The organism is Nonomuraea guangzhouensis, from assembly GCF_019396345.1.
GTDB classification, from domain to species: domain Bacteria; phylum Actinomycetota; class Actinomycetes; order Streptosporangiales; family Streptosporangiaceae; genus Nonomuraea; species Nonomuraea guangzhouensis.
Genome location: NZ_JAHKRM010000028.1, coordinates 7498 through 122072 on the forward strand (window position 1 = coordinate 7498; position 114575 = coordinate 122072).

Sequence of the window (114575 nt, forward strand, 5' to 3'; positions counted from 1 at the left end):
AAGCCCCGGTCTGGACGGGCCCCCGGTCCGGGACCGCAGCGTCAAGCCCCGGTCTGGACGGGCCCCCGGTCCGGGACCGCAGCGTCAAGCCCCGGTCTGGACGGGCCCCCGGTCCGGGACCGCAGCGTCAAGCCCCGGTCTGGACGGGCCCCCGGTCCGGGACCGCAGCGTCCGGCCCCCGATCTGGACGGGCCCCCGGTCCGGGGCCGCAGCGTCAGGGCCCCCGGTCTGGGGCCGGGCCGTCAGGGCCTCGGTCCGGGGCCGGGGTGAGACAACAGACCTGCCGCCCTCGGCGCCAGAGGAGCGGTGCGGAGGGCGGCGGCAGGGGATGGGTCAGGGCAGGATGTCGGCCAGGCGGTGGATCTGGTCCGGGTCCGAGGCCCAGCAGTAGAGCATCACCTCGTCGGCGCCGATGCCGGTGAACGCCGTGACCGCGTCCCGGATCCGGGCGGGCGTGGTGAGCAGGCCGTCCAGCATGTGCTCGGCGCGGCCGGTGAACGCGTAATAGCCCCCCATCTCCTTCCGGGCCTCCGCGACCACCGCGTCCGGGCCGAGGGCGACGTTGACCTGGGCGACCAGCCGGGGACGGCCCTCGCGGCCGGCGAGCGCCCAGCGGTGTTCCACGTCGCGGAAGGCCGTGTCCATCCACTCGGGCCCCAGGCCCCCGCCGAGGAAGCCGTCACCCCACCGGGCGACACGCTCGAACACGGCCGGGACGAAGCCACCGAACAGCACCTCGGGACCGCCTGGCCGGGCGGGCGCGGGGCCGATCGGGCCGGCGCCGTCTCCGTACGGCTCGCCGGACCAGGCGCGGCGCAGGAGGGCGAGTTGCGAGTCCAGGCGGCGCCCCCGCCGGTGGACGTCGGCGCCGGCCGCCAGGTAGTCGTCCTCGCGCCCGGCCGTGCCGATGCCGAGCGTGAACCGGCCACCGGACAGGCGGTCGAGCGTGGCGGCCTGCTTGGCCAGGACGGCGGTGTTGTGGAGGGGCGCGATCAGTACCTCGGTCTGGACGCGGACGCGTGAGGTGGCGCCGGCCAGGACGGCGAGGGTGACCAGCGGCTCGGGGTTGTCGTAGACGAGCCGGTCGAGCAGGCCGAGCGCGCTGAAGGGGCCGGCGTCGGCGCGGCGGGCCCAGGTCAGCAGCTGCGCGGGGTCGTTGACGGGAAGGCCGAGACCTACGTTCATCGGGAGAACACTCCTTCGGAAGGGCATGCGAACAGTCGCACCGCCCCTCCGGGTCCTCACACGCGATGTGCGGGCCTGCTTCCGCTCTGCGGCATGTCTCTGGGAAGCGTGATCTTCAGAGTACGGCCAGCGTACCGCATGCCCCCGCCCCACCAACCTTTTATCCCGCCATAGCGGATATTTACCCAGATGAGAGGATATTCCCGTATATGGAGCGCGTCGGCTGACAAAGCGCCGAAGCACTGGTGGCCCGGGGCTCCTGTTGCTAGCGTTCGTGCTCCGCGGTGATCATCCCCGCGGATGAAATACCGACCGGGCTCACCATGCCCTCAACGCCCGGCCCAACTCCCCAATCGAAAGGGACCTTTTCATGGCCAAGTCATGGATCGTCGCCGTCTTGCTCTGCTTCTTCCTCGGCGCGCTCGGCGTCCACCGCTTCTACGTCGGCAAGATCGGCACCGGCATCCTCCAGCTCATCACCCTCGGCGGTCTGGGTGTCTGGGTGCTGATCGACTTCATCATGATCCTCATCGGGAAGTTCACCGACAAGCAGGGTCAGCCGCTGGCCAAGTAGCGACGCGCGAAGGGGTACGGCGGACGTCCGCCGTACCCCTTCGACAACCGAACGTCAGACCTGGACGCGGCGCTCCACGGCGTTGACGATCTCGGCGATCGCCTCCTCCACCGGAACGCCGTTCTTCTGCTCGCCGTTGCGATAGCGGAACGAGACCGCCCCGTTGGCGATGTCGTCGTCGCCGGCCAGCAGCATGAAGGGCACCTTGGCCTTCTGCGCGTTGCGGATCTTCTTCTGCATCCGGTCGTCGGCCGTGTCGACCTCGACCCTGATGCCGCGCTCACGCAGCTTCTTGGCCACGTCCTGCAGGTAGGGGATGTGCGCGTCGGCGATCGGGATGCCGGCGACCTGCACGGGGGCCAGCCACGGAGGGAAGGCGCCCGCGTAGTGCTCGACCAGCACGGCGAAGAAGCGCTCGATCGTCCCGAACAGCGCCCGGTGGATCATGACGGGCTGCTTGCGGGTGCCGTCGGACGCCTGGTATTCGAGCTCGAACAGCTCCGGCAGGTTGAAGTCGAGCTGGATCGTCGACATCTGCCAGGTGCGGCCGATCGCGTCACGGATCTGCACGGAGATCTTCGGCCCGTAGAAGGCGGCGCCGCCCGGGTCGAGCACCAGCTCCAGCCGCTCGGACTCGGCGACCTCGCGTAGCGTCTCGGTCGCCTCCTCCCACACCTCGTCGGAGCCGACGAACTTCTCCGGGTCCTTGGTGGACAGCTCCAGGTAGAAGTCGTCGAGCCCGTAGTCGCGCAGCAGGTCGAGGACGAAGCGCAGCAGCGAGGTCAGCTCATCGCGCATCTCCTCGCGGGTGCAGTAGATGTGCGCGTCGTCCTGCGTCATGCCGCGCACCCGGGTGAGGCCGTGGACGACGCCCGACTTCTCGTAGCGGTAGACCGTGCCGAACTCGAACAGCCGCAGCGGCAGCTCGCGGTAAGACCGCCCACGCGCCCGGAAGATCAGGTTGTGCATCGGGCAGTTCATCGGCTTGAGGTAGTAGCGGGCGCCCTCGAGCTCCATGGGCGGGAACATCCCGTCGCGGTACCAGTCGAGGTGCCCCGAGACCTGGTAGAGGGTCTCCTTGGTGATGTGGGGCGTGTTGACGAACTCGTAGCCCGCCTCCTCGTGCCTGCGCCGCGAGTAGTCCTCCATCACCCGGCGGATCACGCCGCCCTTGGGGTGGAAGACCGCCAGGCCGGAGCCCAGCTCGTCGGGGAAGGAGAACAGGTCGAGATCGGCGCCGAGCTTGCGGTGGTCGCGCTTCTCGGCCTCCTCCAGCATCTTGAGGTAGTCGTCCTGCTTCTCGCGCGACTCCCACGCGGTGCCGTAGATGCGCTGCAGCTGCGGGTTCTTCTCGCTGCCGCGCCAGTAGGCGCCGCCGGAGCGCATCAGCTTGAAGGCCGGGATGGACCTGGTGGAGGGCACGTGCGGGCCGCGGCACAGGTCCTTCCAGCACAGCTCGCCGGTCTTCGGGTCGAGGTTGTCGTAGATGGTCAGCTGCCCGGCGCCGACCTCGACGCCGGCGTGCTCGTCGGAGTCGCCGCCCTTGAGCCCGATGAGCTCGAGTTTGTACGGCTCCGCGGCCAGCTCCTCGCGGGCCTCGTCGTCGGAGACGGCCCGGCGGGAGAACAGCTGCCCCTGCTTGACGATCTCGCGCATGCGCTTCTCGACGCGCTTGAGATCGTCGGGGTGGAAGGCCTGCTCGACGTCGAAGTCGTAGTAGAAGCCGTTCTCGACGGGCGGCCCGATGCCGAGCCTGGCCCCGGGGAACAGCTCCTGCACCGCCTGCGCCATGACGTGGGCGGTGGAGTGGCGGACGATGGCCCGGCCCTGGTCGCTGGAGACCTCGATCGGCTCGACGACGTCGCCCTCGGCGACCTGGTGGGCCAGGTCGCGGGGCTCGCCGTTGACCCTGGCGGCGATGACGGTCCGGCCGTCGGCCTCCAGCGCGTCACCGGCCGTCGTGCCGGCCGCGACCACACGCTCGGCTCCGGCGAGGGTGATGCGTAGCTCGGCTGACACGGTGACTCCCTTGGATAGCACTGTCGTGGTGAACACCGATGCTATCGCGGGTGAAACCCCAGCCTTGTCAGGTCTTCCCGGCTTCCGTGGAAGACGTTGCGGTCGAGCGGACTGTTCGCATACTGATGAATCGTCCAGTCCCGCCAGGGCGTGGGCACCAGCGGCTCCCCGCGCGGTTTCTCCGGGCTGGCGATCCACAGCGGATAGTCGCCGAGGCCCGCGCAGTTGCCCGCGCGGGCGAACGACTGGAACGTGTAGACGAACGGGCGCACGCCGCCGTGCCGCTCCACGTAGTGGCACCAGCGGCGGGCGTGGTGGGCGACCTGCTCGGGCCGGAGCCCGTCGTTGTTCTCCAGGTCGAGCGCGACCAGGTCGCCACGGCGCAGCCCGCCCGCCGCCGTGATCGCGCGCAGGAAGTGGCGCGCGTGCTCGGCCGCGTCGCCCTTCGGGCGCGCGAAGTGGTAGGCGCCGCAGACGATCCAGCTCTCCCGCATGCCCTGCCAGTTACGGGCGAAGTACTGGTCGGTGTAGTCGCCGCCCTCGGTGGCCTTGGCGAAGGCGAAGCTGACCCCCGCTCCCGCGTGGTCGGTCCAGTCGACGGAGCCCTGCCAGTTGGACACGTCTATGCCATGCAGCTCGCGCTTCACCTTGCGGGAGTTTATTCGGATGCCTCCCGGTCCCTGGGCCGACGCGCCGATCAGAGCAGCGTCTTGAGGAATGCCCTGGTACGTTCCCGCTTGGCAAACTCGGCGGCCACGAACTCCGTCACCCCGGTCTTGGCCAGCGCGTCGAGCTGGGCGCCCACGCTGTCCTCGTCGCCGATGATCGCCACGTCGCCCGGACCGGCCGCGCCCTCCCGGTCGAGCATGGCCCGGTAGGAGGGCAACTGGCCGTAGATGGAGAAGACCTCGTTGGCGCGGGCCCTGGCGGCGTCGGCGTCGTCGGTGACGCAGATCGGCAGCGAGCAGACCACGCGCGGCGCGGGCCGTCCGGCCTCGCTCGCGGCGGCGGTGATGACGGGCGTGACGTGCTCGGCGACGGTCCTGGGGCCGGTCATCCAGAGCACGGTGCCGTCGGCGACGGTGCCGGCCAGCTTGAGCATGCGCGGGCCCAGGGCCGCGATCAGCACCCGCACCCCGGCTCCGGGCGTGGTGAGCCGGGCGTGGCCCCTGAGGGTCTCGCCGTCGTAGTCGACCTGCTCGCCGCGGGTGGCCGGCATCAGGATGTTCAGGTACTCCTTCATGTGGCTGGCGGGCCGCTCGAAGCTGTAGCCGAACATGTTCTCGATGACGATCTGGTGCGACAGGCCGATGCCCAGCGACAGCCGCCCGCGGACCGCCGCGTTGACCGTCATGGCCTGCTGGGCGAGCGCGAGAGGGTGGCGCGGGTAGGTCGGCACCACGGCGGTGCCGAGCTCGATACCGGGCACCTGGCTGCCTGCCACGGCCAGCGCGGTGAGGGCGTCGAGGCCGAAGATGTGCGACAGCCAGGCGGAGGCGAAGCCGTCGTCGGCCGCCTGGGCGAGGGTGTCGCGCAGCCCGCCCAGCGGGTCCGGATCCTTGGATTCATTCAGGAGCAGCCCGATACGCATGGCAACAGAACTCCATTCTAGTGACTGACGCGAGTCTAGCCGACGGTCTTCATACGGCCACTCGTAAAGTGGCCCCATGAGCCACGAACGCGCCGGACAACCCGCCCAGCCCGCCGACCTGGTCGACGTCGCCAAGCTGGTCACCGCCTACTACGCCCTCCACCCCGATCCCGACGAGGTGGCGCAACGGGTGGCGTTCGGCACCTCCGGGCATCGTGGCTCGTCGCTGAACACCGCGTTCAACGAGGATCACATCCTCGCGACCAGCCAGGCGATCTGCGAGTACCGCCACGCCCAGGGCACCGACGGGCCGCTGTTCCTCGGCATCGACACGCACGCGCTCTCGGAGCCGGCGAGGGTGTCGGCGCTGGAGGTGTTCGCGGCCAACGAGGTGCGGGTGCTCATCGACAGCCGTGACGGCTACACGCCGACGCCCGCCGTCTCGCACGCGATCCTCACCCACAACCGGGGCCGGTCCACCGGGCTGGCGGACGGGGTGGTGATCACGCCGTCGCACAACCCGCCGGCCGACGGCGGCTTCAAGTACAACCCGCCGCACGGCGGTCCGGCCGACACCGACGCCACGACCTGGATCCAGGACCGGGCCAACCGCCTGCTGGCCGGGGGCATGAAGAACATCCTCCGCGTCCCGTACCCGAAGGCGCTGCGGGCGGACACGACCGGGCGTTACGACTTCGTCGGCGCGTACGTCGGCGACCTGCCGTCGGTTCTCGACCTCGACGCGATCAGGTCGGCGGGGGTACGGATCGGCGCGGACCCGCTCGGCGGGGCCAGCGTGGCCTACTGGGGGGAGATCGCCGAGCGGCACCGGCTCGACCTGACCGTGGTCAACCCGCTGGTGGATCCGGCGTGGCGGTTCATGACGCTCGACTGGGACGGGAAGATCCGGATGGACTGCTCGTCTCCGTACGCCATGGCCTCGCTGATCGCCAACCGCGACAAGTACCAGATCGCCACCGGCAACGACGCCGACGCCGACCGGCACGGCGTCGTCACGCCCGACGGCGGGCTGATGAACCCCAACCACTATCTGGCCGTGGCGATCTCCTACCTCTACGCGCACCGCGACGGCTGGCCCGCGGGCGCCGGGGTGGGCAAGACGATGGTCAGCAGCGGGATCATCGACCGTGTGGCGAACTCGCTCGGGCGGCGGCTGTACGAGGTCCCCGTGGGGTTCAAGTGGTTCGTGCCGGGGCTGCTGGACGGCTCGCTCGGGTTCGGCGGCGAGGAGAGCGCGGGGGCGTCGTTCCTGCGCCGCGACGGGTCGGTGTGGACGACGGACAAGGACGGCGTGATCATGGCGCTGCTGGCGTCGGAAATCCTCGCGGTCACGGGGCGCTCGCCGAGCGAGCACTACCGCGACCTCACCTCCCGGTACGGCGAGCCGGCGTACGCCCGGGTGGACGCGCCGGCGACGCGGGAGGAGAAGGCGGTGCTGGGCAAGCTGTCGGCCGACCAGGTCACGGCGACGTCGCTGGCCGGCGAGCCGATCACCTCGGTGCTGACGGCGGCGCCGGGCAACGGGGCGTCGCTGGGCGGGGTGAAGGTGTCGACGGAGAGCGCCTGGTTCGCGGCCCGGCCGTCGGGGACCGAGGACGTCTACAAGATCTACGCCGAGTCCTTCAAGGGGCCCGGCCACCTGGCGGAGGTCCAGGAGGCGGCCCGCTCCCTGGTCTCCGCCACCCTGGGCTGAGGCCGTGGGGAGCTCGGGTCAGGTCAGCTCGCAGCCCGAGGGCTAGGGTCAGGTGAGTTCGCGGCCCGGCTGGGCGTCCACGCGGGTGCGGCCCAGGTCGGCGCGGCGGCCCGCTTCGACGCCTGCACGGTAGCCGGTGCCGCTGGTGCGTGGCACCGTGAGCCGGATGCGCGGGTAGTGCGCCGCCACCACCCGCTCCACCTCAGCCCGCCGGTCCGCCAGGACGAGCGCGGTGCTCGCGGTGGGCGCCTGCTCCTCGGCCCGCGTCTCGGCCTCGCGCAGCAGCCGGTACACCTCGTCGGTGAACCCGAGCAGCCACGACCGCCGGTAGGCGCGCATCGCGGTGTCCGGCGGCCGTACCCTGGCCAGGCCCGTGGCCATCTGCAGCAGCAGCGAGGTGGCCAGCACGTCGGCCCGCTCCAGGTCGGCGGCGAAGCCGAAGACGTGCACCCGCTGGCCGCCGTCGCCGCGCCCGATGAGCAGGGGACGGCAGCGCAGGGCCTGCGCGACCAGGCTGACCAGCCGCGCCTTCTCCCTGGCCCAGGGGTTGGGCAGGGTGACGATCCGGTCGCCCGGCGCCTGGCGGGTGTCGGCGGGGTCGAGGGAGTCGATGCCGTACTTGGCCATGAGCGAGGCCGCCGCCGCCATGAACGTGGCCCGCTCGTGCTCGTTGTCGGTGCGTTCGGCCTTGGCCAGGAGCTTCCTGACCCGTTCGAGCGTGCGCTCCCTCAAACCGCTCCCCCGAACGTGCTCTAGAGCTTCGTGGTCAGCATCCGCCCGTCGTCGGCGATGGCCGGGAAGGCGCCGGTGTCCACGATGCCATGCTGCTGGTACAGAGCCTCGATGAGCGCGTGCGCCTCGGGCTCCAGCTTCCACAGGGCACGATACTGGCGGGCGGCGGGCAGCGAGAGGCCGATCTCCTGCGCGATGTCGACCGTACGCGGCACGATGCCCTTGGCGATCTGCCGGTCCCAGTAGTCGCGGGCGGAGCGCATCAGCGCGGCCCGCTGGGCGGTGTCGACGACCTGCGGCGTGGTGTCGAAGACCTGGATGTCCTCGTCGTCGTCCTGGACGAGCTCGACCAGCGCGGGCGGCAGGGCGGGGCGGGCGGGGACGGGGTGGTGGTCGGCCTCGGGCTCCCAGGGCACCCGCGGGTCGGCGTCGATGAGGGCGGAGGTGTTGTACAGGGCGGCGATCTGGGCGAGCAGCGCCTCCTGGCGGCCCTGGTCGACGGCCAGCCCGGTGTGCTCGACTGCCTGGTCCATGGCCTTGTCGAGCTTGGCCAGCGCGCCGCGCATCTTGCGCTCGGACGCGCCGCCGTCGCGCATCGACTTGGCCCGCTTGGCGGCCAGCGCGACGCGGGTGAGCCTGCGGTGCGCGTCGACCTCGCTCGCGGTGCGGTCGCTCACCTCGGCCAGGCCCACCCTGACCAGCAGCCGTTCGGGGGTGAGCCGCCAGTTGATGCGGCCCGTGCCCCTGATGCGGTGGCGCTCGATGGCCATGCCGCGCTCCCACAGCCAGGCGGCGACCAGCGGCGCGGCGAGCCGGAAGAGGGCCTCGGGCGCGCTACGCGCGTCCATGCTGGACAGTACGGCGGTCAGGCACGTCAGCGCCCACACCGCGATGCCGTCGATCCCGGCGGAGAAGTTCTCGCGCATGTTGCGGCGGGCGCGTACGGCCGAGGTGATGATCGCGACCTCGATGAACGCGAACAGCAGCAGCCGCAGCGGCCCGTCGAGGCCGAGCACGTCACCGGAGAAGCGCCACATGCCCTGGGCGGAGACACCGGTCGCGATGGACGCGGCCACGACGGTCAGGACGTCCTCGATGGGACGGGGGGCGATATAGCGCGAGACCAGCCAGGACACGGCCCGCCAGGTGACCCTGAGTATCAGGTAGGCGAGCACCAGACCGGCCAGGCCCAGCAGCGCGATGACCGCGGTGGCGAACGGCTTTTCGGCGACGAAGGCAGCAATTTCCTCGAATGTCGGCATCAGTCACTATCCGTGAGGCTCAAACTCCGCTTATAGCGAGATCATCGCAGAACACGGCGTACCTGTACGCCAAACGGCCTCTGCTGCCCCGCTATGCCCACGTTTACCACAATCCTCCCCCGGCACAGGAGATCTCGCGTTCCGGAAGGTGGTGACGCACAATGGAGCCGGTTGGCGAAGGAGGCCAAGGAGGCTTCGTGAGCAAGCGATCCCGCAGGCGCCGTGTTCTCACCAGTGGGGCTCCGAGCTGGCTGCCCGGCTTCGGCCCGGGCGAGCCGCACGGCCCGGACAACGACTTCCCGCGCGACGAACCGGGCGGGGGCGAAGGCGGGGTTCGCGAGCCGCGCCGGCCCAAACCCGCGCCGCCGTCCCTGACGGCGGAGGTCCCCCTGCCCGAGCCGCCCCTGTGGGCGCACGACCGTTCGGTCCCACCTCCGGACGAGGTCACCAGGATGCTGGCGCTCGACTGACCCTGGCCAGATCGCGTCCTGCCAGATGGGACCATCTATGTAGGGATTTATCCCAACAAAGTGTGATGTATCCCCAGCAGGACGGATTTCGATGTCAGACACAGACGACTTCCCCCTCGTCCAGTTCATGCGCGAGGGCTTCGATCCCGTCGCCGAGCTCGCCCGCATCCGTACGGAGCAGCCGGTGTTCCCGATGCGGATCCCGGGTGACCAGACGGTCTATCTGGTCACCCGGTACGAGGACGTGCGGAGCGTGCTGGCCGACCACGACCGGTTCAGCAACGACTTCGGCAACGTGATCGGCCTGGGCACCAGCCAGGAGGACCCGGGCGGCCTGGGCTTCCGGGATCCGCCCGAGCACACCAGGCTGCGCAAGTACCTGACGCCGGAGTTCACCATGCGCCGCCTGCGCCGGCTGGTGCCGCGCATCGAGGCCATGGTCGAGGAGTACCTGGACCGGATGGCGGCCAAGGGCTCGTCCGCCGATCTGGTGGAGTCGTTCGCGCTGCCGATCCCCTCTCTGGTCGTGTGCGAACTGCTGGGTGTGCCGTACGAGGACCGGGCCGACTTCCTGAAGATCAGCACGAACCGCTTCGACCTCAGCGCGGGCCCCGAGGCGTCGCTGCAGGCGGTCAACGACGCGATGGCGTACCTGACGGACCTGGTCGCCCGCGAACGGCGGAACCCCGGCGACGGCCTGCTCGGGCAACTGCTGCGCGACCACGGCGACGACCTCGACGACCGGACGCTGGCCAGCATGGCCGACGGCCTGCTCACCGGCGGCCACGACACCAGCACGAGCATGCTCGCGCTCGGCACGCTCTGGCTGCTGGAGAACCCTGAGCAGGCCGCCCGGGTACGCGAGGACGACGACTACATCGAGCAGGTGGTCGAGGAGCTGCTGCGGTACATGACCGTGGTGCAGGTGGCCTTCCCCCGTTTCGCCCGCGAGGACCTGGACCTGCTCGGCCACTCGATCAAGAAGGGCGAGATGGTGCTCTGCTCGCTCACGGCGGCCAACCGCGACCCCCACCTCGGCGAGGCGATCGAGCAGGTCCGGCCGGAGCGCGCGACGGCGGGCTCGCACCTGGCCTTCGGCCACGGCATCCATCGCTGCATCGGGGCGCCCCTGGCCCAGATGGAGATGCGCATCGCCTTCCCCGCGCTGCTGCGCCGCTTTCCGGGGCTCCGCGTGGCGGGTGAGGTGCCGTTCAGGAAGCTCGCCATCGTCTATGGCGTGGAGAAGCTACCCGTAGCGTGGTAGAGCGGTTACGTTCACAGGTGTGAACGAGCCTGTCATCGACCTGACCGCGATCAGCGCCGTCGTCTTCGACACCGACGGCGTGGTCACCGACACCGCTCGGGGGCACGCGGCCGCCTGGAAGCATGTCTTCGACGCGTTCCTGCGCGGACGCTCGGCGCCTTTCGACATCCGTGACGACTACCTGCGGCACGTCGACGGCCGTCCGCGGCTGGACGGCGTCCGTACGTTCCTGGCCTCGCGCGGCATCACGCTGCCGGAGGGCGCCCCCGACGACGAGGCGGGGGCGCCCACCGTGCACGGGCTCGGCCTGGCCAAGGACCAGCTGTTCATGGCGCAGGTGGACAAGTACGGGGTGGCCGCCTTCCCCTCGACCGTGGCGCTGCTGCACGAGCTGCGCCGCAGGGGGGCGCGCACCGCGGCCGTCTCCGCCAGCCTGCACGGCCGCAAGCTGGTCGGCTCGGCGGGCGTGCTGCACCTGTTCGACCTGCTGGTCGACGGCAACGACGCGGCCCTGATGAACCTGCCGGGCAAGCCGGACCCCGCGCTGTTCCTGGAGGCGGTCCGCCGCCTGGCCCTGCCCGCGGCCAAGGCGGGCCTGATCGAGGCTGCGCTGCCGGGGATCCAGGCGGGCCGCAAGGGCGGCTTCGGGCTCGTCATCGCGGTCGACCGGCACGGCGAGAGCGCCGAGCTGAGCTCGCAGGGCGCCGACGTGGTGGTGAAGGACCTCGTGGAGCTGGGCGTGCGGGGCAGGGTCCTGCCCTTGACCTCCTAACCTTGACGTCGTGACGGTGCTCATCGATCCCCCCGCCTGGCCGGGGCCGCGCGGCCTCATGTGGTCGCATCTGGTCAGCGACAGCTCCCTGGACGAACTCCACGCCTTCGCGGTACGCCTCGGCGTGCCGGAGCGGGCGTTCGACCGCGACCACTACGACGTGCCGGAGACCGTGCACGCCCGCGCCGTGGAGCTGGGGGCGGAAGCGGTGAGCTCGCGCGAGCTACTGCGCCGCCTCATCGCCGCCGGGCTGCGCCGCCGCAAGCGCCACTAGCTCGGCGCTCATGTTGGCCCGCGCGCGCCGCTCCCACAGCTCGTGCGCCTCGTCCGTCCGATAGAGCCTGGGTACGGCCAGGAGCCTGCGCAGCACTGCGGCCCGGCCCTGGCGGAACAGCTCGTCGGGCACGTGCGCGTACTCCTGGCGGATCTGGGCCGTGTAGCGCTCGTAGCCGGGACCGCCCAGGACCGCGAGGTCGGCGTCGCACAGGACGGCGCCGTCGCGGTCGCCCTCGGCCAGCGTGTCGTGCGCGGCCGTCAGCCGTACCAGCCTGGCCACCTCGGCGACCCGTCCGGCGGGCACGCCGCAGCGGGGCAGCCGCGCCTGGGCCAGCTGGGCGCTGCGCTCCTCGTCCCAGCCCGGCCGCCCGTCGTAGACGGCATCGTGGAACCAGGCGGCCAGCCGCACCGCGACGGGATCGTCGGCGGCGCCCGCCAGCCGGTCGATCGCGCCGAGCACGGCGGCGAGGTGCTCGAGCGTGTGGTAGCGGCGGTGCGGCTCGGCCCACCGGGCGACCAGCTCGGCACCGATGGCCCTGGCCGCCGGCGAGTCCGCCACCAGGGTGAGCCAGTCGTCGCGCATGGGACCTACGGTAGATCACCCCACGCGAGCACAGCCTGTGTACCAGGATCTACCGCCTTGATAGCGTTCTGAGCATGGAGCCGACGGCGAGGGATCCCCGGCGTCTGCCGCGCTGGCGGGAGTTGCGCGCCGTGCTGCCGCCCAGGCCGCGGCCGTTCCCGTCGGCAGAGCGGCGGCTGGCCGCGGCGGCCGATCTCGCGGACGTCCGGCGGCTGGCGTGGCGGCGGGCGCCGCGGGTGGTGTTCGACTACGTCGACGGCGCGGCCGAGGCGGAGCGGTCGCTGGCCAGGTCGGTGGCGGCGTTCGCGCGGGCCGAGCTGCGGCCGCGGGTGCTGCGGGACGTCTCCGAGGCGCCCACGGCGGTGGAGGTGCTCGGCAGGCGGATCTCGATGCCGGTCGTGCTCGCGCCCACCGGGTTCACCCGGATGATGCATCGTGCCGGCGAGCGGGCCGTGGCCAGGGCGGCGGCCCGGGCGGGGGTGCCGTACACGCTGTCCACGATGGGGACCACGACGCCCGAGGACGTGACGGCGGCGGCGCCGGACGGGTGGAACTGGTTCCAGCTCTACGTCGTGCGCGATCGCGAGCGCAGCCGTGAGTCGCTCGACCGGGCCCGCGAGGCGGGCATGGAGGTGCTGGTCGTCACCGTGGACGTGCCGGTGGCGGGGGCGCGGCTGCGTGACGTGCGGCACGGCATGACGATGCCGCCCGTCCTGCGCTGGCGCGGCGTGCTGCAGGCGCTGGGCCGGCCGGCCTGGTGGTTCGACTTCCTCACCAGCGAGCCGCTCCGCTTCGCCACCGTCGACGGCGCGCCGGACGACCTGGCGGGGATCACGAACCTGATGTTCGATCCGACGGTGACGCTACGGGACCTGGAGTGGATCCGGTCGGTCTGGCCGGGCCCGCTGCTGGTCAAGGGCGTGCAGCGGGTGGACGACGCCAAGGACCTGGCGGCGGTGGGGGTGGACGGGCTGGTCGTCTCCAACCACGGCGGCCGGCAGCTGGACCGCGCTCCGACCCCGCTGGAGCTGCTGCCCGAGGTGGTGGCCGCGGTCGGTGACCGTACGGAGGTGTTCCTGGACGGCGGAGTGCGCAGCGGCGCGGACATCGCGATCGCGGTGGCGCTGGGCGCGCGGGCCTGTTTCGTCGGCCGGGCCTACCTGTACGGGCTGATGGCGGGCGGTGAGGCGGGCGTGGACCGGGTGCTTGCCCTGCTCCGCGCCGAGCTGGTGCGCACGCTGCAACTGCTGGGCGTGGGCGGGGTGGCGGGGCTGGACCCCGACTGCGTACGCCTGCGGTAGCTTTATTTGATACTTAGGCAATAGTCGTGACGGATTGCCGGAACGCGGCCTCCCGGAAGAACGCCTCGATGACCAGCGTGGCGGCGCCCAGCGCCACGGCGTCCGCGCCGAGGCGGCCGAGCACGATCGAGTCGCCGCGGAACGGCTGGGCCAGCGTGTTGGCCTCGGTCGCGGCGCGGATCTCGTCGAGCAGCCGCCCGCCCAGCATCAGGCCCGCCCAGCCGCCGATCACGATGCGCTCCGGGTTGAACAGGTGGACCAGGCTCGACAGGCCGGCCCCGAGCATCTCGACGGTCTCGCCGACCACCGGCGAGCCCGACGCCAGCACCCCGGCCAGCGCCGACTCCTCGTCGGCCGAGTCGGCGACGACGCCCGCCCGCTCCAGGATGGCCTCGGCCCCCACGTACGCCTCCAGGCAGCCGCGCGCGCCGCAGCGGCAGGGCCGCCCGCCCGCGACGACCTTGAGGTGGCCGACCTCGCCGGCGGCCTTGCCCGCGCCCCGGTAGATGCTCCCGTCCGCGACGATCATGCCGCCCACGCCGGAGCCCATCAGCACCATGATCGCGTCGCGGGTGCCGCGTCCCGAACCGAACCAGAGCTCGGCCTGGCCCATCGTCTTGGCGCCGTTGTCCACGTACAGCGGCAGCGAGGTGCCCGCCCGCAGCAGCGCGCCGAGCGGCACGGCCGCCCAGCCGAAAGCCTTGGCGAGCACCAGCGCGTCGGGGCCCGGCTCGACGATGCCCGGCACCCCGACGCCGACGCCGAGCACCTGGTCGGCGGGGATCCCGCCCTCGGCGATCACCGCGTCGACGCCGGTGAGGATGTGGCGGGCGACCAGCTCGGGGTCGTGCCTGGCCGAGCGCACCGCGTAGTGCGCCCTGGCGCGTTCCTTCATCTCCAGGTCGAACAGCTCGACCCGGACCTGGGTCTCCCCCACGTCCACGCCGATCGCGTAGCCGTAGACGGGGTTGACGCGGAGCAGCACGCGGGGGCGGCCGCCGTCGGAGTCGACCTGACCCGCCTCGACCACGACGTTGTCGGCGAGCAGGTCGCCGGTCATGGTGCTGACCGTCGCCGCGCTCAGCCCGGTCACGCCGCACAGGTCGTTGCGGCTGGCCGGGCCGCCGAAGTACAGCGCCCGCAGGAGCATCGCGCGGTTTCCCCTGCGGAGGTCTCGCACCGTCCTGCGCTGTGGCGTGCCCATCGTCCCCGTCCTCTCCCGAGTGCTCCGTCATGTTAGTTCAAAGCGCGAAGCCTGGTGTTACCGAAGTGTTTCTTCGGTGCTCCTGACTTTATTCACGACTTAGATTATGGTCTGCCCATCCCCCCGATGAGGAGTAGACAATGAGCCGAGGAGTCGTCCGAGGAGCCGCGGTGGCGGCACTCGTGGCCGGGCTCGCCGCCTGTGGCGGCGGCCAGGGGTCGGGCAATGAGAAGACGCTCACCTTCTGGATGTACCAGGACCGCACACCGCAGGCCGGTCAGGTCATCGAGAAGGTCCGCAAGGACTTCGAGAAGGCCAACCCCGGCGTCACGGTCAAACTCGTCAAGATCCCCAAGGACGACTACAACACCAAGCTGGGCGGCGCCGTGGCCGGCAAGAGCGCGCCCGACGCCGGGATACTCGACCAGCCCCTGGTCTCCAAGTACGCGCTGGACGGCACGATCAAGGAGGTGCCCGCCGGGCTGATCGACGAGAGCGCCTTCTACAAGGGCGCGCTCGACACCAACCGGGCCGGCGGCAAGCTCTACGGCCTGCCCGCCGACCAGACCTGCGTGGCGCTGTTCTACAACAAGAAGCTGGTCCCGGCGCCGCCCAAGACCTGGGACGAGATGAAGGCGACGGCCGCCCGGGTGCACCAGGCCGACGCGAACGTCGCCGGGATGAACGTGCCCAAGGGCGACGGCTACGGCGCGTGGATGTTCCCCGGCGTCGTGCACGGCGCGGGCGGCCAGATGGTCGACGACGCGGGCAAGAAGGTGCTGTTCGACCAGCCGCCGGCGGTCGAGGCGCTGCAGCTCTGGGTGGACCTGCTGAAGTCGTCGCCGCGCAAGATCACCGACTCGGACAAGCCCTTCGAGAACGGCCTGGCCGCCATGACGATCTCCGGGCCGTGGGACGTGCCGACGATCCACGAGCAGTTCCCCGACCTGGACTTCGGCGTGGCGCCCCTGCCGTACAAGAGCGAGCCGGCGGGCAACATCGGCGGCGAGGACTCCGTGGTCTTCTCCACCAGCAAGAACGCCGACCTGGCCTGGAAGTGGCTGGCGTTCCTGACCGATGCCCAGAACAACGGCGCCATCGCCGACGCGTTCGGCGGCTTCCCGGTCAACCTCAAGGCGCAGGTCGTCGCCGCCGGGCCCGAGCAGGCGGCGTTCCTGGAGCAGCTCAAGGTGGCGCACGCCAGGCCGGCCGTGCCGCAGTGGATCCAGGTCAACGACGAGATCATCGCCCCGGCCCTGGAGTCGGCGCTGACCGGCAAGGCCACCGCCCAGCAGGCGCTGACGGACGCGGCGGGCAAGACCCGTTCCCTCCTGGGCTGGACCGGCTGAGGTGACGGCACCCGTACTGGAGGGCCGGAAGGAGGTGGCGGCCCATCCCAGGAGACGTCCGCGCGGCCGCTCGAACGACCGCCTGGTGGGGTGGCTCCTGGTCACCCCCGCGGTCGTCTACTTCGTGGTCTTCCTGCTGTATCCGGCCCTGTCGGCGCTGTACTACAGCTTCACGGACTGGAACCTGCGCTCGGCGGCCTCCTGGGTGGGGCTCGCCAACTACGCGGACCTGATGTTCGACGACGTCAAGTACCCGCACTTCTGGAAGTCCGTGCGGGTCACCCTGCAGTACACGCTGATCGCCGTGCCGCTGACGATGGTGGCGGCGCTGGTGCAGGCGCTGCTGGTGAACGCGATCCGGCGCGGGGCGAACCTGTTCCGGCTGCTGCTGTTCCTGCCGGTGGTGACGGCCGAGGCGGCGGTGGGCGCGATCTGGCGCTGGCTGTACGACCCGCAGTACGGCCTGATCAACTCGGTGCTCGGCCTGGTCGGCATCCCCGGCCAGAACTGGCTGAACACCCCCGAGCTGGTCATCCCCGCCCTGGCGTTCATCTCCGCCTGGCAGTGCGGCATCTCGATGATCATCTACCTGGCGGGGCTGAAGGGCATTCCGGGCACCATCCGCGAGGCGGCGATCATCGACGGGGCGGGGCCGTGGCAGCGGTTCTGGCGGGTGATCGTGCCCATGCTCCGCCCGACCACGTTCTACCTGCTGGTGACGGGCGTGATCGCGGCTCTGCAGGTGTTCGGGCTGGTGTACGTGATCTTCTCGGGGAATGGGCGGAGCGTCACCGGCGGGCCCGAGCAGTCGGGGCTCAGCTACGTGCTCCACCTGTACCTGTTCGCCTTCCGGTACGACGCCATGGGCGCCGCCTGCGCGATGTCGTTCATCCTGCTCGCCTTCATCATGATCATCACCGCTCTGCAGTTCAGGTTCGTCAAGCAGGAGGCGTCATGACCAGGGCCCGCAAGGCGTCGATCTATGTCGCCCTCGTGCTGCTGTCGGCCGTGTCGGTGGTGCCGTTCCTGTGGATGCTGGCCACCTCCGTCAAGCACGGCCACGACATCTACACCAAGGTGCCGAACCTGCTGCCCGTGGACCGCAAGACCGGCGAGTGGGCGGCGACGCTGGAGAACTACGACTACGTCCTGAACGTCGGCGGGCTCGGCCGGGCCTTCGTCAACAGCGTGTGGGTGTGCCTGATCCTGGTGCCCGCCAAGCTGCTCATCGACGCGCTGGCCGCCTACTCCTTCGCCAGGATCCCGTTCCCGGGCCGCGACAAGCTGTTCGTGGTGCTGCTCGGCGGCATGATGGTGCCGACGATCACGCTGCTGGTGCCGCGTCTGCACGTCACCCAGGCGCTCGGCATGTTCGACTCCGGGTGGGGGCTCATCATGCCCAACATCGCCTCGGTGCTCGACATCTTCCTGCTGCGGCAGTTCTTCCTGTCGCTCCCGTCCGAGCTGGAGGAGGCGGCGCTGATCGACGGCGCGAGCCGGATGCAGATCTTCTGGCGGATCGTGCTGCCGCTGTCGAAGCCGGTGCTGGCCGTGGTGACGATCACCAGCTTCCTGTTCCACTGGAACGACCTGGTCTGGCCGCTGGTCGTGCTCAACGACCCGGACCTCTACACGCTGCCGCTGGCGTTGCAGCAGCTCGTGGCCAGCCCCGACGGCGGCCGGGCGTACTACATCATGGCGGGCGCCACGCTCGCCGTCATTCCGGTGATCGGGGTGCTGCTGGTCTTCCAGCGCCGCATCCTGCAGGGCATCGCCTTCACCGGGCTCAAGGCATGACTCAAGGCATGAGGAGCGTGAACGTGTCCATCGAGTTCCGCGACGGGGTCGCCGTGGTCGACGGCGAGCCGCGGGTGCTCGTCACCGCCGACTATCCCTACTACCGCGACGACCCCGCCGTCTGGGCGGAGCGGCTGCGGGCCGTACGCGACGAGCTGGGCATCGAGGTGATCACCTGTTACCTGCCCTGGCGCCACCACCAGCCCGGGCCGGACATGGCGCCCGACTTCACCGGCGCGACCCATCCCTCCAGGGACGTCATCGGCTTCCTGGCGCTCTGCCGGGATCTCGGGCTGAAGGTGGTGGCCAAGCCGGGCCCGTTCATCCACGCCGAGGTCACCTACGGCGGGCTGCCCGACTGGGTCTGCCCCGACGCGGACCCGGCGATCGAGGCGCTGCTCGACGCGTCGGGCGCCCCCTCCCGCTGGTCGGACTCCCCCGCTCACGTCCCCGGGCGCCCGCTGCCCGCGCCGCTGGGGGCCGCGTTCCTGGCCAGGGCCGGCGAGTGGCTGGCGGCGGTGGGCAAGGAGGTCCTGACCGGCGGCGGCCCGGTCGTCGCGCTGCAGATCGCGAACGAAGGCATCTACACCAACGGCGCGCTGCCGCTGACCGCCTACGACTACAGCCCGTCCGGGCTGGCCTTCTTCCGTGACCGGCTGCGTGCCTGGTACGGCACGCTCGATGCCTACAACCGCGCCCATCAGACGTCGTTCGGCGGGTGGGCGGAGATCGAGCCACCGCGCCCGGGAGGGTCCGGTACGCGGGCGAAGGCCGACTGGGGCCGCTGCCACGCCGAATACCTGGCGGCGGTCTACCGGGTCTCGGTGCGGGCCGTCGGCTCGGAGCTGCCCGTGGTGGTCAACCTCAACCCGCCGACCGTCGCGGAGCTGGACGACTGGCTGGCCCGCGTCCGCCCCGAGCTGTGGGACGGCATCTCCTACGGCTTCACCAACTGGATGGGCGTCGTCTCGGCCGACCCCGACGCGCAGGCCCGTTACGTGATCGCGGCCAAGCGCGCCCCCGGCCCCAACATGGAGGAGAACTGGGGCTTCTCCCAGCTCTACGACCCCGCCTACGTCGACGCGGCGACGAGCTTCCACCAGAGCCTGCTCGCCCTGGCCGCCGGAGCCACCGGCGTCAACCTCTACACCGGCGTGTCCACCTCCGGCTGGCTGCCCGACCTGGACTCCGCCCACACCGGCAGCTACCCCGACTGCGCGCCGATCGCGGCGGACGGCTCGGCCTCGGAGAAGGCACCCGTGGTCCACGCGCTGGCGGGCTTCTTCACGCGCCACGGTGCCGAGTTCCTGGAGTGCGTCCCGGTGGCGTCGGAGGCTTTCGGGCTGTACCTGCCCTATGCCGGGATCGCCGCCCTGTCGGGCGCCGACGGCCCGCGGTGCGGCCGGTCGCTGCGTCTCTTCCACGACCGGATGCGGGCGCGGTGCCGCGACTACGCGCTGCTCGACCTGGAGACGGTCACGCCGGACCGGCTGGCCGCCTTCGCGACGGTGACCGTGCCCGGCGGGCCCTTCATGCACCGTCACGTGCAGCGGCTGCTGGCCGGCCACCTCGCCCGCGGCGGCCGGGTGCTGGTGGACGGCCCGGTGCCCACCCTCGACGAGAACCTGGAGCCCTGTTCGCTCTTCCGCCCCTCCGAGCCGCTGCCCGCCACCCCCGGCCCGCTGTCCATCCTGAACGGCCGGGCGGACGCGTTCCTGCGCAGCCACCCTGACCGGGACGTCCACTACCTCACCGTGCTCGTCCAGGATGACAACGACGGCCCGGTCGGCGTGCGGACCCCGCTCGGGGACGTCGAGGTCGTGGCCGCGCGGGGCGGCGCGGCGGTGCTCCGCCTGGCCGATGGCGAGCTCGGCGACCTGCTGGTGAAGGGCGTCAACGGGTGGCTGGACTCGGCGGTGGCGGCGCGCGCCACTTTCGCTGGACATACGGTCGCCGCGCCACACCCCGCTGACCTGGTACGGATCGCGGGGCGCCTCCTGAATTAGACCATTTCCCGGTTTACGGTCTGGTTACGGTCGATGAATTCCTCGCCGCAACCCTTTGCAGTCAACCCAGCAGACACCTATGGTTCAGTGCAATGCCACACATTACTGATGAACCAATGGTGGCTGGGCGTCAAGGGGATCTTCAGAAAGAAGGCGATATGAGGAGATCGGCTGCGCTTTCGGGCGTCGCGGTGACCGCCGTACTGGCGCTCGCGGCCTGTGGAGGAGGCGGCGGCGCCGCGACCACCCCGGGGTCCGGGTCATCAGCGAAGGCGGCCGCCACAGGTGGCACCGTGCATTTCCTGACCAAGGCGGACTTCTCCCACCTGGATCCCGCGCGCGGCTGGGACGGCGGCGTCAACAACTTCTTCCGGCTCATCTACCGGGGCCTGACCACATTCGGCGCGGGCCCCGGCGCGGAGAGCACGAAGATCGTGCCCGATCTCGCCACCGACACGGGCAAGCCGTCCGACGGCGCCAAGACCTGGACCTTCACCCTCAAGGACGGCCTGTTCTTCGAGGACGGCACGCCGATCAACAGCGAGGCGGTGAAGTTCGGCGCCTCGCGCGGCTTCGACCCCGAGGCCGGGATCGGCTCGCCGTACGCCAAGCTGCTCCTGGACGCGCCCAAGGACTACAAGGGGCCGTACCTGTCCGGTGACCTCGACACGATCGAGACCCCGGACGCCAAGACCATCGTCTTCCACCTCAAGAAGCCGTTCGCCGACTTCCCCAGCGCGCTGGCCATGGCCAACTTCACCCCCTTCCCCAAGGGGACCGGCGCGGCGGCCGCGTTCGACACCAAGCCGATCGCGTCGGGGCCGTACAAGCTGGCGAGCTACCAGCGCGGCTCCTCACTCAAGCTGGTGCGCAACCCGCAGTGGAAGGCCGCCACCGACACCGTCAGGGCGGCCAAACCGGACGCCTGGGAGTGGACGTTCGGGCTGGACCCGGCCACCATCGACGAGCGCATGCTGGCCGGGCAGGGCACCGACGCCGACGCCGTCGGGGGCACGATCCAGGCGGCGACCGTGGCGCGGGTGCAAGCTCCGCAGCTCAAGGCGCGCACGCTGAGCGGGCTCAACGGCTGCACCACCTACATGGGCCTGAACACCACCAAGAAGCCGCTGGACGACGTACGGGTGCGCCAGGCGATCAACTACGCCATCAACAAGGACACCGTGGTGGCCGGGATGGGCGGTACGAGCCTGGCGGCCAAGGGCACCTCCATCCAGCCGCCGACGGTCGCCGGCCGGGTGGACTACGACCCCTATCCCACCGACGTCGAAGCCGCCCGCAAGCTGCTCGCCGAGGCGGGCCAGGCCAACGGCTTCAGCCTCACCCTCGACACCCGGCCGGACGCGAAGATGTCGGCGGTCGCCGTGGCCATTCAGGAGGCCCTCAAGGCCGTGAAGATCGACGTGAAGATCAACAACATCGACACCTCGACCTACTACGAGGTGATCGGCACGCCCGCGCAGCAGCACGACGCGGCCGTCACCGGCTGGTGCCCCGACTGGGCCTCCGGCGCGACGTTCCTGCCGCCGCTGTTCGACGGCCGGAACATCACCGACAAGGGCAACGCGAACCTCGCCCAGATCAACGACAAGGCGATCAACGCCCGCATCGACGAGATCGCCGCGATGCCCGACGTCACGGCAGCGAACTCCGCCTACGGCGAGCTGGACAAGCAGATCATGAAGCTGGCGCCGATCGTGCCCCTGGCCTACGAGAAGTACGTCATCGTCTCGGGCGCCAACATCGCCGGCGCGTACCAGTCCGCCGCGTTCTCCGGCGGCATCGATCTGGTCTCCGTCGGACTGGCCAAGCCGACCAAGTAGCCGACCATGACCACCACCACTCTCCCCCCGGCGGGCGCCCCCGTGGCGCCCGCCACCTCGGGCCGGCGGGTCGCGGGCGCGCTGCTGCACGACTGGGCCGCCGTGCTCTCCAGCGCGTTCCTCGCGCTGATCCTGCTGATGGCGATCTGCGCGCCGCTGATCTCCGCGATCACCGGTCACGGGCCGAACGACTTCGACAGCGCCGCCATCGACACCAACCTCGGCGGGCTGCCGCGCGGCTCGCTGGGCGGGATCAGCGCCGGCCACCCGCTCGGCGTCGAGCCGCAGAACGGCCGCGACATCCTGGCCCGCATCGCGTACGGCGCGCGCGTCTCGCTGCTGATCGCGGCCGCGGCCACCGTGCTCACCACCCTGCTCGGGGTGGTGCTCGGCATGCTGGCCGGCTTCTACCAGGGCTGGGTCGACCAGGTGATCTGCCGGATCATGGACTTCCTGATGGCCTTCCCCGCCCTGATCTTCATGATCGCGATCCTGTCCTCGCAGCCGTCGGGGAACCGGCCGGTGCTGCTGGTCCTGGTGATCAGCGTCTTCGGCTGGCCCTACCTGGCCCGGGTGGTGCGCGGACAGACGCTGACGCTGGTCAACAGGGAGTTCGTCGAGGCCGCCCGGGCCTCGGGCGCCTCCACGGGAGCCCTGGTGTTCAAGGAGATCCTGCCGAACCTGCGCAGCTCGCTGATCGTGATGACGACGCTGTCGGTGCCCGGCTACGTCGGCACGGAGGCGGGTCTGTCGTTCCTGGGCGTCGGCGTGACCCCGCCGACGCCGTCATGGGGGCAGATGATCTTCAGTTCGGTCGGCTGGTACGCCGTGGACCCGATGTACTTCGCGATCCCCGGCGCCTTCCTGTTCTGCACCGTGCTGTCCCTGACCGTGCTCGGCGACCGCCTGCGTGCCGCCTTCGACGCCGGGGAGGCCTCCTGATGGCCCGTTATCTGGCCGGGCGGTTCGCCGGGGTCGTGCTGATCCTGTTCCTGATCTGCCTGTTCACCTTCGTCATCTTCTTCACGCTGCAGCCGGATCCGGCGGTGATGATCTGCGGGAAGACGTGTACGCCCGAGCGGATCGACCAGATCCGCAACGTGCTCGGGCTCGACCGGCCGTTCTTCGCCCAGTTCTGGACGTTCCTGATAGGCATCTTCGCCGGGCGGGACTACGGCTCGGGAGCCAACCTCGTCCACTGCGCGGCCCCGTGCCTGGGCTACAGCTTCCAGACCAGTCAGTCGGTCTGGGAGATGGTCGTGGACCGGCTGCCGGTCAGCGCCACCGTCGCGATCGGCGCCGCGGTGCTCTGGCTGCTGGTCGGCATCGTGGCCGGGCTGGTCAGCGCGGTCAAGGAGGGCACCTGGTGGGACCGCACCGCGATGGGGCTGGCGCTCGGCGGGTCGAGCATCCCCAACTACGTGCTGGCGCTGGCGCTGCAGTACGTGCTGGTGGTGTGGCTGCAGATCCTGCCCTTCCCGTCGGCGGTCGCCTTCTCCGACGGCCCGGTGCTGTGGTTCCAGTCGTATCTGATGCCGTGGGTCGTGCTGGCCACCGGCTACGCCTGTCTGTACGCCCGGCTGACCAGGGCCAACGTGATCGACACGCTGGCCGAGAACTTCATGCGCACCGCGCGGGCCAAGGGGCTGTCCCCCGCGCTCACCCTGCGGCGGCACGCGCTGCGGCCGGCGCTCACCCCGATCGCCACCATCTTCGGCATGGACTTCGCGGCCCTGCTGGGCGGCGCCCTCATCACCGAGACGGTCTTCGGCCTCAACGGGGTCGGCAAGATGGCCGCCGACTCGATCGCCAAGAACGACCAGCCGGTGATCATGGCGGTGACGCTGCTCGCCGCGTTCTTCGTGGTGGTGGGCAATGTGGTGGTGGACATCGTTTACACCAGGTTGGACCCGAGAGTGAGGATCACCGCGAAATGAGCGACCTGCTTGTCGTGGAGGACCTCACCATCACCTTCCCCACCACGCGGGGACCGGTGGACGTGGTCAAGGACGTCTCCTTCACCGTCGGGAGCGACGAGACCGTCGGCATCGTCGGCGAGTCCGGTTCCGGCAAGTCGATGACCAGCCTCGCGATCATGGGGCTGCTGCCCCGGGGGGCCGTGACCCGGGGCAGCATCCGGCTGGACGGCACCGAGCTGCTCGGCCGGGCCGACAAGGACATGCGCCGGATCAGGGGTGACCGGGTCTCGATGGTCTTCCAGGACCCCCTGTCGTCGCTGAACCCGTACTACACCGTGGGCCTGCAGATCGAGGAGGTCTACCGGGCCCATCGGGGGCGCTCGCGCAAGGCGGCGCGCAAGGTCGCGATCGAGGCGCTGGAGCAGGTGGGCCTGCCCGATCCGGAGCGGCGGGTGGACTACTTCCCGCACCAGTTCTCCGGCGGGCAGCGGCAGCGCGTCATGATCGCGATGGCGCTGGTCTGCTCCCCCGCCCTGCTCATCGCCGACGAGCCGACCACCGCGCTCGACGTGACCGTGCAGGCGCAGATCCTGCGCCTGCTCGCCGACCTGCGGCGGCGCAGCGGCACGGGGATGGTGTTCATCACGCACGATCTCGCGGTGATCAGCTCGATCGCCACCCGCGTCCTGGTGATGCGCCGGGGCGAGCAGGTCGAGTACGGCACCGCCGAGCAGGTCTTCGCCGAGCCGCGGGACGCGTACACGCGCATGCTGCTGGAGAGCGTCCCCCGCATCGACGACTCCCCCATCGACCCCATCGACGAGGTGATGTCATGAGTGAGCCCTTGTTGTCGGCGAGCGAGCTGACCAAGCGGTTCGTCACCCGCGGGCCGCTGGGCCGCAGGAGCGAGTTCACCGCGGTCGACCGGGTCAGCTTCGACGTCCGGCTCGGCGAGACGCTGGCCGTGGTGGGCGAGTCGGGCAGCGGCAAGTCGACCACCGCCCGTATGGTGGCCCGGCTGATGGAGCCGAGCGCGGGCACCCTGACGTTCGAGGGTGAGGACGTCACCACCGCCAAGGGGCCCGCGCTGGCCCGCTATCGGGCCAATGTGCAGGTCGTCTTCCAGGACCCGTACTCCTCGCTCAACCCCCGCCACACGGTCGAGCGCATCCTGATGGCGCCGCTGGTGTACCAGGGGATCCCGCCGACCGGCGGGAAGCGGGCGCACGCCCGGGAGCTGATGGAGCGGGTCGGGCTCGACCCGGACCACTCCCAGCGCTACCCCGCGCAGTTCTCCGGCGGTCAGGCCCAGCGGATCGGCATCGCCCGCGCGCTGGCCGTGAACCCCAAGCTGGTCATCTGCGACGAGGCGGTGTCCGCCCTGGACGTCTCCGTGCAGGCCCAGGTCATCGAGCTGCTGCGGCGGCTGCAGGCGGAGAGCGGCTTCAGCTATGTCTTCATCGCCCACGACCTGGCGGTCGTCCGGCAGATCGCGCACCGGGTGGCGGTCATGAGCGAGGGCAGGATCGTCGAGCAGGGCCCGGTCGCCCAGGTCTTCGGCGACCCCCAGGATCCGTACACCCGCACGCTGCTGGCCGCCATCCCCCGCATCAATCCCGAATGGGACCGCAGGCGCCGTGAAGGGAGCCTCCGTTGACCACGTACACGATCCCCGGGATGCGGGTACGCGACCACGTCGTGCCGGTGCCGCTCGACTGGTCGGACCCCGGCGGGGACACGATCACGGTGTTCGCCCGGGAGCTGGCCGATCCGGTGCGGGCCGCCGAGGACCTGCCGTGCCTGCTGTACCTGCAGGGCGGTCCCGGCGGCAAGGGCCCGCGCCCGATCGGCACGAACGGCTGGCTCGGCCAGGCGCTCAAGACGCACCGGGTGATCCTGCTCGACCAGCGCGGCACCGGCCGCAGCTCCAGGATCGACGGGCGGGTGATCAGCGCGTTCGAGAGCGCGTCGGAGGCCGCCCTGTATCTCGCCCATTTCCGGGCCGACTCGATCGTGGCCGACGCCGAGCACCTGCGGACGACCGTCTTCGGCGGCCGTCGCTGGGAGACGCTGGGCCAGAGTTACGGCGGGTTCATCACGCTGACGTACCTGTCGCGGGCGCCGCAGGGGCTGAGCGCCTGCTACGTCACCGGCGGCCTGCCCGCCCTGGAGCCGGACGCCGCCGAGGTCTACCGGCGCACCTATCCCCGGGTCGCGGCCAAGAACGCCGAGTTCTACCGCCGCTACCCGCACCACCGCGAGACCGTGGCCCGCCTGGCCGACCGGCTGTCGGCCGGGGACGTCCTGCTGCCGGACGGCGACGTGCTCACGGTGCGGCGGCTGCAGTCGCTCGGCATCGACTTCGGCATGAAGCCGGGGTACGAGCGCATGCACTGGCTGATCGACGAGGCGCTCGACGGCGAGCACGTGACGGAGACCTTCCTGCACCAGGTGCTGGCCCGCTCCTCCTACAGCGACAACCCGCTGTTCGCCGCGCTCCAGGAGAGCATCTACGGCTCGGGGGGCGCCACCGGCTGGGCCGCCGAGCGCGAGCGCGCCCGCCACCCCGCCTTCGCGGAGTCGGCCAGACCTCTGCTGTTCACCGGGGAGATGATGTACCCCTGGATGTTCGAGGAGATCCGCGCGCTGCGCCCGTTCCGCGCGGCCGTGGAGCTGCTGGCCTCGCGGACGGACTGGCCGCCGCTCTATGACCCGCTACGACTGGCCGCCAGCGAGGTGCCGCTGGCCGCCGCCGTCTACTACGACGACATGTACGTGGATTCCGGCCTGCAACTGGACACCGCCGCCCGGATCGGCAACGCCCAGGCGTGGGTCACCAACGAGTACGAACACGACGGCCTGGGCGAGGACCGCGTCTTCGCCAGGCTGACCGGACTGGTGCGGGACCTCGGAGGAGGCATCACAGGTGACTGACGACCACAAGCCGCCGAGACTTATCGACATCCCGGCGTTCACCGACTACATCGGCAAGGGCTGGGAGATCCCCGACCGCACCCCGCCCGTCGTCCCCGGTGCCGCCGAGGCCGCCGCCGCCCATCGGTTACGGCTGGCCGCCGCGCTCCCCGGCCGGACCGTCGTGGTGGCCGCGGGCCGGGCCCCGGTACGCAGCAACGACACCTCCTACGACTTCCGCCCGGGCAGCGACTTCTACTGGCTCACCGGCTGCGTGGCGGAGGAGGCCGTGGCGGTGGTCAGGGACGGCGACGCGGTCGTGTACCTGCCCGTCCCCGCCTATCCGGGCGAGACGGGGTTCTTCGCCGACGCCGCCCGCGGCGAGCTGTGGGTGGGCGCGGCCCCCGGTCTGGGCGAGTGGTCGGCGGCGCTGGGCGTCCAGGTCAGGCCGCTGACGGACTTCGACGGCACGGTCTCCACCGATGAGGACGTCGCCAGGACGCTGGCCGAGCTGCGCATGATCAAGGACGACTGGGAGATCGGCCAGCTCCGCGAGGCCGTGGACCGGACGGTCGAGGGCTTCGCCGCCGTGCTCGCCGAGATCCCGGCCGCGATCGCCGGGGCGGGCGAGCGCTGGCTGCAGGGCACGTTCGACCGGTACGCCAGGGCGTACGGCAACGGCCCCGGCTACGCGACGATCGTGGGCAGCGGCCCGCACGCCCCGACCCTGCACTGGGTGCGCTGCGACGGCCCGGTGCTGCCGGACGCACTGCTGCTGCTGGACATGGGCGTGGAGGTACGCAGCCACTACACCGCGGACGTCACCCGCACCTTCCCCGCCTCCGGCACCTTCTCCCCCGCCCAGCGCCAGGTGCACGACCTGGTCGAACGGGCGCACCGGGCGGCACTCGCGCGGACCACCCCCGGCCACCGGTTCACCGACTTCCACCACGCCGCCATGGAGGTCATCGCGCACGGGCTGGACGACTGGGGCCTGCTGCCCGTCTCGGTGGACGAGGCGCTGTCGGAGCACGGCCAGCACCACCGCCGCTACCTGATCTGCGGCATCGGCCATCATCTCGGGCTGGATGTGCACGACTGCGCCAAGGCCGCCCCCGAGGCCTACCAAGGGGCGCTCATCGAGCCGGGCATGGTGTTCACCGTCGAGCCCGGCCTGTACTTCCACGCCCACGATCAGACCGTGCCGCCCGAGCTGCGCGGGATCGGCGTGCGCATCGAGGACGACCTTCTGGCCACGGCGGACGGCATCGAGGTGCTCTCCGCCGCGCTGCCCCTCTCCGCGAGTGGCCTGGAGAACTGGCCAAAAAACGGCGAATGATACGAAACCACAGACCCTCCGGAGTCTGATCGTGTACCTTCCATCGTTTGCACGGCAGTGATCACATTCCGGCAGTAGGGGTTAAAGCATGTCTTCGTGGCCCGAGCGGCTCGAAACGGCGATCGGCATGTGGCGGCAGGGGGACCTGGACGGCGCGGCGGCGGTGGTCCGGGAGGTCGTGGTCGCCGGCGACGCGACCGTCGCCCCCGAGGCCTCGCATCTGCTCGGCCGCCTCCTGCAGGACAGAGGTGATCTGGAAGGCGCGGGGGCGGCGCACCGTTCGGTGATCGCCTCGGGGCACCCGGTGTTCGCGCAGCGCTCCGCGATCTCCCTCGGCCTCCTGCTGGTCGACGCCGAGCAGTGGGCGCTGGCCTGCCGGCCGCTGCGGCTCGCCGCCACGGGTGCCGACGCCGACCTCTCGGTGATGGCCGAGGTCGCCCTCGTACGCGTGCTGCAGCGGCTCGGCGACCTGGACGGCGCCGCGGAGGCGCTGGCGCGGGTCAGGCGCGGCGACCACCCCGGGCTCGCCGAGCTCACGGAGGGCCTGGAGGACACGCGGTGGCCGGACGACGGCGGCGAGCGGGAACGCCAGGCCTGGGACGCGTTCGAGGCCATCACCGGGCTGCTCGACGAGGACGACGGCTCGAACGACGAGATCATCCTGACCGGCCTGAACCACATGCTCGCCCAGGGGATGCCCGAGCTCTGCTCCCAGGCGGCGTTCCGGCTGTACTCGATCTACGCCGACCGGTCGGAGTTCGAGGACTGCCGCCGCGTCATGGAGCACGCGATCGCGGTCGGCGACCCGGCCGAGCGCGGCCTGGCCGAGAAGCTGCTCGGCGCGGTCCTGTTCGACCTGGGCGAGCTCGTCGAGGCCCGGGACGCCTACCGGCGCGCGGCCGAGGATCACCGGCCGGAGATCCGGCTCGACGCGCTCATCCAGGAGTCGAAGTTCACCCGTGAGCTCGGCGACGAGGAAGGCGCCCGGGCCGTCCTGTGGCGGGTGGTCGAGTCGGGCCACCCGCGGTTCGCCCTGGAGGCGCGGGCCTGCCTGGGCCAGGTGTACTCCGAGGCCGGGGAGGTGGACGAGGCGGTCGCCTGCTGGCGGGTGGTGCTCGGCGGCGACTCGGACTTCCACCAGGGCGCCGTGGCCTGCCTGGGCCTGCTGCTGCACGGGCTGGACGCGGACGACCCGCGGCGGGCGGAGGTCGTCGCGCTGCTCGGGCAGGCGGCCGAGCTCGACGACTCCGACGTGGCCTTCCAGGCGCGGATGACGCTCGCGTACGCCGAGGGCGCCGTACGCGGCCCGGACGAGGCACTGGAGCAGGCCGTCGACGACTGCGACGCCGCGCTGGAGCTGATCCGCGCGGACGACCTCGCCCAGGCCCGCGCGCTGCTGCGCGGGGTGGTCGACGCCGACATCCCGGTCCAGTCCGCGCGTGCCTGCGCCATGCTGGCCACCCTGGAGTACGGCGAGGGGGACGTGGAGCAGGCGTACGAGCTGCTCGAGTACGTCGCGGACGGCGACGACTACGTCAACGGCTTCGCCGCCGCCGTGAACCGGCACCTCATCGCCGAGATCGGCGCCCCGCATCCGGCGCTCACCGCTGAGAGCGGCGGCGGGGCGCCGCATCCGATGCTCGCCGCCCTGGTCGGCTACCAGCGGCTCGGCCGCGAGGCCGGGATCGCGGCCTATCAGGAGTGCGCCGGGCATCCGGACCCGGCCGTGTCCGCGCTGGCCAAGAGCATGCTCGCGCAGGTGTACGTGTCGCTCGGGGTGCCGCGTTCGCAGGGGATCGAGCTGCTCGACGAGGCCGCCACGGCCGGCGATCCGCTGGCGCTCTCGCACGCGGCCGTCATCTCCTCGATCATCCGTGACGGCGACGAGGACGAAGAGGTCGTCGAGCTGCTGCGCCGCGCCCACGCGCACGGCCATCCGGCGCTGGCGCCGTGGGTGGCCCACGCGCTCGGCACCGCGCTCGAAGGCCAGGACGACGCCGACGGCGCCTTGGCCGCCTACGAGGCCGTCCGCGAGCATCCGGGCCTGGGCGCCGAGGCCGAGGCGAAGCTGCTGCACATCCTGGAGACCCGTCGCGACCTGCCCGGCGTGGCGGCCGTACACGAGCGGATCATGGCCCGCGGCGACCGGCTCCGGGCGCCGCGCAGCGCCTGGCTGCTCGGGTTCACCCGGGTCCGCATGGACGACTTCGAGGCCGCGCGCCAGGCGTTCGACCAGGTCGACACGGACCATCCGGAGCTCGCCGAGGACGGCGTGTTCGCGCGCGGGCTGCTCGGCCACGACTTCACGGGCGCCTCGGCCGTGCTGGCCGCCATCGGGGAGCGCGGTGACGACCACCGCTCGTTCATGAACACCTGGCTCGCGCTGGAGAGCGCCCATGCCTGGCAGCGCGCCGGGGACGGGACAGCCGCCGACGCCGCGCTGTCCCTGGCGATCGCCTGCGGCCACCCGGAGCGCGTCCAGGAGGCCGCGCTGTACCTCGGCGCGCTGCGCAACGACGGGGGCGACCTCGCCGGCGCCGCCGAGGCGTGGGCCGTCGCCGCCGACGGGGACAACGAGCACAACGCGATACTGGGCGCGAAGAGCCTCGGTGAGGCGCTGGCCTCGCTCGGCGACCTGGCCGGGGCCGCGACGGCCTACCGGCGGGCCCTGGACGCGCTGGACCCGGACGACGACGACTACGTCCGGCTCCTGGACGTCCTGACCGGGATACTCGTGGCCGCGGGCCGGGTGTCCGAGGCCCGGGACCTCCAGGTGTCCGCGACCGGCGACGGGCCGCACGTGCACCTGGTGATCGGCGCCGCGCTCGAAGAGGCCGGCGACCTCGACGCGGCCGGCGCCCAGTACGGGCAGGCGATCGACTCGGGGGCTGACACCGAGGTCGCCGCCACGGCGGGTGTCATGCTGGCCAGGCTGCTCGGCCGCCGGGGCGAGGCGGGACGGGCCGCCGAGGCCGCCGCACGGGCCATCGCCTCCTTCGAAGGGCTCGCCGCGGCGGGTGACGCGTCCTCCGGGGAGAACATCCCGCTCATCGCGTACGAACTCGGCGGCTACCTGGCCGAAGCCGGAGACCCCGAAGGAGCGCGCACGGCGTACGAGCGGGCCGCCACCGCCGACGACCCCTCCATCCGGCTGCCCGCCAAGGAGCGCCTCGGCACCGCGAGCCCGGACGAACTGGCCATGCTCCGCCTGCACGAGAACGACCGGGCGGGCGCGCTGGAGCTCTTCACCCAGGTGTACGGCTCACCGGAGATCGCCGAGCTGCACATCACCCTGTACGAAGGCAACCTCACAGAGGTCCGGCCCCTGCTGGAGCGCGCGCCGACCGCCCACCGGGAAGAGGCCGTCGACCTCGTCCTGCGCGCCGCGCTGAAGCGGCTGCGCGCCGACGCGGACGGCGCACGCGAGCTGTACGAGCTGGTGCTGGAGTTCGGCACGCCCGAGCAGGTGGCCATCGCCTGCGACAACTTCGGCCTCGCCTACGACCTGGCCGGAGACACCGACGCCGCCGCCGACACGCTCACGCTGGGCGCGGCCGTCGATCATCCGGCCGCCCTGAGCTGCCTGCGCCGCCTGCTCGGCGTCCTGGCGCTGCAAGGCGACGTCGACGCCCTGGAGGCGGCCGCGCGGCGCGCGGTCGGCAGCGGTGACCGCGAGACGGTCACCCTGGGCGTCTGGACGCTGGGCGACGTGGCCAAGGCCCGCGGCGACCTCGCGGGGGCGGCGGCGGGCTACCGCGAGGCCATCGAGGGCGCCGACCCGGACACCGTCCCCTACATCCGAGTCGAACTCGGCCAGACACTCCACCAGCTCGGCGACACGACGGCCGCGCACCGCGAGATGGAAGCGGTGCTGACCTGCGACAACCCCGGCCAGGTGCTGCTCGCGGGCATGCACCTGGGCACCTGGCTGGCCGAGGACGGGCGGCTCGCGGGCGCCGCCGAGGCGTTCGGCGCCGCCGCGGCCGCCGGGCTCCGCCATCCGGCTCCGGATGAGCACGCCCGCCAGGGCCACGGGATGGCCCTGAACAACCTGGCCGCCGTCGCCTACGAGGCCGCCGAGGCGGGCGACCACACCGTGGCCGTCCGCGCACTGCACCTGGGGGCCGCGGGCGGGGCGCACGAGGACGCCGTGGAGCTGGCCAAGGAGCACGCGTCGGCCGCCGCCGAGCGAGGCGACCTGGACGCCGTCCGCACGTACTACAAGGGCGCCGCCGCCTTCCCCCCGGACGGCGACCCGCGCCTGCTGATCAAGCTCGCCGAACTCCTCACCGAGCACGGCTCCCCGGCCGAGGCCCGCACGCTGCTGGAGCCGCTCACCACCGCGGACGACCCGCGCGTACGGCTGGCGGCGACCACGCACCTGCTGCCCCTGCTCAAGGAGATGGGCGAGGAGTACCTGGCCCTGGAACTCGCCGCCCGCGCCGCCGGCCACCCGTCCCCCGAGCCCGCACCAGAGACCGGACAGCCCCAGGACCCAGAGGATTCCGCACCCGAAGCCCCCCTGATCACCACCTACCCCGAACCGGACATCGTCGTCCCCGCCGGGCTGCCCGGCAGCACGGAAGCGGATGAAGGAGACGAAAGGGACGAGCTGTTCTCCATCCTGGAGGCGTACGGCGACGAGGAAGGCCCGAGCACCCTCGACTCCATGCGCTGGCTGATGCGTAACCAGTCCGGCACCCCCACCGCGGGCGCCGCGGGACGGCAGATCATCCGGGCCGCCCGCGAGAGCGTCGAGGACGACCCCGCCGAGGCGCGCGCGATGCTGGAGCTGGTCGTCGAGTACGGCGATCCGGAAGAGGTGGCCACCGCCTACGACGACCTCGGCGACATCGCCTGGTATCACGACGACGACATGGAAGCCGCCGTCGCCGCCTACCGGAAGGGCTCCGAGGTCGATCACCCGGCCGCGCTGATCCCGCTGCGCAGCCTGATGCTGGCGCAGTTGCAGGTGAAGGACTTCGACGGCGTCGCGGCGACCGCCCAGACCGCGGTGACCAGCGGCGACACGGAGACGATGGCCGCCGGCTACTGGATGTGGGGCGACGCGCGCCGGCACCGCGGCGACACCGACGCCGCCGTACGGCTGTACCGGCAGGCGATCAACCTGGGGTCCGCGGAGCTCACCCCGCGCATCCGCGTCGACCTGGCCCGTACGCTGCGCGACCGCGGTGAGGCCGAGACGGCCCGCGCCGAGCTCGGCGGCGCGGCCGACAGCGGCGACCCGGACGTACGCGCGCAGGCGGGCAACCTGCTCGGCAAGTGGGCGTTCGAGGACGGCGACCTGGCGGCCTCGGCCGAGGCGTTCGGCCGGGTGGCCGCCATCGAGGTGCGCCCGGACGACCCCGACCTGCTGTCGGAGCTGGTCGAGATGGCCGCCGACAACGTGATCGTGGTCGCCAACCGGGCCTTCACCGAGGGCGACCACCAGGTGGCGGTCCGCGCACTGGCACTGGCCGCCCGCGCGGGCGAGGCGCAGGAGGCGCTCAAGGTGGCCGGGAGGCGCGCCACCGAGCTGGGCGAGGCGGGCGACCGGGCGAACGCGGTGCTGTACATCGAGAGCGCGGTCGGCTTCCTGCCCGATCCCGACCCCGATCTGGAGATCCAGCTGGCCGACCTGTACGCCGCCGCCGGCGAGGTCGCCGAGGCGCGGGCCAGGTACGAGCGGCTGGTCGACCACCCCGACGCCCACGTACGGCTGGTCGCCGGCGGCCGGCTGGTCCCGCTGCTGCGCGTGGCGGGAGACACCGCCGGCTTGGCGGACGTCACCCAGCGCTTGACGGACGACTCCGCCGAAGCCGACCTGGACCCGGGCGCGCAGGCCCTGCTGACGAGCGTGCTGGGCCTGATGCAGAACGAGCACGGCGACAGTGAGGGCGCGCTGCGCACGTTGCGCCAGGCCGCGGAGAGTGGCGAGCCCGCCGCCCTGGTCACGCTGGGGCAGGCGCTGGTGGACGCGGGTGAGGTGGCGGAGGCCCGCGAGGTGCTGGGCCGCGTCTCCGAGGCCGACAGCAGGCTCGGCCGCCGCGCTCTGGTCCTGCTCGGCCAGACCTATCACGACGAGGACGCGGGCCGGGCCCGCGAGCTGTACCTGCGCGTCGTGGAGCTGGCGGGTGAGGCCGGCGGCATGGCGACGGTGGTCGCCAAGATGTACCTGGGGTCGCTGGCCAAGCGGGAGCGTGACTGGCCCGAGGCGCTGCGCTGGTACCAGCAGGTGATCGACTCGGGCGACGAGAACCAGGCGCCCCTGGCGGCCGCGCACCTGGGCGAGCTGGCGTACTGGCTGGGCGACCGCGGCGCGGCGGTGCGCTACTACGAGCTCACCCTGGCCACCGATACGCGCCAGCCCGACCTGGTGGGCGAGGCCGCGTACCGGCTGGGCGAGATCAAGCACGGCGACGGCGACCTGGACCTGGCCAGGAAGCACCTGCGGCGGGCGGTCGAATCGGGCGACGAAGGCTTCGCCGCCAAGGCCCGGACCCTGCTCGCCAAGCTCGGCGAGGGAGCCTGACGCACAGGGCTCAGGCGAGGCGCAGGACGTTCTCCACCGCGGCCAGGGAGAGCGTCTTGTAGCCCACCGAGTCGAACAGGACCGTGATCCGGTCCGGCTCGCGGCGCATGACCGTCCCGCGCCCCCACGCCTTGTGCTCGACCTTCGCGTGCAGCGGGAACGGCCCGTCCCCGGTCGCGATGGGCTCCGCGCCGTCCTGGCAGGTGTCGCAGGTGCCGCAGGCCGCGTCGTACGGCTCGCCGAAGTACTCCAGCAGGAAGCGGCGGCGGCACCCGGTCGTCTCCGCGTAGCCGCGCATCATGTCGATCCGCGAGTCGTCGACGCGGTGGCGGATGTCGTCGAGCTCGACCGCCCGCGCGGCGGCCTGCTCCGGCGGCGGCCCGCCGCGCGCGTAGCGCAGGTCGCCGGAGTCGGTGACCGTCACCGCCTCGGCCTGTTCCAGCAGGTTGACCAGGCTCGTCAGCTGCGAGGCGCTCACCTGCAGCAGGGCGCGCAGCTCGGTGGCGGGCACGGTGCCGCCGTGCTCCTTCACCAGGGTCGCCACCCGAAGTAACGCCTCCGCGTCGGCCCGGCCGCTGGCGAAGAAGCGGCGCAGGCCGAGATCCTCCGAGCGGTAGAACAGCACGGCCGAGGCGGGCTTGCCGTCCCGGCCGGCCCGGCCGATCTCCTGGTAGTAGGCGTCGGGCGACTCGGGCGGCGCCGCGTGCAGCACGTAGCGGACATCGGGCCGGTCGATGCCCATCCCGAACGCCGACGTGGCCACCACGGTGTCCACCTCGCCCGCCGTAAAGAGCCCGTGGACGCGGGTCCGCTCGGCCGTCCGCATCCCGGCGTGGTACGGCTCGGCGTGGCGGCCCAGCCCGGTCAGCAGCGCGGCGTACTCCTCGGCCTCGCGCCGGGTGGCGACGTAGACCAGGCCGAGCCCGCCGAGGGACGCGGCGTGCTCGGCCAGGGCCTGGCTCTTGTCGTCGTCGGTGACGAACCGGCGCACCTCCAGCCGGATGTTGGGCCGGTCGAACCCCCGCACGATCTGCACCGGGTCCTTCAGGCCGAGGGAGCGGACGATCTCCTCGCGGACGTTCGGCGCCGCCGTGGCGGTCAGCGCCACCACCGGCGGGTGCCCCAGGCGCTCGATGGCCTTGCCCAGCCGCAGGTAGTCGGGGCGGAAGTCATGTCCCCACGAGGAGACGCAGTGCGCCTCGTCGACCGCGATGAGCGACGGCTTCGCCTGGGCCAGTTGGGCGACGACGTCGGGCTTGGCGAGCTGCTCGGGAGACAGGAACACGAACTCCGCCTCCCCCGCCGTGACCTTCTCCAGCCCCGCCTTGACCGAGGAGGTGGAGTTGACCGCCACGGCCCCGCCCGCGTCGGCCTTCTGCAGGCCCAGCACCTGGTCCCGCTGCAGCGCGATGAGCGGCGAGACGACCACGGTCGGGCCGTCGCGCAGCTGCGCGGGCACCTGGTAGACCGCCGACTTGCCGGCGCCGGTCGGCATGACCAGCAGCACGTCACGCCCGTCGAGCAGGTGTTCCATCGCCTCCTGCTGGCCCGGCCGCAGGTCCTGCCAGTCGAACGTCTGCCGGGCCGTCGCCCGCAGCCGCCGTCCTCGCCGCCCGAACCTGCTGTTGAGCCTCGCCAGTAATCCCATGCACCCCTCCTGGTTGTGCGCGGCCCGTACCCGCGGGCGCGCCCGCCGAACTCAGCGCGGCGCCCATTCGGGCAGCCAGCCGGGCCGGTGGCGGTAACCGTACGCGAGGAGCCGGAGAACGTCGCAGGCCGGGCCCCTGTCACAGATCTCGCCATGGCCGTGCTCGGCGAGTAGCCGCAGCTCGGCCGCGCAGCGGGCCATCACGTCACGGGGATCGTGGCGGGCGATGTGCACGGCGTCCCTCATGGACGGGCCGTCACCGGCGTCGCCGGTGATGCAGACCGCGCCGCGGAAGGCCGACGGGTCACCGAAGCCGACGAACTCCTGCCCGTTGGTCATCGTGACGAAGTCCTCGCCGTCGTACCACTCCCTGACGGGGTCGTAGGACCACGGGCCGGGAGTCGCCGCCCCGGCCGTCGCGCTGTCGGCCTCGATCGTGGCGCGGAGCCAGGACAGCAGATCGGTCAACGCTCGGCCCCGGCGTAGGTCCAGCCACCCTCGTGCCGGACGAAGCGGCTGTGCTCTTCCATGCTTCCCGGCTCGCCGTCGTCGGTGTAGTGGGCACGGAAGCGGACGGTGCCCTCGGTGTGGAAGACGCTGCCCCCGGTGGTCCCGAGGATCTCCAGGCGGGTCCAGCGCGTCGCCCGGTCCAGGTCTAGGCGCGGCGGGCGGGCCGCCGGATGCCAGGTGCGCAGGAGATATCCGGCATCGCCGACGCTGAAGGCGCTGAACCGTGACCGCATGAGCGCCTCGGCCGTGGGCGCGGCGGCCAGGCCGCGGTGCAACCGCCCGCAGCACTCCTGGTAGGTCGCCGGCAGCCCGCACGGGCACGGGGCGGAGGCAGGTTTCGCGTCACGTCGGGGCACGCCTCTCATTCTGCCTGCTGCCGAGGACCTTCAGCGCCCGCGGAATATCAGCTGGAACTGCCGGCGCGGCCACTTGCGGCGGAACGCCACCCGCTCGTTGACCTGAGGAAAGGGCTCGTCCGGTACGGGGACCCCGAGGAACGCGCACAGCGGCCCCCAGCCCTCCCGTACGTCGAAGACCAGCAGCCGCCCGGCCGGGATCGCCGCCCGCACCTCGGCGACGTGCCGTTCGAAGACCTCCACGACGTACGCGGGGTCGTCGATGCGGCCGTCGAAGATCCGGTCCATGACGGTCGCCCTGGCCATGCGCGGGTAGAGGGCGAAGTCCGGCACCCGGCGCGCCACCAGCCACCGGATGATCCGGCGACGCACCGGCAACGGGCGGCGTTCGGCCAGGGCGCTGGCGAAGATGGTGTCGCTGACGCTGTCGTACCACCGCTGCGGGTCACGGACGGTGAGGATGACCTTCGCCTCGGGATAGTGCTCGGCCAGCTCCCGCCAGTAGGAGGCGGCGGGCCAGTCCACCGCCGACTGGAAGCCGGCGAACATCTCGTCCCAGTCGCGGGCGCGGCCCTCGCCGACGTCGAGCCACTGGCGGACCCGGAACGGCTCCGCGATGACCACGGACATGTGGTAGCAGGGGCCGTACCCCAGCATGTCCAGCGCCACCCTCAGCGACGCCGTGCCCGTCCTGCCGAAACCCGCACCGATCACCTTCACATCGCGCTCCCGTCTCTGATCGGTCTCTGATGTGCGCTGCCTAACGTCTCGGTGGGACGACAAGCCGGTTATATGACCAATAAACGATCACTGCAAGGGTGAGGAGCCGATCATGTTGTTCCCGCATCCCCTTCTCGACGCGCTGCGGGACTCGCCCGGGAGCCCGGCCTTCGAGCACGGTCCCCGGACCGTGTCGCGCGGTGAGCTGCTGGACCTGATCCGGCGGCTGGCGGGCGCGCTCGCCCAGGCCGGGCTGGGGCCCGGGCGGGGCGTCGCCGTCCGGACCGGTGTCTCACCGGAGGCGTTCGCCGCGCAGCTGGCCGCGCACGCGCTCGGCTGCCGCGTCGTGGGCGTCCGCCCCGGGTACCCGGCCGGGCAGCTCGCCCACGTGCTCGGCATGCAGGTCGACGCCCTCCTGGTCGACGGGTCGACCGCGACGCCCGGACTGCTCACGGCCGCCGGGCCGCTTCCCGTGCTCCCGTTGGAGGAACTGCTGGCCCGCCCCGACGACGGCCGGCCCCTCATCGTCACGGCCCGTCCGGACGACGTGGCCGCCCTGACCTTCACCAGCGGCAGCACCGGGCGGCCCAAGGGCTGCGCGATCACCTACCGCGCGCTGAGCGAGCATTGGGCGTGGCAGCCCCGCCGCTGGGGCCCGGTCGCGGCCGAACTCGCCGCCGCCTTCGAGCGCTACCTGCTGTTCGGCACCCTGGCCAGCATGGTCGTCCTGGAGTTCCTGGCGCCGTGCCTGCTGGGCGGCGGCACGGCGGTGATCCCCGAGGACGACGGGCGGCCCGTCTTCCCGTACGCGATCGAGCGCTACCGGATCACCGGCTCCATCATCACCGTGCCCCGGCTGTACCAGATGCTCGGCCTGCTGCGCGATGAGGCGGTGGACGTCGGCAGCCTGCGCGCGCTGATGGTCTCCGGGTCGCCGATCAGCCCGTCCCGGCTGGCCGCCGCGGCGCAGCGGCTCGGTCCGGTGATCTACCAGGGGTACGGCCAGACCGAGGCGGGCAACATCGCGATGCTCACGCCCGGCGACATCGCCCACGGCCCGGCCCGCCTGCTGGCCTCGGTCGGCCGGCCGCATCCGGGGGTCGAGATCAGCGTCTGGGACGAGGAGGACCGGGAGGTGGCCACGGGCGGGACCGGCGAGATCCACGTACGCAGCCCGTACCTGATGTCCGGCTACTGGGGTCAGCCGGAGGAGACCCGCGACACGCTGCGCGACGGCTGGCTGCGCACCCGCGACCTCGGCCACCTGGACGAGGAGGGCTACCTGTACCTGGTCGGCCGGACCCGTGATGTGATCATGGTCAACGCGATGGTGGTGTACGCGGGGCCGATCGAGCGGGTGCTGACCGGTCATCCCGACGTGGAGGAGGCGTACGTGGCCGGGGCGCCGGACGAGCTGACCGGGGAGGCCGTCCACGCCTTCGTGGTGCCGGCCGCCGGGCGCGACCCGGACCGCGACGCGCTGACCGCCCTGGTCCGCGCCGAACTCGGTGACGACAGCGTCCCCCGGACGATCACGGTGGTGTCCGCCGTCCCGGTCGCCGCGAGCGGCAAACCGGACAAGCGCGCCCTGCTGGACCGGCACGGCGGGCGGATGTTCTGAGCATTTTCTGAGAATTGCCAGCCAACACTGCTGTTGTCCGTTCAACCACATCGCTGTGACGGAGGCATCCGTGCCGGACAACGCCCTCGACTATCTGGTGATCGGCGCCGGCCCGGCCGGGCTGCAGCTGGGATATTTCCTGGAAAAGGCGGGGCGGTCGTACCTGATCCTCGAAGCCGGTCCCACGCCGGGCATGTTCTTCCGGACCTTCCCCCGCCATCGCACGCTCATCTCGATCAACAAGAAATACACCGGGACCTCCGACCCGGAGCTCAACCTCCGGATGGACTGGAACTCCCTGCTGTCGGACGACCAGGACCTGCTCTTCACCCGCTACAGCGACCGGTACTTCCCCGCCGCCGACGACATGGTCCGCTACCTCGCCGACTTCGCCGCCGCCTGGGGCCTGCGGATCGTCTACGACGCCCGCGCCGCCCACATCACCCGCGCGCCCGGCGAGGGCCCCTTCCAGGTGACCGACGAGCGCGGCCGGACGTACGAGGCGAAGCGCCTGATCGTCGCGACGGGCGTCAGCCGACCCAACATCCCGGAGATTCCGGGCATCGAGACGGCCGAGCCCTACGGCACCGCCGCCACCGACCCGTCCGGCTTCGTCAACCAGCGGGTGCTGGTCATCGGCAAGGGCAACTCGGCCTTCGAGACGGCCGACAACCTGGTCGAGACCGCCGCGGTGATCCACGTCGCGGGGCCGAACTCCGTACGGATGGCGTGGCGCACCCACTTCGTCGGGCATCTGCGCGCGGTCAACAACAACTTCCTCGACACCTACCAGCTCAAGTCCCAGAACGCGGTGCTGGACGGGTCGGTCAAGCGGATCGAGCAGCAGGCCGACGGCTCGTACCTGGTGACGGTGAGCTTCGCCCGCGCCGACGAGGTCACCAAGGACATCCCGTACGACCGGGTGATCGTCTGCACCGGTTTCCGGTTCGACGCCTCGATCTTCGATGACGGGTGCCGGCCGGAGCTGATGATCCAGGACAGGTTCCCGGCGCTCACCCCCGCCTACGAGTCGGTCAGCGTGCCCGGCCTCCACTTCGCCGGGACGCTGACGCAGTCCCGCGACTTCAAGCGCGGCACCAGCGGCTTCATCCACGGCTTCCGCTACGGCACGCGCTCGCTGCACCGCATCCTGGAGAACAGGTACCACGGCGTCCCGTGGCCGGCCCGCGAGCTCGCGGCCACCCCGGAGGCCATGGCGGCGGCGGTGCTCGAACGGGTCAACCGCTCCTCGGCGCTGTGGCAGCAGTTCGGCCTGATGGCCGACGTCATCGTCCCCGACGGCCGGGGCGGGGCGCGCTACCTGGAGGAGCTGCCGGTCGATCTGGAGGGCCCGCCGATCGGTGACGGCGGCCACTACGCGATCACGCTGGAGTACGGCCCCGAACACGACAAGGTGGACCCCTTCGACATCGCGGTCGGCCGGATCCGGCAGAGCGACTCCGCGCGCGCCCACGAGGGCCACTACCTGCACCCGGTGGTACGGCACCATCGGCCCGGCACGCCGCCCGCCGTCCACCACATCACCGAGAACCTGGAGAACGAGTGGACCTCCCCCGAGGTGCACCTCGAGCCGCTCCGGGCCTTCTTCGCCCGCCAGGCCGCCTCGGTACCGGCGTGATGGAATCCCTGGGCGAGTTCGAGGCCGCGGCCCGCTCTCGCCTCGATCCCGCCTATTACGACTACTTCGCCGGCGGGGCCGGTGACGAGGTCACGCTGCGGGCCAACGAGGCGGCCTTCGACCGGCTCGCACTGCTGCCGCGGGTGCTGCGCGGCGCCGGGAAGCTGCAGCTCGACGTCACCCTGCTGGGCAGCCACGCGGCCATGCCCGTGCTGGTGGCGCCGACCGCCTTCCACCGGCTCGCCGACCCCGAGGGCGAACGGGCCACGGCGCGCGCGGCCAGGACCGCCGAGACGATCATGATCGTCAGCATGGCGTCCACGGTCGCCGTCGAGGACGTGGCCGCGGCGGCGCCCGGGGCCGAGCTCTGGTTCCAGCTCTACATCCAGCCGGACCCGGCCTTCACCGAGACGCTCGTCCGGCGGGCCGAGGCGGCCGGTTGCAAGGCGCTGGTCGTCACGGTGGACTCCCCCACCCTGGGGGCGCGGGCCCGGGACCGGCGCAACGGCTTCCACGACCTGCCCGAGGGCATGTACTGCGAGAACCTGCGCGACGGCGCGCGGGTGCGGCCGATCGTCATGTCACCGGAGCTCTCCTGGGCACACATCGACCAGCTCAGGGACATGACGGCGCTGCCGATCGCGCTCAAGGGCGTCGCGCACCCCGCCGACGCGCGCCTGGCGCTCGACCACGGCGTCGCGGCGCTGCTGGTCTCCAACCACGGCGGGCGGCAGCTCGACACGGTCCCGGCGGCCATCGACCTGCTGCCGGACATCGTGAGCGCCGTCGGCGGAGCCATCCCCGTGCTGCTGGACGGCGGTGTCCGGCGGGGCACCGACGTGCTGAAGGCGCTGGCGCTCGGCGCCGCGGCGGTCGCGGTCGGCCGTCCGGTGATCTGGGGCCTGGCGGCGGACGGCGAGCGGGGCGCGGGCCGCGTGCTCAGCCTGCTGCGCTCGGAGGTGGAGCGGGCGCTCACGCTGTGCGGCTGCGCGTCGATCGACGAGCTCGAACCGGGGATGGTGCGACGCGCATGCTGACCCTGGTGGCCGGGGCCCTGGCCGTCATCGCCGTGCTGAGCCTGCCGTGGTGGCTGCCCGGCCGGGTCGTGGCGCTGCGGGTACGCGTCTTCAACCGGGTCAACGGGGACGAGGGCATCCCCGTGCCCGGCGACCTGGTCGGCGTCGAGCGGTTCAGGGAGGTCTACTCCCATCCGGCGGCCGGTGGCCGGAGCAAGGGCGCCGCCCTGTCGGACCTGTTCTGGTACTGGCTGGCGCCCGGCCCCGAGCTGCACCAGGAGCATCTGGAGGCGGGGGAACGGTATGACGCCGTCGCCCGGGCCACGCGCGGCATCCTGTCCCTGCCGCGTACGGAGGCTGAGGAGCTGACCCGCCGCTGCGTCGCGCGGACGCTGAGGGACGCGCGCGGGCTGGTCCGGCTGCGCGATCTGATGATGCCGCTCTGGGCGGAGTTCTCCTACGAGCTCGTCTTCGGCAGGCGGTGCCCGTGGGCGGCCCGCGACCTGATCATCGGCAACGCGAACGACGTCGTCACCGCGCTCAAGGGCTGCGGGCTGCGGCACATGGACCGGCGCGACCGGCTCACCGCGTATCTGATGGACCAGTTGCCGCGGGTGCGGCGCCCGCTGCCCGAGGGCTTGTCGGCCAGGGAGCAGGCGCTGTACCTGCAAGGGGCCTTCTTCAACACCGCGGTCGTCCAGTTGTCGGAGGCCATGGCCCACCTGCTGATGGTCCTCGCCCAGCACCCGGACGTACAGGCCAGGGCACTGACGAGCGGCCCCCGCTACCTCGACCAGGTGATCTCGGAGACGCTGCGGCTCTACCCGCTCTTCGGCGTCGCCCACCGCGTCACCACCGGCGACATCCCGCTCGACGAGCAGACGGCGATCCCGGCCGGCTCGGTGCTGTGCTTCAACTACCCGGAGTTCCACCGCGCGGGCTTCACCGACCCCGGCCGCTTCGACCCGGGCCGATTCGACCATGAACGCAGCCATCCCGACCACGCCTCGGCCCGGGAGCTCAACCACATCCCGTTCGGCGTCGCGGCCAACCGGCCCTGCCCGGCCTGGCGGCTGGCGCCGATCGCCATGCGGGTCGCGGCGGAGGAGATCCTGCGCCTGTACGCCCTGGACTCCACCGCCGCCCACACCCGGTCCCTGCCCAACCGGGGCCCGTGCCTGCTCACCCCCCGGTACGCCCCCAGGAGCGCCACCCACCGGGCGCTGCTGCTGTTCGTGCGGTTCCGTGACCGGTGGGAGGACGTCTGGCGCAGCCTCGTCCAGCTCGTCCTCGGCAGCTACATGGTCTGGGACGCGCGCCGGCAGCGGCTGTGTGAGCGCTATTTCGCGGAGGACGGCCAGCCGGTCTCCCATTGATCGTCCGGATAACGAGCGGAGAAATGGAATGCCCACGATGGCCCTGGTCGCCGCCGGTGACCCGAACCTCGAACTGATCCTCAAGGTGCTGCCCGCCCTGGTCGTCATCCTGCTGGTCGCCGGCGTCTGCGGCCGGCTGGCGCTGATGGTGATGCAGCCGCGGGTGCTCGGCGAGATGGTGGCCGGCGTCCTGCTCGGCCCCACGCTGTTCGGCTGGCTGTTCCCGGAGGCCCAGGCCGCCCTGTTCCCCAAGGAGGTCAGACCGGTCCTGTACGTGCTGAGCACCATCGGCCTGACCTTGTACATGTTCCTGGTCGGCGCCGGGCTGGACCACAGCGCGCGGTCACCGGGCGAGGTCCGCCGGGGTTCGGTCCTGGCCGCCTCGGGCATCCTCCCCTCCCTGGTCCTGGGCGCCGGCAGCGGCCTGGTCCTGTACGACCTGCTCTCCCGCCCGGACATCAGCCGGTGGGAGTTCGCCCTGTTCGTCGGCGGCGCGCTGTCGCTGACCGCCTTCCCCATGCTGGCCAGAATCCTGTACGAGCGGAAGCTGGAGAACTCCCCGCTCGGCCGGCTCACGCTGATCGCGGCCTCCATCGACGACGCCTTGGCCTGGTGCATCCTCGCCGTGCTGTCGGCGATCCACCTCGGCACCGGCTCCGGTGGCGCCCTGCGCACCATCGGCCTGTCCGCGCTGTTCGCGGTGGTGATGCTGGCAGTGGTCCGCCCGCTGCTGCGGCCCCTGGGCGCGAGCTTCGTGCGCACCGGTCAGCTCGGCCCCGGCGCCATGTACGTCGTCATCCTCGTGCCGCTCACCGCCGGCTGGCTCACCGACTGGATCGGCGTGTACGCCGTCTTCGGCGGCTTCCTCGCCGGGCTGACCATGCCCCGCGATCCGGCCTTCCGCAAGGTGCTGCACGGCCGCATGATGGACGTCGTCTCGACGCTGCTGCTGCCGGTCTTCTTCACGTTCTCGGGGCTGAACACCCATCTCAACGGCATCGCCGGTGGCACCATGCTGCTGGCGTTCGCGCTGATCCTGGCGGCGGGCTTCAGCGGGAAGTACTTCGGCTGCGCGCTGGCGATGAGGGGGATGGGGTTCGGCTGGCGCGAGTCGTACGCGGTGGGCGCGCTCATGAACGCGCGGGGGCTGATGATCCTCATCTTCATCAACATCGGCCTGGCACAGGGCATGATCACGCAGGAGCTGTTCGCCATGCTGGTGCTCGTGGCCGTGCTCACGACCGCGGGGGCCCTGCCGCTGTACAAGCTGGCGCTGCCGGAACGCCTCGAACAGGCCAGGAGAACCGAACCCGAAGAGCCACGCCCCTTGAAGGAGGCGACGTCGGCCTGATCTTCATTTCACGAAATGTCAATGCCTGTCGGGACCCTGGTAATTCTGCGGCAGTGATGCCACGGTGGGTCCGTGGCTGCGACATCGGGAACAGCCGGCTCACCCTCCCGTCGGCTGTTACTCGTCGAAGATGACCGCGAGCTCGGGGGCATGTTGGTAGACCTGTTCACCGACGAGGGATACACGGTCGACCTGGCCTTGGAGGGGCAGCGCGGCCTGCACCTGGGACTGAGCCGCGCTTACGACGCCATGATCCTCGACCGGGGCCTGCCGGTGGTCGACGGCATCGACCTGCTGCGGCGGCTGCGCCGGCAGGCCGTCACCGTGCCGGTGCTCCTGCTGACCGCCTTCGGCACGGTCGCCGACCGGGTCGCCGGGCTGGACGCGGGCGCCGAGGACTACCTGGTCAAGCCGTTCGAGATCGACGAGCTGCTGGCCAGGGTGCGCGCGCTGCACCGCAGGAACCTGGACCAGGCCGGGCTGCTGCCCGTCGGCGCGGGCCGGCTGGATCCGGCGGCCCACACCGTACGGCTGCCGACCGGCGAGGAGGTCACGCTGTCCGGCCAGGAGTGCCGGCTGCTGCACGCGCTGGCGATCCGGCCGCGGCAGGTGCACACGCGGGCCTCGCTGCGGCAGCGGGTGTTCGACGGCGCCAGCACCGACGCGATCGTGGACACCTACGTCTACTATCTGCGCGGCAAGCTGGGACCGGGCATCGTCAGCACCGTACGGGGTGTGGGCTACCGCCTGGGTGAGCTGTGAGGGGGCGGGAGGCGGCCGATCCGGAGCGACGGCTGCTGATCGGGGCCCGCCGCCGGATCACCGTACAGGTGGCGGGCGCGATCTCCTTGGTGCTCGCCCTGTTCGCAGCGGTGGTCTACGGCGTCACCGTGAACGACCAGCACGACTCCGCGCGGCGTGACCTGGCCGCCGCGACGCGGAACGGCTCCGTCACCCACCCTCCCCCCTGCGTCTGGCTGTTCGAGCTGCGCGACGGCACCGTACAGAGCTCTCCGGGGGCACCGGAGGCGCTCCCCCTGGACAGCGCGCTGTACCTGGCCGCCGGCAGCCCGCCGCAGGTCGGCCAGGTCGAGCTGGCCGGGCAGAGCTATCTCGTCCGCACCGAGCGGCACGGTGACGTGGCGGTCCAGGCGGTGATGGACCTTCGCTACCAGGCCGCCGAACGTCATCGGCTGCTCCGCACGCTCGGCGCCGCCGAACTCGCCGGGCTGCTGGCCGCGCTGCTGATCGGCCAGGTCCTCGCCCGCCGGGCGATCGCGCCGCTGGGCGAGGCCCTGGCCCGCCAGCGCAGGTTCGCCGCCGACGTCAGCCACGAGCTGCGCACCCCGCTGACCCGCCTGCACACCCGCGCCCAGCTCGTCGCCCGCCAGCTGCGGCGCGGAACCGACCAGATCCTGGTCATCGACGAGGTCGACCAGCTGGTCACCGGCACCCGGCAACTGGGCGAGGTGGTCGAGGACCTGCTGGTGTCGGCCCAGTTCAAGCAGCTGCGCCGGCCGTTCGTCCCGGTCGACCTGGCCGCGCTGGCCGAGGAGCAGGCCGTCGCCGAGGCGGCGCGCGCCGCGGCGCACGGCGTGACGATCGAAGTACGCCGCCAGGGGCTCGACGAGCCCATCGTGCGCGGGGCCCAGTCCGCGCTGCGCCGGGTGATCGCCGCGCTGCTCGACAACGCGCTCGGCCATACGAGCATGGGGGGTCATATCTGGGTGACGGTCTCCGGCGGCTCGGAGGTGGTGGAGCTCAAGGTGCGGGACGACGGCGTGGGCCTGGATCCGCACGACTCCGAGCGGCTGTTCACCCGGTTCGTGGGCCGGGGCTTCGGGCTGGGGCTGGCCCTCGTACGGGAAGTGGTGGACGGGCACGGCGGGACGATCACGGCGGACGGGCGGCCGGGCGCCGGAGCGGTGTTCACCGTCCGCCTCCCGGCGGACCCCGCCGCCCCGCACCACCCGCCGCCCAGAAGCGAGCCTGCCAACCGCTCTGACCGCTCTGACCGCGAGCCTGAGCGGCGATTTTGATCCCCGATATTCCGACTCACGAATATTCCGGATCGTATTGACCGCGAGGAATCCTCGACTTGACTTCCGAGCGAGCAGTCGGCTACAGGAGGTCACCATGAACCTGGTCAAGATCGCGGGCGGGATGACTGCCCGACCGTCTTCGCGATGCCCGACAGCGGCATGGTGGCCGTTCAGGGCTACACCGCTTCGACGGCTTCCAGACCTCGGCCTGGCGGTTGGAGACTCGCGCGGTGTACTCCATGCCGGGCGAGCAGGAGGAGTTCACCTCCTTCCTGGCCACGGGACGGCTGCACATCCCAGATGACGACGCGTGGCTGACCCGGGTGCGTGGCTTCAGGACTTCAGGATTGCGGACCTCACCGACATTTCCATCCAGGAATCCCGGATTTCGATTTCTGGATGTTCGACGAAAAGCATGTGGTTCTCATGGAGTATGACCCGAACGGCATCCAGACACGACGCGAACTACTGGACCGTCCAGACATCGCCCGTTTCATCGGATACCGGGATATAGCCATGGGCCACTCGGTACCTTTCGCTGAATATACGGGTAACGTCCTGCCCTCCGCAGTCGACGTCGAGCGCATCCTGCCGGTGGCGGCTATCAGGCCTGGCTTGACCACGTCTGGCCCGCCGCTGGATGCGCTGCTGGGGACCGCGGGCGTGGGGAGACCACGATCCGCCACCCGCATCGGTGCGGAGCATCCGCGACCGTCAACCGACACGTTCGGCGGCGGGTTCCGATCGGGAGGCCGGCGGGTGGGCGAGGGAGTCGACAAGGCGAGTCAGCAGGTCCTTGAGCAGGTCCTGTTCGCCGCTCGCGGTGAGCAGCCGGCTCATGCCGGCCTCCACCTGCCTGCTGAGCTGCCGGTGGAGTCCGCGGCCACGCGGAGTGAGGTAGGCGCGAATGCGGCGCCGGTCGATGTCGTCGACCCGGCGATAGACCAGACCGTCGTCGGCGAGCTGGTCCATGAGCTTGGTCAGGGTGCCCGGCGGGAGGAAGGCGTGCTCGGCGACCTCGGTCATGTGGTGGCCGGTGCCGTCGGCGAGCAGGGTGATCACCCGCCAGGCGTCCAGCGAGCAGCCCTCGGCGTTGAGGATGGCGGCGAGGCGCCGGCCGAGAAGCCGTTCGGCCTGCGTCAGCAGATGGATCAGATCCGGCGGCTGACGCGTACCCGGAACAGCCATGACCCTCCTTGATCGGGGAAGTTTTCTCATGCTACAGACCGGTTGCAGCTTCCGGAATGGTGTGGAATTCATGCCCTTGACCAGGAAGCATGGCGTCATGCCCCGGTTTGACAGGCAGGTCCCCGGACCGCCGGACCCGTCGCCGCGTGGTCTCGCCGATGTGGTCGACCTCAGCGGCGAGACGGTGAACGTGGCGCTGGTGGTACCGATGCGGGGCCCCTCCGGGATGTTCGGGCCGGCCTGCGAGCTGTGCGCGGAGTTGGCCGCTGACGAGGTGAACCGGGCAGGGGGCGTGCTGGGGCGCGAGCTCCGTCTGGTGCCGGTCGACGGCGGCGCCCCGCCGGATCGGGTGGCGGCCGAGGTGGAGGCGCTGGTGTCGCTGGGCGCGGTGCAGGGGGTCACCGGCTGGCATATCTCCTCGGTACGCCAGGCCGTCGCGCCGCGCGTCGCCCACCGGGTGCCGTACGTCTACACGGCGCTGTACGAAGGCGGCGAGCGTACCGACGGCGTGTTCATGACCAGCGAGACCCCGCTCGACCAGTTGTACCCGGCCATGCGGCTGCTGGGACGGGAACGGGGGCTGCGGCGCTGGTTCGTGGTGGGCAACGACTACGTCTGGCCACGCGGTACCGCGCGGGCCGCCCACCGGTACGCGGCGGAGTGCGGGGCGGTCATCTGCGGCGAGTCCTACCTGCCGCTGGGCACCCACGATTTCGGCGAGGTGCTGCGGCACATCGAGCGGAGCGAGGGCGACGCGGTGCTGATGCTGCTGGTCGGCAGTGACGCGGTGCGTTTCAACCGGGCGTTCGCCCGCAGCGGGCTGGACCAGCGGTGCCTGCGGCTGAGCACGCTGATGGACGAGAGCATGCTGCTGGCCAGCGGCTCCTCGGCGACCAGCGGGCTGTACAGCACCGCGGGCTTCTTCGCCTCCCTGGCGACTTCGGAGAATCTGGATTTCCATGGACGGTACGCGCGCAGTTTCGGGGTGGACGCGCCGCCGCTGGGCAGTCTCGGCGAGTCCTGCTACGAAGGAGTGCTTCTGCTGTCGGCGCTCATCGAGCGGGCCGGAACCCTGGATGTGCGGACAATCGTGGGCCACGCCGACGCGGTCTCCTACGAAGGTCCGCGCGGATTGCTGCGAATGCGGCGCCGGCACGTGCGCCAGCGCATCTACCTGGCCGAGGCACAAGGGCTGGAGTTCGACGTGGTGGCCCAGTTATAAGCGGGCTTGACAGCGTACACGCCACACCCCAAGATACTTCCTACAGGAAGGATCTGCGAGAGACTCGCAGGTCGGATGGCTGCGAGTGCCATGCGACGAGCCCGGGCGGGCGCTTTCGACCCAGCCCGCGCAGCCGCCGTTAGACCATTCTTTGAAAAAGTCGGCGCACATGATTTGTGCGTCGGCTTTTTTGTTTCGGATAGACGCCCTGTTAAATCAGCTCGAAACAGCCACTTAAGGACCGCGAAACGTCCTCGTAATGGTGTTCATTGACGCTGACTATGCCAATCGATCGCATGCATTTTTAGCGAAACGGCGACTCAGCAATGCGTGGCTTCGTCATCGAATTCCACGGTTCACGCTCCCTGAGTGGAGCGGAGGAGGTTTCCATGTACCGGGTTCGCGGACGCCGCGCGGCGGCGGGTGCGGCAATTCTCGCCGCCGCACTGACGCTTGGCGCGTGTGGCAGCAGGACCGACCAGACCCCCACTGCCCCGGCTGCGGCCGACACTTCGGGCTCGACCGTCAAGGTCGGACTGCTCAACTCGCTGTCCGGCACCATGGCCATCAGCGAGGTGACCGTCAAGAACTCCCTCATGCTCGCTGTGGACGAGATCAACGCCGCCGGCGGTGTGCTCGGCAAGAAGATCGAGCCGATCAGCGAGGACGGCGCCTCGGACTGGCCCACCTTCGCCGAGAAGTCGCAGAAGCTCATCAGCCAGGACCACGTGGCCGCGGTGTTCGGGTGCTGGACCTCGGCCAGCCGCAAGGCCGTCAAGCCGGTGTACGAGAAGAACCAGGCGCTGCTGTTCTACCCCGTCCAGTACGAGGGCCTGGAGCAGTCGCCGTACATCTACTACACCGGCGCGACCACCAACCAGCAGATCGTGCCCGCGCTGGACTACCTGAAGGCCCAGGGCAAGACCTCGCTCTACCTGGTGGGCAGCGACTACGTCTTCCCGCGCACCGCCAACAAGATCATCAAGGCGTACGCCGCGGCCAACGGCATGAAGGTGCTCGGCGAGGACTACGCGCCGCTGGGCTCCACCGAATTTTCCACCATCACCAACAAGGTGAAGGCCGCGGGTGCCAGCGCGGTGTTCAACACCCTCAACGGTGACAGCAACGTGGCCTTCTTCAAGGAGTACAAGTCCGCCGGCCTGACCGCCGACAAGATGCCGGTGCTCTCGGTGTCCATCGCCGAGGAAGAGGTCAAGAGCATCGGCACCCAGTACCTGGCCGACCAGTTGACGGCGTGGAACTACTACCAGACCACTCCGGGCGCGGCCAACGAGAAGTTCGTCAAGGCCTACAAGGCCAAGTACGGCGCGGACAAGCCGACCAGCGACCCGATGGAGGCCGCCTACGTGTCGGTCTACCTGTGGAAGGCGATGGTGGAGAAGGCCGGCTCCTTCGAGGTCGCGAAGGTCAAGGCGGCCAGCGCCGGGGGCGGCATCACCTTCGACGCGCCGGAGGGCAAGGTCACGGTCGACGGCCCGACGCAGCACGTCTACAAGACCGCCCGCATCGGCAAGATCGGCTCTGACGGCCTGATCACGGAGGTGTGGAACTCCGGCGAGCCGGTCAAGCCCGATCCGTTCCTGAAGGGCTACAGCTGGGCCGGCAGCCTGACCTGACGGCCGACCACCGCGGGTGAGCCGGACCGATCCGGCTCACCCGCGCACAGCCCGCCCCCTCACGATCCGGAGGTTCGACCTGTGACGCTGGTCTTCAGCCAACTGTTCACCGGCATCAGCATCGGCGCGGTGCTGCTGCTCATCGCTCTGGGCCTGTCGCTCACCTTCGGCCAGATGAACGTCATCAACATGGCCCACGGGGAGTTCATCATGGCCGGCGCGTACACCGTGTACGTCCTGCAACAGATCATCACCAACGCCGGAGCGTCGTTGCTGGTCGCCCTGCCGGTGGCGTTCCTCGTCGCCGGAGCGATGGGCGTCGTGCTGGAATTCCTGCTCATTCGCCGGCTCTACACCCGGCCGCTGGACACTCTGCTGGTCACCTGGGGTGTCTCACTCATACTGCAGCAGCTGGCCAGGGACATCTTCGGCGCCCCCAACGTGCAGACGCGCGCACCGGAGCTCCTCAGCGGCAGCACGAAGATCTTCTCGACGGGTGCCGGCGATCTGGTGCTGTCCAACAGCCGCCTGTTCATCCTCGCCCTGGCCTTGCTGGCCGTCGCCGCGCTGACCCTGCTGCTGCGCATGACCCCCCTGGGCCGTCGCATCCGCGCCGTCGTGCAGAACCGCGATCTGGCCGCGGCGTCGGGGATACCCACCGGCCGGGTGGACCGGTTGACCTTCTTCATCGGCTCCGGGCTCGCCGGCATCGCCGGGGTCGCGCTGACTCTGGTCGGCCCGATCGGACCGACGATGGGCACCAACATCATCATCGACGCCTTCCTCGTCGTCGTGGTCGGCGGCATCGGGCAGCTGAAGGGCACGGTGGTCGTGGCCTTCGCTCTCGGCCTGATGCAGTCGCTGGTGGAGTACTCCACCACTCTCAGCGTGGCCAAGGTGCTGGTGTTCCTCACCATCGTGGCGTTCCTGCAATGGCGGCCACGAGGCCTGTTCACCCTGCGTACCCGGAGCCTGGCATGAGCGCCGACGGCTTGGCACGCTGGGGCGGCCGGTTCGCCGCGGGCTCTCCGACTCGTACGGGGGCCGGATTCGCCCTCGCCGCCGTCGCGCTCTTCGCGGTGGCACCGCTGGTCCTGGGCGACTTCCGGCTGAGCCTGCTGGCCAAGTACCTCTGCATGGCGATCGTGGCCGTCGGCATCGGCCTGGTCTGGGGCCGGGGCGGGATGCTCGCCCTGGGCCAGGGCGTGTTCTTCGGCCTCGGCGGATACGCGATGGCGATGCACCTCAAGCTCGCCGACGCCGGTCCCGGGAATCTGCCCGACTTCATGCAGCTCTACGGCCAGGTGGAGCGCCTGCCCTGGTGGTGGGAACCGTTCGCCAGCCCGTTCTTCGCGATGGCGGCCGTCGTGCTGCTGCCCATGTTCCTGGCGTTCCTGCTCGGCTCGCTGGTCTTCCGCCGGCGCGTTCGCGGCGCCTACTTCGCGATCCTGTCCCAGGCACTGGCCGCCGCCATGGCGATCTTCCTGATCGGTGAGCAGGGAACCACCGGGGGCACCAACGGCTTGACCGACATCCAGGGCTTCTTCGGCTACAACCTCGACGACCCGCTCAACCAGCGCATGGTCTACTTCATCATCGCCGGCTGCCTGCTGCTGATGCTGGCCGCGGCGCGGCAGCTGATGCACAGCCGCTATGGCGAGCTGCTGGTCGCGACCCGCGATGCCGAGGAACGGGTCCGCTTCCTCGGCTACGACCCCGCCAAGGTCAAGCTGGTGGCCTATGTCGTGGCCGCGGGCATGGCGGGCCTGGCCGGCGCCTTGTTCGTGCCCGCGGTAGGTATCATCTCCCCCGCGCTGATCGGCGTCGTGCCCTCCATCGAGTTCGTCGTCGGAGTGGCCGTCGGCGGCCGGGCGACCCTGCTCGGACCGGTTCTCGGCGCGATCGGCGTGGCATGGGCGAAGACCGCGTTGTCGGAGCAGTTCCCGGCCGCGTGGACGTATTTCGAAGGGTTGCTGTTCGTGCTCCTGATCGCCTTCCTACCGGGTGGCCTGGCATCCGTGGCCGGCCTCATCCGGCGCCGCCGTGCCTCCGGCGGCACCGCCCGGAGGGCTACACCCGCCGACGGCCCCGTCCGGAGGGCGGCACCAGCAGGCGAAACCGCACCACCCATCGGCGTCCCTGCCCCTGCCCCTGCCCCTGCCCCTGCGGACACGAGAGAGGTCACCCAGTGAGCACCGAAAGCGCCGCCGGGTTGCGGATCCGTGACCTGAGAGTGGTCTTCGACGGCTTCGCCGCCGTGGACGGCGTGGACATCGACGTCCCACCCGGCGACGTGCGTTTCATCATCGGACCCAACGGCGCCGGGAAGACCACCCTCGTGGACGCGGTCACCGGCCTGGTGAAGGCCTCCGGCTCGGCCTCGTTCGGCGGTCAGGAGCTGCTCGGCCGGAAGGTCCACCACATCAACCGGCTGGGCATCGGGCGTACCTTCCAGACCGCGACCGTGTTCGAGGAGCTCACCGTGCTGCAGAACCTCGACATCGCCGCGGGAACCGGCCGCGGCCCGCTGACCATGCTGCGCAGGCGCAAGAGCGTGCCGGAGGGCGTGGCCCAGGCGATGGAGGCGATCGGGCTGGCCACGGCGCGGAACAAGCTCGCCGGCACCCTCGCCCATGGCCAGAAGCAGTGGCTGGAGATCGGCATGCTGCTGGTGCAGGACGCCAAGCTGCTGCTGCTCGACGAACCGGTGGCCGGCATGAGCCACGATGAACGCGAGACCACCGGCGAACTCCTCGGGCTGCTCAGCAAGGAGCGCACCGTCGTGGTCATCGAGCACGACATGGACTTCCTGCGGCGCTTCGCCCGTACTGTCACCGTCATGCACGCGGGCCGGAAGCTGAGCGAGGGCAGCGTCGCCCAGGTGCAGGCGGACCCGAAGGTGCAGGAGGTCTACCTGGGACACGCCGGCGCGAGCGCCGCGGCCGTAGGGGAGGCGTGATGCTGGAGTTCGACGGGATCGACCTGGGATACGGCCGGAGCATCGTTCTACGCGACTTGTCCCTGGCCGTTCAGGACGACGGGGTGACCGCGGTGCTGGGCCACAACGGCGCCGGCAAGAGCACGCTGCTACGGGCGGCCATCGGCCTGCTCAAACCCCGTACGGGCACGATCCGGCTGGGCGGGGAGGACATCACCGGGCTGGCCCCGCACCAGCGGGTGGCCCGGGGAATGGCCTACGTCCCGCAGGGACAGCAGTGCTTCCCACACCTGACCACCGCGGAGAACCTCCAGCTCATCGCCGATGGCCGCCGTAACGGGAAGGCCGCCACAGCGCAGGCACTGGACCTGTTCCCCGCACTGGCCGGCCTGATGAACCGCCGCGCGGGCCTGCTCTCCGGCGGCCAGCGCCAGCAGCTGGCCATAGCCCGGGCACTGATCACCGAGCCGAGGCTCCTGCTGCTGGACGAGCCGACCGAGGGCATCCAGCCGTCGGTCGTCATCGAGATCGAACAGACGATCCTGGCGCTGGCCGGACGTAGCGGGATGTCGGTGTTGCTGGTCGAACAGCACGTGGGCTTCGCGGTGAAGGCGGCACAGCGGTACTACGTCCTGGAAGCCGGGCGGGTGACGTCGTCGGGCCGGGGCGGTGAGGAGGCCGAATCTGCCGTCCGCCAGGCGCTGACCGTGTGAGGAGCGATTCCCACCCCGATACGAGCAGGTCCTGTTCGGGGGCCGCTGTCTCCGATGAACTCCATCGGGGCCTTCTGCCCGCAACCGCCTTGAGGGTCCGGAGGGGACGGCGGGCACGGGGCTGAGGTCAACTCGTTCCGCATCCCTCTGGCACGCGGACAAGGCCGAGCAGATCAGCGCCGGCAGCAGTAGAGTCAGCGTCCGTTTCATCCTTGCCCGCTCCCCTCACTGGGCAGTAAGCCGAAAGCGCGCCTTGCGCGGTGGGAGTACGGAACGCGTCCAGCGGCGGGTTCGATCCGATGCCGAAGAGGTCTTCGGCATCGTGCACGGACAGCGCGCCTCATCTTCGGCGTGACTGTGCGTTGTGGATCTGGAGTCCAGCCGGGCGTGGAGGCCGACTGCCGGGGCGCGTCAACCACCACAGCGAGCAATTTCGCCGCATGGGTGACGCACGATCATTAAAAACGCCCCATCTCCCTGGTGGAAGATGGGGCCGCTGACGTGCTGGTGGGCGATACTGGGATCGAACCAGTGACCTCTTCGGTGTGAACGAAGCGCTCTCCCGCTGAGCTAATCGCCCGCCCTGCGGCCCCTTGCGGCGCCGACGGGAAAACCATACCGCACTCCGGGACTGGTCGCGAAGCGGCGGGAGGCGCGGGTGGTGATTCGGGGAAAGGGTGCGGTTGCCCATCGGTGCGGCGGCTCGTTGGCATACCATCGTCGTGTTCCGGTAGGTGCCGATCGTGATCTTTTCTCAAGGAACGTTCTTGGTGGGCTCGCCGGAACAGGCTCCACGAAGCGCAAAACCCTTGTAAATACGACCCGATTGATGCCGTTTAGCCAGGTAGATGCCTAAATGTCCAGCTGTGATGTGCGTTACAGAAGGGCCTAGGAGCGGAATCTTTCCTACAGGTTTCTTCGTTCCGCGTGATAGCTCAGGACGAAGTCCGTCAGAGCAGTGATAGCCCCGAAGAGGGGACCTTCGACGAAAAGGTTTGGCTGACGATGAACAGCACCACCGTCTCCGCCGAGCTTGGCCTTCGGCTTGTGGTCCCCGACCGTACTACCGTCCCCCTGCTCGCCGGACTGAGTTACACAGCCGACGACCCGTACGCCATCCGCATGGCCTTCCACGTAGGGAACGACGAACCGGTCGAGTGGATCTTTGCCCGAGAGTTGCTGACGGTCGGCATCGTGCGACGCGTCGGCGACGGCGACGTGCAGGTCTGGCCCGCACGCGCCGACGGCGAGCGCACCCTGCACATCAGCTTGACGTCGCCGTTCGGGCAGGCACTGTTCGAAGTGCCGCTGGCGCCGTTGACCGAGTTCCTCCACCGCACCTACGAGAAGGTGCCGGCCGGCCGCGAGACCGACTTCATGGACCTGGACGCGGAGCTCACGAACATGCTCTGGCCTTCTTAAAACCCCTTTTTGATCTTTTACGGCTCAGCACGGTGGGCCCCACCCGCCGTACGGGGTTGAGGTCTGTCCAGGGGCACGCTCCTCCGGTGGAGGTGGTTGCGCGCCGTGACGTGCGCGTTCTTGGCCCCGATCCGGGGATTGGGCCGGCGTTTGTGATCTAGGGCGCGCCCCGCGCTGCTCGGCCGCGTACTCGAGCTTCGCCTTGCCACAGATCGGCTACCACCGGCTCGGCTCGCCGGCGGTGTGCGTCAGCCTTGACCTGGCGCGGCCCTGCCTGAACGGGGTCTCGCTCGATCGGAGCGGCTCCGACCACCTGACCACCGTCGAATACCGGAAAGGCGGCTCCGGAGGGAAGATCCTCCGCTGGCCCCTCGATGCGGCCACTGCCCTGCTCAAGACCGGCTCCGACGGGCTCGTACGCCCCACCGAAGGATGGACCAGTCCGGTCTGGGACCTCCAAGGCGGCGTGTTCACCGGCAACGACGGCATCCTCGTCGGGTTGTGCCCCGAGGGCTCGCCCTCCGTCACCTACATGCCAGGTGGGACGGCGAGCGTTTACGGAGAGTTCAGGAAGTCATGCCTGCACCGCGTCACGGTCTCCGCCGACCGCGGCACGCTCGACGTCCACTACCTGACGACCGCTCCCGGCAACGCGCAGAACATCTCGTACTGGCCCGCGAGCGGGGAGGCGTGGCTGGTCAACGAATTCCGCGGAGACTACGACGGCGTGTACGCGAGCGATCGCCTGGTGCTGGCGTTGAGCTGCCCGAACCTCAACTGCTGACGCCAAGCGGTCCGCGTCGTAGGGGGTATGTCGGGTTTCTGGACGTTTGCTGGGATTATTGGGGTATCGCGGTCAGGGCCGCTTTCATTCTCGTAATCTCGATGTTCTGGCCCGAGTAGACGTCTTTCGCCACGCGGCGCATCTGCTGGTCCGTGCCGTTGGAGCGTTCTTCGGCGGCCATCTTCAGGGCGCCGCCGTGGTGTCTGATCATGAGCTGCAGGAACAGCCGGTCGAAGGCGGCCGCGCGGGCCGTGCGCAGGGCGTTCATCTCCTCCAGGGTGGCCATGCCGTAGCCCTCGGGGCCGTGGGCGTGGTCGGCGGGGACCGGGCGGCCGAGGGAGGCGAGCCAGGAGGACATGGCGATGATCTCGGGACGCTGGGCGCTGGCGATCTGGTCGGCGAAGCGGCGTACGGACGGCGTGGTCGTACGGTCCTTGACCAGGCCGGTCATCTCCAGAGCCTGCCGGTGGTGCGGGATCATGCCTTCGGCGAAGCGGACGTCGGCGGCGGCCGGGGCGGGCGGCGGCTGGCCGAGGCGTTCGCCGGGCGTGGCCGTGCGCGCGGGGGTGCCCGGGCCCTGTGGGACGATCACCGGAGCGTCGGTGCCGATCGCGGACGGCTGTTCCGGCTCCCCGGCGCACGCCGACAGCGCGGGCAGCACGAGTGCCGTCGCGACTGTGACGATGAGCGCACGCGACCGGGACATCACTGACATAGCTTCCATACTGAGCCACGAACGAGAGGGATAGCGCGTGATCTTCGGAAAGGTACGGGGGGCGGTGGTGTGCGCGGCGGTGTTGCTGGTGGCCGCGTGCAGCGCCGGGCCGCAGGCGGGTCCGCGAGGGGAGGATCCCTCCGGAGACGCGGGCGAGCCCGTCAACACCTCCCAGCCGACCGGTGACGCGAAGACGAGCCCGAACGTCAAGAAGGTCGCGCACATGCCCCGTACGGCGCCGCTCGACGGCGCCATGGACTGGAACACCGACCTGGCCTTCCAGGGCGACTACGCGTACGTGGGCAACTTCGGCGGGTTCTCGATCTACGACATCAGCGACCCGGCCAAGCCGAAGACGGTCAGCCAGGTCGACTGCCCGGCGGAGCAGAACGACGTCTCGATCTACGGCGACCTGCTGATCCTGTCGATCGACGAGCCGCGCAGCGACGAGAGCTGCGCCTCCACGACGAAGAGCCAGCGCTGGGAGGGGCTGCGGATCTTCGACGTCAGCGACAAGAAGAACCCGAAGTATGTCTCGGCCGTCGCGACCGACTGCGGGTCGCACACGCACACGATGATCCCCGACGGGGAGACGCTGTACGTGTACGTGTCGTCGCCCGGCCCCGAGCCGGAGTCGGAGACCTGCCCACCGCCGCACGAACTACTCCAGGTGGTGGAGATCCCCACCAAGGACCCCAAGTCCGCCAAGGTCGTGGCGAGGCCGAACTTCTTCCCGGACCGTGCGGAGACGGGTGCCGGATGCCACGACATCACGGCGTACCCGGAGAAGAAGCTGGCGGCGGCCGCCTGCTTCGGCGACGGCGTGCTGCTCGACATCTCCGACCCGGTCAACCCCAAGGTGCTGCAGCAGATCCGCGACGAGGAGAACTTCCAGCTCTGGCACTCGGCGACGTTCAACAACGACGCGACCAAGGTGGTGTTCGGCGACGAGCTGGGCGGCGGCTCCGCGCCGACCTGCGACCGGGACACGCCGCGGACCAAGGGCGCGGACGCGATCTACGACCTCGTGAACGGCAGGCTGGAGCGGCGCGGCTACTTCAAGATCCCGCGTGAGCAGGAGGAGAACGAGAACTGCGTCGCCCACAACGGCTCGCTCCTCCCGGTGCCGGGCAAGGACATCATGGTCCAGTCGTGGTACCAGGGTGGCGTGTCGATCTGGGACTTCACCGACTCCGCCAACGCCAAGGAGATCGGCTACTTCGACCCGGTGCCGTACGACGGGGTCGCGGGCTCCTGGTCGGCCTACTACTACAACGGCTACATCTACTCCAGCGACATCCGCGGCGGCCTGGACGTCATCGAGATCGACGACCCGCTGACCGACCCGGCCAAGCAGGTCAAGATGGATGACTTCAACGTGCAGACCCAGAAGTCCTACTGAGGTGCCGTGATGCTCCCCGCCCGCCAGCCGGCGTAGGTGGTGGCGAAGGAGGAGGCCACCCGGCCGGTCTCGTTGACCGCGCGCCAGGACAGGTCGAAGAAGATCGGCCTGTCGCGCGCGTCCAGCTTCAGCCTCCAGGTGAGCTGGGTGTGGGCGAGCTCGTCGGCGGTCCACCCGCCGGTGATCTCCGAGATCTTGTCCTGGACGACCCGCGGCCCCTTGGTGGTCACCAGGGACCCGGAGTACGACCGCGCCTCCCCGCTGATCCGCGGCGTCACGCTGACCACGTCGAGCAGGACGCCGATCCCGGCGGTCACGGGGAGCATCTCGGCGAAGTAGAGCGCGTCCGAGGTCTCCTTCCCGGTCACCCGCTTGCCGTCGAGGTAGACCTTCGGCTGGTCGGCGCCCTCGATGACGATCACCTGCCGGGTGTCGCCGGCCGACTCGACCCGCATGTTGAAGTCCGTGGTCATGTCGTCGGTCGCGTCGAAGACCAGCCGGCCGCGGGCCGCGCCGTAGAAGGCGCTCTGGCTCAGGCCGCCCTCGTAGGTGAAGTCGGCCAGCGGCGTCACGATGATCGCCGCCTCCATGGCCGCGACCAGCTCCGCGGGCTTGGCGGGAGGCGCGCTGACCGCAGGCTCGGGCGTGCCGGACGTGCTCGGCACCGGCGAGCCGGTGGCGGCGGCCGTGGTGATGTTCGCCCGCCCGGCCGTGCGCGCCCAGAGCAGCGCCCCGGTGACCACCAGACCCGTCGCCGCGAGGCCCGCCCCGGTCAGCACGTTCCTGCGCGCCATCAGCACACGGGTGGCGGTGATCGTCGGCGCCTGTGACTCCACCGCGCCGACAGCCGCCGGCACACCCTGCTCCAGCACTTCGGTCGCCGCGAGCGCACCCTGCTCCAGCCCTGTGCCTCGGTCTTCGCCGAGCAGCTCCAGCAGGACGTCGCGCGCCGTGGGACGGTCGCCGGGGGCCTTGGCCAGGCAGCGCGCCACGATCCCGCGCAGCGGCTCCGGCAGGTCGCCCAGGCCGGGCTCGGCCTGCAGGATCCGGTAGGCGACCGCGGCGATCGTGTCGTCGCCGAACGGCGGCCGTCCCGTGGCCGCGTACGCCATCGTGGAGCCCCAGGCGAACACGTCGCCGGCCGCCCCGACCGGCCCGTCGCCGAACTGCTCGGGCGCCATGTAGGGCGGCGTCCCGGCCATGCTCTTGGTCGCGGTGAGATCGGCGAGCCGGGCGATGCCGAAGTCGATGACCCGCGGCCCGTCCTTGGCCATCAGCACGTTGCCCGGCTTGAAGTCACGGTGCACCACGCCCGCCCGGTGGATGGCGGTCAGCGCGGTGGCCGTGCTGATGGCCAGCCGGATGAGGTCCGCGCCACGCAGCGGCGCGACCTCGGCCAGGGACGGGCCCTCGATGTACTCGCTCACGACGTAGGGCGGGTCGTTGCCGAGATCGGCGGTGATCACCCGAGCCGTGCAGAATTCGGCGACCTGCCTGGCGGCGGCGAGCTCCCGCTGGGCCGTACGGTCGATGCCGCCCGCCCGGCCGCCCGCCATCGCCTTGATCGCCACCTGCTCACCATCGGGACCCGTGCCGAGGTAGACGACGCCCTGACCACCCTGGCCGAGACGGCCGGTGATCAGGTAGTCGCCGAGCCGCGGCGGATCGCCCGGCCGGAGCGCACCGGCATCCACCTGATCAGGGGTTGAGGTCGGCGGCGGCGTGCTCGGCGAAGATCCGCATCGCCTTCGCGGTGATCGGCCCCGGCGCCACCGGCAGCTCGGTCTCGTCGACCAGCTTGATCGGCTGGATGTCGCGGGTGGTGGAGGTGAGGAACGCCTCCTCGGCGGTGTAGAGCGCCGACATCGGTACGTCGGTCTCCTCGCCGCCGCACCATTCGAGCACCAGCGCCCTGGTGACGCCGGCCAGGCAGCCGGACTCGAGCGTCGGGGTCAGCAGCCGGCCGTCGCGGACGATGAAGATGTTGGAGCCGGTGCCCTCGCACAGGTTGCCCGCGAGGTTGCCGAAGATGGCCTCGCCGCCGCCGCGCGCCTTGGCGTAGGCCAGGGCCTTGGCGTTGTCGCCGTAGGAGATGCTCTTGACGCCGGACAGGGCGCCGAGCTCGTTGCGCGGCCACGGGACGACGGTGACGTTCGCGGTGCCGGGGAACGGCTTCTGCTCGTCGACGATCACGACCGACGTGGTGCCCTGGTCACCGCGGTCGGAGCCGAGAGGGCCCGGGCCGCTGGTGTAGGTGACGCGGATGCGGCCGAGCGCCCAGGTGGGGGCGGCGGCCAGGCACTTGCCGATGCCGTCGGCGATGGCCTCGAGGTCGGGCGCGGGCAGGTCCATGCGCTGCGCCGACAGCGCGAGCCGGTCGAGGTGCCTGGTGAGGGCGAACGACTCGCCGTGCACGATCTTGATGGTCTCGAAGACTCCGTCGCCGACCATCAGCCCGTGGTCGAACACCGAGACGGTCGCGGCCGCGGGGTCGAGCAGCTCCCCGTTGACCCAGACAGGGATAGTCATCTATTTCCTCCTGAGGATGCCAGTGCGATGAGCCTGGACGCCTTCAGCTCGGTCTCGAGCCATTCACGCCGGGGATCGCTGCCCCAGGTTATGCCCGCGCCCGTGCCGAAGCGGATCTCGCCGCCGGAGATCCAGAATGTCCGGATGCCCACGGCCAGCGCCGCCCTGCGACGGTCGGCGTCGACCCAGCCCACTGCTCCACAGTATGGCCCGCGCGGCTCCGGTTCGAGCTCATTGATGATCCGCGACGCGGACGATTTGGGGGCGCCGGTCACCGAGCCGGGCGGGAACGTCGCCGCGAACAGCTCCGGCCAGCCCGCCCCCGGCGCGAGCCTGGCCCGTACGGTCGACACGAGGTGGACCAGCCCGGGATGCTCCTCGACGGCGCAGAGCGACGGCACCTCGACGGAGCCGACGGCGGCGACCCGGCCGAGGTCGTTGCGGACCAGGTCGACGATCATGACGTTCTCGGCGTAGTCCTTCTCCAGCAGGTCGTCGGCGGTCACGCCGGTGCCCTTGATCGGCCTGGACTCGACCAGGTCCCCGTCACGCGACAGGTACAGCTCGGGCGAGGCCGACACCACGCTCAGCCCGGGCACCTGGACGACGGCCGCGTAGGGGGCCGGGTTGCCGACGGCCAGGCGGGCGGCCAGGGCCAGCGGGTCGGCGTCGTGGGGCACCGGCGCGGTCAGGACGCGGCAGAGGTTCGCCTGGTAGACCTCGCCCTGCTCGATGTAGTCGCGGATGGCCTGGACACCGCGCTCGTAGGCGGCCTGATCGAGGGAGCTGTGCCACTGGTCGGAGGCGGGGCCGTGCCACGCGGTCCTGGGTGTGGGCAGGGGTGCCTGGCGTACGTGGTCGAACCGGGCGCACGTCACCTTGCCCTCGTAGCCGACCACGACCGCCCACCAGCCGTCGCCGTCGAGGGCGGCGAGGTCGGTCGTCAGGTCGCGCAGGCCGGTGGCGAGGAGGTCGCCTACGCGGGCGTAGCCGTCGTACACACCTGCCATTCTCCCAGCAATCGGACGAACTCCTGCGCGGCGGCCAGAGGCGCCTCGGGCAGGGCCGCGTAGACCTTCCGCGCGGGGGCCAGCCCGCGCAGGGGCCGCAACACCAGATTCGCCGGTACGGCCCGCGCCGCCAGCTCCGGCACCAGCGTCACCCCGAGCCCGGCGGCGACGAAGCCGAACTTCCCCGTCCATTCCGCCACCCGCAGCCCGCTACGCGGCGTGAACCCGGCGGCGGCGCAGGCGGTGACCAGCAGCGTCGGCTGCCCGCGCGGCGCGGCCTCGATCCACGTCTCGTCGGCCAGGTCGCGCAGGTCCACGTCGGGCTCCGCGGCCAGCCGGTGCGACTGCGGCAGCGCCACCAGCAGCCGGTCCTCGCGCAGCGGCACGATCCGGTCGCATTCGGCGGTCAGTCCCGCGGGGTAGTCGCTGATCACCGCGACGTCCAGCGCTCCGGCCCGCAGCCGCTCGATCAGCCGGTTCGTCAGCCCCTCGACCAGCCGCAGGCCGACGTTCGGCCGCCGCTCGGCGAACCGTTTGAGGGTCATGGGCACGAGATCGACGTTGGCCGTGGCGAACGCGCCGACCCGCAGCGTGCCGCCACTGCCGCCGTGGATCGCGGCCAGTTCCTCACTCGCGCGTTCGAGCCGGTCGAGCACGGCGATGGCGTGCCGGTGCAGCGAGACTCCGGCCGGTGTCAGGCGTACGCCCCTGGCCAGCCGCTCGAACAACGGCCCTCCGGTGGCCCGCTCAAGGGCGGCGACGCGCCGGGAGACCGCCGACTGGGTGTATCCGAGCAGCTCAGCGGCTGCGGTGAAGGAGCCGCTCCTGGCCACCTCGTCGAAGAGGATGAGCGCGCCGGTGTCGAAGGCATTCATGTCTGTCATGGCTGGTATGCAATCTAGTCGCTGGCGGAATGTCTCGCATCTCGCTTAACTGGGCGGGTGATTGCATTTATCGGACAGGGACGCATGGGCGTCCCGATGGCCCGGCGGCTCATCGAGGCCGAGCACACGATCGGGCACAAGGTGACGACATGGCGGCGCGGGACCGGGGTCACGGTCGCCGAGGCGGTGGCCGGCGCGGAGCTGGTCATCACGATGCTGCGCGACCCGGCCGCCGTGCGCGAGGTGCTGACGGCCGCGCTGCCGGGGCTGCGGCCCGACGCGACGGTGGTGGAGATGTCCACGATCGGCCCGGACGCGATCGGGGAGCTGCGCGCGCTGCTGCCCGCCTCCGTCAGGCTCGTGGACGCGCCCGTGCTGGGCAGCGTCGCGCCGGCGGCCGACGGCACGCTGACCGTGCTGGCGGGCGGCGACCTGGCGGGCCTGGGTGACGTGCTGTCGGTGTTCGGCACGGTACGCGAGTGCGGGCCGCTGGGGGCGGGCGCGGCGATGAAGATCGCCGTCATGAGCGCGCTCGTGCCGGCCCAGGTGCTGATCGCGGAGACGTACGCGTACGGCGAGGCGCACGGGGTGGACCGCGACGCGCTGGCCGACGTGCTGTCGGGCACTCCCCTGGGTGTCCTGGCCGAACGGCTGCGGACGCCCGCCCCCGAGACCCGCTACGCGCTCGGCCTGGCGGCCAAGGACCTGGCGCTGGCGGCCTGGCCGGACGCCACGCTCGCCGCCGCCGGGCGTAAGCGCCTGCAGGAGGCGGAGGCGGCCGGGCTCGGCGACCAGGACGTGACCGCGATCGCCGCGCACGTGGGCGGGCGGCCCGCGCACCGGGCCGTGCCGGTCAACCCCGCGACCGTTCCGGCCACGAACGGCTTCTACTCCCATGCCGTACGGGTCGGCGACATGCTGTACGTCTCCGGGCAGGCGGCCTTCGACTCGCGCGGGGAGGTGGTCGGGGCGGGGGACATGACGGTGCAGGCCGAGCACGTGTTCCAGTGCCTGGCTCGGATCCTCGCCGATCAGGGGGCGGGGTTCGAGGATGTGGTGTTCGTCCGGACGTACCTCACGAACATGGACGATCGTGTCGCGTACGGGCAGGTGCGCCGGAAGTACTTCCCGGGGACGCCGCCCGCGAGCACGACCGTGGAGGTGTCGAAGCTGTTCATGCCCGGGTTGCTGCTGGAGGTGGACGCGATCGTCGCGCTGCCGTAGCGCGGGCCGCCGTACGCGGCTCGCGCTACGCGCCGACGCCCGGGGCCGAGACCGCGGGCGTCGTACGGCGGGCGGAAATATCGCGAAAAATTACGCCAGGGGGCCGGTGACGGACTCGGCGGCGGTGACCACGCCGCCCTCGGCGACCAGGTGGACGGCGGACTCGATCTCCGGGGCCAGGAAGCGGTCGGGGCCGGGGCCGGGGACGGTCTCGCGCAGCGCCCGCACCACCGCGCCGGTGGCGGGGGCGGGCTCCAGCGGGGCGCGCAGGTCGAGGGCGCGGGCGGCGGTGAGCACCTCGACGGCCAGCACCCTGGTGAGGCCGTCGACCGACTTACGCAGCTTGCGGGCCGCCGACCAGCCCATCGAGACGTGGTCCTCCTGCATGGCCGAGCTGGGGATCGAGTCCACGCTGGCGGGTACGGCCAGCCGCTTGAGCTCGGAGACGATGGCCGCCTGGGTGTACTGGGCGATCATGTGGCCGGAGTCGACGCCGGGATCGTCGGCCAGGAACGCCGGCAGGCCATGGTTGCGCGCCACGTCCAGGAAGCGGTCGGTGCGGCGTTCGGACATCGAGGCCAGGTCGGCGGCGACGATGGCCAGGAAGTCCAGCACGTAGGCGACGGGGGCGCCGTGGAAGTTGCCGTTGGACTCGACGCGGCCGTCGGAGAGCACGGCGGGGTTGTCCACGGCACTGGCCAGCTCCCAGGTGGCCACGTTCGCGGCGTGGCTGATCGTGTCGCGGGCGGCTCCGGCCACCTGGGGAGCGCAGCGCAAAGAGTAGGCGTCCTGGACGCGGGTGCACGCGGTCGGGTCGCGGTGGCTCGCCATGATGCCCGAGCTATCCAGAATTTTCGTCATATTGGCGGCGGAGAGGGCCTGGCCCGGCTGCGGCCGGAGCGCCTGCAGCTCGGGGGCGAAGACGCGGTCGGTGCCCAGCAGCGCCTCGACGCTCATCGCGGCGCTCACGTCGGCGGTCCTGACCAGCCTGGTCAGGTCGTCGATGGCCAGGATGAGCATGCCGAGCATGCCGTCCGTGCCGTTGATGAGCGCGAGTCCCTCCTTCGCGGCGAGCTCGACGGGCTCGATGCCCGCCTGCTTGAGCGCCTCCTCCGCTGCGGTGACATTTCCGTACTTGTCCCGTACTACGCCCTCACCCATGAGCGTGAGCGCCACGTGCGCCAGCGGCGCCAGGTCGCCCGAGCAGCCGAGGCTGCCGAACTCGTGCACGACCGGCGTGATGCCCTCGCTGAGAAGCGCGGCCAGCGTCTTCGCGGTGGTCGGCCGGATGCCGGTGTGACCCGTGGCGAGGGTGTGCAGCCGCAGCAGCATGAGCGCGCGCACCACCTCGGTCTCGACCTCGGGGCCGTTGCCCGCGGCGTGACTGCGTACCAGCGAGCGCTGGAGCTGGGCGCGCAGCGCCGGGTCGATGTGCCGCGTGGCCAGCGCCCCGAACCCGGTCGAGATCCCGTAGGAGGGCACCGGGCTCTCGGCCAGCTCGTCGACGCGCTGACGGGCCGCGGAGATCGCGGCCATGGCGTCGTCGGTGAGCCGCACGGCGGCGCCGTGACGGGCCACCCTGATGACGTCGTCGAAGGTGAGGGGTTCGGGACCGACGTTCACGACTCCGTTGTCGCCCATGATGTGACTCTCTCGCTTAGGTAACCGGCGTATGCGATGTTAGCTCCTTACCGGAGAACAGCGCGGTCAGCCCCTCCTTGCCTTCGTCGGTCAGCACCACCGCCCGGGGAATCGTCCCCTGCCGGTACCACCCGCGCTCCAGCAGCACGCCGGTCACCGCCGCGCCGAGAGCCCCGCCGAGATGGGCCCGGCGCTCGGTCCAGTCGAGGCATTCTGGGGCGAACCGGCGCCTGGCCTTCCGCACCCCCGCCACGTCCACCCCGAGCCGGCCCAGCAGCCGCTCGCCCTTGTCCGTGACCTCCTGGTTCACCAGGAATCCGCCCTGGACCAGCTGGTCGAGCAGCGCCACCCCGGCCCGTCCGGCCAGGTGGTCGTAGCAGGTACGCGCCTCCTCCAGCAGTCTGGCCTGGCGCGACTGGCGCAGGGAGCGGATCGGCGGCCGGGCGCTCACCCTGGCCAGCACCTCCAGCACCTCGGCGACCTCGTGCCCGGCCAGGCGGTAGTAGCGGTGGCGGCCCTGGCGTACGACATCGACGAGGCGGCCGTCGAGCAGCCGGGACAGATGCGCGCTCGCGGTGGCGGCGCTCACACCGGAGAGCCTGGCGAGCTCCCCTGCGGCCAGCGCGCGACCGCCCAGCAGGGCGGTGAGGATGGCCGCCCTGGTGGGATCGGCTATGAGCGCCGCGACGGGCGCGATGTCGGAGTCGTGCGCGATGTATTCGGCGGCCATACCTGACGCTAACCCACGAACGTTTCGCCGCCCGTCGAAGCATCGCCTCAGCGGGAGCTCTTGCTCTTCGCGGTGCCGCGGGCCAGTGCCAGCCCCAGCACGACCATGCCGAGGCCGAGGACGAAGTGCAGCCAGTTGTCGGCCGTGTTGACCGGCACGAAGTTGGCCGCGCTCGCCTGGTCGATGATCAAGCCGTAGAGCCACAGCAGCAGGTAGATCGCGCCACCGCAAATGAGGAAGTACCGGGCGCCCGACCAGGTGCGCGACAGCACGATGCCGGCGATGCCGTAGATCAGGTGGACGATGTTGTGCAGGATGGAGACCTGGAAGATGCCCAGCAGCATCGCGCCGGAGTGGTGGCCGATGAACACCATGGCGCGGTAGCCGGTGGTGATGCCGGGAATGAAGCCCAGCACGCCGGCCAGCAGGAACACCGCTCCTACGATGAGCGCCGCGACTTGCACGGCCGATCGTGCCGTCCCGGTGTGCGGGGTGTTCATGTTCGACATCCTCCCCCGGTAGATTCTGGTTTTTCTCCGGCTACCCTCGTTGATGTCACGGAATGCTCTGCGGGCGGCCAAATCTCTCTGGGCTCCCGGGTGGGCCTAACCATGGAGGTCCCGTTGGCAGCAGGAGACGGCGTCGCACTGGTGACCGGAGCGTCCCGCGGACTGGGCGCCGTGATCGCCCGCAGGCTGGGCGCCGACGGCCATACCGTGGCCGTCAACTACCATTCCGACCGCGAGAACGCCCAGCAGGTGGCCGCCGGCATCCGCGCCGCCGGTGGATCCGCCGAGGCGTTCGCCGGCGACGTCACCGACGAGAGCGCGACGGCCGAACTGGTCGCCCAGGTCACCGACCGGCTGGGCCCCGTGGCGGTGCTGGTGCTCAACGCGACCGGCCCGCAACCGAAGGTCGCGTTCGAGGATCTCACCTGGCAGACGCACCTCGACCAGCTCCACTTCTTCGTCAAGAGCCCCACGCTGCTCCTGCAGGCGGCGCTGCCGGGCATGAAGGCGCGGGGCGGTGGCCGCGTGATCCAGATCGGCTCGGACATCGTGGACCGCGCCCTGCCCGGCATGTCCGCCTACATCGCCGCGAAAGCCGCCCAGCACGAGCTCACCCGGGCATGGGCCCGCGAGCTGGGCCCGTACGGCGTCACGGTGAACCTCGTCGCGCCCGGCTTCATCCCCGTCGAACGGCACGCCGACATCGGCGCGGAGGAGCTCGCGACCTACCGGGCGCACGTCCCGCTCGGCCGGATGGGCACGCCGGACGACGTGGCGGGCGCGGTGTCCTTCCTGGCCTCGGACGCGGCGGCGTTCGTCACCGGCGAACGCATCACCGTCAACGGCGGCCACACCATCGGCTGACCGCGCGGCGGCTCCACCGTCGCGACCTCAACAGGGCGACCACACTTAGACACCCGCCCAACCATTACTCGGCCACGATCGACCACATGACGAACAACGACCACATGACGGACAACCCCGCACTGCTCGTCGCCGCAGCGGTCGACCGCTGTCTCACCCTCGCCGAAACCTGGCTCGCCTGGGACGGCACCCCCATCGTCACCGACGGCGCGAACCTGTGGACCCCGGCCAAAGCCGTACGCCGCGTCCAGGACCACCTCATCGACCACCTCGCCGAAGTCGAGGCCCTCCTGGCGGGCGCCACCCCGCAGGAGGAGCACTGGCACGGCCGGATGGTGACGCTGGACGCCGACTGGGCCCGCTTCACCGAACTCGACCTGGCCGAGGCCCGCGCCCGCTGGACCCGCCTGGGTCAGTCGTACGTGAACCGCTACGCCACGGCCCCGGACGCCTGGGATCTGCCCCGCACCCCCAACTGGACCCTGCGCGAGATCGCCGAGCACGTGGCCGGGATCACCTGGTACGCCGAACAGGTGGGAACGCTCCGGTTTGGGGACTCGGCCAGGATTCGCTAGAGTTCTCTCGTCGCCGCACACCAGCGGAGACGACGCGGAAGTGGCTCAGTGGTAGAGCATCACCTTGCCAAGGTGAGGGTCGCGGGTTCGAATCCCGTCTTCCGCTCGGAGCTTCCGGCTCGGTGGAGTGGCCGAGAGGCGAGGCAACGGCCTGCAAAGCCGTCTACACGGGTTCAAATCCCGTCTCCACCTCCAAGGACGATTAGCTCAGCGGGAGAGCGCTTCCCTGACACGGAAGAGGTCACTGGTTCAATCCCAGTATCGTCCACCACGCTGTCACAGCCCCAGCTCACGGCACATGCCGGGAGTCTGGGGCTTTTCACTGTTCGCGCCCTCGGGGTGATCGGACTCCGAGGCGCGGTCAGGCCTGGCCGGGTGCGCAGGCGGTTTCGTGCGGCCGTCCGTCCTCGACTCTCGCGATCGGTTCGCCGACGAGATCTCGCAACGCGCCCTTCAGAGCGGTCCGCAGCGAGGGGGCGAGGTCGGCCAGGAGCCGGTCCTCGATCGCCTCGATGTCGCCGCGGGCGGCCTTGAGGGCGCGGCTCCCTTCAGGGGTGACCTCGATGATGCGCGCCCTGCGGTCGGCGGGGTCCGGACGACGCCGCACCAGGCCGGCGCCCTCCAGCTCGTCGAGGATCAGCACCAGCTTGCTCTTGTCGACCGAGACGGCCTGGGCGAGGACGAGCTGGGTGCGGGCGGGGACTTCGACGATCGCCATCAACACCGTGTAGCCCCACAGCGTCATGCCGTGCTCGCGCACGGCCGCGGTCTCGGCCGTGGCCAGACCTTGCTTCAGCCGCGCGAACAGCCAGTGCAGGTCCTGGTGCAACCAGCTGCCGGGTGCGCCGTCGGGGTCGGGAGAGATGGCCATGGCAGCATGATAGCAAGCCAAGATGTTCTTGACTCACAACTATCTTGCTCTATATTGATTGTGAATCCAGATCATCTTGAATGTGAGGCAAATCTTGTGACGCATCTTCTGCACCTGGACGCCAGCGGACGCGGCGACTCCTTCTCGCGCAGGCTCGGCAGGACCTTCGTGACCGACTGGCGGGCCGCCCATCCCGAGGGGATCTACACCTACCGCGACCTGGTGACGGACCCGGTGCCGCCCATCGACGAGGACCGCGTCCGGCTCGCCACCCAGTCATCCGTGAACGGGGTGCGCGACATCGAGGCCATGGACGAGGTCGCCGCCGGCGCCCCCGAGCTGGCCAGCAGCTGGGCGGCCACCCGCCCGCTGGTGGAGCAGCTGCTCGCGGCCGACGTCCTGCTCCTGGGCGTACCTATGTACAACTTCACGGTGCCCGCCGCGCTCAAGGCCTGGATCGACCGCGTGACCCTGCCCTGGCTGCCGCTCAAGGGAAAGTCGGCCGTGGTGCTCAGCGCGCGCGGCGGGGGCTACGGGCCGGGCACGCCCCGCGAGCGGTTCGACTTCCAGGAGCCCTACCTGCGCGCCTACTTCTCCGTGCTCGGGTTGGACGACGTGGAGTTCGTCCATACCGAGCTCACCCACGCCACGGTCATGCCTTTCCTCGCACAGTTCCGCGAGCAGCACGAGGCCTCCCACAAAGCTGCGCTCGACGCGGTGCGCACCCTGGCGACCCGGGTGCGCGCCGAGACACCGTCCTGACCCTCCATCCGATCAGCGAAGACGAAGAGGACAACCATGAACACGGATCTCACCGGCCGCGTGGTCCTGATCACCGGCGCGTCGACCGGGATCGGCGCCGCGACCGCCCGCGCCTACGGGCGCGAAGGCGCCCGGGTGGCGATCACCTATCGCGACCACCGGGACAGCGCGGAGAAGGTGGCCGCCGATGTCGAGGCCGCCGGCGGGCAGGCGTACGTCGTCCGGCTCGACCTTGAGGACCTGACGACCGTCGACCACGCCGTCGCGAGCGTCGTCGAACGCTGGGGCGGGATCGACGTCCTCGTCGCCAACGCCGTGCGCTGGGGCGGCGACGGTCCGCCCGACCCGAGCCTGCGGTTCGAGGACGTGTCACTGCAGGAGTGGGACGCGATGATCAGCGCCAACCTGATCGGGACGGCGGCCTCGGTCCGCGCCGTCCTGCCGAGCATGCGCGCCAGGGGCTGGGGCCGCATCGTGCTGATCTCCTCGAGCGTCGCGGAAGAGGGCCTGCCCGGGCCCGGCCCCTATGGGACCGCCAAATCCGGCCTGTACGGCCTCGCCCGCAGCCTGGCCTGGAACGGCGGCCGGGACGGGATCCTGGTCAACGTCGTGGCACCCGGCTTCACCCTCACCGACAGCCGCCCCGACATCCCGGCGTTCGTCACCGACGCCCTCGCCGCCGCCACCCCCACGCACCGGCTCTCCCACTCCGACGACGTGGCCAACCTCATCGTCTTCCTGGGCTCGGGAGCCAACGGCAACCTCACCGGTGAGGTGATCCGGGACGGCTCCGCCGCCGCCCGCGCACCGCATATCGGCGGATAGCAGGCCGAACCCCGCTTCCCGTCCGACCATGCGAGCGGGAAGCGGGCATGCCGGCTCCTTCAGTGGAGAGGTCGCTGATTTGCCCCATCTTGGCGGTGCATGACCGTTTATCAGCAGAAGTTTGACCGATCGCTTCATATCCTCAATGGAATGGAGAAGCTGACAAGGATCGCAGGGTCGGTTGCGCTCACCGCCCTCGCCTTGGCTGCCTCCGCCGCTGCCGGCCTGGGCGGCACCGCGATATTGACCCGCGACGACGTGCCGCAGAGCCCGCCGATCACGGCGTCCATCTCCGGCTCGGGCTCGAGCGCGCAGCAGGGCGCGATGGACGCCTGGCGTGCCGAGTTCCACTGGATCCACCCCGACCTGCGGGTGGACTACCGGGCCAACGGGTCCGGGGCCGGCATCCGCGACTTCATCGCGGGCGCCACGGCGTTCGCCGGCTCAGATGTCGCGATGCAACCCCACGAACAGGCACTGGCCGACAGGCGCTGCGGCAGCCGCGCGGTGCATCTGCCCATGGTGGTCGGCCCGATCGCGCTGGCCTACAACCTGCCGTCCACGCCGGAGCTGAGGCTCTCGCCCACCACCCTGACCGGCATCTTCAGCGGGCGGATCACCCGCTGGGACGACTCGGAGATCGCCGCCGACAACCGTGGCGGTCGCCTGCCGAACACCGCCATCCGGCTCTTCCACCGCTCCGACGAGTCGGGCACGACCCACAACTTCACCACCTATCTCAAGGCGGCGGGCCGCTGGCCGTACCAGCCGTCCAGGAAGTGGGCCGGTCCCGGGCAGGGGGTCGCCGGCTCCTCCGGAATCACCGAGGCCGTCCAGCGCACCACGGGTGCCATCGGGTACGTGGAGTACGGGTTCGCCAGCAATGCCGGCCTGCGCACCGCCAAGGTACGCAACGCCGCCGGCCAGTTCGTCACGCTCTCGCCCCAGGGTGCCACCAATGCCCTGGAAGGCGCCCGGATCGTCGGCGAGAATGATGATCTGGTGGTTAAGTTCGACTATCTGACGAAAAGCAAGGATGTCTACCCCATCATCCTGATCACCTATGAGATCGTCTGCTCCAAGAGCTCCGACCCGCTGGTGCGCACCTTCCTGCGGTACACCGCGGGCGACAGCGGCCAGTCCTACCTCTCCCTGTACGGCTACGCCCCGCTGCCGCGCGATCTCCTCGCCAAGGTACGTGCCCTGCTCGGCGTCCCGAGCTGAGTGAACGCCACGCCAGAGATACCCGTCCAAGCGAAGGGACGCCGACGATGCGGACGACCGGTCCTGAAACGATCATCGCCTCCCATGCCAAGCCGGGTGAGTCCGTACGGACGGCGTTCACCGCCTACGTCAACGCCGGACTACGACGACGCGTCATAGGTGCGACCGACCGCAGACTGATCGTGGTCCGCAGCGGCTATTTCTCCTTGTCCGACAAGGGACTGTTATGGGCGGACCCCATCGACCAGGTAGCCCTGTACGGCTCCTACACCGTGTGGCGCAATTCCGGCCTCAACACCGGCAACGCCTACGTCCGCATCCGGCGCGCGGACGGCAGCACGGTGACCTTCAACCCACGCGACAGCTTCATCGGCCAGACCGGCTCGGCCGAGGCCAACATCAAGAAGTTGTTCGCCCTGATCTCCGGCCGGGTCTGAGCGAGCGGGTTCGCGTCGCGTCGCGCCGGTCGTCGGCCGGCCAGCGGCCGGTCACCTTGCGGACGCCGTGTGCGCCGGCACGTTGAACGGCCGCTTTCACCAGGCCGAAGACGGCGCCCTGCAACATGGCGGACACCAGCACCTCCTGCCAGGTGTAGTCCGGGTCGTCGGCGTCAGGAGGCTCATCCTCCCACGCGATGATCTTCCACACCTGCTTGAACAGCATGCCGGCGATCAGCCCGCCCAGCATGCCGAACAGCAGCGGCAGTGGTTTGTACAGCAGGGTCATCACACCTCATCCCGTTTCTGCCTACCCTGCCCCGCAAAACCCGCAGCATGTACCCGCGACATTGATGAGATGCACTCATGTTTGGGTCTTGTTGCCGGGACCTAGGCGGCGGATGCTGACGGCAGGCCCCCCAGCCGTGCGAGGTGTCCATGATGCGCCGCCGATCCATCGCCGTCGTCCTCCTCCTGCTGACCGCCTCGCTGATCTCTCCGGGGGGCAGATCGGCAGCGGCATCCGATGTTCGCGGCTTCGTCGACGCGCACAGTCACCTGTTCTCGTACGAGGCGTTCGGCGGCATGCTGCTGTGCGGCAAGCCGTTCGACCCCGCCGGCATCGCCCAGGCCCTGACGGACTGCCCTGATCACTACCCCCACGGCGAACTGGCCTGGTTCGAGAACTTCACCCGGACCGGCTCCCCCACCGGCACCCACGACCCGGTGGGCTGGCCCACGTTCCGCGACTGGCCGGCGCACGACTCGCTGACCCACCAGCAGGCGTACTACACGTGGGTGGAGCGGGCCTGGCGCGGCGGGCTCCGGATCATGGTCAACGACCTGGTGGCCAACCGCCAGCTATGCGCGATCTACCCGTTGAGGAAGAACTCCTGCGACGAGATGGCCACGCTCAGGCTGGAGGCGCAGCGGGCCACTGAGCTGCAGGACTACATCGACGCCCAGTACGGCGGGCCCGGACAGGGCTGGTTCAGGATCGTGCGCGACCCGGCCGAGGCCAGGCGGACGGTCGAGGCGGGCAAGCTCGCCGTTGTCCTGGGCGTCGAGACCTCCGAGCCGTTCGGCTGCCGCCAGATCCTCGGCATCCCGCAGTGCACCCGGGCGCAGATCGACCGCGGGCTGGACGAGATGCACGCGCTCGGCGTACGGAGCATGTTCGTCTGCCACAAGTACGACAACGCCCTGTGCGGGGTGCGCTTCGACTCCGGCACCCAGGGCGCCATCGTCAACCTGGGCAACCTGCTCAGCACCGGCTCCTTCTGGCAGGCGCGTACCTGCACCGGGCCTGAGCACGACAATCCCATCGATCCGGGCGGGGTGCTGCCCGACCAGCTCGCCGGGCTGCTGCCTCCTGGGGTCTCGCTGCCGGTCTATCCCCCCGCGCCGCACTGCAACACCAAGGGGCTGACCGCCCTGGGCGAGTACATGGTCCAGGGAATGATCCGCCGGGGCATGCTGGTGGAGGTCGACCACATGAGCGCGAAGGCCGCCGGTCGTACGCTCACCCTCCTCGAAGCGGCCGGCTACCCGGGCGTGATCTCCTCCCACAGCTGGGCGGATCCGAGCTACTTCGACCGGATCTACGCCCTTGGCGGGATGATCACCCAGTACGGGCACAACGCGCAGGACTTCGTCGCGGAGTGGCGCCGCACCCAGCCGCTCAGGCAGGCGCACCAGATCCCCGGCTACGGCTACGGCCTGGACGTCAACGGCCTGGGCAAGCTCCCCGGCCCCCGCGCCGGCAACTCCGCGAACCCGGTGACGTACCCCTTCACGTCCTTCGACGGGAGCGTGACCCTGGACCGGCTGCGCACCGGCGACCGGGTCTGGGACGTCAACACGGACGGCGTCGCCAACTACGGCCTGGTGCCCGACTGGATCGAGGACATGCGGATCCTCGCCGGTCCGGACATCGTCCGCGACCTGGCCGCGGGCGCCGAGTCCTACCTGCGTACGTGGGCGGCCGCCACCGCCCGGCGCGCCCCATAGCCGCACGCCGCCCGGCATCGAGGACTCTGCCAGGCGGACCAGGAGGTCGCGCGGTTCCTGCCGTGGGAGGCGAGAATCCCGTATGCCCCGGGACCTCGGGCTCTGCTGCCCGGGATCGGGGACGGCGACCGTGAGAGCGGCAACGACACAGTCACGTCCGCAGGAGACACCCCATGGACATCCGCACCGCCTCCCGCGTCGCAGGCGCAGTCTCGCTGATCATCGGATCGTTGGCCATCGCCATCCCGATCGAGATCACCGACGAGGACGCCCCGATCGCGGCCCAGCTCCAGGACTACGCGCAGCACCCCGCTCTCGCGATGCTGTCGAACCTCGTCCTCCTTCCCGTGATCTTGATGGTCCCCGCGGTGATCTATGCCGCCCGGCTGGCCCGCCGCGGTGCGCCGCGCCTGGCCTTCGTCGGTGGTGGGCTGTCGGCGCTCGGCTGGATCGCCGGCGCCATGAGCATCGGCGCGGGACAGATCGCGCTCTACCAGGGCTCCCAGCTCGCCGACCAGGCAGGCGCGGCGGCGCTGATCGACAGGATGAACGGCGATCCGGTGTACGGCACGCTCGTGGGCGCCTTCGTCCTCGGGCACGCGATCGGCATGATCGTTCTCGGCGTCGGGCTGTGGCGCTCGCGAGCGGTCGCGCCCTGGGCCGCCGCGTTGTTCGTCGCTTACCCGGTCGGGCACGTCGTCGGGCACGCGATCAGCCCGGTCGTCGACACGGTCTCCGGCGTGTTCCTGCTGGTCAGCGCCGTGGCCGTGGCAGCCGCAGTCCTGCGTACGCCGAACGAGCAGTGGGACCTGCCGGCGGGCAAGGCCGCGGCCGAGCCCGTGGCGGCCCAGACCCCGTGATCTCCGACCCGGATGCGACTTCCCCGCGACCCGCCGTTGGCCCACAATCGACGCTGATGGCTTCCAAGCTCAGACCCGTCGTATCGGTCATGGTGACGCTGGCCGTGCTCTTCGCTGCCGCCGGCGCGGCTCTGATCGGCACCGGCCGGCTGAGCTGGCTGTCGATCCTGATCTCGGTAACCGCGGTGGTGTACCTGGCGGTCGCCTTCGTCGCCGCGGCGATCCTGCGCACGCGGCCGCGCAGCCGTACCGGCTGGATCTTCCTCGTCTCGGGTACGGCGGCGCCGGTCGCGGCCGCGCTCACCGCCGCCGCCGACATCGGGGCGCACACCGGCAGGATCGACGCCGCCTCCTGGATCTACGTAGTGCAGACCCCGTTCAGCCTGCTCAGCGTCCCGGTGATGGCGACCTTCGGGATCCTGCTCTTCCCCGACCGCCGCCTGGACACGCGGCGCCGGCGGGTGCTCGGGCTGGTCTTCGCCGTCGATCTGCTCGTGCTACTGGTGTGGGCGCTGCTCACGCCGGACCCGGTGGCGGTGGCGGGGCTCTACAACCCCATCGCGGTGCCGGGCGCCGACGGGCTGGTGATCAGCATCCTGCTCTTCGGGCCGCTCAGCCTGCTGGCCTGCGTCTCGCTGTGGCGCTTCGCCCGGCGCGACACCGGCCCGTACGCACCCGCCCTGCGTACAGCGGCGCGGGTGTCGTTCGTCGTCCCCGCCTCCTACTTCGCGTGCGTGATCGCGGGATTCACCTCCGGAGACACGGCGCCCATCGCGGTCCTGGAGAACTGCGCGGCGATCGCGGTCGGAGCCGCGGCGTGGATCGGCATCGCCAGGCACGGGCTGTTCGACACCCGGGCGGTGCTCAACCGGGCGCTGGTGTACGGGTTCCTGAGCCTGGCGCTCGTCGCGGTCTACCTCGTCGCGGTCGTCTCGCTCGGCCTGGTCTTCGGCGGGCTGGTGCCGCAGGTCGTCGCCGCGGTCATGGCCGCCCTGGCCGTGCTGCCGCTGCGCGACCTGGTGCAACGCCGGATCAACCAGCTCGTCTACGGGCTCCGGGACGATCCGGCCGCCGCGTTCGCCCGGCTCGGCGACCGGCTGGACGCGGCCGGTGCGCCCGAGGACATCCTCCCGGCCGCCGTCCGTACGGTCGCCGAGGCCCTTCGCCTGCCGTACGTCGCGATCGAGGCGGGCGGCGAGGTGCTGTGCCGTCACGGCCGCGCGCTTCCCGGCCAGACGCAGGCGCTGCCGCTGCCTTTCGCCGGCGAGACGATCGGCCACCTGATGCTGCAGACCCGCAGCGGCGGCGACTTCTCGGCCGACGAGCGGCGGCTGCTGGCGGACCTGACCAAGCAGGTGGCCGTGGCGGCCCGCGCGGTCGTGCTGACCCAGGCGCTGCAGTCCTCGCGGCAGCGCCTGGTGACGACGCGCGAAGAGGAGAGGCGGCGGCTGCGCCGCGACCTGCACGACGGGCTCGGCCCCACGCTCGCCGGCATCGCCCTGGGCATCGACACAGTACGCCGGGCGACCCCGCCGGACGGGTCTCTCGCGGAGCTGCTGACCAGGCTCCGCGAAGCCACCGAATCGGCGGTCGACGACATCCGCCGCCTCGTCTACGACCTGCGGCCGCCGATCCTCGACGAGCTGGGCCTGGCCGGGGCCGTACGGGAACAGGCGGTACGGCTGGGTGTGGCGAGCATCGACGTTCCCGAGGCGCTCCCGTCGCTGCCCGCCGCGGTGGAGGTGGCGGCCTACCGCATCGCCGTCGAGGCCCTGACCAACGCGGTGCGCCACGCGCCGGGAACACCCGTGTCGGTCCAGCTCGCGGTGAACAGCCGCCTGGAGCTGTCGATCGCCGACGGCGGCGCCGGCCTGCCGGACGGATACCGCGCGGGCGTCGGCCTGAACTCCATGCGGGAGCGGGCCGCGGAGCTCGGCGGCGTGTGCGTGGTGCGCCGGCGTGACCCGTGCGGGACGCTCGTGCGCGCAGAGTTCCCGCTGTTCGAGGAGGCGCTGTGACGGTACGAGTCGTCGTGGCCGATGACCATCCGCTGTTCCGGGAGGGGCTGCGGTCCCTCATCTGCGACGCGGCCGAGACCGAGCTGGCCGGGGTGGCCGCCGATGGCAACGACGCCGTCGCCGTCACGCTCGAGCAGCGCCCCGACGTGGTCGTCATGGACCTGCGGATGCCGGGTCTCAACGGCGTCGACGCGACCCGCAGGATCGTCGCCGCGCTGCCCGACGTCGCCGTGCTGGTGCTGACAATGGTGGAGGAGGACGCCTCGATCTTCGCGGCGATGCGCGCCGGCGCCCGGGGTTACGTCCTCAAGGGCGCCGAACCCGAGACCATCCTGCGCTCGATCCTCGTGGTCGCGGCGGGAGAGGTGATCTTCGGTTCCGCGGTCGCGGCGCGCCTGACCCAGTTCTTCGCGGTCGGCGCCGACGCCACCGTGACGCCCTTCCCCAACCTCACCGGCCGCGAGCGCGACATCCTCGCGCTCATGGCGACGGGCGCGAACAACAGGACGATCGCGCTGCGCATCGGGGTGACCGAGAAGACCGTGCGCAACAACGTGTCGAACATCTTCGCCAAGCTGCACGTCGCGGACCGGGCGGCGGCCGTGGCGCGGGCGCGTGACGCCGGGCTGGGTTCGGTGCCACAGGACCGGCCTGGAAGGTGAGACGTGGGGCAGCCGCGGGCACGACCACGCGATCTCCCGGCCGGATGCGGGTGACCTGGCTTCCTACCTCCCCGGCGACGCCGATGGGCTCGTGGCCATGGTGCGCCTGCCGTGCCAGGTGACCGCCTTCATCGTCTTCTCCTCGATCGCGTGAACCATCCGCATTCCCCACGCGGGCGCGTCAAACGGCCCGAGCTCGCGCCCTTGGCCGCACAGGCGCTCGCCCCGAAACGCCCTGATCTGGACTGATAGCGGCTCTGGTAGTTGGCCGGCCACGCCGCGGCTGTCAGGCGCGTCGGCATGGGCCGGACAGGAACCGCTCGGTTCCTGCCGTGTGAGCCGAGAATCCCGCATGCGCCGGGACTTCCGGCTCTGCTGCCCGGGATCGGAGACGGCGAGTGTGAGAGCGGCAACAACACCGTCACGTCCGCAGGAGACACCCCATTGGACATCCGCACCGCCTCCCGCGTCGCAGGCGCAGTCTCGCGGATCGTCGGCCATCGCCACCCCGCGCCCACGGCGCCGACGTGCTGCAGGCCACCTGCTCCGATCGCTCCAACCAGATCTGGCGCCTGCGAACCTCGCCATCCTGAGCTCGGTCGGTCGAGGAAACCCGCTCCAGGAACGTCGGAAGCGCTTTGAGCAGGGGCGGAAGCAGGTCGCCCGCCTTCCAGGCGCTCTATGTGATCACGCACACACCACACATTGGAGGAGAACCATGAAGACATGGGTCAAGGCATCGGGGATGGCCGCCGCCGGCTTCCTGGCGGTGACGGCGATCGGCGCGTCGCCCGCCGGGGCGTCGAGAGCGGGGTCATCGCCTGACACCTGCAGGACCGGGTACGTCTGGCGCGGCGCCCAGAACAGCGACCACGTGTGCGTCACCCCAGCTGCTCGCGACCGCACCGCCCGCGAGAACGCCACGGGTGTCTGGCACGCCTGCACCCAGGGCTTCGTCTGGCGTGAGGCCTACCGGGGCGACTTCAGGTGCGTCGTGCCGAGCTCGCGGACCCAGGCGCGCCTGGACAACGAGGTCGCGCCGTACCGGCTGGCCTGGGTGATCATGACGAGGACCCGGCACGATCCGGATTCGACGAGCTGCGACGGCGGCTCCTGCTCCACCACGAACGAGTCGACGTACTACACGGCCGGCGTCCGGGGCTACTACCTCGCCCCCGGCGCGCGGGTCAGCGTCAAGATCGTGGCCGACGGGGCGACCGTCTGGAGCAAGATTGCGTACGCAGGGGCGGGCAAGGACCCTGGAGGCAACTACAGTCTCGACACCGGCAACGTGCTGTGCGGCGGGGGTACGTTCGCCAAGCCGTACAACGCCTACGTCCAGGTACGCGAGAACGACGGCCCCTGGTCACCACGCGTCCCCATCTCCTATCGCAAGTGCAACAACCTCTGAACCCACCGCCCGACGGCGTTTACCACTGTCAATGGCCACTTGGTGCGCCCCGCTCACACCACCGAATCCCTCCACCACGGCACGCGCCCACCATCACGCTGCGGCGAGCTCGCCGAGGACGGCCTGGTCGTGGAGGTGTCGCGGCACGACGCTAGCCACGGTCGTACCGCGACACCACCACCCGGGAGTCACAGGTGCGCGACGCGACGAGCCGCAGTTTGATCCGGTCCTCGCGGGGGACGAACAGCGGCTTGCCGCCGCCCAGCACGACCGGGTGCACCGCGACGTGGTACTCGTCGATCAGGCCGTGGTCGGTGAGGGCGGCGGCCAGGCGGGAGCCGCCGGTCAGCAGCAGGTCCTTGCCGGGCTGCCGCTTGAGCTCGGAGACCTCGGCGGCGAGGTTGTCGCCGATGATCCTGGCGGCCCAGCCGTCCTCCTTCAGCGTGGTCGAGAAGACGATCTTCGGAGTCTCCCGCCAGAGGGGTGCGAACTTCAGGACGTGCGGGTGGTCCGAGAGCGACTCCGCGTTCGGCCAGAAGCTCGCCATCCCCTCCCACACGCCGCGCCCGTACAGGAAGGTGTCGGCCCTGTCGCTGAGCGCCTCGGAGTAGGCCGACAGTTCGTCACCCATCTCCGGCCAGTCGAACTCGCCCTGCGGCCCGTCGATGTGCCCGTCGATCGAGGTGTGCACCCAGTGAATGATCTTGCGCATGCCCGGCTCCTCGGTTCAGCGTTTTTCGCTTTCGAGGAAGGGTCGGAGCCGCGCACCCGTTCTTGACGTCCGGCCGGCCGGAGACTCAGGGCATTTTGTATTCCGCCGCCTTGCCGCAGTAGCTGATCCCGATCGGCGAGCTGCTGAACCGGCACACCTGGACGACCACGCGATCGATGGCGGTGACTCCCGCCGGATCCGACAGCGTGAAGGAGAGCGGGACCTGGGCGTCGTCCGCCTTGGCGGTCTCCGAGTCGACGAGGGCGGTGCCGTTGTAGGCGTTGAAGACGGCGGTGGAGTACATGCCGTCCCGGGTGCAGGGCGAGAGGTTGGCGTCGTCGGACAGGTAACCGTCGACCTTGACGGTCGGCCGGATCACGGGCCCCGTCAGCCAGTCCAGCGTCCCCGCGGTGCTGCCGCGAAGGCACGAGTCGCCGGAGTCGGCATAGAACTGCACCGCCGCCTGGGCCGACGCCACGGGCTGGACCGCCAGCAGACCGGCGGTGAACACGGCGCCCAGCGTCAGGAGAACAGATAAGCGCATGAAATTTGACCTTCCCTGTTGATGGTGGATCCGGGCCTTCATCGTGAACGACGGACCTGCGGTGCGCCACCCGCCCAGCCGGAGATCACCTCGGCGACCTCTTGACAGGTGGCCTGGCCAGTGGAAGTCTGCGTCCAAGAAATTGGTCAGGCCACCTGGCAACTTCTCCGATCTGGGGGATACGTGACGGCAGCCATACCCATGCGCGACTCGCTGGGCGAAGTGCTGGTTCCAGCGGACGCTCTGTACGGGGCGCACACGGCCCGCGCGGCGGAGAACTTCGCGATACCCGGCCCCCGGTTGTGCGATCACCCCGAGCTGGTCCACGCGGTGGTGCACGTCAAGATCGCCGCGGCCCGCGCCAACGCCGAGCTGGGGGTAGTGGATCAGGCCGTCGCGGACGCGATCGTCGCGGCCGGGGTGGAGGTGCTGGCCGGGCGGCACGACCGGCACTTCATCCTCCCCGTCCTGCAAGGCGGGGGTGGCACCTCGACGCACATGAACGTCAACGAGGTCCTGGCGCGCCGGGCGAGCCAGATCCTGCAGAACGCCGAGATCCACCCCAACGACCACGTGAACCGGGGCCAGTCCACCAACGACGTCATGCCGACGGCCATCGGGATCGCGGTCCACCCGGCCGCCATGGACGCGGTGGACGCGCTGAACCGGCTGCGGGAGGCGCTGCTCGCCAAGGCCCACGAGTACGACACGCTCCAGCACCTGGGCCGTACCTGCCTGCAGGACGCGGTGCCGCTCCCGGTGAGCGCGGTGCACCGGTCCCAGGCGTACGGCATCGGCCAGGCGGTGGAGAATCTCGCCCTGACCGCGGAGCGGCTCCTCGCGGTCCCGCTGGGCGGCACGGCGGTGGGCACGGGGCTCGGCGCCGAGGACGGCTTCGCGGACCTGGCGGTACGGAACCTGGCCGCGGCCCTGGGAAAGCCGGTGCGCCGCGCGGAGGACCCGTACTACGGGCTGGCGTCGCTGGAGTCGCTGGCGGCCGTGACCGAGGCGATGAGCCGGGCCGGCCGGGTCGTCGCCCGAGTCGCCACCGACCTGCGGCTCCTGGCCTCCGGGCCGGACGGCGGCATCGGCGAGGTGATCCTGCCCAGCATGCAGGCGGGTAGTTCGATCATGCCGGGCAAGATCAATCCGGTCATCCCGGAGCTGGCGATGCAGACCGCCTTCCAACTGGCCGGCGCGGCGACGACGGCCCATCTGGCCGTCAGCGCGGGAGAGCTGGAGGTCTCGGCGATGGCCCCGGTGGTCACCCTGAACCTGCTGACCGGATTACCAGCGCTCAGCGCCGCCACGCGGATCTTCGCCGACCGCTGCGTCGCCGGTCTGTCCTGGAACGAGACGGCGGTCGCGCGTAACCTCCACGGCTCGCTCGCCCCCGCCGTGACCTCCGCCACCACCAACGGCTACGAGGCGGCCGCGCGAGACGCGTACGCGCACAGAGAGGCAACCGACCAGTGACCACCCCCACCGCGGCGCCACCGCTCGCGCCGCTCATCACCGACCCGCTCTTCGACGGGGTCACCGACCCGGTCCTGGTGCGCGACCCCGCCACGTCCACGTGGTGGTGCGTCTTCGCCCACCGCCGCGCCAACGTCCGCCTGTCCGGCCCCGCCTCCATCGGCAGGTGCCACGGGACGCCGCTCGGGCTCGCGTCCTCCGACGACCACGGCGCGAGCTGGCTCTACCGGGGAACCCTCGACCTGCCCATCGAGCCCGGGCACAACACCTTCTGGGGTCCGGCGGTCGTCGCATCGGACGACGGCACGTATCACCTGTTCACCACGTTCATCCGGGGTGTGCCCGACGACCCGGCATGGGACACCCACGGCCGCCCCAGCCCGTGGCTGCGCCGGATCCACCATCTGAGCAGCACCGACCTGTGGACCTGGCGGCATCACGGGCGGCTGGATCTCGGCACCGACCACGCCGTGGACCCGTGCGTGGCACGTACCCCCGACGGGCTGTGGACCCTGTGGTTCAAGGACGAGGCGGCGGGCGGGGCCCTGCGTTCGGTCAGCAGCCGCCTGCTGGCGCCCGCGTCGTGGTCCGCCCCGGTGACCGTGCTGCCGCAGTGGCACGAGAGCCCGGTGGTGTTCCGGCTCGGCGGCTTCTGGTGGCTGGTTGCGGAGTCGCGGGCCGGCCTGACGTCATACCGGTCGGATGACGCGCTGACCTGGGAGGAGAGCGGCGCGTTCGTCGCGACCTCGGGCAGCCGGTTGGGGGATGGCGGGCCGGTCCGGTCCCCCGACGTGATCCCGGTCGGCGACTCGACCGCCTACCTCGTCTACTACACCCAGTCGGGACACGACAGCTTCGGCGACCAGGTCCCGACCTCCTCCCAGTCGTCCGTCGCCCAGGCGGCTCTCGTACGCGTCGAGGACGGGCGGCTGAGCTGCGACCGCGACGCCCCCTTCGACTTCAGACTCCCCTGAGTCCCGATCACCGACCATGACGTGCGCACGAGCGCCGGTGCGCAACGCGAACGGCGCAGGAGCCTGTCTGCTTCAAGTCCCACACCCCCCAAGGAGTAAGCACCATGTCCCACAAGCGTAGGTGTCGTTCCCTGTCCTTCCTCACAGCCGCCGGCCTGCTGGCCCTGACCGCCTGCGGCGCCCCCACCGGCGGCTCACCGGCCACCGGCGGCGCCTCGGCCACCGGATCATCTCCGGCCGCCCCGCCGAAGATCCCGGCGGTGCCCGAGGTCCAGGCGCTCGTCCCCGACAAGTACAAGTCCAGCGGCGAGCTGGTCTTCGCGACCAATGCCCCCTATGCACCGCTTGAGTTCTTCAAGGACGACAACAAGACCCTCACCGGCTTCGACATCGACCTCGGGACCGCGATCGCCGCGACCATGGGCCTGAAGGCCCGCTGGGAGAACATCTCCTTCGACTCGATCATCCCGGGGCTCCAGGCGGCCAAGTACGACGTCGGCATGGCGGGCTTCAGCGTCGAGCACGAACGGCTGGACGCGATGGACTTCGTCTCCTACTACCTGTCCGGCGGCGGATTCCTCATCAAGAAGGGTTCGGGCATCGAGGTCAACGCCTTCGACCAGCTCTGCGGCTACCGCGTGGCGGTCCAGAAGGGCGTCAGCCAGGTCGACGCGGTCACCGAGGCCAGCGCCACCTGCACCAAGAACGGCAAGAAACCCGTCACGGTCCTGCAGATCCCCGACCAGAACGTCGTGGTGCTCACCCTGCAGTCCGGCCGGGCCGACATCGCGGTCGGAGACAAGCCCCAGGTCGAATACGCCGCGGCTCACTCCGGCAACGCGATGTGCGTGATCAGTACGTACCAGACCAGCCACAGCATCGCCGGCATCGCGGTCCCCAAGGGCAACACCCCGCTGCTCAAGGCCCTGCAGGCCAGCATCAACTCCCTGATCAAATCCGGCGGTTACGCCGAGATCGCCAAGACCTGGGGCACGGGTGTCGCCGTCGAGGGGGCCACGCTGAGCGCGGACTACGAGAAGGTCTCGGCTCCCTGGGGCGTGGGACCGGACGGGACGGTGATCGAGTCCAAGATCTTCACCGATCCCGACGAGATCAAGGCCGGCCACACGTACTACTTCCAGCCGGTGATGAAGGGCTGCGCCTAGACCATGGCGTACCCATCAGATCGCCCCGACCTCACCATCAAGGCGGTCCCGCAACGGCACCCCTTCCGCTGGCTGGCGGCGGGACTGACCGCGATCCTGCTCGTCGGCGTCGTGTCCTCCGCCTTCACCAACCCCCGCTACCAGTGGGACGTGGTGGCGCGGTGGCTGACGGACGGGACCATCATCTCCGGCCTGCTGCTGACGCTCCAGCTCACCTGCGTGTCCATGGTGATCGGCGTCCTGATGGGCATCGTCCTCGCCGTGATGAAGGGGTCGAGGAACAAGCTGCTGTCCGCCACCTCGAGCGGCTACATCTGGTTCTTCCGCGGCACTCCGCTCCTGGTCCAGCTGGTCTTCTGGTTCAACATCAGCGCGCTGTACCCGAGGATCGCCGTGGGCCTTCCGTTCGGCGGCCCGGATCTGCTCTCCCTGGACGCCAACCAGGTCATCACCCCGATGACGGCGGCCATCCTGGGGCTGGCCCTCAACGAGGCGGCGTACATGGCGGAGATCGTCCGGGCCGGGATCCTGTCCGTGCCGCCCGGCCAGATCCAGGCGGCCAACGCGCTGGGCATGACCGGGCTGCAGACCACCCGGAAGATCGTCCTTCCCCAGGCGATGCGGGTCATCATCCCGCCGACCGGCAACCAGACGATCTCCATGCTCAAGACCAGCTCCCTGGTCAGCGTGCTGGCCATCCCGGACCTGCTCTACAGCGCCCAGATCGTCTATTCGCGAACCTTCCAGACCATCCCCCTGCTGATCGTGGCCAGTCTGTGGTACCTGCTCGTGACCTCCCTGCTCACCGTCGCGCAGAGTTTCGTCGAGCGGCACTTCTCGCCCGACGCCGACCGCCCGGACCGGCGCTTCCGCCGGTCGCGGCCTCGCCAGGAGGGACTGACATGACCGGGGAACCGCTGCTGCGGGCCGAGCGCGTACGCAAGAGCTACGGTCGTCACCAGGTGCTCAAGGGCATCGACCTGGAGGTCCGTCGCGGAGAGGTCATGTGCGTCATCGGCCCGTCGGGGTCGGGGAAGAGCACCTTCCTGCGGTGCGTCAACCACCTGGAGCGCATCCAGTCCGGCCGGATCTGGGTCGACGGCGAACTGATCGGCTACCGCCAGTCGGGAGACCGGCTGCACGATTTGTCCGCCCGCGAGCTCAGCCGCCAGCGGGCCGAGATCGGCATGGTGTTCCAGGACTTCAACCTCTTCTCCCACTACACCGCGGTGGAGAACGTGATGGCCGGCCCCGTCATGGTGCGGGGAGAGCCGCGGGAGTCCGCCCGCGACCGGGCGGTGGAGCTGCTGCGCCGGGTCGGCCTCGGCGACAAGCTCGACGCCTACCCACGCAGGCTGTCGGGAGGCCAGCAGCAACGCGTCGCCATCGCCCGCGCCCTGTCCATGCGACCCAAACTCATGCTGTTCGACGAGCCCACCTCGGCCCTGGACCCCGAACTGGTCGGCGAGGTCCTCGACGTCATGCGCGACCTGGCGAGCGAAGGCCTGACCATGATCATCGTCACGCACGAGATCGGCTTCGCCCGCGAAGTGGGCGACACCCTGGTCTTCATGGACGACGGCGTGGTCGTCGAATCCGGGGCGCCCGCGCAGGTCATCGGCAATCCCGTGCACGACAGGACCAAGGCGTTCCTGTCCAAAGTGCTCTAGCACCACCAGGAGTCCTCCCTCATGACCATCCGCAACACCTACGACATAGCAGTGCTCGGGCTCGGCGCCATGGGCTCCATGGCCGCCTGGCGCGCGGCCGCCCGAGGTGCCTCGGTGCTCGGCATAGAGCAGTACGGCATCGCCCACGACCGAGGTTCCTCGCACGGCGGTTCCCGGATCTTCCGCAAGACCCTCTTCGAAGGCCGCGAGTACATCCCGGTCGTCGAGCGCGCGCACACCCTCTGGCAGCGGCTGGAGGCCGAGTCGGGGACCACGCTGTTCCGCCGCTCCGGCGGGCTGTGCATCGGCCCCCGCGACGGCGCGCTCATCGACGACGCACTGCGCTGCGCCAAGGAGGCCGGCATCGAACACCAGCTGCTGGAGCCGGACGAGCTCGCCGCCCGCTACCCCCAGCACGCCACCATCGCCGGCGATGTGGCCGTGCTGGAGCCCGGAGCCGGGGTCCTCGACCCCGAGGCGGCCATCGCCGCCGCCCTGCGCCGCGCCTCGGCGGCCGGCGCCCGGTTGCACTTCCAGACCCAGGTGACGGCGCTGCGCCACGACGACGACGGCGTACGGGTGGAGACCAGCGACGACACCTTTCACGCCCGGCGCGCCATCGTGGCCACCGGGGCCTGGTTCACCGACCTGCTGCCCGACCTGGCCCTTCCCCTGCGTGTGCAACGCTCGCTGCTCTCCTGGTTCACCGGCCCGGACCGCGAGGCGTACCGGCCCGAGGTGTTTCCCGTCTTCATCCGGGAGAGCGGGACGGTCGACGGCTGGGGCATTCCGGATGTCGATGGCAGGGGGGTGAAGGTGGGCGCGGGTCCCACCGCGCCCAAGCGGTGGCTCGACCACGCCCGCGACAACGACCACCCGGTGAGCGAGAGCGACCTGCGGCCGGCCGAGGACTTCTGCCGAACCGCGTTCCCCGGCCTCACCCCGCGTGCCGTCACGGCCGCCGCCTGCATGAACTCCAAGACCCCCGACGGTGACTTCGTCATCGGCGTTCCCTCCGGCGCGCCCACCCTGGTCCTGGCCGGGGGGATGTCCGGCCACGGCTTCAAGCACGCGGCCGGGATCGGGGACATCACCGTCGACCTCGCCCTCGACGGGGCCTGCGACATCCCGCTCGACCGGTTCTCACCGGACCGGTTCGCCGGGAAGGAGAGCTGATCGTGGAGTACCGCCCTCTCGGCCGCTCGGGGCTGCGCGTCAGCCCCGTCGCCCTCGGCACCATGAACTTCGGCCCCGAGACCTCCGAGGCCGACTCCCGCGTCATCATGGACGCCGCCGTCGACGCGGGAGTCAACCTCTTCGACACCGCGGACGTCTACGGCGCCGACGCGAACCGCACCATCGCCGACCACGATCCCGCCAAAGGGCTCACCGAGCAGATCATCGGCCGCTGGCTGGCCGACCGTCCGGGCCGGCGCGACCAGATCGTGCTGCTCTCCAAGGCGTACGGCCGCATGGGACCGGGCCCGAACGACATGTACCTGTCGGCCCGGCATATCCGGCGAGCCTGCGAGGCGTCACTCCGCCGGTTGAACACCGACCACCTCGACATCTTCCTGCTGCACCATGTCGACCGCGCCACCGGCTGGCCGGAGATCTGGGAGGCGCTCACCGACCTGCGGCAGGCGGGCAAGATCCGGTACGCGGGCACCAGCAACTTCGCCGCCTGGCAGATCGTGCAAGGGCAGGAGGCCGCGCGGGCCCGCGGGCTGTTCGGCCTGGTGGCCGAGGAGAGCATCTACAACCTCATGGAGCGCACGGCGGAGCTGGAAATCCTGCCCGCCTGCCGCGCCTATGGCATCGGCGTGCTCCCGTACAGCCCGCTCAACTCCGGGCTGCTCGGCGGGATCCTCGCCAAGACCCGCACCGCCGCCCGCAGCGCCAGCTCGCGAGCCACCACCCAGCTCGACCGCCGACGCGACCGCATCGCCGCCTATGAGGTGCTGTGCGGCGAACTCGGTCACCCACCCGCCACCGTCGCCCAGGCCTGGCTGTGTCACCAGCCCGGAGTGACCGCTCCCGTCGTCGGCGCCCGCACCCTGGCGCACCTGCGGGACGGGCTGGCCGCCGCCGAACTGCACCTGTCCCCCTCAGACCTGGCCGCGCTCGACGCCGTCTTCCCCGCGTCCGGCCCCGCACCGGAGGCATACGCATGGTGAACACCTCGCCGCCATACCAGCGCTTCGAGCTGGAGAACTGGCAGTCCGACTACGAGCAGACCGTACGGTTCAACCTCTCCGACAGCACCATCGACCCGGTCTCGCTCGCCGAACTCCTCGGCCCGGACGCCGACCTCGGGGCGCTGCTCGCCACCGAGCTGTACTACCCCGAGGTCAACGGCGAGCGGGAGCTCCGCGAGCTCATCGCGGCCGGTTATCCCGGCGGTGACCTCACGGCGGACAACGTCCTGGTCACCGTCGGCGCCTCCGAGGCCAACGCCGCCATCGTCGACGCCTACTGCCCGCCCGGCTCCCGGGTCATCGTCATGGAGCCCGGATACCAGCAGGTCTGGGGTCTGGCCAGGAATCGGGGCTGTGACGTACGCGCCTTCCGGCTCGATCCCGAGCGCGGCTGGCGGCCGGACCTGCAGGCTCTCAGCGACCTGGCGGTCCCCGGCACCTCGGTCATCTACGTCTGCAACCCCAACAACCCGGTCGGCTACATCCTCGACGAGGACGAGATGACCGCCATCGTGGAGATCGCCGAGCGTTGCGGCGCCTGGCTGATCGCCGACGAGGTCTACCACGGCAGCGAGCACGACCCGGCCGCCCCCGCCCGTACCTTCGTCGGCCGCTATGACCGGGTCATCGGCGTCAACAGCATGTCCAAGTCGTACGGACTGTCGGGCCTGCGCGTCGGCTGGGCAGCCGGTCCGCCCGCCGTCATCCGGGAGCTGTGGCGGCGTCACGAGTACACGGCCATCGCGACCGGGCGCCTGGACAACGTCCTGGCCGCCCTCGCGCTGCGGAAGGACACCGCGGCCCGCATCCTCGGCCGCAACCGCGCGGCGATGGGCGAGGGATGGGCCCTGTTCGAGGGCTGGAAGCGGTCGCTCGGGGGCCTCGTCACGGCGCACCGGCCGATGGCCACTCCCCTGGCCTTCGTCCGCTTCGCCACCGCGCTTGACTCCGTCGAGGTCGGGCATCGTCTACGTATCGACGCCTCCACGCTGGTCTGCCCGGGGGTGTATTTCGGGTGTGAAGGTTATCTCCGGATGAACGTCGGATTCGGCCGCGACTACGTGGCCCAGGCACTCGAGGCCATGGCACCGGTGGTGCGCGCCATGGCCGAACAGGATCCCGCCCATGACTGAGACCTCACCGGCCCCGCCGCGCGTGACCTTGCGGGTGCTTCCCGAGACGTACGCGGTGTGCCGCATGAACCCCGCGACCGAGCACACCGTCCCGGTCGCGGGAACGGGCTCGCTCTACTGCCTCACCAGGACGGCCGACGAGCTGTCCCTCGTCTGCCCCGAGGCTCTCGCCCCACGGGCGGAGGCCAGGGTCGAGCCCGGCTGGACCTGCCTGGTGGTGGCGGGTCCGCTGGACTTCTCCCTGACGGGCATCCTCGCGTCGATCGCCGGGCCGCTCACCGAAGCCAATATCCCGATCTTCGTGGTCTCGACCTATGACACGGACTACGTTCTGGTCAGGTCCGAACAGGCCGATGCCGCGTTCGCGACCCTCGCCGCAGCGGGTCACACCGTCACTCCGGTATAGCCGGTCTGCCGGACATGCCCTCCCTTCACGATGGATGTGAGATGAACACCGAACCCCCTGACGATCTGTTCGCCCCGGTCGTGGTACGCAGTGCGGCCGCGCAGGTCGCGGACCGGATCGTCACGGCCATCCGGGACCAGCCGATCGAGCGGTATGAGCGCCTGCCCTCGGAGCGCGAGCTCGCCCAGCGGCTGGGGGTCAGCCGCCCCACGCTCCGCGAGGCTCTCGCCGCCCTGGAACTCGCCGGCATCATCCAGTCCTATCAGGGGCGGGGCAACGTCGTCGTCGCCACCGCGTCGCATGTGGAGAACTGGGGCATCGAGCTGCTGCCGACCCAGGTCTTCGAGGCCCGGCTCGCCGTGGAACCACAGCTCGCCGAGCTCGCCGCGGCCAAGCGCTACCCCGAGGACATCGAACAACTGAAGGCCATCGGCCGAGCGCTCGAAGAGGAGTTCCGCACGACCGGCCACTACCAGAGCGACCTGCCGGTTCACCGGGCCATCGCCCGCGCCGCCCGCAACCCGATCCTGGAGCGGGCCCTGGAGGAAGCTCTGCGCTACACCGAATCGCCACGCTGGGTGGCGCTCCGCTCCCAGGCGCTGATCCCCGACCACACCCGCAAGGGCCACATGGACGAGGCGCGGATGGTGATCCAGTACATCGAGGCCGGCGACGCCGAGCAGGCGGGCGAGATCTGGCGGCAGCATCTGCGGTTCTTCCGTGACGAGATGCTCGCCGGCCTCAAAGCACGCCCCTTGCCTGTGGACGACGCTTCCGGCCCCTAGGGACACTTCAGGCCAGGAGATTCACCGGCCTGGCCCTGCAGAACGCCGCCTTCGCCGGGATCATCGCGATCCGCCTCGCGCTCGCCCACGACAGCACGGCGAGCTCGGGGCTCTGGGGGTTGCACGGCGCGCTGTTCACCCTCAACGGCACCTTCCTGGCCCTGGCCATGCTCGGCCTGTCGATCGGCGGCCTGCGTGCCGGTCTCATCCGGTCATGGCATGGCACCTGGGGGCTGGTGTCGGCCGCGCTGATGTTCGGCTCGGCCACCCTCGCCCCCTTGGTCATCGACCACGAGGGTCCGCTTGGCCTGCTCGGTCTGCTGGGCTGGCTGATGTGGGTGGTCTGGATCATCACGTACGGCATCACGCTGATCCGCCTCAACCGTGACCAGGCGCGCTAGCGCCGCCGTACGGCCTGGATCGCGGCGTCCCGGGTGAGCGCGGCGGCACTGTCGTAGGCCGAGGCGAACGCCGCGTCGCCGAGCAGGGCACGGGCGCGTTCGGCGGGCCGCAGCAGATTGTCGTACCCGCTGAGATCCGTTGTCCCGCGCAGCGCGGTGGCCAGGCCGAGCAGGTGGGCGGCTCGCGCGGGTTCGCCGTCGGCCAGCGCGAGCGCGGCGCACAGGTGTGCCGCACCGGCCAGGGCCGGCATGTCCGCCGCGTCGGCGGCCAGCTCGATCGCCGTGTCGAGCGGCGGCCGGGCGCCGGCCACGTCGCCGTCGAGCAGGGCGGCCATCGCCCGGTAGCAGCCGGCCGACGCGCGGACCGGAGAGTGCGGGGTCGCGGCTTCCACCGCGTCGAGCTCGCGCAGAGCGGCCGCCCGCTCGCCGCGTCTGAGCAGGACCTCGGCCCGCGCCAGCCGGACGTACTCGATGCCTTCCTGCTTACGCAGCCGCGTCACGAACTCCCAGGCCGCCTCCATGTCGGCCTGGGCCTGGTCGAGTTCGCCGAGCCGGGCGCGCGTGATCGCGAGGTAGGCCAGGATGGCGGCCTGATCTTCGACGATGCCGAGCTCGCCGGCCAGGCGGAGCGCCTCCAGCCGCGCCTCGATCGAGGCGGCCAGGTCGCCTTGGCGGGCCTGGTGTTCGGCGAGCATGCGCAACGCCGAGGACAGGGCCCAGCGCTCGCCGAGGGCCAGCAGCCCCTGGCGGGCCTCCCCCAACAGGGTGAAGGCCCGGGTGATGTCGCCCTCGCTCTCCGCCATGATCGACAGCATCAGCAGCGTCGTCGCCCGCTCCCACCCGGTGATTCGCGGCAGCATCCGTTCGGCGGCCCGCGCGGCCCCCGCCGGATCGCCCAGCCACACGGGCGCGAACAGCAGCAGGACCCGCCCGGACAGCTCGCCGCCCAGCCGGTCACGCAGCTCGATGCCGGTGTCGACCGCCTGCCGGGCCGCCTCGACCGCGCCGAGCCCGTGGTGGGCGAACCCCTCCAGCACCAGCCGCACCGGGCGCTGCGCGTCGGGCACCTCGCCGGGCAGGTCCAGGATGCCGCGCGCCCAGTGCATGCCCTCGATGTTGCGGCCCTGCAAGTACCAGAACCACCACAGGGCCGCCAGAAGCCGCACGCCCAGCTCCGCGTCCCCGGCCTCGGCCGCGAACCGCAGCGCGGCCAGGAGGTTGTCGTCCTCGGCCCGCAGCCGCGCCATCCAGCCGAGCTGGTCCGCCGCGCGCAGCTCGGCGTCGGCGGTCTCGGCGAGCCGCAGGAAGTGGCGGGCGTGCCGGTCGCGGACCGCCCGGTCCTGTCCGGCCTCGATCAGCCGGGCCATCCCGTACGACCGGACGGTCTCCTGCATGCGGTAGCGCTCGCCGGAGAGCTCCACCAGGGACTTGTCCACCAGCGCGGTGAGGGCGTCGAGCACGTCGGCGGCCTCCGGCCCGCTGACCGCTTCGAGCGCGTCGAGCGTGGCGCCACCGGGGAAGGCGGCCAGGAGCATCGCGAGGTCGCGTTCGCGGACGGACAGCAGGTCCCAGCTCCAGTCGACGACGGCCTGCAGGGTCCGGTGCCGTGGCAGGGCCGTACGGCTGCCGCTGGTGAGCAGGCGGAAGCGGTCGTCGAGCTTGGCCGCGATCTGCTCGACGCTCAGCGCGCGCATCCGCGCGGCGGCCAGCTCGATCGCCAGCGGCATCCCGTCGAGCCGTGCGCAGATCTCGATGACGGTGGCGAGGCCGCCCTCGTCCGGCACGAAGCCGGGGCGGACCGAGACCGCGCGCTCGATGAAGAGCCGCACGGCCGGGTAGGTCCGCGGATCGTCGACCGTGACCGCCGGCCACTCCAGGGGCGGGATGGGGTAGAGGCTCTCGCCTCCGATGGCCAGGGACTCCCTGCTCGTGGCCAGGATGCGCAGGTCGGGGCAGGCGCCCAGCAGGCGGTCGGCCAGCACGGCGACGGCCGACACGACGTGCTCGCAGTTGTCCAGGACCAGCAGCACGCGCCGCCCCTCCAGCGCCTCGGCCAGCCGGCCGGCCGGGTCACGATGCGCCGCGGCGCCCTCGGACTCGAACCGGCCGGCGTCCCTGGCGCCGATCGCCGTGAGCACGGCGTGGGCGACGTCGAGCGGCTCGGTCACCGCTGCCAGCTCGACCAGCCAGACGCCGTCGGGCGCCAGCTCGGCGGCCCGGTCGGCGACCTCGGCGGCGAGCCGCGTCTTGCCCGCGCCGCCCGGCCCGACGACGGTGACCAGCCGACCGGCTTCCAGCGCCTTCGCGAGCTGCGCGAGCTCCTGCTCCCGGCCGACGAAACTGGTCACCTGGGCGCGCAGGTTGGTGCGCCGGGTCTGGCTGCGGGACTGGTGGCGCGGATCGTGGCGGAGGATCGCCAGGTGGAGCTCGGCCAGCTCCGCCGACGGATCGACACCGAGCTCGTCGGACAGCGTGCGCCGGGTCCGCTCGTAGGCGTCGAGCGCGTCCGCCTGCCGGCCGGCCGCGTAGAGGGCGCGCATCAGCAGGCCCTGCAGGCGTTCGCGCAAGGGGTGCGCGGCGGCCAGCGGCCGTAGCTCGCCGAGGACGTCGGTGCCTTCGGCGAGCTCCAGCTCCAGCCGCTCTTCCGTGGCCGACAACCGCAGCTCGGCCAGCCGTACCCCTGCGGGGGCGGCGAACGGCAGGTCGGCGAGATCCGCGAGCGCGGGCCCCCGCCACAGGCTTTCGGCCGCGCGGAGCGCCGCGAGGCTGCCGGCGGCCGTCAGCCGCTCGAAGCGGGTGACGTCGACGTCGTCGGGCTCGATCGCCAGCCGGTAGCCGGGCGGCCGCGACTCGATCGCCGTGGCGCCGAGCAGCCGGCGGGAGCGGGAGACCAGGGACTGCAGGGCGTTGGCGCTGCCCGCCGGCGGTTCATCGCCCCAGATGGCCGCGGTGAGAACGTCGATCGCCACGACCCGGCCGGGTTCGAGCGCGAGCCTGGCCAGCAGCGCGCGCACTCTCGTGCCGGGGATCTCGACCGGCCGGCCTTCGTCGTCGCGTATCTCGAACCGGCCGAGCAGCATCACACGCACGCCCCAAGCTTGCCATCCGGCGGACGGCGGTGGCGCCGATCATCGCGCGCGAGCCAGCCGGCGGCCGAGGCGCTGCATGGGCTGCTCCAGGAATCGGTAGGTCAGCCAGCTGCCCGGCAGGACCACGCTCATGACGAACAGGCCGATGCCGATCTGCATCGGCCACGGCGACCAGCGCATCTCGCCCACCACCTCGATGACGAGGGTGAGGATCGGCAGGTGCATCAGGTAGAGGGAGTAGCTGATCACGCCGAGCCAGGTGAGGACGTACGGCACGCGCCGCCTACGCCAGGCCATGCCCCCCGCGAACGTCAGGGCCGCCAGGACGATGGTCAACGCCCACACCTGAGGCCGCACCCACCACCACCCGGCGTTGATCGCCCAGAAGGGCGACAGCGTCACCAGCGTCGCGGCGAGCGCCACCGGCCACAGAGCGCCCTGCCCACGCTCCCACCGATGGATCGCCGTGCCGATGAACATCACCGCGAGCATCGCGGCGCCGAACCACGGCACGCGGCTGCTCAGCAACAGCAGCGCCAGCGCCATCACCCCCAGCGCGCAGCACGCGGCCGTCCGCATCCGGCCGGAGATCACACACACCAGGCCGGCGGCGAACCCCGCGAACGACACCCAGGCCAGCCACCCGCCGGTCAGCGGCGTGCCGGACAGCGCGAGGCCGGTGATGACGGCGGCCAGCCCGAACGCGACCGCGAGCAGCCCGCGACCACCGCGCGTCCCGGTAGCGAACAGGGCGGCGACCAGCAGGTAGAAGACCATCTCGTACGACAGCGTCCACATGGTGTTCACCACGGCACCGGAGCCGACCACGTCCATCAGCATGGTCGCGTGCGCGGCCACCGAAGCGGGATCCCGGGGCACCTCGACGCGCACCGGGATCCACCACGACAGGGCCAGGACCAGGCCGACGACCGCGAGGTAGAGCGGATACAGGCGGAAGAGGCGGCCGATCCAGAAGGCCCGCACGTCGCCGTGCCGTTCCAGCGAGATCGGGATGACGTACCCGCTGACCAGGAAGAACACCAGCACGCCGTACATGCCGAGGTTGAACGAGGTGGGCCGTAACCAGGGCAAGGCCCAGGTCATCAGGTGCTCACCCACGACCGCGAGCGCCCCGATGCCGCGCAGTGCGTCCAGCCAGGCGAGTCTGGGCAGCGCCGGTTGAACGACTTGGGAGGCCTCGAGGTGAGAAGTCGTCATATGGTCCAACGTATCGAAACGGTGACTCCGCCAGACACACTTGTCTTCCCCTGGTGCTAGCTTTCGGCCATGGTCCTGGATGTGGTCTTCCTGCTCGGGGCGCTGGCCTTGATCCTGGCCAACGGGATCTTCGTCGCGGCGGAGTTCTCCCTGGTGACCGTCGAACGCGTACGGGTCCACCAGCTGGCGCAGGCCGGGGACCGGGGCGCGCAGGGGATCGAGGCCGCGGTGCGGCGGCTGTCGTTCCACCTGTCCGGGGCGCAGCTCGGCATCACCGTCACGTCCTTGCTGCTCGGCGTCGTGGCCGAGCCGGCCATCGCCGACCTGCTCGAACCGCTGCTGGAGGACGTTCCGGCCGGTCGTGGCGCCTCCGTCGTCCTGGCGATCGTCATCTCCACGGTGGCGCAGATGGTCCTGGGCGAGCTGGTGCCCAAGAACGCCGCCCTATCCAAGCCGATGGCCGTGGCCAGGCTGGCGACGCCGCCGCAGCGGGTGTTCTCCGCGGCGTTCGGGCCGCTGATCAAGGTGTGCAACGCGGTGGCCGACGGCATCGTCCGCCGGCTGGGGGCCGAGCCGCAGGAGGAGCTCGCCTCGGCCCGCTCCCCCGAGGAGCTGGGCCTGCTGGTGCGGCTCTCGGCCGAGGCCGGGGTGCTGCGGCCGAGCACGGCCGCCATGCTCCACCGGGCGATGCGCTTCGGCGGCAAGATCGCGGCCGAGGCGATGACCCCGCGTACGGACTGCGTGACCATAGCCGGATCCACCAGCGTCGCGGAGTTCCTCAAGCTGGCCCGCCGCACCCGGCACCTGCGCATCCCGGTGGGCGGCGCGGAGCTGGACGACATCCTCGGCGTGGCCAGCGTCCCCCGCGCCTGCGCCGTGCCGGTGGCGGAGCGGGAAGGGACGCCGGTGAGCGCGATCGCCAGGCCGGCGGTCACGGTGCCCGAGTCGGTGAACCTGGAGGTGGTCCAGGAACGGCTCAGCTCGACGGGGGTCGAGATGGCCGTGGTGATCGACGAGTACGGCGGCTTCGCGGGCATCGTCACCGTGGAAGACCTGGTGGAGGAGCTGATCGGCGACATCGCCGACGAGTACGACCTGCCCGAGGAGGAGTCGGCGGAGCCCACGGCCGCGCTGCTCGCGCCGGGCGCCTCGATCAGCGCGCCGGCCGTGCTGCGGGCGGACGAGGTCGAGGAACGCACCGGGTTCCGCATGCCCGAAGGGCCTTACGAGACGCTCGCGGGCCTGGTCATGGCCCGGCTCGGCCGCATCCCCGATCCGGACGACGAAGTCGAGGTCGACGGGTGGACGCTCCGGGTGGAATCCATGCGTAACCGGCGCATCGAGCAGATCACCCTCACCGCGCCGAGTCAGGACCTCTCATGACCATCACCGACGGCTTGGTCCTCGTACTGCTCCTGGCCGTCAACGGGTTCTTCGTGGGCGCCGAGTTCGCCCTCATCTCCGCGCGCCGCACCCAGCTCGAGCCGCAGGCGCAGGCGGGCTCACGCCGGGCGCAGGCGGTGCTCGCCGCCATGAACACGATGCCCACGATGCTGGCGGCCGCCCAGCTCGGCGTGACGCTGGCCTCGCTGATGCTCGGCGCCTTCGGCGAACCGGTCGTGGCACGTGCCCTGGAGCCGCTCTTCGCCGCCGTGGGCCTGTCGGAGAAGATGCTGCATCCGGTCGCCTTCGCCCTGGCGCTGCTCCTGGTGGTCTCCGCGCACGTGATCATCGGTGAGATGGTGCCGAAGAACCTCGCGCTGTCCGGCCCGAACACGGCGGCGCTGTGGCTGGTGCCCGCCCTGTTCGTTCTCGCCCGAGCGATACGCCCGCTGCTCACCCTGGTCAAGGCCATGTCGGACGTGGTGCTGCGGTTGCTGCGCATCCCGCCGACCGACGAGATCCGCACCGTCTACACCTCGGAGGAGCTCCCGGTGCTGATCGAGGAGTCGCGTCAGCACAAACTGCTCCGCCAGGACGAGCGCGACCGGATGATCGCCACGCTCGCGTTGCACGCTCGCCCGGTCAGCACGGTCATGGTGCCGATCGACGAGGTGGTGAGCGTCCCCGCGACGATCGACAGCCTCGGGCTGCAGGAGTACGCGGGCCGCTACGGTCACTCCCGGTTCCCGGTGCACGGCGACAGCCCCGCCGAGCTGCGCGGCTACCTGCACGTCCTGGACGCGCTCAACGGGCACGGCTCCCGTCAGCCGCTGCCGATCCGCGCCCTGCCGGTGCTCGGCGAGACGGCGACGCTCGCGGACGTCCTGGCGACCATGCGTAAGCGACGGGCCCAGCTCGCCGCCGTGACCGGTGCCGGCGGGCAGATGCTCGGCGTGGTCACTCTGGACGACGTACTCAGCGGTATCGTCCGCCAACCTCCGAATTTGTGACGAACGTAGGCACAGATCCAGTTTTGTGGGTGACAGCGCGATATAAGGCCGGGAGACTGGGCTGGACTCACATAGGCGACAAAAGAGGAGAAGGTTTCGTGTCTGATGAACCCTCGCAAACCGATCCGGCACTGCCTTCCAAAATCGACGCCACCCAGCCGCATCAGGCCCGGGTGTGGAATTACTGGCTGGGCGGAAAGGACAACTACCCGGTAGACCGCGAGCACGCCGAACAACTGCGGCAGATCTACCCGGGCATGGAGGACATCGCCCGCCACGCCCGCGCTTTTCTGGGACGCGCCGTCCGATACCTTGCCGAAGAGGCAGGTATCCGGCAATTCCTGGACATCGGCACCGGACTGCCGACAGTCGACAACACCCATGAGGTCGCCCAGCGCGTCGACCCGGCCTGCCGCATCGTCTATGTCGACAACGACCCCCTGGTGCTGGTGCACGCCCAGGCGCTGCTGACCAGCGATCCCCGGGGCACCTGCGACTACATCGAGGCCGACGTGCGCGACCCCGACACGATCCTCGACTACGCGGCCAAGACGCTGGACCTCAACCAGCCCACCGCGCTCATGATGCTCGGCGTCATGGGGACGATCTTCGACGACGACCAGGCGCACGCCCTGACGCGGCAGCTGCTGGACGCGCTGCCGTCAGGCAGCTATCTGGTGTTCGAGGACGGCACGAACACCATCAAACCCGATGCGGCCGCGGAAGCCGGCCGGCTCCACGACGAAGAGCAGTCCTACTCCTACCGCCTGCGCACCCCCGAGGAGATCGCCCACTTCTTCGACGGCCTCGAGCTGGTGGATCCGGGCGTCGTCTCGGTCTCCCGCTGGCGGGTGGAAGCCGCCGTGTTCGGCGTCCCCGACGAGGTGGACGCCTTCTGCGCCGTGGCCCGCAAGCCGTAGACCTACTCCTCGTCCGGCTCGCCGATGATCTGGTCGAGGATCGCCCGGGTCGCGGCCGACGGCTGCGCGTGGATGCCCAGCTCGTCCATCAGATGGTGGTACGGGTGCACGTCGGATCGCCTGGTGAGGTACTGCGCGCTGGCGATCTGTTCGAGGTAGACCACGTCGTCGAGCTCGGCTTGGGCGAAGCGCAGGATGGTGATGGGGCCGACCCCGCCGATGTGACCGCAGTAGCTGAACGGCAGCACCTGGATGGTGACGAGGGGGCGGTCGGCCATCTTCTTGAGATGCTCGAGCTGCGCGCGCATCGTGGCGGCGTCGCCGACCTGACGGCGCAGCGCCCCCTCGTCCAGCACCACCCAGAATTTGGGCGCCGTGGCCATCCGGAGAAGCCGCTGGCGGCGCATCCGGAGCGCGACCCGGCGCTCGATCTCCTCCTCCGGGCTGTCCGGATCGCCGCACGTGATCACCGCGCGGGCGTAGTCCTCCGTCTGGAGCAGGCTGGGGATGTGCTGGACCGCGTACGTACGGATCATCGCCGCGTCCTGCTCCAGCCCGAGGTAGTCCTCGAACCAGTCGGGCACCACGTCGCGGTAGTCGTGCCACCAGCCGGGAGCGTTGGCCTGCCTGGTCAGCGAGAGCACGACCGCGCGTTCGGCCTCCTCGACCACGCCGTAGAGGGTGAGCAGATCTTCCACGTCGCGCAGCTTGAAACTGGTCCGCCCGCATTCCAGACGGCTGATTTTGGAATGCGAACTGCGGATCGCGTATCCCGCGGCGTCACGAGTGATGCCCTGTGACTCCCGCAGCCGGCGCAGTTGCCTGCCCACCAATATCCGCAGCGCCGTCGGCCCGGACTGACGATACTCCAAACCGGAAATTCCGGTCAGATCATCAATCTCCCGAGCATTCGGCATATACGCTCCTAGATCGGCAAACTGTAGCAGTCTGACGCTTCCGACAATCCTGCCACGCTAGCCAGCTTCGCCGCCATGAGGCGGGTTAATCGGGGGAATACCAGGTCGCGGCACCGGATACGCGGCACACCCGCCCACAGCCACCGCCGATCTGGCGATAGCATTCGGGCCGGGAACGGAGCTCGCATGAAAGTCATCATCTTCGGCGCCACCGGCATGGTCGGGCAGGGCGCACTACGGGAATGCCTGGCCGACGACCGGGTGGAGGCTGTTCTCACGGTCGGCCGCACCCCCACCGGCCGGACCCACGGCAAGCTGCGCGAGATCACGCACAGTGACCTGCTGGACCTCACCCCGATCGAGGCAGATCTGTCCGGCTATGACGCGTGCTTCTTCTGTCTCGGGGTCTCCTCGGCGGGCATGAGCGAGAAGGACTACCGGCGCGTCACCTACGACTACACGCTGACGGCCGGTGACACCCTCGCGCGGCTCAGCCCCGGCTCGACGTTCGTCTACGTGTCCGGGGTGGGCACCGACGAGCACGGCCGGGCGATGTGGGCGCGGGTCAAGGGCCAGACCGAGAACGCGCTGCTGGCCCTGCCGCTCGAGGCGTACATGTTCCGGCCCGGCTACATCCAGCCCATGCACGGCATCACGTCGCGGACGACCTGGTACCGGCTGGCGTACGTGGTGATGGCGCCGCTCTATCCGGTGGTGCGGCGGCTCTTCCCCACGGCGGTGACCACGACCGAGCAGATCGGCAGAGCCATGATCACCGTGGCGGAGCGCGGGGCGCCCCAGCGGGTGCTCGGACCGCTGGAGATCAACGCCCTCTGAACGTACGGAATAATCTCGGGCCACCCGCCGCTTGGGCGGTTGTTGAACTTTCAATAGTAAGGGGCGGTGAGCGATATGCAGTTCGGGATCTTCAGCGTGGGCGACGTGACCATGGACCCCACCACCGGCAGGACGCCGACGGAGCATGAGCGGATCAAGGCGATGGTGGCCATCGCGCTCAAGGCCGAGGAGGTGGGGCTGGACGTGTTCGCGACCGGGGAGCATCACAACCCGCCGTTCGTGCCGTCGTCGCCGACCACCATGCTCGGCTACATCGCGGCCAGGACCGAGCGGCTCACCCTGTCCACGGCCACGACGCTGATCACGACCAACGACCCGGTCAAGATCGCCGAGGACTTCGCCATGCTGCAGCACCTGGCCGACGGCCGGGTCGACCTGATGCTGGGCCGGGGCAACACCGGGCCCGTGTATCCGTGGTTCGGGCAGGACATCCGGCAGGGCATCCCGCTGGCCGTCGAGAACTACGCGCTGCTCCACAAGCTCTGGCGCGAGGACGTGGTCGACTGGGAGGGCCGTTTCCGTACGCCGCTGCAGGGCTTCACCGCCACGCCGCGGCCGCTGGACGGGGTGCCGCCCTTCGTGTGGCACGGCTCGATCCGCAGCCCGGAGATCGCCGAGCAGGCCGCGTACTACGGTGACGGGTTCTTCGCCAACAACATCTTCTGGCCGAAGGACCACTTCATCCGGCTGATCACCCTCTACCGCCAGCGGTACGCCCATTACGGGCACGGCACGCCCGAGCAGGCCATCGTGGGGCTCGGCGGCCAGGTGTTCATGCGGAAGAACTCGCAGGACGCGGTCCGCGAGTTCCGCCCGTACTTCGACAACGCGCCCGTGTACGGACACGGGCCGTCGCTGGAGGAGTTCGCCGAGGAGACGCCGCTGACGGTGGGCAGTCCGCAGGAGGTCATCGACAAGACGCTGACCTTCCGGGAGTCGTTCGGCGACTACCAGCGGCAGTTGTTCCTGATGGACCACGCGGGGTTGCCGCTGAAGACGGTCCTGGAGCAGCTCGACATCCTCGGTGAGGAGGTCGTGCCGGTGCTGCGCCGGGAGTTCGCCGCGAACCGGCCGGCCGACGTCCCCGACGGCCCCGTCCACACCACCCGCGCCGCCGGAATAGTCGCCTGAGAGCCGCCCGAAGTCATCGGAAGTCGTCGTAAGTCGTCTTAAGTCGTCGGAAAAGGAGCATTCATGAAGCTTGTCGTCGTGACGGCGGGTCTGACCCAGCCGTCGTCCACCCGCCTGCTCGCCGACCGCCTGACCGAGGCGACCGTACGGCGGCTCGACGACCACACGCCCGAGGTGCGGGTGATCGAGCTGCGCGACCTGGCCGTCGACATCGCGAACAACTTCGTCACCGGCTTCCCCGGCGCCCGGCTGCGCGAGGCGATCGAGGCGCTGACGGAGGCCGACGGCCTGATCGCGGTCACCCCCGTCTTCAGCGCCTCCTACAGCGGCCTGTTCAAGTCGTTCTTCGACGTCCTGGACCCCGCCGCGCTGGCGGGCAAGCCGGTGCTCATCGCGGCGACCGGCGGGACGGCGCGGCACTCGCTGGCGTTGGAGCACGCGTTGCGCCCGCTGTTCGCGCACTTGCGGGCCGTGGTGGCGCCGACCGCCGTCTACGCGGCGTCGGAGGACTGGGGTGGCGGTGGTGACGACTTCACGGACGGCCTGGCGGAGCGGATCGACCGCGCCGCGGGTGAGCTGGCCGACCTGGCGCGCAACCGTACCCCGGCACCAGAGCCGATCGAGCCGGTCGTCCCCTTCGAACAGCAGCTCGCCGCACTACGCCGGTAAGGGGCCCAAATTTCACAACATAGACCCCATAAGGTTACTCCTGTGAGTATGGTTCGTTAGGAATCTTTCCTAACCAAGCAGGAGATCACGTTGCTCCGGACCACTCTCGTCTCACTGGTCACCTTAGCCACCACTCTCGCGCTCACGGGCACCAGCCAGGCCGCGGTCGACCTCACCGACCCGCACAAGAAGGACATCGCCATGCAGCTGGTGTCCAGCGCCGAGAACTCCTCGCTCGACTGGAAGGCGCAGTACGGCTACATCGAGGACATCGACGACGGCCGCGGCTACACGGCCGGAATCATCGGCTTCTGCTCCGGCACCAGCGACATGCTCGCCCTCGTCGAGCTCTACACCAACCGTAAGCCCGGCAATGTCCTGGCCAAATACCTGCCCGCGCTCCGCAAGGTCAACGGCACCGACTCGCACAAGGGCCTCGACCCGAACTTCACCAAGGACTGGAAGACCGCCGCCAAGGACACCGCCTTCCAGACGGCGCAGAACGACGAGCGCGACCGCGTGTACTTCAACCCGTCGGTCAAGCAGGCCAAGACGGACGGCCTGCGGGCGCTGGGTCAGTTCATCTACTACGACGCGATCGTCATGCACGGCCCCGGCACCGACAAGCTCAGCTTCGGCGGCATCAGGAAGACCGCGATGTCCAAGGCCAAGACCCCCGCGCAGGGCGGCAACGAGACGACGTACCTCAACGCGTTCCTGGACGCCCGCAAGGCCGCGATGAAGGCCGAAGAGGCGCACGAGGACACCACCCGGGTCGACACCGAGCAGCGCGTCTTCCTCAAGAACGGCAACCTCGACCTGAACCCGCCGCTGACCTGGAAGGTCTACGGCGACAGCTACACGATCAAGTCCTAACAGGTCCTCATAGGTCCTCATAGACGGACGACCGGCGCCTCTGCCACGCTCTGATCATGACCCACGATGGCACGGTCTTATTGACAGGGGCGACGGGTGGCATCGGCTCGGCCATCGCCAGAGCGCTGCTGGACGCGGGCTACCGGGTCTTGGCCGTGGTCCGCGACCCCTCCCACCTGGGCGCCCTCGGCTCCCTCGACGAGCGCTGCGGGGCTGATGACGCCACCGGGCCGGGCGGGCGCGCGCACAAGGCCATCGGCTCGGGCCTGCCCGGCGCGGTGGACGAGATCGCCCGGCCGGGCGGACCCACGGAAGAGGCCGCCGGGCCGGGCGAGCCGACGGAACAGGGCACCAGCTCGGTCGGGCTGACGGAACAGGCCGCCGGGTCGAGCGGGCCCGGTGCCGTGGACGACATCGCCCGTCTGGGCGAGATCACCCCGATGGCGGCGAACCTCCCCTGGCCGGGCATGATGACCCCGGCCACCCCGTCCGCCGGCGCCACCCCCACAGGTGTCACCATCGTCGTGGCGGATCTGGCTCGGCCGGAGACACTGGCCACGGCTCTACCGGACATCGGGGAGCTGGACGCGTTCGTGCACTGCGCGGGGATCGCCGAGGTGGCGGCGACCGCGGACAGCCCGGTGGAGCTGTGGCGTGACACGTTCAACGTCAATGTGGTCTCGGCCGCCGAGCTCCTGCGCCTCCTGCTGCCCGCCCTGCGCAGGCGCCGTGGCCGGGTGGTCCTCATCAACGCCGCGCCCGGCCTGAGCCCCCGCGGCTGGCCCGCGTACGCGGCCAGCAAGGCGGCCCTGCGCGAGCTGGGCGACGCCGTACGGGCCGAGGAAGACCCGCACGGCATCCGGGTCACCACGATCTACCCAGGCGGCACGGCCACCGAGCTGCTACGCAAGGTCAGGGCCGACTTCGGCTCGCCGTACGACCCCGACCAATGCCTGCGCCCGTCCACGGTCGCCGCGCTGGTCCTGACCGCTCTCACCACCTCACCGGACGCCCACCTCACAGAACTCTCCGTCGGCTCGGCCGGCTGACCGGCAACCCCAGGAGCCTTCAACTCCGGGGCACGACCCCGACGGGCAGGCCGGGCGTGCGGGGCGTACGAACCGTCCGCCACCTCAACCGGCGCGCCCATCAACCCGCAGCGTGCCGCCCGTCCGCCACCTCGACCGACAGACCGGGTGGAAGGCCCGTGACCTCGGCCCTGCCGGAGCGGTCGATCGACACAGTGACGTCGGCGCCCGCCACTCGCAGGCCACGCACCGTGACCGCGCCGAGTGGGGCTCCCGCGAGTGGACGCAGCAGGACCTTGCCGCCGGGTACATCCGGATACAGGCCCACAGCCGCGTGCAGCAGTGTCACGGCGGCGGCGGCCGACCATGCCTGGGGGCGGCAGGCCGCCGGGTAGGCCACCGGGCGGCCGACCGTGTCCCGGTCGTCGCCCGCGTGGAGTTCGGGCAGACGGTAGTCGAAACCCTCCGCCGCCGCCAGCAGGCCCTGCGCCAGGTCCGCCGCCAGCCGCCCATGACCGGTCCTGGCGAGGCCGGCGAGGACGATGGCGGTGTCGTGCGACCAGACGGACCCGCAGTGGTAGGACAGCGGGCTGAACGCCACGTCATCGGCCGACATCGTCCGGAGCCCGAAGGCGCCGGACATCGCCGGGGTGCCGAGCAACTCCGCCACTCTCGCCTCCTCCCCCGCCGACAGCAGGCCCGTGCCGAGGAGGTGGCCGATGTTGCTGGTCAGCGAGTCGACCGGCTGTTTGGCTCCGTCGAGGGCCAATGCGGGATAGCTGTCCTCACGACCAGTGACCGACGCGGAAAAGCCACCCCCAGGGGCGGGGCCGGTGACCCAGAAGCGGGCGCGGAAGCGGTCGGTCATCGTGCCCGCGTAGTCCAGCCACCGTTCGGCCCCCCGGCGGCCGAACGCCGTCAGCAGGGCGGCGCCCTGGCGGGCGGCGGCGCAGGCGTACCCCTGGACTTCCGCCAGCGCGATGGGCGGTTCGGCCTGGCGGCCGTCGTGGAAGCGGACGGCGTCGCCCGAGTCCTTCCACCCCTGGTTGGCCAGGCCGTGGCCGGTCAGGTCGATGTACTCCAGGAAGCCGTCCCCGTCAGGGTCCGCATGATCGCCGAGCCAGCCGAGCGCCGCCTCCAGGGCCGGGAGCAGAGGTTCGACCTGGGCGGCGGGCATGCCCCAGCGCCAGGCGTCGTACAGCAGGCCGATCCAGAGCGGGGTGGCGTCGATGGTGCCGTAGTAGGCGGCGGGCAGCCGCAGCCCGCCGCCGCTGTGTTCGTGGCGGCGCAGCTCGTGCATGATCTTGCCGGGCGCCTCGCCGGTGGCCGGGTCGACGCGGGTGCCCTGCCGCCGGGCCAGGACACGGAGGGTGCTCGCCGCCAGGTCGGTGCCCAGAGGCAGCAGCATCCTGGCGGCCCAGAGGCTGTCACGCCCGAACAGCGTCAGGAACCACGGCACCCCCGCGCCCAGGAACGTGTCCCCCGGCTCCCCGGGCTCGGCCAGCCTGAGGGAGCGCAGGTCTTCGAGCGAACGCGCCGCCAGGCGTACGAGCCGGGTGTCGTCGGCCGTCACCTCGGGGACGCTCCACTCCAGCGGCCTGGCCGGCGCGGTGACCACCGCGTCCGGGTCGTCGATCACGGCGGCCCACCGCAGCGTGACCCGCTCGCCGGGCGCGAGCGAGATCTCCCACCGCAGCCGCCCGCCGACCCCACGGGGATCTCCCGGCGCCTCGGGGTGTGGCTCCACCGTCGCGTTCTCGCCGGTCGCCCGCACTCGGATGCGGCCGGATCGCCACTCCAGGGACCCGCCGTCAGCGGACGGGACGAGCGAGGCGGCGGCCGGCGGGGCGGTGCCGCCGGACTTCACCAGCTCGATCGGGGCGAAATCGCAGCTCAGGTCCACTGTGACGGTGGCCGTCACGGGGCGGGTCGCGGTGGAGGCGATCTCGATGAGCTCCGCCATCCGTCCGGGAGTGACCTCGCGCGTACGGTCGACACGGACCGTGGGGTCCGCGATCGGGTCGCCCAGCCGGCGGACCAGCGACACGAACCTGGTACGCCCCGCGGCCTGCGCGGCATGCCCCACGGCCTCCGGTTCCCAGCCGTCCACGGCCAGTGTGACCTGGGACAATGCCCGCGCGTCCGCATGGAACAGACCCTGCACCCCGGCCGCCCTGATCTGCCCGTCGGTGCCGCTCAGCGCGGTCGTCGGTGCCAGGACGGTGCTGACGAGGTCGTGCAGCAACGGCTGCAGGCGGTGCGTGGCTTGGTCGAGCACAAGCGGCCCCCAAATCTTGACAGGCGAATCGTCCAAGGGAGATAGTGCGTAACACTCCGTTTACTTGAACGATCCAATCCTGCCATACGGCGATTTGAACGTTCAAACCATTAGAAAGAGACATGATGCCTGAAAAGGTGACGATCGCCGACGTCGCGCGGCGGGCCAGCGTCTCCCGGCAGACCGTCTCGAACGTTCTGAACTCCCCCGACCTCGTCCGCGAAGAGACCCGCGAGCGCGTACGGCAGGCGGTCGAAGAGCTCGGCTACCGGGTGAACCAGGCCGCGCGGCGCATGCGGACCGGCCGGTCGCGGCTGCTGGCCGTGCGGATCGAGCAGACGCAGGATGGCATGAACGTCTTCGACCGGTTCCTGCATGGGCTGACCGACTCGGCGGCCAAGGCGGGATATCGGGTGATCCTTTACACGGCCGACGACGACCGGTCGGAGATCGCCACGTTCGACGACCTGCTGGGGGCGTACGAACCGGATGCGTTCGTGCTGACCGGCACGCATTACGGTGATGTGCGTACCTCGTGGCTGGCCGAGCGGGAGCTGGCGTTCGTCACGTTCGGCCGGCCGTGGGGCATGCCGGAGGGCGGCGCCCATCCGTGGGTGGACGTGGACGGCGCGGCCGGCACGGCCGCCGCCACCCGGCACCTGCTCGGCGCGGGTCATCGGCGGATCGGGTTCATCGGCTGGCCCGAGGGCTCCGGCGTCGGTGACGACCGCAGGAGCGGATGGGCCCGAGCGCTTGACGACACGGGCGCGCTGGAGCGGCGGACCGATGGGTCCGCGGCCGAGGGTGAGGCGGCGGCGAGGGAGCTGATCGCGGCCGGCGCCACCGCCCTGGTGTGCGTGAGCGACTCCGTCGCCCTGGGCGCGTTGCAGGCCGGGCCGGTGCCCGTGATCGGGTTCGACGACACGCCCGTGGCGGCCGCGATCGGCCTGACCAGCCTCAGCCAGCCGCTGTCAGACGCCGCCGCGCGCTGCGTCGGCGTGCTGACCCGGCTCCTCGAAGACGACAGCCCGGACAAGCCGGATCACGTCCTGCTTGAGCCCTCCCTGGTCATCCGGCGTACAGCGTGAAAGGAACCACGATGAAACACCTCCCCCTGGCGGCGCTGGCCGTACTGGCGCTGGCCGCGACCGCGTGCGGCAGCGGCTTCGAGGACAAGCCGGCGGCCGCGCCGCAGAGCAGCGGCCCCGCCTCGCTGCGGATCCTCATCGCCTCCTCCGGCGACCCGGAGACGACCGCGGTCAAGCAGGCCGCGGACGCGTGGGCGAAGGCGAGTGGCAACCAGGCCACGGTCACCCCGGCGCAGGACATCCACCAGCAGCTCGGCCAGGCGTTCGCGGGCGGCACCCCGCCCGACGTCTTCTACGTGGACGCCTCGCGGTTCGCCGACTACGCCAGCGTCGGCGCGCTGGAGCCGTACGGGGACAAGATCTCGAACCCGGACGACTTCTACCCGAGCCTGCGCACCACGTTCACCCGGGACGGCAAGTTCTACTGCGCGCCGAAGGACTTCTCCACGCTGGCGCTGATCGTCAACGACGGACTGTGGAAGAAGGCGGGCCTGGCGGCGTCCGACGTGCCGACCACCTGGGAGCAGCTCACCGCGGTGGCCGGCAAGCTCAAGGCCAAGGGCATCACCCCGCTGGCGATCGGCGACACCCGCGACCGGATCGGCGCGTTCATGGTGCAGGCCGGCGGCTGGATCACCAGCGCCGACGGCAAGCAGGCCACCGGCGACAGCCCCGAGAACCTCAAGGCCGTGGAGTACGTCAAGACACTGCTCAAGGACAAGCTGGCCGAGTACCCCAAGCAGCTCGGCGCGTCGTGGCCCGGTGAGGCGTTCGGCAAGGGCAAGGCCGCGATGACGATCGAGGGCAACTGGATCAAGGGCGCGCTGAAGGCCGACTACCCGGACATCCAGTACACCGCCCACCCGCTGCCCGCCGGGGCCAAGCAGGGCACGCTGTCGTTCACGAACTGCTGGGGCATCGCGGCCAAGAGCGCCAGCAAGACGGCGGCGATCGCCTTCGTCGAGGCGATGACCAAGGCCGACCAGCAGCTCACGTTCGCCAAGGCGTTCGGGGTGATGCCGTCGCGGCAGTCGGCCAAGGACGCCTACGTCAAGGAGTTCCCCATGGACACGGCGTTCGTGGACGGCGCCGCCTACGCCCAGGGCCCGGTGAACGCCCCCAAGATGGACAGCGTCCTGGCCGACTTCGACGCCGGTCTCCAGCAGCTCACCACGCAGGACCCGAAGGCGCTGCTGGCCAGGCTGCAGAAGAACACGCAGTCCGCCCTGGGTGAATGATGCGCCGCAACCGGGTCAGGGATGACGTGACGGGGTGGCTGTTCGTCGCGCCGGTCGTGGTGATCCTCGGGGTGTTCCTGCTGCTGCCGATCCTGATGGCGATGTGGGTCAGCCTCACCTCGTGGAACGGCCAGGGCAGCCCGTTCAAGAGCGGCGTGCCGTTCGTCGGGCTGGAGAACTACGGGCGGCTGTTCACCCGCGACGACCTGGCCCGCGAGAACTTCATGATCAGCATCAGGAACAACGCCTACTACGTGGCGATCGTCGTACCGCTGCAGACGGCGCTGGCGCTCGGCCTGGCCCTGATCGTGAACAGCCGCCTGCTCAAGGGCAAGTCGTTCTTCCGGAGCGCGTTCTACTTCCCGTCGGTCACCAGCTCGGTGGCGATCAGCGTGGTGTTCCTGTTCATCTTCAGCAACTCGGGGGCGCTCACGCAGTTGCTCGGCTTCTTCGGCATCCAGGGGCCGCAGTGGTTCTCCGACGCCCGAGGGGTCATCCACCTGCTGCTCGGCATGGACACGCCGCCGGCGGCGCTCGCCGGGGCGGGGCCGTTCGGCCTTTCGTGGTGGGAGTGGCTGTCGGGGCCGAGCGTGGCGATGTGCGCGATCATCGCGCTGGTCGTGTGGACGACGTCGGGGACGTTCATGCTGATGTTCCTGGCGGCGTTGCAGGACATCCCGGTGACGCTGGAGGAGGCGGCCATGCTCGACGGGGCCGGGCGGTGGCAGCGGTTCCGGTACGTGACGCTGCCGATGCTCAAGCCGACGATGTTCCTGGTGCTGACGCTCGGGCTGATCGGGACCTGGCAGGTGTTCGACCAGATCTACGTGATGAGCCAGGGCGCGCCGGCCAAGACGACGCTGACCCCGGCGTTCCTGTCGTACCGGACGGCGTTCCGGGACTTCGACTATGGGGCGGGGACGGCGATCTCGTTCGTGCTGTTCCTCATCATCGTGCTGCTGACGCTGTTCCAGCGCCGGGTGATGCGGGAGAGGAGGGGCTGAGGTGCGCAAGCTCGCGAGCACCTTCACCGGCTACGCGATCCTGATCTTCTTCGCGCTGGTGTTCATCTACCCGTTCGTCATCCAGATCGCGAACTCGTTCAAGACCGAGCCGGACGCGGCCGCCTCCCCGCTCTCGCCCATCCCGCACCCGGGGACGCTGGCGGGGTTCGAGCGGGTGTTCAGCGGTACCGACCTGCCGGTGTGGCTGGGCAACTCGCTGCTGGTGACGGTCGTGCTGACGGTCGGGCGGGTGTTCTTCGACTCACTGGCCGGGTACGCGCTGTCCAGGCTGCGGTTCCGGGGGCGGTCGGCGCTGTTCGGGGCGGTCATCGCGGTGATGGCCGTGCCCGGCGTAGTCCTCTTTATCCCGAAATTTCTGGTCCTCAACCAGTTGGGGATGTATGACAGCTATCTGGCGTTGATCCTGCCGGTGATCGTGGACGCGGCGGGCGTGTTCATCATGAAGCAGTTCTTCGACTCGATCCCGGCGGGGGTGGAGGAGGCCGCACGGATCGACGGCGCGGGCACGTTCCGCACGTTCTGGTCGGTGGTGCTGCCGATGGCCCGGCCGGCGCTGATCACGCTGACGATCATCTCGTTCCAGGGGTCGTGGAACGAGTTCCCCCACACGCTGGTGGCCGTCCAGGACCCGGCACTGTTCACACTGCCCCGGGGGCTGGCCGATCTGGTCAGCGGGTCGCTGGGGGGCGGCACGCAGTACCCGCTCAAGCTGGGGGCGGCGCTGCTGGCGACGATTCCGGTGGCGGTGATTTTCGTGATCTTCCAGCGCAGGTTCGTCCGCGGCGCCAACGAGGGTAGCGACAAGGGCTGAACCCGCACCTGCCCGGGCGCCAACGCACAGGAGGCTGGGTGGTCAATGGTCGGTGATGAGGGCGTCCAGAGCGGCTGCCTTGTCGGCTTCGGAGGGCAGGGCGTAGCGCCGGGTGGTGTCCAGCGAGTCGTGGCCGAGGAGTTCGGCGACCAGGATGGGGTCTTTGCCGTCGCGGATGAGCTGGGTGGCGAAGGTGTGGCGCAGGACGTGCGGGCTGAAGGATTCGGTGGGGTCGTCATTGAGGCCGACAGCGTCGCCGAGGCCGGTGATGATGTCGCGCGCGGAGCGGTCGCTCAGGCGGCCGCCGCGGTGGTTGAGGAACACCGCGGCGTGGGTGCCGGCCCCCTTCCAATCGGCGCGGGCTTCCAGCCAGTCGGTCAGGGCCTGGCGCAGGTCCGCATGGACGGGCAGCAGGCGGATCTTGCCGCCGTCACGGCCCTTTCCGCAGATGCGCAGTTCGCCCTTGCGGGCCGACAGGCGTACATCGGCCAGGTCGAGGCCAACGACCTCGGAGATGCGCAGGCCGGCGTAGTAGGGCAGCAGGGCGATGGCCTTGTCGCGCGGGGATGCGGTGAGCTGGACGTGGCGGACGTAGCGGCGGGTGCGCGGGGCGTCCAGGGCGCGGGGTGCTGTGCGGCGGGTGTCGCGTTCGCGGCGGGCTTGGGGTTTGCCGAGGCTGCGGCGGGCGTAGAAGTCGTCGATGGCCGACAGGTAGGTGTCGATGGTGTTGGGGGCGCGGCGGCCGTTCTTCAGATGCCGGCGGAAGTCGTTCACGGCGCCGGTGGCGGCGATGTGGTCGGCGAGCGGGTCGCCGTCCAGCATGCCGGCGTCGGCTTGGTCGGCCAGCCAGGCCAGGTAGCCGCGCAGCCGAGAGGCGTACTTGGTCTTGGTGGAGTCGGCCAGCGGGGCGTGCGCGAGTGCGGCGGTGTAGCCGGCCAGGACGGCGGCGTGGGGGGCGGAGAGCGGAAGGGCCCGCGACCGGCTTGTGTTTCCGGAAGCCGATCCGGCCGGTTGCGTGATCTCTGAGGGCGCGTTTCCGGAAGTCACCCGTTCAGTTTACTTCCGGAATTGCGCAATTCCGGAAGCCATGCCGTACACTGAAGATACCGAGGTCTTTTCGAGCGTTGGCATTCAGGTCTGCGTCGCCCGCGGCGAACCACCACTGGCCCTTTCGGAGGGCCTGGACAGGTCAGGCGACCATGACGCCGACACTTCTTTCTCAACCCGCACCGCTCAGCTCCACCTCGTTCGCGATCCCTCGGGTCGATTCCGCGCTTCGGCTCAGTCTCCGCCCGGTGCCGAATCGGCGAGCGGTGGTGGACGGGGCCTGGTGGCCCTCCTCCCGTGACGCGGCCGCCGAGTTGCCCGGTCTCATCGCCGCCGTGGATCGGCTGCTTGATCGGGTCACGCTCCGCATCAGCCTGCATGGCGACGCGTGGCAGAACATCCCGCGCCGCATCCCGGCGCGCGGGCGTCAGGTCCGTATCGGCTGGTTCCGCCACACCGACCCGCGCGTGATCATTCTCAGCTTCGCCGCCGGTGAGCCGGTCGTCCTGCTGATCATCCCTTCGGGTACCTCCGAGGCCACGGCCGACGGCTCGGCCCGCTGGGAGGACGAGGGCGGGTCGGTCATCGGGCAGGTGACGCAGTCATTCATGGGACGGCCGACGACGTCGGAATGACCCCGTGCCGCCTGCCGGCCGGATCGAGCGGTCCTGGCACCGCCCGTACTGGCGGCGGGCCGATCTTCGGCCGGCAGGTATCTCATGACCTTTCAGTTTCTCCCGTGAGGAGGACTTCCATGACCGTCATCGACACCGCCCCGCTCGCCGGGGTGAGCGCCTCGGCGCCGACCCTCGTGCATCTGTCGGGGGACATCGACATCTTCACCACAGCCCGGCTGCGCAAGAGGCTGATCAACACCCTCGACCACAGCACCGACCTGCTCATCTTGGATCTGTCCCAGGTCACCTTCTGCGGGGCAGGCGGCTTGGGCGTGCTGATCGGCGTGCAAGGCCGTGCCCGGACACGGGGCATCACGCTGGCTCTGACCGGCGTTCCTCCGCGCATGGCCCGGCTGCTGCGCATCACCGGCCTGCACCACCGCTTCCCGATCATGGTGTGACCGGCATGCCATGCACCCGCAAGCCCGCCGAGGCGGGCTATGACGGCAATACGCCGTTCCCCCGCCCCTCTGCGCCCGCGCGGGCCGGTATCGTCTCGGTAGCGCTGACCGCGGCGATCGTCATCGCGCCGTTCATCGCGCTGGGCGCCGGCATCTGGCTGGCGTGGGGAGGCGGGATCACCCTCACCGACCTGCTGCTGGCCACCGTCTTCTACGTGGTGACCGGGCTGGGGGTGACGGTGGGCTTCCACCGGCTGCTGACCCACCGCTCCTTCACCGCCCGCCCGTGGCTGCGCGTCGTCCTGGCCGTGGCCGGGTCGATGAGCTTTCAGGGCAACCTCATCGACTGGGTGGCCGTTCATCGCCGCCACCACGCCTTCACCGACCGGCCCGGCGACCCACACTCCCCTTACCGCTACGGCACCGGCCTCAGAGGGCAACTGCGCGGCCTGGCCTACGCCCATCTGGGCTGGCTGTTTTCCAGCGCGCCCACCTCGGCCGCCCGGTATGCCCCCGACCTGCTGCACAACGATCCGGCCATGCTGCGGATCTCGCGCGCCTTCCCCGCCTGGTGCGCCGCCTCCCTGCTTCTGCCGTTCGCGGCGGGCTGGGCGATCAGCGGCAGCCTGTACGGCGCCCTGACGGCGTTCATCTGGGCCGGCCTGGTCCGCATCGCCCTGCTGCAGCACGTGACCTGGAGCGTCAACTCCCTGTGCCACATGATCGGCGAGCGGCCGCACAAAACCCGTCGCCATGACCGCTCCACCGACCTGTGGCCGCTGGCCCTGCTGTCCTTCGGGGAAAGCTGGCACAACGGTCACCACAGCCAGCCCAACTGCGCCCGGCACGGTCGCGGCCCCCGCCAGATCGACCCCTCGGCCGCGCTCATCGGCCTGTTCGAACGCCTGACCTGGGCCACCAACGTGCACTGGCAGCCCGCCGACGTCCTCGGCCACCATCGCGCGGTGGCCGGCAAACGCACGCTGCGAGGCCCACCGGACTCCCGCCCGGCAGGGGGCCAGGGCGCCGCAGTCCGGCGCAGATACTCCCGATGATGCCGTCATCTCGCCTCTGACCAGGGTCGTTCGACCTCGGCCGCCGACATGGAAGACCGCCGTTTGCTCATCTTCCTGGCTGAGCGAGGGGTTTGGCCTAGGCTTCGGTCCGCTTCTCCAGTCGGCTGCCACGTGGCAGGGTGACGACCATGATGTTGCTGGGGATATCCAGCGCGATGCGGTGCCATCGCCCGCGCGGGACGATGGCCGCGGTTCCGGCCACCAGCCTGATCTCTTCCTCCTCTTGTCCCGCCTGCTCCGGACGGAGGTAGAGGCGAATCTTCCCGATGATGCAGGACACGACCTCCTCAGCCTCGGGGTGAACTTCCCAATGGTCGGCGTGGACGTCGGCGTCGGTCTTCGCATGGAAGGCCCTCAGCTGCCAGCCGTCCTGGTCGGAGT

The 114575-nt window shown here is 70.7% G+C and carries 105 protein-coding genes, 4 tRNA genes and 1 pseudogene (1 of these 110 running past the window's edge); 78 read left to right on the forward strand and 32 right to left on the reverse strand.

Annotation, left to right across the window (positions count from 1 at the left end; translation table 11 throughout):
- Nucleotides 1–333 precede the first annotated feature (333 nt).
- Nucleotides 334–1185, reverse strand: coding sequence for an LLM class flavin-dependent oxidoreductase (locus KME78_RS44750; protein ID WP_219536026.1), 852 nt, complete (start codon nt 1183–1185; stop codon nt 334–336).
- A gap of 370 nt (nt 1186–1555) precedes the next feature.
- Between KME78_RS44750 and KME78_RS44755 the strand changes: the two genes are divergently transcribed.
- Nucleotides 1556–1759, forward strand: coding sequence for a TM2 domain-containing protein (locus tag KME78_RS44755; RefSeq protein ID WP_138664761.1), 204 nt, complete (start codon nt 1556–1558; stop codon nt 1757–1759).
- A gap of 54 nt (nt 1760–1813) precedes the next feature.
- On the opposite strand, the gene thrS is transcribed toward KME78_RS44755, so the two are convergent.
- The 3 genes from thrS to KME78_RS44770 are packed head-to-tail and all read right to left on the reverse strand — an operon-like array spanning nt 1814 to nt 5369.
- Nucleotides 1814–3778, reverse strand: a complete 1965-nt coding sequence (gene thrS / locus KME78_RS44760) for a threonine--tRNA ligase (protein ID WP_372455080.1) — start codon at nt 3776–3778, stop codon at nt 1814–1816.
- Nucleotides 3779–3819: 41 nt separating this feature from the next.
- Nucleotides 3820–4425, reverse strand: coding sequence for a glycoside hydrolase family 25 protein (locus tag KME78_RS44765; RefSeq protein WP_219536028.1), 606 nt, complete (start codon nt 4423–4425; stop codon nt 3820–3822).
- A 50-nt stretch (nt 4426–4475) separates the two neighbouring features.
- On the reverse strand, nt 4476–5369 hold the full coding sequence (locus tag KME78_RS44770; RefSeq protein ID WP_219536030.1) for an LLM class F420-dependent oxidoreductase: 894 nt from the start codon (nt 5367–5369) through the stop codon (nt 4476–4478).
- 76 nt (nt 5370–5445) lie between these two features.
- Here KME78_RS44770 and pgm point away from each other — a divergent pair, with 76 nt between their 5' ends.
- Entirely contained in the window at nt 5446–7083 is a 1638-nt protein-coding gene (gene pgm / locus KME78_RS44775) for a phosphoglucomutase (alpha-D-glucose-1,6-bisphosphate-dependent) (RefSeq protein ID WP_219536032.1), read from the forward strand.
- Nucleotides 7084–7131: 48 nt separating this feature from the next.
- Here pgm and KME78_RS44780 read toward each other — a convergent pair whose 3' ends face one another.
- On the reverse strand, nt 7132–7815 hold the full coding sequence (locus KME78_RS44780) for a DUF2786 domain-containing protein (RefSeq protein ID WP_219536034.1): 684 nt from the start codon (nt 7813–7815) through the stop codon (nt 7132–7134).
- A gap of 20 nt (nt 7816–7835) precedes the next feature.
- Nucleotides 7836–9077: a hypothetical protein gene (locus KME78_RS44785; RefSeq protein ID WP_219536036.1), complete on the reverse strand. Its 1242-nt coding sequence runs from the start codon at nt 9075–9077 to the stop codon at nt 7836–7838.
- Between the two features lie 197 nt (nt 9078–9274).
- On the opposite strand from KME78_RS44785, the gene KME78_RS44790 reads away from it, so the two are divergent.
- The 4 genes from KME78_RS44790 (at nt 9275) to KME78_RS44805 (ending at nt 11857) form a co-directional block, all read left to right on the forward strand.
- Nucleotides 9275–9547: a hypothetical protein gene (locus tag KME78_RS44790; protein WP_219536038.1), complete on the forward strand. Its 273-nt coding sequence runs from the start codon at nt 9275–9277 to the stop codon at nt 9545–9547.
- Nucleotides 9548–9638: 91 nt separating this feature from the next.
- Entirely contained in the window at nt 9639–10811 is a 1173-nt protein-coding gene (locus KME78_RS44795; RefSeq protein ID WP_219536040.1) for a cytochrome P450, read from the forward strand.
- Nucleotides 10812–10830: 19 nt separating this feature from the next.
- Nucleotides 10831–11583 (forward strand): HAD family hydrolase, encoded by a 753-nt coding sequence (locus tag KME78_RS44800; RefSeq protein ID WP_219536042.1) that lies wholly within the window; start codon nt 10831–10833, stop codon nt 11581–11583.
- Nucleotides 11584–11593: 10 nt separating this feature from the next.
- Nucleotides 11594–11857, forward strand: coding sequence for a DUF4031 domain-containing protein (locus KME78_RS44805; protein ID WP_219536044.1), 264 nt, complete (start codon nt 11594–11596; stop codon nt 11855–11857).
- Here KME78_RS44805 and KME78_RS44810 read toward each other — a convergent pair.
- A complete protein-coding gene (locus tag KME78_RS44810; protein ID WP_219536046.1) occupies nt 11807–12442 on the reverse strand; it encodes an HD domain-containing protein in 636 nt (211 codons plus the stop codon). The two genes, KME78_RS44805 and KME78_RS44810, sit on opposite strands and share 51 nt — an antisense overlap.
- Nucleotides 12443–12516: 74 nt before the next feature.
- Here KME78_RS44810 and KME78_RS44815 point away from each other — a divergent pair, with 74 nt between their 5' ends.
- A complete protein-coding gene (locus KME78_RS44815) occupies nt 12517–13743 on the forward strand; it encodes an alpha-hydroxy acid oxidase (protein ID WP_246653305.1) in 1227 nt (408 codons plus the stop codon).
- A 13-nt stretch (nt 13744–13756) separates the two neighbouring features.
- Here KME78_RS44815 and KME78_RS44820 read toward each other — a convergent pair whose 3' ends face one another.
- Nucleotides 13757–14947: an ROK family protein gene (locus KME78_RS44820; RefSeq protein WP_219536049.1), complete on the reverse strand. Its 1191-nt coding sequence runs from the start codon at nt 14945–14947 to the stop codon at nt 13757–13759.
- Nucleotides 14948–15087: 140 nt separating this feature from the next.
- On the opposite strand from KME78_RS44820, the gene KME78_RS44825 reads away from it, so the two are divergent.
- From KME78_RS44825 to KME78_RS44875, 12 genes are all read left to right on the forward strand, one after another.
- Nucleotides 15088–16296: an ABC transporter substrate-binding protein gene (locus tag KME78_RS44825; protein WP_219536051.1), complete on the forward strand. Its 1209-nt coding sequence runs from the start codon at nt 15088–15090 to the stop codon at nt 16294–16296.
- 1 nt (nt 16297) lies between these two features.
- Complete coding sequence (locus KME78_RS44830; RefSeq protein WP_219536052.1) at nt 16298–17254, forward strand: carbohydrate ABC transporter permease; 957 nt, start codon at nt 16298–16300, stop codon at nt 17252–17254.
- Nucleotides 17251–18093 carry a carbohydrate ABC transporter permease gene (locus tag KME78_RS44835; protein ID WP_219536053.1) on the forward strand — a complete coding sequence of 281 codons (843 nt, stop codon included), beginning with the start codon at nt 17251–17253 and terminating at the stop codon, nt 18091–18093. Before KME78_RS44830 ends, KME78_RS44835 begins: the two co-directional genes overlap by 4 nt.
- Before the next feature lie 23 nt (nt 18094–18116).
- Nucleotides 18117–20099 (forward strand): beta-galactosidase, encoded by a 1983-nt coding sequence (locus KME78_RS44840; protein WP_219536054.1) that lies wholly within the window; start codon nt 18117–18119, stop codon nt 20097–20099.
- Between the two features lie 158 nt (nt 20100–20257).
- Nucleotides 20258–21940, forward strand: coding sequence for an ABC transporter substrate-binding protein (locus tag KME78_RS44845; protein ID WP_219536055.1), 1683 nt, complete (start codon nt 20258–20260; stop codon nt 21938–21940).
- Nucleotides 21941–21946: 6 nt separating this feature from the next.
- On the forward strand, nt 21947–22882 hold the full coding sequence (locus KME78_RS44850) for an ABC transporter permease (protein WP_219536056.1): 936 nt from the start codon (nt 21947–21949) through the stop codon (nt 22880–22882).
- Nucleotides 22882–23877, forward strand: coding sequence for an ABC transporter permease (locus KME78_RS44855; protein WP_219536057.1), 996 nt, complete (start codon nt 22882–22884; stop codon nt 23875–23877). Before KME78_RS44850 ends, KME78_RS44855 begins: the two co-directional genes overlap by 1 nt.
- Nucleotides 23874–24695 (forward strand): ABC transporter ATP-binding protein, encoded by an 822-nt coding sequence (locus KME78_RS67565; protein WP_308127369.1) that lies wholly within the window; start codon nt 23874–23876, stop codon nt 24693–24695. The genes KME78_RS44855 and KME78_RS67565 overlap by 4 nt, the downstream gene beginning before the upstream one ends.
- The gene (locus KME78_RS67570; RefSeq protein ID WP_308127370.1) at nt 24692–25516 is read left to right on the forward strand and encodes an ATP-binding cassette domain-containing protein; all 825 of its coding nucleotides are present in this window, start codon (nt 24692–24694) and stop codon (nt 25514–25516) included. Before KME78_RS67565 ends, KME78_RS67570 begins: the two co-directional genes overlap by 4 nt.
- Nucleotides 25513–26793, forward strand: a complete 1281-nt coding sequence (locus KME78_RS44865) for an alpha/beta fold hydrolase (RefSeq protein ID WP_246653308.1) — start codon at nt 25513–25515, stop codon at nt 26791–26793. Before KME78_RS67570 ends, KME78_RS44865 begins: the two co-directional genes overlap by 4 nt.
- Nucleotides 26786–28111 carry an aminopeptidase P family protein gene (locus KME78_RS67575; RefSeq protein WP_219536058.1) on the forward strand — a complete coding sequence of 442 codons (1326 nt, stop codon included), beginning with the start codon at nt 26786–26788 and terminating at the stop codon, nt 28109–28111. Before KME78_RS44865 ends, KME78_RS67575 begins: the two co-directional genes overlap by 8 nt.
- A gap of 88 nt (nt 28112–28199) precedes the next feature.
- Nucleotides 28200–34643, forward strand: coding sequence for a tetratricopeptide repeat protein (locus KME78_RS44875; RefSeq protein ID WP_219536059.1), 6444 nt, complete (start codon nt 28200–28202; stop codon nt 34641–34643).
- A gap of 10 nt (nt 34644–34653) precedes the next feature.
- Here the strand turns inward: KME78_RS44875 and KME78_RS44880 are convergent, their stop codons facing one another.
- From KME78_RS44880 to KME78_RS44895, 4 genes are read right to left on the reverse strand one after another with little or no spacing between them, the layout of a single operon-like run.
- Entirely contained in the window at nt 34654–36291 is a 1638-nt protein-coding gene (locus KME78_RS44880) for a RecQ family ATP-dependent DNA helicase (protein ID WP_219536060.1), read from the reverse strand.
- Between the two features lie 51 nt (nt 36292–36342).
- Entirely contained in the window at nt 36343–36759 is a 417-nt protein-coding gene (locus tag KME78_RS44885) for a DUF6221 family protein (RefSeq protein ID WP_219536061.1), read from the reverse strand.
- Entirely contained in the window at nt 36756–37166 is a 411-nt protein-coding gene (locus tag KME78_RS44890) for a YchJ family protein (RefSeq protein WP_219536062.1), read from the reverse strand. The genes KME78_RS44885 and KME78_RS44890 overlap by 4 nt, the downstream gene beginning before the upstream one ends.
- Before the next feature lie 21 nt (nt 37167–37187).
- Nucleotides 37188–37877, reverse strand: coding sequence for a sulfotransferase family protein (locus KME78_RS44895; RefSeq protein WP_219536063.1), 690 nt, complete (start codon nt 37875–37877; stop codon nt 37188–37190).
- Between the two features lie 112 nt (nt 37878–37989).
- On the opposite strand from KME78_RS44895, the gene KME78_RS44900 reads away from it, so the two are divergent.
- The 9 genes and pseudogenes from KME78_RS44900 to KME78_RS68245 all read left to right on the forward strand — a co-directional run.
- Nucleotides 37990–39498, forward strand: coding sequence for a class I adenylate-forming enzyme family protein (locus KME78_RS44900; protein ID WP_219536064.1), 1509 nt, complete (start codon nt 37990–37992; stop codon nt 39496–39498).
- A gap of 70 nt (nt 39499–39568) precedes the next feature.
- The gene (locus KME78_RS44905) at nt 39569–41137 is read left to right on the forward strand and encodes an NAD(P)-binding domain-containing protein (protein WP_219536065.1); all 1569 of its coding nucleotides are present in this window, start codon (nt 39569–39571) and stop codon (nt 41135–41137) included.
- Nucleotides 41137–42174, forward strand: coding sequence for an alpha-hydroxy acid oxidase (locus KME78_RS44910; RefSeq protein ID WP_246653359.1), 1038 nt, complete (start codon nt 41137–41139; stop codon nt 42172–42174). Before KME78_RS44905 ends, KME78_RS44910 begins: the two co-directional genes overlap by 1 nt.
- Nucleotides 42168–43529 (forward strand): cytochrome P450, encoded by a 1362-nt coding sequence (locus tag KME78_RS44915; RefSeq protein ID WP_219536067.1) that lies wholly within the window; start codon nt 42168–42170, stop codon nt 43527–43529. Before KME78_RS44910 ends, KME78_RS44915 begins: the two co-directional genes overlap by 7 nt.
- A gap of 28 nt (nt 43530–43557) precedes the next feature.
- The gene (locus KME78_RS44920; RefSeq protein ID WP_219536068.1) at nt 43558–44880 is read left to right on the forward strand and encodes a cation:proton antiporter; all 1323 of its coding nucleotides are present in this window, start codon (nt 43558–43560) and stop codon (nt 44878–44880) included.
- A 72-nt stretch (nt 44881–44952) separates the two neighbouring features.
- Nucleotides 44953–45642 carry a response regulator transcription factor gene (locus KME78_RS44925; protein ID WP_308127372.1) on the forward strand — a complete coding sequence of 230 codons (690 nt, stop codon included), beginning with the start codon at nt 44953–44955 and terminating at the stop codon, nt 45640–45642.
- Nucleotides 45639–46919 (forward strand): sensor histidine kinase, encoded by a 1281-nt coding sequence (locus tag KME78_RS44930; RefSeq protein ID WP_219536070.1) that lies wholly within the window; start codon nt 45639–45641, stop codon nt 46917–46919. The genes KME78_RS44925 and KME78_RS44930 overlap by 4 nt, the downstream gene beginning before the upstream one ends.
- A 128-nt stretch (nt 46920–47047) precedes the next feature.
- Entirely contained in the window at nt 47048–47359 is a 312-nt protein-coding gene (locus tag KME78_RS68240; protein WP_372455086.1) for a DUF6879 family protein, read from the forward strand.
- Nucleotides 47295–47459: pseudogene (locus KME78_RS68245) on the forward strand (DUF6879 family protein); the annotation flags it as partial. The gene KME78_RS68240 and the pseudogene KME78_RS68245, both read left to right, overlap by 65 nt.
- A 177-nt stretch (nt 47460–47636) precedes the next feature.
- On the opposite strand, the gene KME78_RS44935 reads toward KME78_RS68245, so the two are convergent.
- Nucleotides 47637–48110 (reverse strand): MarR family winged helix-turn-helix transcriptional regulator, encoded by a 474-nt coding sequence (locus tag KME78_RS44935; protein WP_219536071.1) that lies wholly within the window; start codon nt 48108–48110, stop codon nt 47637–47639.
- 97 nt (nt 48111–48207) lie between these two features.
- Here KME78_RS44935 and KME78_RS44940 point away from each other — a divergent pair, with 97 nt between their 5' ends.
- The 6 genes from KME78_RS44940 (at nt 48208) to urtE (ending at nt 54620) form a co-directional block, all read left to right on the forward strand.
- Complete coding sequence (locus KME78_RS44940; protein ID WP_246653310.1) at nt 48208–49332, forward strand: substrate-binding domain-containing protein; 1125 nt, start codon at nt 48208–48210, stop codon at nt 49330–49332.
- Nucleotides 49333–49721: 389 nt separating this feature from the next.
- The gene (gene urtA, locus KME78_RS44945; protein ID WP_219536072.1) at nt 49722–50969 is read left to right on the forward strand and encodes an urea ABC transporter substrate-binding protein; all 1248 of its coding nucleotides are present in this window, start codon (nt 49722–49724) and stop codon (nt 50967–50969) included.
- An 81-nt stretch (nt 50970–51050) separates the two neighbouring features.
- Nucleotides 51051–51950 (forward strand): urea ABC transporter permease subunit UrtB, encoded by a 900-nt coding sequence (gene urtB / locus KME78_RS44950; protein WP_219536073.1) that lies wholly within the window; start codon nt 51051–51053, stop codon nt 51948–51950.
- Nucleotides 51947–53161 (forward strand): urea ABC transporter permease subunit UrtC, encoded by a 1215-nt coding sequence (gene urtC / locus KME78_RS44955; protein WP_219536074.1) that lies wholly within the window; start codon nt 51947–51949, stop codon nt 53159–53161. Before urtB ends, urtC begins: the two co-directional genes overlap by 4 nt.
- Nucleotides 53158–53928, forward strand: coding sequence for an urea ABC transporter ATP-binding protein UrtD (urtD, locus tag KME78_RS44960; protein WP_219536075.1), 771 nt, complete (start codon nt 53158–53160; stop codon nt 53926–53928). The genes urtC and urtD overlap by 4 nt, the downstream gene beginning before the upstream one ends.
- A complete protein-coding gene (gene urtE, locus KME78_RS44965; RefSeq protein WP_219536076.1) occupies nt 53928–54620 on the forward strand; it encodes an urea ABC transporter ATP-binding subunit UrtE in 693 nt (230 codons plus the stop codon). Before urtD ends, urtE begins: the two co-directional genes overlap by 1 nt.
- 505 nt (nt 54621–55125) lie before the next feature.
- Here urtE and KME78_RS44970 read toward each other — a convergent pair.
- Nucleotides 55126–55200: transfer RNA gene (locus tag KME78_RS44970), tRNA-Val, on the reverse strand.
- A gap of 425 nt (nt 55201–55625) precedes the next feature.
- Here KME78_RS44970 and KME78_RS44975 point away from each other — a divergent pair.
- Together KME78_RS44975 and KME78_RS44980 are read left to right on the forward strand one after the other, a co-directional pair.
- Nucleotides 55626–56042 carry an SsgA family sporulation/cell division regulator gene (locus KME78_RS44975; RefSeq protein ID WP_020547189.1) on the forward strand — a complete coding sequence of 139 codons (417 nt, stop codon included), beginning with the start codon at nt 55626–55628 and terminating at the stop codon, nt 56040–56042.
- A gap of 202 nt (nt 56043–56244) precedes the next feature.
- Entirely contained in the window at nt 56245–56826 is a 582-nt protein-coding gene (locus KME78_RS44980; RefSeq protein WP_219536077.1) for a hypothetical protein, read from the forward strand.
- Between the two features lie 55 nt (nt 56827–56881).
- On the opposite strand, the gene KME78_RS44985 is transcribed toward KME78_RS44980, so the two are convergent.
- On the reverse strand, nt 56882–57541 hold the full coding sequence (locus KME78_RS44985) for a DUF305 domain-containing protein (protein WP_246653312.1): 660 nt from the start codon (nt 57539–57541) through the stop codon (nt 56882–56884).
- A gap of 37 nt (nt 57542–57578) precedes the next feature.
- On the opposite strand from KME78_RS44985, the gene KME78_RS44990 reads away from it, so the two are divergent.
- Complete coding sequence (locus KME78_RS44990; protein ID WP_219536078.1) at nt 57579–58943, forward strand: LVIVD repeat-containing protein; 1365 nt, start codon at nt 57579–57581, stop codon at nt 58941–58943.
- On the opposite strand, the gene KME78_RS44995 is transcribed toward KME78_RS44990, so the two are convergent.
- The 4 genes from KME78_RS44995 to KME78_RS45010 are packed head-to-tail and all read right to left on the reverse strand — an operon-like array spanning nt 58937 to nt 63366.
- The gene (locus KME78_RS44995) at nt 58937–60637 is read right to left on the reverse strand and encodes a protein kinase domain-containing protein (RefSeq protein ID WP_219536079.1); all 1701 of its coding nucleotides are present in this window, start codon (nt 60635–60637) and stop codon (nt 58937–58939) included. The two genes, KME78_RS44990 and KME78_RS44995, sit on opposite strands and share 7 nt — an antisense overlap.
- A 4-nt stretch (nt 60638–60641) precedes the next feature.
- Entirely contained in the window at nt 60642–61472 is an 831-nt protein-coding gene (locus KME78_RS45000) for an aminotransferase class IV (RefSeq protein ID WP_219536080.1), read from the reverse strand.
- The gene (locus KME78_RS45005) at nt 61469–62482 is read right to left on the reverse strand and encodes a chorismate-binding protein (RefSeq protein ID WP_219536081.1); all 1014 of its coding nucleotides are present in this window, start codon (nt 62480–62482) and stop codon (nt 61469–61471) included. Before KME78_RS45005 ends, KME78_RS45000 begins: the two co-directional genes overlap by 4 nt.
- Nucleotides 62449–63366, reverse strand: a complete 918-nt coding sequence (locus tag KME78_RS45010) for a LysR family transcriptional regulator (RefSeq protein WP_246653315.1) — start codon at nt 63364–63366, stop codon at nt 62449–62451. Before KME78_RS45010 ends, KME78_RS45005 begins: the two co-directional genes overlap by 34 nt.
- 57 nt (nt 63367–63423) lie before the next feature.
- Between KME78_RS45010 and KME78_RS45015 the strand changes: the two genes are divergently transcribed.
- The gene (locus KME78_RS45015) at nt 63424–64590 is read left to right on the forward strand and encodes a Rid family hydrolase (RefSeq protein ID WP_219536082.1); all 1167 of its coding nucleotides are present in this window, start codon (nt 63424–63426) and stop codon (nt 64588–64590) included.
- Nucleotides 64591–64680: 90 nt separating this feature from the next.
- On the opposite strand, the gene hutH is transcribed toward KME78_RS45015, so the two are convergent.
- From hutH to KME78_RS45030, 3 genes are read right to left on the reverse strand one after another with little or no spacing between them, the layout of a single operon-like run.
- The gene (gene hutH, locus KME78_RS45020) at nt 64681–66231 is read right to left on the reverse strand and encodes a histidine ammonia-lyase (RefSeq protein ID WP_219536083.1); all 1551 of its coding nucleotides are present in this window, start codon (nt 66229–66231) and stop codon (nt 64681–64683) included.
- Between the two features lie 16 nt (nt 66232–66247).
- Nucleotides 66248–66961 (reverse strand): ArsR/SmtB family transcription factor, encoded by a 714-nt coding sequence (locus KME78_RS45025; protein ID WP_219536084.1) that lies wholly within the window; start codon nt 66959–66961, stop codon nt 66248–66250.
- 47 nt (nt 66962–67008) lie between these two features.
- Nucleotides 67009–67461 (reverse strand): DUF4383 domain-containing protein, encoded by a 453-nt coding sequence (locus KME78_RS45030; protein WP_443687882.1) that lies wholly within the window; start codon nt 67459–67461, stop codon nt 67009–67011.
- Nucleotides 67462–67584: 123 nt separating this feature from the next.
- On the opposite strand from KME78_RS45030, the gene KME78_RS45035 reads away from it, so the two are divergent.
- The 5 genes from KME78_RS45035 to KME78_RS45055 all read left to right on the forward strand — a co-directional run bounded on the left by KME78_RS45035 (nt 67585) and on the right by KME78_RS45055 (nt 69180).
- Entirely contained in the window at nt 67585–68334 is a 750-nt protein-coding gene (locus KME78_RS45035; protein WP_246653322.1) for an SDR family NAD(P)-dependent oxidoreductase, read from the forward strand.
- A gap of 86 nt (nt 68335–68420) precedes the next feature.
- Complete coding sequence (locus tag KME78_RS45040; protein WP_219536087.1) at nt 68421–68909, forward strand: hypothetical protein; 489 nt, start codon at nt 68421–68423, stop codon at nt 68907–68909.
- A 34-nt stretch (nt 68910–68943) separates the two neighbouring features.
- Nucleotides 68944–69015 (forward strand) — tRNA-Gly (locus KME78_RS45045).
- A 15-nt stretch (nt 69016–69030) separates the two neighbouring features.
- Nucleotides 69031–69104, forward strand: a tRNA-Cys gene (locus KME78_RS45050).
- A 1-nt stretch (nt 69105) separates the two neighbouring features.
- Nucleotides 69106–69180: transfer RNA gene (locus tag KME78_RS45055), tRNA-Val, on the forward strand.
- A gap of 90 nt (nt 69181–69270) precedes the next feature.
- On the opposite strand, the gene KME78_RS45060 is transcribed toward KME78_RS45055, so the two are convergent.
- Nucleotides 69271–69780, reverse strand: coding sequence for a MarR family winged helix-turn-helix transcriptional regulator (locus KME78_RS45060; protein WP_219536088.1), 510 nt, complete (start codon nt 69778–69780; stop codon nt 69271–69273).
- A gap of 96 nt (nt 69781–69876) precedes the next feature.
- On the opposite strand from KME78_RS45060, the gene KME78_RS45065 reads away from it, so the two are divergent.
- From KME78_RS45065 to KME78_RS45080, 4 genes are all read left to right on the forward strand, one after another.
- Nucleotides 69877–70542 (forward strand): FMN-dependent NADH-azoreductase, encoded by a 666-nt coding sequence (locus tag KME78_RS45065; RefSeq protein ID WP_219536089.1) that lies wholly within the window; start codon nt 69877–69879, stop codon nt 70540–70542.
- 36 nt (nt 70543–70578) lie between these two features.
- Nucleotides 70579–71367, forward strand: a complete 789-nt coding sequence (locus KME78_RS45070) for an SDR family NAD(P)-dependent oxidoreductase (RefSeq protein WP_219536090.1) — start codon at nt 70579–70581, stop codon at nt 71365–71367.
- A 150-nt stretch (nt 71368–71517) separates the two neighbouring features.
- On the forward strand, nt 71518–72591 hold the full coding sequence (gene pstS, locus KME78_RS45075; RefSeq protein WP_219536091.1) for a phosphate ABC transporter substrate-binding protein PstS: 1074 nt from the start codon (nt 71518–71520) through the stop codon (nt 72589–72591).
- 47 nt (nt 72592–72638) lie between these two features.
- Complete coding sequence (locus KME78_RS45080; protein WP_219536092.1) at nt 72639–73028, forward strand: PH domain-containing protein; 390 nt, start codon at nt 72639–72641, stop codon at nt 73026–73028.
- Here the strand turns inward: KME78_RS45080 and KME78_RS45085 are convergent.
- Nucleotides 72991–73317: a DUF4235 domain-containing protein gene (locus KME78_RS45085; RefSeq protein ID WP_219536093.1), complete on the reverse strand. Its 327-nt coding sequence runs from the start codon at nt 73315–73317 to the stop codon at nt 72991–72993. The two genes, KME78_RS45080 and KME78_RS45085, sit on opposite strands and share 38 nt — an antisense overlap.
- A 149-nt stretch (nt 73318–73466) precedes the next feature.
- Between KME78_RS45085 and KME78_RS45090 the strand changes: the two genes are divergently transcribed.
- The 5 genes from KME78_RS45090 (at nt 73467) to KME78_RS45115 (ending at nt 79989) form a co-directional block, all read left to right on the forward strand.
- A complete protein-coding gene (locus KME78_RS45090) occupies nt 73467–75038 on the forward strand; it encodes a membrane dipeptidase (protein ID WP_246653332.1) in 1572 nt (523 codons plus the stop codon).
- Between the two features lie 173 nt (nt 75039–75211).
- The gene (locus KME78_RS45095; protein WP_219536094.1) at nt 75212–75898 is read left to right on the forward strand and encodes a hypothetical protein; all 687 of its coding nucleotides are present in this window, start codon (nt 75212–75214) and stop codon (nt 75896–75898) included.
- A 56-nt stretch (nt 75899–75954) separates the two neighbouring features.
- Entirely contained in the window at nt 75955–77916 is a 1962-nt protein-coding gene (locus KME78_RS45100) for a sensor histidine kinase (RefSeq protein WP_219536095.1), read from the forward strand.
- A complete protein-coding gene (locus KME78_RS45105) occupies nt 77913–78578 on the forward strand; it encodes a response regulator transcription factor (protein WP_219536096.1) in 666 nt (221 codons plus the stop codon). Before KME78_RS45100 ends, KME78_RS45105 begins: the two co-directional genes overlap by 4 nt.
- A 718-nt stretch (nt 78579–79296) precedes the next feature.
- Complete coding sequence (locus KME78_RS45115) at nt 79297–79989, forward strand: hypothetical protein (RefSeq protein WP_219536097.1); 693 nt, start codon at nt 79297–79299, stop codon at nt 79987–79989.
- A gap of 151 nt (nt 79990–80140) precedes the next feature.
- On the opposite strand, the gene KME78_RS45120 is transcribed toward KME78_RS45115, so the two are convergent.
- Complete coding sequence (locus tag KME78_RS45120; RefSeq protein ID WP_219536098.1) at nt 80141–80701, reverse strand: dihydrofolate reductase family protein; 561 nt, start codon at nt 80699–80701, stop codon at nt 80141–80143.
- Between the two features lie 85 nt (nt 80702–80786).
- Nucleotides 80787–81245, reverse strand: a complete 459-nt coding sequence (locus KME78_RS45125) for a hypothetical protein (protein WP_219536099.1) — start codon at nt 81243–81245, stop codon at nt 80787–80789.
- A 183-nt stretch (nt 81246–81428) separates the two neighbouring features.
- On the opposite strand from KME78_RS45125, the gene KME78_RS45130 reads away from it, so the two are divergent.
- The 11 genes from KME78_RS45130 to KME78_RS45180 all read left to right on the forward strand — a co-directional run bounded on the left by KME78_RS45130 (nt 81429) and on the right by KME78_RS45180 (nt 91454).
- Complete coding sequence (locus KME78_RS45130) at nt 81429–82721, forward strand: lyase family protein (protein ID WP_219536100.1); 1293 nt, start codon at nt 81429–81431, stop codon at nt 82719–82721.
- Complete coding sequence (locus KME78_RS45135) at nt 82718–83695, forward strand: glycoside hydrolase family protein (protein WP_219536101.1); 978 nt, start codon at nt 82718–82720, stop codon at nt 83693–83695. Before KME78_RS45130 ends, KME78_RS45135 begins: the two co-directional genes overlap by 4 nt.
- A 104-nt stretch (nt 83696–83799) precedes the next feature.
- Nucleotides 83800–84861: an ABC transporter substrate-binding protein gene (locus tag KME78_RS45140; RefSeq protein ID WP_219536102.1), complete on the forward strand. Its 1062-nt coding sequence runs from the start codon at nt 83800–83802 to the stop codon at nt 84859–84861.
- Between the two features lie 3 nt (nt 84862–84864).
- Nucleotides 84865–85767, forward strand: coding sequence for an amino acid ABC transporter permease (locus KME78_RS45145; RefSeq protein ID WP_219536103.1), 903 nt, complete (start codon nt 84865–84867; stop codon nt 85765–85767).
- On the forward strand, nt 85764–86531 hold the full coding sequence (locus KME78_RS45150; protein ID WP_219536104.1) for an amino acid ABC transporter ATP-binding protein: 768 nt from the start codon (nt 85764–85766) through the stop codon (nt 86529–86531). Before KME78_RS45145 ends, KME78_RS45150 begins: the two co-directional genes overlap by 4 nt.
- A 21-nt stretch (nt 86532–86552) precedes the next feature.
- Nucleotides 86553–87707 (forward strand): N-methyl-L-tryptophan oxidase, encoded by a 1155-nt coding sequence (solA, locus tag KME78_RS45155; protein WP_219536105.1) that lies wholly within the window; start codon nt 86553–86555, stop codon nt 87705–87707.
- A 2-nt stretch (nt 87708–87709) separates the two neighbouring features.
- On the forward strand, nt 87710–88708 hold the full coding sequence (locus tag KME78_RS45160) for an aldo/keto reductase (RefSeq protein ID WP_219536106.1): 999 nt from the start codon (nt 87710–87712) through the stop codon (nt 88706–88708).
- Nucleotides 88702–89862 carry an aminotransferase class I/II-fold pyridoxal phosphate-dependent enzyme gene (locus tag KME78_RS45165; RefSeq protein WP_219536107.1) on the forward strand — a complete coding sequence of 387 codons (1161 nt, stop codon included), beginning with the start codon at nt 88702–88704 and terminating at the stop codon, nt 89860–89862. Before KME78_RS45160 ends, KME78_RS45165 begins: the two co-directional genes overlap by 7 nt.
- Nucleotides 89855–90268, forward strand: a complete 414-nt coding sequence (locus tag KME78_RS45170) for an ACT domain-containing protein (RefSeq protein ID WP_219536108.1) — start codon at nt 89855–89857, stop codon at nt 90266–90268. Before KME78_RS45165 ends, KME78_RS45170 begins: the two co-directional genes overlap by 8 nt.
- A gap of 41 nt (nt 90269–90309) precedes the next feature.
- On the forward strand, nt 90310–91053 hold the full coding sequence (locus KME78_RS45175; protein ID WP_219536109.1) for a FadR/GntR family transcriptional regulator: 744 nt from the start codon (nt 90310–90312) through the stop codon (nt 91051–91053).
- 119 nt (nt 91054–91172) lie between these two features.
- Nucleotides 91173–91454, forward strand: coding sequence for a hypothetical protein (locus KME78_RS45180; RefSeq protein ID WP_219536110.1), 282 nt, complete (start codon nt 91173–91175; stop codon nt 91452–91454).
- Here the strand turns inward: KME78_RS45180 and KME78_RS45185 are convergent.
- Entirely contained in the window at nt 91451–94534 is a 3084-nt protein-coding gene (locus tag KME78_RS45185) for an AfsR/SARP family transcriptional regulator (protein WP_246653368.1), read from the reverse strand. The two genes, KME78_RS45180 and KME78_RS45185, sit on opposite strands and share 4 nt — an antisense overlap.
- Nucleotides 94535–94582: 48 nt before the next feature.
- Entirely contained in the window at nt 94583–95761 is a 1179-nt protein-coding gene (locus KME78_RS45190; RefSeq protein WP_219536112.1) for an acyltransferase family protein, read from the reverse strand.
- Nucleotides 95762–95830: 69 nt separating this feature from the next.
- On the opposite strand from KME78_RS45190, the gene KME78_RS45195 reads away from it, so the two are divergent.
- The 3 genes from KME78_RS45195 to KME78_RS45205 all read left to right on the forward strand — a co-directional run bounded on the left by KME78_RS45195 (nt 95831) and on the right by KME78_RS45205 (nt 99074).
- Nucleotides 95831–97144 carry a hemolysin family protein gene (locus KME78_RS45195; protein ID WP_219536113.1) on the forward strand — a complete coding sequence of 438 codons (1314 nt, stop codon included), beginning with the start codon at nt 95831–95833 and terminating at the stop codon, nt 97142–97144.
- On the forward strand, nt 97141–98154 hold the full coding sequence (locus KME78_RS45200) for a hemolysin family protein (RefSeq protein WP_219536114.1): 1014 nt from the start codon (nt 97141–97143) through the stop codon (nt 98152–98154). The genes KME78_RS45195 and KME78_RS45200 overlap by 4 nt, the downstream gene beginning before the upstream one ends.
- Before the next feature lie 98 nt (nt 98155–98252).
- The gene (locus KME78_RS45205) at nt 98253–99074 is read left to right on the forward strand and encodes an SAM-dependent methyltransferase (protein WP_219536115.1); all 822 of its coding nucleotides are present in this window, start codon (nt 98253–98255) and stop codon (nt 99072–99074) included.
- A 2-nt stretch (nt 99075–99076) separates the two neighbouring features.
- Here KME78_RS45205 and KME78_RS45210 read toward each other — a convergent pair whose 3' ends face one another.
- Complete coding sequence (locus KME78_RS45210; protein WP_246653333.1) at nt 99077–99946, reverse strand: Sco1979 family transcriptional regulator; 870 nt, start codon at nt 99944–99946, stop codon at nt 99077–99079.
- A 231-nt stretch (nt 99947–100177) separates the two neighbouring features.
- Between KME78_RS45210 and KME78_RS45215 the strand changes: the two genes are divergently transcribed.
- The 5 genes from KME78_RS45215 to KME78_RS65240 all read left to right on the forward strand — a co-directional run bounded on the left by KME78_RS45215 (nt 100178) and on the right by KME78_RS65240 (nt 104574).
- Nucleotides 100178–100828, forward strand: a complete 651-nt coding sequence (locus tag KME78_RS45215) for a Rossmann-fold NAD(P)-binding domain-containing protein (protein WP_219536117.1) — start codon at nt 100178–100180, stop codon at nt 100826–100828.
- A 75-nt stretch (nt 100829–100903) separates the two neighbouring features.
- Nucleotides 100904–101980 (forward strand): LLM class flavin-dependent oxidoreductase, encoded by a 1077-nt coding sequence (locus tag KME78_RS45220; RefSeq protein ID WP_219536201.1) that lies wholly within the window; start codon nt 100904–100906, stop codon nt 101978–101980.
- A gap of 63 nt (nt 101981–102043) precedes the next feature.
- On the forward strand, nt 102044–102649 hold the full coding sequence (locus KME78_RS45225; protein ID WP_219536118.1) for an FMN reductase: 606 nt from the start codon (nt 102044–102046) through the stop codon (nt 102647–102649).
- A gap of 90 nt (nt 102650–102739) precedes the next feature.
- Nucleotides 102740–103525 carry a chitosanase gene (locus KME78_RS45230; protein WP_281429055.1) on the forward strand — a complete coding sequence of 262 codons (786 nt, stop codon included), beginning with the start codon at nt 102740–102742 and terminating at the stop codon, nt 103523–103525.
- A 56-nt stretch (nt 103526–103581) separates the two neighbouring features.
- On the forward strand, nt 103582–104574 hold the full coding sequence (locus tag KME78_RS65240) for an SDR family NAD(P)-dependent oxidoreductase (RefSeq protein ID WP_246653341.1): 993 nt from the start codon (nt 103582–103584) through the stop codon (nt 104572–104574).
- Nucleotides 104575–104674: 100 nt separating this feature from the next.
- On the opposite strand, the gene KME78_RS45245 is transcribed toward KME78_RS65240, so the two are convergent.
- Complete coding sequence (locus tag KME78_RS45245; RefSeq protein WP_308127373.1) at nt 104675–106831, reverse strand: amylo-alpha-1,6-glucosidase; 2157 nt, start codon at nt 106829–106831, stop codon at nt 104675–104677.
- A 122-nt stretch (nt 106832–106953) separates the two neighbouring features.
- Here KME78_RS45245 and KME78_RS45250 point away from each other — a divergent pair, with 122 nt between their 5' ends.
- From KME78_RS45250 to KME78_RS45265, 4 genes are read left to right on the forward strand one after another with little or no spacing between them, the layout of a single operon-like run.
- Complete coding sequence (locus KME78_RS45250) at nt 106954–107919, forward strand: LacI family DNA-binding transcriptional regulator (protein ID WP_219536120.1); 966 nt, start codon at nt 106954–106956, stop codon at nt 107917–107919.
- Between the two features lie 11 nt (nt 107920–107930).
- Nucleotides 107931–109157 (forward strand): sugar ABC transporter substrate-binding protein, encoded by a 1227-nt coding sequence (locus KME78_RS45255; RefSeq protein WP_219536121.1) that lies wholly within the window; start codon nt 107931–107933, stop codon nt 109155–109157.
- The gene (locus tag KME78_RS45260; protein WP_219536122.1) at nt 109154–110161 is read left to right on the forward strand and encodes a carbohydrate ABC transporter permease; all 1008 of its coding nucleotides are present in this window, start codon (nt 109154–109156) and stop codon (nt 110159–110161) included. Before KME78_RS45255 ends, KME78_RS45260 begins: the two co-directional genes overlap by 4 nt.
- Nucleotide 110162: 1 nt before the next feature.
- On the forward strand, nt 110163–110993 hold the full coding sequence (locus tag KME78_RS45265; RefSeq protein WP_219536123.1) for a carbohydrate ABC transporter permease: 831 nt from the start codon (nt 110163–110165) through the stop codon (nt 110991–110993).
- A gap of 42 nt (nt 110994–111035) precedes the next feature.
- Here the strand turns inward: KME78_RS45265 and KME78_RS45270 are convergent, their stop codons facing one another.
- Nucleotides 111036–112040: a tyrosine-type recombinase/integrase gene (locus KME78_RS45270; protein WP_219536124.1), complete on the reverse strand. Its 1005-nt coding sequence runs from the start codon at nt 112038–112040 to the stop codon at nt 111036–111038.
- Nucleotides 112041–112192: 152 nt separating this feature from the next.
- Here KME78_RS45270 and KME78_RS45275 point away from each other — a divergent pair, with 152 nt between their 5' ends.
- The 3 genes from KME78_RS45275 to KME78_RS45285 all read left to right on the forward strand — a co-directional run bounded on the left by KME78_RS45275 (nt 112193) and on the right by KME78_RS45285 (nt 114173).
- Nucleotides 112193–112675, forward strand: a complete 483-nt coding sequence (locus KME78_RS45275) for a DUF5994 family protein (RefSeq protein ID WP_246653342.1) — start codon at nt 112193–112195, stop codon at nt 112673–112675.
- Between the two features lie 119 nt (nt 112676–112794).
- The gene (locus KME78_RS45280; RefSeq protein WP_219536126.1) at nt 112795–113118 is read left to right on the forward strand and encodes an STAS domain-containing protein; all 324 of its coding nucleotides are present in this window, start codon (nt 112795–112797) and stop codon (nt 113116–113118) included.
- Nucleotides 113119–113123: 5 nt separating this feature from the next.
- Entirely contained in the window at nt 113124–114173 is a 1050-nt protein-coding gene (locus KME78_RS45285) for an acyl-CoA desaturase (protein ID WP_219536127.1), read from the forward strand.
- A gap of 97 nt (nt 114174–114270) precedes the next feature.
- Here KME78_RS45285 and KME78_RS45290 read toward each other — a convergent pair whose 3' ends face one another.
- Nucleotides 114271–114575, reverse strand: the 3' portion of a protein-coding gene (locus KME78_RS45290) for a cupin domain-containing protein (protein WP_219536128.1). Its footprint extends 85 nt past the window's final position; only the last 305 of its 390 coding nucleotides appear in the window; its start codon lies beyond the right edge, outside the window — the gene reads right to left on this strand; it ends in the stop codon at nt 114271–114273.

Excerpts from the sequence above, each read along its gene's own strand:
- KME78_RS45220 (WP_219536201.1), top strand. The coding sequence starts at position 100,904 with ATGCAGTTCGGGATCTTCAGCGTGGGCGACGTGACCATGGACCCCACC.
- KME78_RS45165 (WP_219536107.1), top strand. The coding sequence starts at position 88,702 with ATGGTGAACACCTCGCCGCCATACCAGCGCTTCGAGCTGGAGAACTGG.
- KME78_RS44770 (WP_219536030.1), bottom strand. The coding sequence starts at position 5,369 with ATGCGTATCGGGCTGCTCCTGAATGAATCCAAGGATCCGGACCCGCTG.
- KME78_RS44875 (WP_219536059.1), top strand. The coding sequence starts at position 28,200 with ATGTCTTCGTGGCCCGAGCGGCTCGAAACGGCGATCGGCATGTGGCGG.
- KME78_RS45060 (WP_219536088.1), bottom strand. The coding sequence starts at position 69,780 with ATGGCCATCTCTCCCGACCCCGACGGCGCACCCGGCAGCTGGTTGCAC.
- KME78_RS44890 (WP_219536062.1), bottom strand. The coding sequence starts at position 37,166 with ATGAGAGGCGTGCCCCGACGTGACGCGAAACCTGCCTCCGCCCCGTGC.
- KME78_RS44750 (WP_219536026.1), bottom strand. The coding sequence starts at position 1,185 with ATGAACGTAGGTCTCGGCCTTCCCGTCAACGACCCCGCGCAGCTGCTG.
- KME78_RS44850 (WP_219536056.1), top strand. The coding sequence starts at position 21,947 with ATGACCACCACCACTCTCCCCCCGGCGGGCGCCCCCGTGGCGCCCGCC.
- KME78_RS45285 (WP_219536127.1), top strand. The coding sequence starts at position 113,124 with ATGCCATGCACCCGCAAGCCCGCCGAGGCGGGCTATGACGGCAATACG.
- urtC (WP_219536074.1), top strand. The coding sequence starts at position 51,947 with ATGAGCGCCGACGGCTTGGCACGCTGGGGCGGCCGGTTCGCCGCGGGC.
- KME78_RS44935 (WP_219536071.1), bottom strand. The coding sequence starts at position 48,110 with ATGGCTGTTCCGGGTACGCGTCAGCCGCCGGATCTGATCCATCTGCTG.
- KME78_RS45040 (WP_219536087.1), top strand. The coding sequence starts at position 68,421 with ATGACGAACAACGACCACATGACGGACAACCCCGCACTGCTCGTCGCC.
- KME78_RS44940 (WP_246653310.1), top strand. The coding sequence starts at position 48,208 with ATGCCCCGGTTTGACAGGCAGGTCCCCGGACCGCCGGACCCGTCGCCG.
- KME78_RS44915 (WP_219536067.1), top strand. The coding sequence starts at position 42,168 with ATGCTGACCCTGGTGGCCGGGGCCCTGGCCGTCATCGCCGTGCTGAGC.
- urtE (WP_219536076.1), top strand. The coding sequence starts at position 53,928 with ATGCTGGAGTTCGACGGGATCGACCTGGGATACGGCCGGAGCATCGTT.
- KME78_RS45150 (WP_219536104.1), top strand. The coding sequence starts at position 85,764 with ATGACCGGGGAACCGCTGCTGCGGGCCGAGCGCGTACGCAAGAGCTAC.
- KME78_RS45175 (WP_219536109.1), top strand. The coding sequence starts at position 90,310 with ATGAACACCGAACCCCCTGACGATCTGTTCGCCCCGGTCGTGGTACGC.
- KME78_RS45070 (WP_219536090.1), top strand. The coding sequence starts at position 70,579 with ATGAACACGGATCTCACCGGCCGCGTGGTCCTGATCACCGGCGCGTCG.
- KME78_RS45080 (WP_219536092.1), top strand. The coding sequence starts at position 72,639 with ATGCGGACGACCGGTCCTGAAACGATCATCGCCTCCCATGCCAAGCCG.
- KME78_RS44785 (WP_219536036.1), bottom strand. The coding sequence starts at position 9,077 with ATGCCGACATTCGAGGAAATTGCTGCCTTCGTCGCCGAAAAGCCGTTC.
- KME78_RS44920 (WP_219536068.1), top strand. The coding sequence starts at position 43,558 with ATGCCCACGATGGCCCTGGTCGCCGCCGGTGACCCGAACCTCGAACTG.
- KME78_RS45005 (WP_219536081.1), bottom strand. The coding sequence starts at position 62,482 with ATGGCAGGTGTGTACGACGGCTACGCCCGCGTAGGCGACCTCCTCGCC.
- KME78_RS44795 (WP_219536040.1), top strand. The coding sequence starts at position 9,639 with ATGTCAGACACAGACGACTTCCCCCTCGTCCAGTTCATGCGCGAGGGC.
- KME78_RS45250 (WP_219536120.1), top strand. The coding sequence starts at position 106,954 with ATGATGCCTGAAAAGGTGACGATCGCCGACGTCGCGCGGCGGGCCAGC.
- KME78_RS45025 (WP_219536084.1), bottom strand. The coding sequence starts at position 66,961 with ATGGCCGCCGAATACATCGCGCACGACTCCGACATCGCGCCCGTCGCG.
- KME78_RS45120 (WP_219536098.1), bottom strand. The coding sequence starts at position 80,701 with ATGCGCAAGATCATTCACTGGGTGCACACCTCGATCGACGGGCACATC.
- KME78_RS45215 (WP_219536117.1), top strand. The coding sequence starts at position 100,178 with ATGAAAGTCATCATCTTCGGCGCCACCGGCATGGTCGGGCAGGGCGCA.
- pgm (WP_219536032.1), top strand. The coding sequence starts at position 5,446 with ATGAGCCACGAACGCGCCGGACAACCCGCCCAGCCCGCCGACCTGGTC.
- KME78_RS45275 (WP_246653342.1), top strand. The coding sequence starts at position 112,193 with ATGACGCCGACACTTCTTTCTCAACCCGCACCGCTCAGCTCCACCTCG.
- KME78_RS45280 (WP_219536126.1), top strand. The coding sequence starts at position 112,795 with ATGACCGTCATCGACACCGCCCCGCTCGCCGGGGTGAGCGCCTCGGCG.
- KME78_RS44900 (WP_219536064.1), top strand. The coding sequence starts at position 37,990 with ATGTTGTTCCCGCATCCCCTTCTCGACGCGCTGCGGGACTCGCCCGGG.
- KME78_RS44755 (WP_138664761.1), top strand. The coding sequence starts at position 1,556 with ATGGCCAAGTCATGGATCGTCGCCGTCTTGCTCTGCTTCTTCCTCGGC.
- KME78_RS45030 (WP_443687882.1), bottom strand. The coding sequence starts at position 67,461 with ATGAACACCCCGCACACCGGGACGGCACGATCGGCCGTGCAAGTCGCG.
- KME78_RS45100 (WP_219536095.1), top strand. The coding sequence starts at position 75,955 with ATGGCTTCCAAGCTCAGACCCGTCGTATCGGTCATGGTGACGCTGGCC.
- hutH (WP_219536083.1), bottom strand. The coding sequence starts at position 66,231 with ATGGGCGACAACGGAGTCGTGAACGTCGGTCCCGAACCCCTCACCTTC.
- KME78_RS45095 (WP_219536094.1), top strand. The coding sequence starts at position 75,212 with ATGGACATCCGCACCGCCTCCCGCGTCGCAGGCGCAGTCTCGCTGATC.
- KME78_RS67565 (WP_308127369.1), top strand. The coding sequence starts at position 23,874 with ATGAGCGACCTGCTTGTCGTGGAGGACCTCACCATCACCTTCCCCACC.
- KME78_RS45170 (WP_219536108.1), top strand. The coding sequence starts at position 89,855 with ATGACTGAGACCTCACCGGCCCCGCCGCGCGTGACCTTGCGGGTGCTT.
- solA (WP_219536105.1), top strand. The coding sequence starts at position 86,553 with ATGACCATCCGCAACACCTACGACATAGCAGTGCTCGGGCTCGGCGCC.
- KME78_RS45260 (WP_219536122.1), top strand. The coding sequence starts at position 109,154 with ATGATGCGCCGCAACCGGGTCAGGGATGACGTGACGGGGTGGCTGTTC.
- KME78_RS45010 (WP_246653315.1), bottom strand. The coding sequence starts at position 63,366 with ATGACAGACATGAATGCCTTCGACACCGGCGCGCTCATCCTCTTCGAC.
- KME78_RS44880 (WP_219536060.1), bottom strand. The coding sequence starts at position 36,291 with ATGGGATTACTGGCGAGGCTCAACAGCAGGTTCGGGCGGCGAGGACGG.
- KME78_RS45185 (WP_246653368.1), bottom strand. The coding sequence starts at position 94,534 with ATGCTGCTCGGCCGGTTCGAGATACGCGACGACGAAGGCCGGCCGGTC.
- KME78_RS45115 (WP_219536097.1), top strand. The coding sequence starts at position 79,297 with ATGAAGACATGGGTCAAGGCATCGGGGATGGCCGCCGCCGGCTTCCTG.
- KME78_RS45145 (WP_219536103.1), top strand. The coding sequence starts at position 84,865 with ATGGCGTACCCATCAGATCGCCCCGACCTCACCATCAAGGCGGTCCCG.
- urtA (WP_219536072.1), top strand. The coding sequence starts at position 49,722 with ATGTACCGGGTTCGCGGACGCCGCGCGGCGGCGGGTGCGGCAATTCTC.
- KME78_RS45195 (WP_219536113.1), top strand. The coding sequence starts at position 95,831 with ATGGTCCTGGATGTGGTCTTCCTGCTCGGGGCGCTGGCCTTGATCCTG.
- KME78_RS45225 (WP_219536118.1), top strand. The coding sequence starts at position 102,044 with ATGAAGCTTGTCGTCGTGACGGCGGGTCTGACCCAGCCGTCGTCCACC.
- KME78_RS44985 (WP_246653312.1), bottom strand. The coding sequence starts at position 57,541 with ATGTCAGTGATGTCCCGGTCGCGTGCGCTCATCGTCACAGTCGCGACG.
- KME78_RS44810 (WP_219536046.1), bottom strand. The coding sequence starts at position 12,442 with ATGCGCGACGACTGGCTCACCCTGGTGGCGGACTCGCCGGCGGCCAGG.
- KME78_RS45140 (WP_219536102.1), top strand. The coding sequence starts at position 83,800 with ATGTCCCACAAGCGTAGGTGTCGTTCCCTGTCCTTCCTCACAGCCGCC.
- KME78_RS44835 (WP_219536053.1), top strand. The coding sequence starts at position 17,251 with ATGACCAGGGCCCGCAAGGCGTCGATCTATGTCGCCCTCGTGCTGCTG.
- KME78_RS45200 (WP_219536114.1), top strand. The coding sequence starts at position 97,141 with ATGACCATCACCGACGGCTTGGTCCTCGTACTGCTCCTGGCCGTCAAC.
- KME78_RS44825 (WP_219536051.1), top strand. The coding sequence starts at position 15,088 with ATGAGCCGAGGAGTCGTCCGAGGAGCCGCGGTGGCGGCACTCGTGGCC.
- KME78_RS45255 (WP_219536121.1), top strand. The coding sequence starts at position 107,931 with ATGAAACACCTCCCCCTGGCGGCGCTGGCCGTACTGGCGCTGGCCGCG.
- KME78_RS67570 (WP_308127370.1), top strand. The coding sequence starts at position 24,692 with ATGAGTGAGCCCTTGTTGTCGGCGAGCGAGCTGACCAAGCGGTTCGTC.
- KME78_RS44820 (WP_219536049.1), bottom strand. The coding sequence starts at position 14,947 with ATGGGCACGCCACAGCGCAGGACGGTGCGAGACCTCCGCAGGGGAAAC.
- KME78_RS44815 (WP_246653305.1), top strand. The coding sequence starts at position 12,517 with ATGGAGCCGACGGCGAGGGATCCCCGGCGTCTGCCGCGCTGGCGGGAG.
- KME78_RS45125 (WP_219536099.1), bottom strand. The coding sequence starts at position 81,245 with ATGCGCTTATCTGTTCTCCTGACGCTGGGCGCCGTGTTCACCGCCGGT.
- KME78_RS44855 (WP_219536057.1), top strand. The coding sequence starts at position 22,882 with ATGGCCCGTTATCTGGCCGGGCGGTTCGCCGGGGTCGTGCTGATCCTG.
- KME78_RS45090 (WP_246653332.1), top strand. The coding sequence starts at position 73,467 with ATGATGCGCCGCCGATCCATCGCCGTCGTCCTCCTCCTGCTGACCGCC.
- KME78_RS44975 (WP_020547189.1), top strand. The coding sequence starts at position 55,626 with ATGAACAGCACCACCGTCTCCGCCGAGCTTGGCCTTCGGCTTGTGGTC.
- KME78_RS65240 (WP_246653341.1), top strand. The coding sequence starts at position 103,582 with ATGACCCACGATGGCACGGTCTTATTGACAGGGGCGACGGGTGGCATC.
- KME78_RS44910 (WP_246653359.1), top strand. The coding sequence starts at position 41,137 with ATGGAATCCCTGGGCGAGTTCGAGGCCGCGGCCCGCTCTCGCCTCGAT.
- KME78_RS44845 (WP_219536055.1), top strand. The coding sequence starts at position 20,258 with ATGAGGAGATCGGCTGCGCTTTCGGGCGTCGCGGTGACCGCCGTACTG.
- KME78_RS45190 (WP_219536112.1), bottom strand. The coding sequence starts at position 95,761 with ATGACGACTTCTCACCTCGAGGCCTCCCAAGTCGTTCAACCGGCGCTG.
- KME78_RS45085 (WP_219536093.1), bottom strand. The coding sequence starts at position 73,317 with ATGACCCTGCTGTACAAACCACTGCCGCTGCTGTTCGGCATGCTGGGC.
- KME78_RS45000 (WP_219536080.1), bottom strand. The coding sequence starts at position 61,472 with ATGACTATCCCTGTCTGGGTCAACGGGGAGCTGCTCGACCCCGCGGCC.
- pstS (WP_219536091.1), top strand. The coding sequence starts at position 71,518 with ATGGAGAAGCTGACAAGGATCGCAGGGTCGGTTGCGCTCACCGCCCTC.